Source organism: Nocardia sp. NPDC058640, assembly GCF_042716995.1.
In the GTDB taxonomy this organism is placed as follows: domain Bacteria; phylum Actinomycetota; class Actinomycetes; order Mycobacteriales; family Mycobacteriaceae; genus Nocardia.
The window spans coordinates 56,054-140,850 of the sequence record NZ_JBHXRG010000010.1; the positions used below are offsets into that span (position 1 = coordinate 56,054).

Consider the following 84,797-nt stretch of genomic DNA (forward strand, 5'->3'; position numbering starts at 1 on the left):
CCAGCAGGTCGGTCAGGTCCACGCCGCCAACCCTAGTGGGTTAGACGGGTCGGTCCTTACCGTCGTTGGAGGTGTCGTCGTAACCGCCCTGCTCGGCCAGGAACCGCTCGAACTCCGCGCCCAGCTCCTCGCCGCTGGGCAGCTCGCCATCGGCGGCCAGCAGGCTGGACTGGCGTTCCTGCGCGGTGACGAAACTGTCGTACTGCCGTTCCAACGCCGTGACGACGGTCTCGACCTCTTCGTTGCCCGCGATGTGCTCGGTGACCTGTTCGCGCACGCGCGCGGCGGCCTCGCCCAACGCCGACAACGGCAGATCCAGGCCCGCGTTCTCGGCGACGTTCTCGAGCAGGGTCTGCGCGGCCTCGGGGTAATCGGTCTGGGCCAGGTAGTGCGGCACGTGCACCGAGAACCCCAGCGACTCGTGGCCGTGCTGCCCCATCCGGTACTCGAGCAGCGACGACGCGCTACCGGGGACCTGCAACTCGCCCGGCCACCGCTGATGTTCACCGATCAACGTGTTGTCCGAGGCGTGCGCGGTCACGCCCAGCGGGCGGGTGTGCGGGATCGCCATCGGGATCGCCGACAGGCCGATCGTGCGGCGCACGCCCAACTGTTCGGCCAGCAACCGCACCGCGGTGGTGAACTTCTCCCAGCGCAGATCCGGCTCCAGACCCGACAGCAGCAGGAACGGGGTGCCCGCGGTGTCGCGCAGCGCCCACAGGTTCAACTCCGGCTCCGCGTAATCGGCGAAATGGTCGGTTTTGAACGTCATCAGCGGGCGACGCGAACGGTAATCGAGCAGCTCGTCGACCGCGAACGACGCGACCAGCTCCGACTCCAAACTCTCGCGCAGGTGTGTGGTCGCCAACCTCACGGCGTGTCCGGCGTCGGTGAAACCCTCCAGGCCGTGCACCAGCACCGGGCCCGCACCGTCGTCCGAGGACAACTGCGGTGCCGGAAACTCCAGTTCGTACATGTGCGACTGGTCATCCATCGCGTTTCTCCTTCCTGCGCGGTCCACCATCGCGACACGGGGTGGGGAAGCGGATCTCCATTGTCCCCCACGACAGCTGTGCGATCGCACACGGCCGGGACGGCTCGTCCTGGTAGGCAACAGTGAGTGTGTGTCGCGCATTCCCGCACGGCGTGGCGCGCGGGACGAACTCGGTGGTGGGGCACAGTGAAGGGTGTGAATGTGGCGCGAGCGACAGTCGTCGGTGACCCTGGTCGGCGGCGCTGGTGGCTGGGATTGGCCGCGGTCTCGTGTGCGCTGACCGGGTGTGGGGACAGTGTGAGCGGGACGCCGGTGGCCGAGAGTGCGGTGTCGGTGCAACACGTGGACGCGACGTTGTCCGAGTTGCTGCCCGCACCGTCGCAGTTTCCCGCGCGGTATCCGGCGGTGGTGTTGCCCGCGCACGCGGCGACGGCGGCCGCGGGTGATTTAGACGGTGTGGGGGCGGGGGATACGGTCAGTCCGGCGCAGTGCGCGCCCATCGAGCCCGAGCCGGGTGGGGAGCCCGCGGCGGTGGCGGTCGGGACCGACGACGCGAGCAGGAACACGCTGACCGTGGAACTGTCCCGCAGCACCGAACTGGTGTCGCGGTTGCGTGATCAGCTGCGCGGATGCGGGCAGATCCAGGTTGCGCGCGCGGGGGCGGGTTCGACGGTGTCCACCGTGCTCGACCAGGCCGTGCCCGCCGGTGCCGACGATGCGATAGCGTTGCGGCGCACCGTGGTTCCCGATGTCGGCGGCGCCGGGTTGACGCAGACCATGCAGACCTCGGTCGGCCAGATCGGTGACGTGCGGATCACCGTCACCTCGATGACTTTCGGTGCGGGACAACCGGATACGGCCGCCGTCGAGGAGATGTTCGCCACTACTGTCGCCTCCGTGCGCGGCAGCTGAAACGGCTAGCAGCAGGGTGTGACAAGTTCGCTATGCGGGCGACGCCGTGACCGGGAATTGTCCACAGCGTCGGCGCTATCCACAGGCTCGAGGAAAGCCCAGGTCGCGTAATCGGGCGTGTGCTGCGCGGTGGGCATCGTTGCGGCCATGACTTCTTCGACGAACCGCACCCGCCGGTCCCAGCGCACCGGACCATTCGCCCGCGCACTCGGCTGCGCCGAACCCATCCCGCGCTACCCGGGCGGACTGCCACGCCCGTCCCTGCACGTCGACGAACCCGGCGAACTGATGGCCGCGCTGCCCGCGATGCTGGGCTTCGTGCCCGAACGGTCGCTGGTGATCGCCATCCTGCACATCCTGGCAGGGGGCTCCGAGGGGATCGAGTCGGTGGTGCGCTTCGACCTCGACGTGGCGGTCGACATGCACCGTATCGACCAGTTCATCGCCTGCCTGTTCGCGATCTGCGAGCGGGAGGAGGCGACCGGGGTGCTGGTGGTCGTCGTGGACGACTCGGGCGAGTTCGAGGGCGCGGAAGTACTGCGGGCCTCGGCGCTGGTCGACGTGCTGGAAGACGGAGGTGTGCCGATTCGTGGGGCCTGGTCGGTGCCCACGGTCACCGCGGGCGAGCGGTATTACAGCGTGCACGGCAGTGTCGGCACCGGCCTGGTCGCCGATCCTGGTTCGTCGATCGTGGCGGTGTCACATGTGTTGGACGGCAAGCAGATTCGCGGATCCCGCAACGAGATGACCGCGCTGATGATGCCCGACGACCTGATGCGCGCACGCGTGCGGGCCCGGCTGGACGCGGCCGACGAGCGCTACCGCGGCGGGCTGAGCGCGGCCGCGCACGTCGGGAACACCGAGGGATACCAGCGGCAGGCGCTGGAATGGGTGCTGTGGCAGATCGCCGACACCGCTTCCGGCGCACCGCGTGCGGAATGCGAACTCGCGCGGCTGGCAGCGACCCTGCGTGACCGGCCGATCCGCGACGCCATGTACGGGCTGGCGCTGGGCGACCACGCCGAGGCGGCCGAGCAACTGTGGGCACAGTTGGCCAGGGCCACGCCCGGCACCGACCGGGCCGAAGCCGCGGCCCTGCTGGGGTTCAGTGCTTACCTGCGCGGCGACGGACCGTTCGCCGGCGTCGCGATCGCCGCCGCGGTCGAGGCCGACGCGCACCACTGCATGGCGGTGCTGTTGGAGACCTCGCTGCAGACCGGGTTGCGGCCCGAACGGCTACGCCGACTCGCGCACTGCGGTCATCAGATCGCCGCCGACCTGGGGGTCGACATCGGCCCGATTTCCTTGTGAAGCAGGCGATTCGGTGTGTATCGCCGGTTTCTCGGCGGGCAGTGCGGTTGCTCGGTGGGTGGGATACCGGGCGGGTGACTCAGCGGGCGCTGTGTGCCTTGTCGCCCAGCGAGCGCAGGAAATCCCACGCGTCGGAGACGATCTCGTCCAGGTCGTTGTGCTGCGGCTGCCAGCCCAGTTCGGCCACGGCACGGGCGCTGGACGCGATCAGCACGGCCGGGTCGCCCGCGCGGCGCGGCGCGTCGATCGTCTCGATCGGCAGACCGGTGACCCGCTCGCACGCCGAGATCACTTCGCGCACCGAGAAACCGGTGCCCGAACCCAGATTGCAGATCCGGTGCGTGCCGGGCTGCGACGACGCCAGCGCCAGCAGATGCGCCTGCGCGAGATCGCGGATGTGGATGTAGTCGCGCACGCACGTACCGTCCGGCGTCGGCCAGTCGGTGCCGTACACGGAAATGGCCTTGCGGTGGCCCAACGCCACCTGCAACACGAGGGGGATCAGATGCGTTTCCACGACCCGGTTCTCGCCCAGGCCGGCATAGGCGCCTGCCACATTGAAGTAGCGCAGGCTGGTCGCGGCCAGATCATGCGCCGCCGCGTACGAGGTGATCGCGTGATCGATGGCCAGCTTGCTCGCACCGTAGGGGTTGGTCGGTGCGGTGCGCGCGGCCTCGGTGATCGGGACCTGCTCCGGTTCGCCGTACACCGCCGCGGTGGAGGAGAACACCAGGCGCGGGGTGCCCGTCTCCCGGATCGCCTCGAGCAGCGTCAACGTCTTCACGACATTGCCGTGCCAGTACTTCTCCGGTTTCTCCACCGACTCACCGACCAGCGACTGTGCCGCGAAATGCAGGACGCCGTCGAAGGATTCGGCGCGCAACAGATCGGGGGCGGCCTGCGCGATATCGCCCTGCACGAACCGGGCACCGGCGGGCACACCGTCGGTGTTACCGGTGGACAGGTCGTCGACGACGACCACCTCGTGGCCCTGCTCGAGCAGCACGGCGGCACAGCCGCCACCCACATAGCCGGCGCCGCCGGTGACAAGAAGTTTCACGAATCAGACCAGCCTCACCTGGACGGCATGCGCCATCTCTTCGGACAGTTCGAAACCGTTGTGCCCCGGCACCGTGATCAGTACCGCACCCGGCTTGGTTTCCACGGTCACGCGCGCATCGGGCACCACGCCCGCTTCACGCAACCGCCCGATCACCTCGGGATCGGTTTGGATGTGCTCGGCCAGCCTGCGCACGACCACCGCGTGCAGCGCGCCGTTGGGCAGATCCGACAGTCGGATCAGCTTCTCCTCCACGACGGGCGCGTCGGCCAGACCCAGTTCGTCCAGGCCCGGAATGGGGTTGCCGTAGGGCGAGGTGGTCGGGTGGTTGAGCACCTCGATCAGGCGCCGCTCCACCTCCTCGCTCATCACGTGCTCCCAGCGGCACGCCTCGGCGTGTACGTTCTCCCAGTCCAAACCGATGATGTCCACCAGCAACCGCTCCGCGAGCCGGTGCTTGCGCATCACCGACACCGCCATGGAACGGCCCTTGTCGGTGAGCTCGAGATGGCGATCGCCGGCCACGAGCAACAGGCCGTCGCGCTCCATCCGCGCGACCGTCTGGCTCACCGTCGGACCACTCTGCTCGAGGCGTTCGGCGATGCGCGCCCGCAAAGGCACCACGCCCTCTTCCTCGAGGTCGTAGATGGTACGGAGATACATCTCCGTGGTGTCGACCAGATCCTTCACCTGATACCCCTTCGTCGCCACGAATTCTACCCACGTTGCAGCACCGCTCCGTCCGCCGGACCAGCGGCACTGTTTCTACTGCATGTCAACCACGCACGGGGCGTGCTGCTTCCGGCTAGCGTGGCGAACATGGTCACGCCGCCGCGCAGGCAACACACGGGGACCGTTCTGTGGACCGAGCGATTCCTCGGCTACACGTGGAGTCGCGAGCATCCGATGAAACCGGCACGCCTGCAATACACCATGTCACTGGCCGAGAGTCTCGGTGTGCTCGACGGTGTCGAGCCACTGTCGCCCGACGCCGCCACTGCCGCAGACCTTATGCGAATCCACAGCAGCTCCTACATCGAGGCGGTGCGCCGGGCAGGCGAGGGCCCGCCCACCCCCGAGGACGCGGCCTACGGGCTTGGCACCGCCGACAATCCGGTGTTCCCGCACATGCACGAAGCGGCGTCGGTCATCGTGGGTGGCACGCTGGCCGCGGCACGGGAGATCGCGGCGGGACGAACCCAGCGGGCGGTGAGCATCGGCGGCGGAATGCACCACGCCATGCCCGATTCCGCGGCCGGTTTCTGCGTCTACAACGACGCCGCGATCGCCATCTCGTGGTTGCTGGACCACGGCTTCGACCGCATCGCCTACATCGATGTCGACGTCCACCACGGCGACGGTGTGCAGCGCGCGTTCTACGCCGATCCGCGCGTGCTCACCATCTCCCTGCACCAGCATCCGGCGACGTTGTGGCCCAACACCGGCTGGCCCGAGGAGACCGGGGTCGGGGCGGCCGAGGGCACGTCGATCAACCTGCCGCTATTGCCCGGCACGCGAGACGCGCAGTGGCTGCGCGGTTTTCACGCGGTGGTGCCCAGTGCGGTGGCCGCGTTCCGGCCGCAGATCATCGTCAGCCAGTGCGGCGTGGACACCCATCGCGAGGATCCACTCGCGGATCTGGAACTCACCGTCGACGGTCAGCGGGCGGCGTTCCTGGCGATGCGCGACCTGGCCGACGAATACGCCGAAGGGCGCTGGTTGGCCATCGGCGGCGGCGGATACGGGGTGGTGCGGGTGGTGCCGCGCGCCTGGACGCACCTGCTCGCCGCGGCGCTGGACCGCCCCCTGGCCCCCGAAACGTCGGTGCCCGCCGAGTGGATCGAGCAGGTGCGCGAATACGCGCCGCGGGTGCAACCGCCCACGACCATGGGCGACGGCGGCGATACCGCCTACCGGGCGTGGGACGGGCCCGGTGGCACACCCGAGATCGGCGACGCGGGGCAGATCCGCGCGCAGCGAGCGATCGACACGGCCATCACGGCCACCCGACGGGCGAGCTTCAGCCTGTTGGGGCTGGACCCGGAGGACCCGCGTGACTGAGCCACTGCTACCCGACACCTCCGACACGCCCGCGAATCCGCCTGCGCCACCCCAACATTGGTACGCCGATGTGCTGGCCGCCGACGGGGGAGTGGTCCGGGTCCGGCCGATCGTGCCCGACGACGCCGACGCACTGGCCACCTTTCACACCGGGCTGTCCGACCGCACCCGCTATCTGCGCTATTTCGGTCCGTACCCGCAGATTTCACCGAAGGACATGTACCGCACCACCCACGTGGACTACCGCGACCGGGTGGGTTTGGTTGCGGTCCTTGGTAGTTCGATCATCGGTGTGGCCCGGTACGAACTGCTGCCCAGGCCGGGCTCGCGTGCTGCCGAGGTCGCGTTCGTGGTCGCCGACGAGCATCAGGGGCGAGGGCTGGGCTCGGTGCTGCTGGAACACCTGGCCGGCGCCGCCGCGGAGAACGAGGTGGTCGCGTTCGTCGCCGAGGTGTTGGCCGAGAACGAAGCCATGATCACGGTGTTCCGGGAGGCGGGCTACCAACTGCACCGCAGCCGCGACGGTGCCGAAGTGCATCTCGAATTCGCCATCGACCCCACCGAAGCGCTTCGCACCGTGCGTGATTCGCGCGAGGCGGCGTCGGAGGCTCGCAGCGTGGGCAACCTGCTCGCGCCCGGTTCGATCGCGGTGATCGGGGCGTCACCGGAACAGACCCGGGTGGGTGGCGCGGTCCTGGCCAACTTGCTGGCCGGTGGTTTCAGCGGACCGGTGTTCCCGGTGAACCTGCATCGACGCTCGGTGCGTGGTGTGCGCGCCTACGCCACGGTGCGTGAGATCCCCGATGAGGTAGACCTTGCCGTCGTCGCGGTGCCGCCGGCCGCGATCGGGGCGGTCCTCGACGACTGCATGGCCAAAGGTGTCAAAGGCCTGGTCGTGTTGACCGCGGGCTTCGGTGAGACGGGGGCGGCCGGGCTGGCCGCCGAACACGATCTGGTCGCCGCCGCCCGTGCCCACGGAATGCGCGTGGTGGGGCCCAGTGCGCTGGGCATCGCCAACACCGACCCCGCCGTCGGACTCAACGCCACGCTGGCCCCGGTGCTGCCCGAGCGCGGCCGCATCGGTTTCTTCTGCCAATCCGGGCCGCTGGGCGCGGCGATCCTGCGCGAGGCCGCCGCCCGCAACCTCGGCCTGTCCACCTTCGTGTCCGCGGGCAACCGCGCCGATGTCTCCGGCAACGACCTGCTGCAGTACTGGGACACCGCCGCCGACACCGAGGTGATCCTGCTGTACCTGGAGAGCTTCGGAAACCCCCGCAAGTTCTCCCGCCTCGCACGCCGGGTGGCGCGCAACAAACCGATCGTCGCGGTCAGCAGCGGACGCTTGGCCGCGGGGGCCGACATGGACCGCACCGTGGTCCGCGACCTGTTCGGCCAAGCCGGAATCATCCAGGTCGACTCCATCTCCGAACTGTTCGACTGCGCCGCCCTACTGGCCAACCAGCCCCTGCCGACCGGCTCCCGCGTCGCCGTGGTCGGCAACAGCGCTGCCCTGAACTGGCTGGCCATCGACGCCGCCCGCAGCGAAGGACTTCACATCCACCGCCCCGCGACAGCCGTCGACCGCGGCCCCGGCGCGCGCCCGACCGAGCGGGGAGCGCGCAGCGTACGACCGGCCGAGCATGGTGATCGACCGAGCGAGCAGGCCTCGGACGGTGGGCAGTCGACCGAGCAGCGCAGGACCAGGGCCAGGTGGGCTGAGTGGGGCGCGGACAGCACGCGGAGAACGGTGCGGGATGCGCGGCGCGCCCAGTCGGCTGAGCAGGACCCGGACCCTGTCGGGGCACAGGACTCCGCCTCGCTCACCGAGCAAGGTGCCCAGCGGAACGCTGATGTCGCGCCGGTCGAGGGGCCGGTGGATCTGGGGCCTGAGGCCACGCCCGCGGACTTTCGGGAAGCGGTACTCGCCGCGTTGCGCAGTGATCAGGTCGACGCGGTGATCGTGGTGGTCGCACCGCCGGTGCCGGTGCTGATGGAAGGGTTCGGGGACGCGCTGCGGGCGGCGGCCGCGGCGGCGCCCGATAAGCCGGTGCTGGCGACATTCGTTGCGGAAGCGGGCATTCCGCAGCAATTGGCGGTGCGCACCACCGCGGGCGCACCGGCGCGGGGGTCCATTCCGTCGTATCCCGATCCCGAGCGTGCGGCTCGGGCGTTGGCCAGGGTGCACCGGTACGCGCGCTGGCGGGACCGGCCGATCTCGCCGGTGGTGCGGCCGCCCGGGATCGACACCGCGACTGCGGCGGCGCTGGTGGATGGCTGGCTGGCGGAGTCGGGTGGGCGGTGGCTCACCGATGAGGAGGCCGCACGGTTGCTCGGGTGCTACGGCATCGACGTGGTCGAGTTCCGGGCCGTGCGCGATGCCGAGCAGGCGGTGGCGGCCGCCGAGGAACTCGGGTACCCGGTCGCGGCGAAGGCCACCGGTGAGCTGTGGCGGCGGCGACCGGATCTGATCGGGGTGCGCCTGGACCTGTGGGGTCCCGACGCGGTCCGCCAGGCCTACACCGATCTGGTGCAGATCTGCGGTGACCCGCTGCTGCACGTGCAGAAGATGGCGACCAAGGGTGTGGGGTGCGTGCTGAGCGTGACCGACGACCCCTCGTTCGGGTCGGTCATCCAGTTCGGCCTGTCGGGCATGATCATCGACCTGCTCGGCGACCGCGCCTACCGCGCACTACCGCTGACCCAACAGGAGGCCACCGCACTCATCGACGCCCCCCGCGCAGCCCCGTTGCTGTCGGAAGGGCCGGGCCGCACCGGCGTCGACAAAGCCGCGTTAGCCGAACTGGCCCAACGCATCTCGGCCCTGTTCGACGACATCCCCCACCTACGAGAACTGTCCTGCGACCCCGTACTGGCCGCCTCGGCCTCAGCGGAAATCATCTACGCCCGAGCCCGAATCGGCCCAGAACCCAGCCGCTTCGACACAGGCCCCCGCCGCCTGGCCTGAGGCGTGGGTGGACGAACAACGCCGACCGGCTCGCGACCCGGAGGGGAGGGTGCGCGGGCGCCGGTCGGCGTTTCGGCAGACGACCCCTGGGGGCCGTCGAGTTCTGGGGTCAGCTGGCGTAGGCGCGCAGACGATCGGCGCGGTCACCCTTGCGCAGCTTGGACATGACCTCGCGTTCGATCTGGCGGACCCGTTCGCGGGACAGGCCGAACAGCTTGCCGATCTGGTCCAGGGTGCGCGGCTGGCCGTCGTCGAGGCCGAAGCGCAGGCGGATGACCTGCTGTTCGCGCTCGTCGAGGGTGGCCAACACGCTGCGCACGTCGTGGTGCAGCAGGCCCGCGATCACGGCGCTCTCGGCGGAGGTGGCCTCGGAGTCCTCGATGAAGTCGCCCAGCGGGGCTTCCTCGTCGTTGCCCACGGGCATGTCCAGGCTCACCGGGTCGCGGCTGTGGTCGAGCAGGTCGGCGATCTTCTCCACCGGGATGCCCGACTCGTTGGCCAGTTCGGCGTCGGTGGCCTCGCGGCCCAGCTGCTGGTGCAGTTCACGCTTGATCCTGGCCAGCTTGTTCACCTGTTCCACCAGGTGCACGGGCAGCCGGATGGTGCGGCTCTGATCGGCCATGCCGCGCGTGATGGCCTGACGGATCCACCAGGTGGCGTACGTGGAGAACTTGAAGCCCTTGGCGTAATCGAACTTCTCCATCGCGCGGATCAGCCCGAGATTGCCCTCCTGGATCAGGTCCAGCAGGGGCATTCCGCGGCCGGTGTAGCGCTTGGCCAGCGACACGACCAGACGCAGGTTGGCCTCGAGCAGGTGCGAACGGGCGGCAGAGCCCTCGCGGACCAGGATCGCCAGATCGCGCTTGCGCGCCGCCGTCAACCGCTTACCGGTGGCGAGCAGGTTCTGGGCATACAGGCCCGCCTCGATGCGCTTGGCCAACTCGACCTCGTCGGCCGCGGTGAGCAGTGCCGTACGGCCGATACCATTGAGGTACACGCGGACCAGATCGGCTGCGGGGCTCTGGGCATCGATATCGGCCTCGCTGGGGCGCAAACGAGTGGTGGCGGGGCTTGTCATGACTTGCCTCCTGTCGGTGGTGTCTTACTCCGATCAACGGACCCGACTTAGAGAAAGTTCCCGATCTCGTGCGCGATAAACCGCTCTGAGCTGCTGGTTAGTACCTCAACGGCTGAGAAGTTCCTGAGAAGGGTGCCGCGATCGGAACTGCTGCCCACCGCGGGGCGGTTCAGACGGGCCGCACCAGTCCGTGCCGCACCAGTCCGGCGACCACCCCCAGCGCCTGCGCGGCGAACTCCGGGGTGACCTGCTGTTCTCCGTCGGCGATGGCGAGCAGTTCGATCAGTTCGTACAACGGCAGTCCGTCGGGCCGCATTCCCGCCACCAGCGCGACCGTGGACTCGTCGACCTCGTGCTGCCAGGCAGGCCCGTCGCCGCGATGCAACCGGGCCACCTGTTCGGTCCAGCCGAACTCGCCGGGCAGGTACACCCGTTCCAGCGCGGTCGCCGGGCTCGGCGCGAAACGGGATGTCCACGCGAGGTTTTCGTCGAGGGAAACCGCCCGCAACCACGCCGAACGCGCGAAGTACCCGGCCACCTCGGTGCCCAGCGGATCGTCGAAACCGTGGGTGAGGTCTTCGGCGAGCAGTTCGGTGGGGCCGTCGATCGAGCGCAGGTAGACGAACCCGAACCCGATCCCTTCCACATCGGCGTCGTCGAGGGCATCCAGCCAGCGGGCGGCCTGCTCCTGGGCGGCCGGGTCGCGGGGGTCCAGGCCCGCGTCACGCAGCCAGGTGCCCACGTACAGGGCCGGATCGGCGACATCGCGCTGCACGACCCACGCGTCGACACCGTGCGCGGGCAACCAGCTCGACACCCGCTGCCGCCAATCCTGGCCTTCCACGTGAACCCACGCGGCGAGCATGGCCGCGGTGCCGCCGGGAGCCAGCAGGTCGGGCGCCTGGCCGATCACCAGTTCGCTCGCGCCGTCCAGGGCCAGGCCGGAGTCGCGGTAGGTGTGTTCGATGCGGGCCGGGCCGACCACGAACGGCGGATTGGCCACGATCTGATCGAAGCGACGCCCGGCCACCGGCTCGAACCAGGAACCTTCCAGCAGTTCGATATCGAGTTCGTTGAGCACCGCGGTGGCCCGCGCCAGCCACAGGGCGCGCGCGTTGACGTCGGTGGCGGTGACCTTGCCCGCGTACCCGGCCGCGTGCACGGCCTGCACACCGCAGCCCGTGCCCAGATCCAGCACGGTGCCCACGGGTTCGGTGGGGGTGGCCCGCAGCAGCGACAGCGACGCGTGCCCGACGCCGAGCACGTGATCCTCGGTCAGCGCGCGCCGTCGCATCGAGTCGTCGAGGTCGGACAGGATCCAGCGGGTGCCCGCGCCGGCGTCGAGGGGTCGCAGATCCAGTGCGGCCCTGACCTCGTCACCGTCGCTGGTGAGCAGCCCGGCCGCGACGGCGTCGTCGACGCGCACCGGCGCCAAGGCCGCGGCCACTTCGCGGATGGGCAGCGCGTCGCCCAGCAGCAGCAGTCGCACCAGCGTGCCCAGTTCACCGGCCGCACGCGCGGCCCGACGCACCGGCACCGGCTCCGAACGGCTCAGCGCCGCATGCACATCGGGCCCCAACACCTCCACCAGGCTGTCGGCGTCGTAACCGACCCGGATCAGCGCGGTGCGCAGGTCCGGGCACAGCGCGGTGAGCAGGGATCCGGTCATCGTGGGGTTCGTAGGCACCCGATCACTCTGCCAGCATCACCGCCGCCCACTTCGACCAGCTCGCACTGCGTGTCGCGCTGATTACGTCGAGCCGCCCCAGCGGATCAGGCAATAGGCGGGCGCGCTCATTCGGCCGAGCTGGTAGCGGCGACCTGCCGACGATGAGCGGGCTTCGGTCAGCTCAACCGGTGTAAGGGTCTCGGGACGTGACGCAGTAGAGGGCGTTTCCGGGGTCGCGCAGCACTATCCAACGTTCGGCGTCGGTGACGCGGGTGGCGCCCAACGATTCGTGCCAGGCGGCGGTGGCGGCGATGTCGGAGGAGGCCAGGTCGGCGTGCGCGCCTGCGGGGCGAGGCTCGTCGAGGCGTTGCAGCAGGAAGTGCAGTGGTTGGTCGGGGCCGCGCAGGCGGGAGAATTCGGGGCGTCTGCCGCGCTGGGGTGTCCAGCCCGTGAGGGACTGCCAGAAGACGGTGTCGGCATCGATGTCGTCGGGGGACAGGTCGAGACAGATCTGGTCGAGTCGCGTCACCGTGCCGTCGGGTGCGGTGGAGACGGTGACCGGCACCGAATCATCCAGTGCCACTCGACGTTCGGTCGGCGTGAAGCAAAAGGTTTGTCCCGCAGGCGAGTTCATCACGGTGAAGTCGGGTTGCACGGTGACCGCGCGGGCACCGAGTCCAGTCGCGGTGGCCACGGCCGCGGGAATGTCGTCGACATCGAGATCGAGGTGAATGCCACCGTCATCGTCGACCGCCTGCATCTTGAGCCACGCGGGCCCAGTAGCAGGCAGCAGTGTGACGAACTCGTCGTGTTCGCCGCGCCGCGCCGACAGAGTGGAGCCGGTGACCTCGGCCCAGAAGCGCGCGCAGTCGTCGAACGTGTCGGCGGGCCGGTCCAGAAATGCCCAGGTCCAGCGAATCACGCTGTCTCCCTTCCCCGTCGAGTGTGCAGGCCGCACTGTCGAGCCGTTCGCTTCGAACGGTAGGCCGCGTGCGTCCCGCTGTCGACACCACGGTCGCGCGTCGCCATCTTCCAGCGGTTCCGACGCAATTGGCGGAATATCGACGAAAGGTGTCACATCGGCCACTCGCTCGTCGCGCGCCGATCCGGCATTCTGACCAAGTGACCGATTTACGCGCGCCCCTGCCGCCCACCGGCGACGACCCCGCCGACAGCCGCACCGGCACAAACACCCCGGCGCGCGGCCGACTGCACCCCGCCTGGATCGTGGCGGGCGTCGGCTTCGTCGCCCTGCTCGGCGCGGCCGCGTTCCGGTCGGTCCCCAGCGTGCTCATCGAACCGCTGCACACCGAATTCGGCTGGTCGCACGCGACGATCTCCACCGCGATCTCCCTGAATATGCTGCTCTACGGCTTGATCTCACCGTTCGCCGCCGCGCTGATGGACCGCTTCGGCATCCGCAAGGTCGTGTGTTCGGCGCTGGTGCTGATCGCCGCGGGCAGCGGGCTGACCGTATTCATGACGCAGGCGTGGCAGTTGGTGGCCACCTGGGGACTGCTGGTGGGTATCGGTGTCGGGTCGATGTCCATGCCGTTCGTGGCCACCATCACCGGCCGGTGGTTCGTTCAGAGTCGCGGCCTGGTCACCGGCGTGCTCACCGCCGCGGGGGCCACCGGTCAGCTGGTGTTCCTGCCGCTGGTGGCCATGCTCGCGCACGATCACGGCTGGCGGTTGCCGTCGCTGCTGGTGGCCGCGGTGGCCCTGTCGGTGGTGCCGTTGGTGTGGCTGTTCGTGCGCGACTACCCCAGCGACGTCGGTGTGCAGGCCTACGGTGCGCCCGCGGATTCGACTGCGGGCGTGCGGGTTCCGATCGCGGGCGGTGCCAATCGCGCGTTGACAGTGTTGGCATCGGCCGCGCGCACACCCGGATTCTGGCTGCTGGCAGGCGGTTTCGCGATCTGCGGTGCGTCGACGAACGGCCTGGTCGGCACGCACTTCGTCACCGCCGCCCACGACCACGGCATGCCGCCGACCACCGCGGCCGGACTGCTGGCGCTGGTCGGCATCTTCGATGTCGCGGGCACCATCGCCTCGGGCTGGCTGTCGGACCGCGTCGACCCGCGCTACCTGCTGTTGGGCTACTACTCGCTGCGCGGGCTGTCGCTGCTGATCCTGCCGTCGCTGCTGGGCCCACACACGCAACCCAGCATGTGGGTGTTCATCGTGTTCTACGGACTGGACTGGATCGCCACCGTCCCGCCGACCGTGCTGCTGTGCCGCGAACTGTTCGGCGCCGACGGCCCGATCGCGTTCGGTTGGGTGTTCGCCGCCCACCAGGTCGGCGCGGCCATCGCGGCTACCGGTGCGGGCTTCATCCGCGACGTGCAGGGTTCCTACGACCTGGCCTGGTACGTGGCAGGAGCGTTGTGCGGCCTCGCGGCCATCATGTCGATGCTGGTCCGCAGACCGAAAACCTCAACTGTCGATGGACTTGTGCTGTCCTGATTCCAGCGCCGTCTGGCTGGAATGACCGTCCCAGCGACTGGGCTCGTTCTTGGTGCGCGGCGGTCGATCATTGGCGATCAACACCGCGATCCACGGCAACGGCACCGACGCCGCGATGATCAGAATCGACAGCAGCGGATTCTCGAACGCGCTGTACGCGATCGCCGCCAACACCAGGCACGGAATCCGGAACGCCATGATGAACGTGTACCGACGCACCCTGGCGCGATGCTGATCGTCCAGCGACGGCGCGGCCTCGGTGATCAGCACGGCGTGTTCGGCGGGCAGGGGACGGAAGAACCCGCGCGAAGCCGTGGGCTGCGCGGGTCCGGTTACCTCGGGTTCGTCGGCGTCAGGGGTCTCGCCGTGGGACTGCATACCCCCGAGTCTTCCACTGCGCGTCACGCGGCGCACACGCGGCTGGTCAGCGGTGCGCGCGCGGGATGCGGCATCATGGAGGGGTGAGTACAGACACTCTGGTACGCCCGGAAACCACGACCGACGAAACGACCAGCGACGACACCCCCAAATTCTTCCACTACGTGAAGAAGGACCGGATCGCCGAAAGTGCCGTCATGGGCACGATGGTCGTGGCCCTGTGCGGCGAGGTCTTCCCGGTGACCCGCTCGGCCAAGCCCGGCTCGCCCGTGTGCCCCGACTGCAAGAAGGTCTACGAGGGTTTGCGCAAGGGCGGCGACGACTGAGCTGAACGTTCGATCGGTGACGCTGGTGCCTGCGGACAGGCCCCAGCGTTGTCGTCGTGCTCCTCGTCGTCCTCACCACGCACCTGGCTGGTGATCCACTCCTTCACCTGCTCGATCCGGGTCGCGCGCGCGGGCCAGAACTCCTGCACCGCGGCGTTGAACTCCGCGCCCAGGATCACCGCGAAGCCGAGAAAGTACGTGAACAGCAGGAACGCGATCGGCGTGGCCAGCGCGCCGTAACTGACCCCGGTGGCGCTGATCGCGGACAGGTATCGGCGCAGCAGGTCGCTGGCGGCCATGAAGAACACCCCGGCCACCAGCGCGCCGCCGAACAGCCGATGCCACGGCAACGACTTGTGCAACGCCAGCTTGTACAGCGTGGTCAGGCCCACGATCAGCAGCAGGCCCACGATCGGGTAGTAGAACGTGTCGATCAGCCGCAACCCCGGCTCGCGCCACGATTCGGGCAGCACCCGACCGATCCGCGTGGGCCCCAGCGCGATCACCGGCAGGATCAGCACCGCCGCCACCACGAACTGCACATACAGCAGCAGCGCGAAGATCCGCTGCCAGACCGGATGCCGGGCGTCCTGCTGACCGTGCGCTTCCACGATCGCGTCCACGAAGGTCGACATCGCCGACGACCCGGCCCACAGCGACAGCACGAAACCCACCGACACCACCGCGCCGCGCCCCTGGCCCAGCACGTCGTCCACGGTCGGTTCGATCAGATCCGACACCACCGACGGGCTGAAGAAGTCGCGGCTGAACGCGATGATCTTCGCCTCCACGATCTCCAGCGTGTCGGGCCCGAACAGCCCGCCCACATAGCCGAGGCTGCCCAGAATGCCCAGTAACAACGGCGCCAGCGACAGCGTTTGCCAGAAGGCGGCTGCCGCGGACTTGGTGAAGATCGAGTTGTCCCAGCACTTGGTGGCGACCCGGACCACCAGCCGCCACGCGGTCGCCGACCAGCGCAGCCACCGTCGTTGATCGCTGCGGCGTTGCCCGACAGCGGGCGCACCGGCCGACGGGCGCGCGGGGGCGGCGCGGGGCGCGAGCGCGCGCGGCGGGTGCGTCGCATCGACGGCGGGGACCTGGTCGTTGTTCATCTCGGTGTCAAGCATGTCTCACGAACGCGGTCCGTGTGGCGCGGCCCAGGCATCGTGTCGGCGGGTAACAGGTAAATGGTCGGTGAGCACGCGCGTCGCTGTGATGCCTGTCGCCCACCCCGCGTCGGTTTGGCGACACGCCGTAGCGGGCGGCTAGGGTCGTGTGCGTGACTGGGTCGGGTGCCGCCATGGCGAAGCAAGCGGGGACACCGGGCGAAACTGTTGCCCCCTCGGGTTCGTTGCGTGCCTGGCAGCGGCGCGCGTTGACGAAGTACCTGGCCACCAAGCCGCGTGACTTCCTCGCGGTCGCCACCCCCGGCGCCGGTAAGACCACCTTCGCGCTGCGGGTTGCCGCGGAGTTGCTGGCCGATCGCACGGTGGATCAGATCACCGTGGTCGCCCCCACCGAACACCTCAAGCACCAGTGGTCCTCCGCCGCCGCGCGGGTGGGAATCCAGCTGGATTCGCGGTTCTCCAACTCCACCGGCGGCACCTCCGGCGACTATCACGGTGTCGTGGTGACCTACGCCCAGGTGGCCGCGCACCCCACCCGCCACCGCGTGCGCACCGAGAACCGGCGCACGCTGGTGATCCTCGACGAGATCCACCACGCCGGCGACGCCAAGACCTGGGGTGAGGCCACCGAAGAGGCGTTCGGCGACGCGACCCGGCGCCTGGCGCTGACCGGCACCCCGTTCCGCAGCGACGACTCCAAGATCCCGTTCGTCACCTACGAACCCGACGAGGGCGGCTTCCCGCGTTCGCGCGCCGACCACTCCTACGGCTACTCCGACGCGCTCGCCGACGGCGTCGTGCGCCCCGTGGTGTTCCTGGCCTACTCCGGCGACGCGCACTGGCGCGACAGCGCGGGCGAGGAACACACCGCTCGCCTGGGCGAACCGCTCAGCGCCGAGCACACCGCACGCGCCTGGCGCACCGCGTTGGACCCCGCGGGCGACTGGATCTCGGCGGTGTTGCGCGCCGCGGACACGCGACTGCGTCAGCTGCGCGCGTCCGGTATGCCCGATGCGGGCGGACTGGTGATCGCCACCGACCAGGAGCGCGCCCGCGACTACGCCGAACTGCTCGAACACATCTGCGGCGAACGACCCACGGTCGTGCTGTCGGACGACCCGCAGTCCTCGCAGCGCATCGGTGAGTTCGGCAAGGGCACCCAGCCGTGGATGGTCGCGGTGCGCATGGTGTCCGAAGGCGTGGACGTGCCGCGCCTGGCCGTGGGCGTGTACGCCACCAGCGCGTCGACGCCGCTGTACTTCGCGCAGGCCATCGGCCGTTTCGTGCGTGCCCGCAAACCCGGCGAGACCGCCAGCGTGTTCCTGCCGTCGGTGCCGGTGCTGTTGGACCTGGCCGCCCAGCTCGAACTGCAACGCGACCACGTCATCGGCAAGCCGCACCGCCCCAAGGACGGCCTCGACGACGAACTGTTGATGGACGCGAACAAGACCAAGGACGAGCCCGGCGAAGACGAGAAGTCCTTCGTGGCACTGGCCGCCGACGCCGAACTCGACCAGGTGATCTACGACGGCTCCTCCTTCGGCACCGCCACCATCGCGGGCAGCGACGAGGAAGCCGACTACCTGGGCATCCCCGGCCTGCTCGACGCCGACCAGATGCGCGCCCTGCTGCGCGACCGGCAAACCCGTCAACTGGCCGACCGCTCCGCCCAGGAAACCGCACCCCCGCCCGCCGCCGTCGCCGAACGTGTGGCGACCTCGGACAAGCTGGGCGAACTGCGCCGCGAACTCAACAGCCTGGTCGCCATGCACCACCACCGCACGGGTCAACCCCACGGCGTGATCCACGGCGACCTACGCCGCGAATGTGGTGGCCCGCCAACGGCTTTGGCGTCGGTCGATCAGCTGGTCGAACGAATCGCGGCATTGCGTCGCCGGTAATACCCGACGAGCGGGGTACCAGCTGCCAGTCGCGGCGTTGAGTCGTCGGTAGTGCTCGACGAGCGGGGTACCAGCTGACCGCCGCTGCCAGTCGCGGCATTGCGTCGCCGGTAGTACCCGACGAGCGGGGTACTAGCTGACCGCCGCCGCCAGAACTTCGAGCGCGCTGTCGGCAGCGGCATCGAGCTCGTCGCGGCCGACGCCGTCTCTGGCCTGGATCGAAAGTCCGTACAGCACAGTGCTGTAGAGAGTGGCCAGCGCGGCGGTGTCGGTGGCCGGGGACAGGTCGCCGTCGGTGACTCCGCGGTCGAGCCGGGCGCGGATCTGCGCGGTGGTGTGGCGGCGGGCCTGCGTGAGGAATTCGCGCACCGCCGCGGTCTTGCCGGTGTAGGTGGCGCCCGCGAGCACCACCATGCAGCCGGTCGGCAGGGCGGGGTCGGCGTAGGCCGCGATGTTGTCGCGCAGCATCGCCTCGATGGCGGCGTAGGCGGTGGGCTGCTCGCGCAATGCCCGCGCGGTGTGTGAGCCCTCGGTGCGGCCGTAGAGCTCGACCGCTGCCCGGAACAGGGCTTCCTTGTCGCCGAAGGCCGCGTAGAGGCTGGGGGAGTTGATGCCCATCGCGGCGGTGAGATCGCTCATCGAGGCGCCGTCGTAGCCGAGTTCCCAGAACACCTCCATGGCGCGGCGCAGCGCGATATCGCGATCGAAGCCGCGGGGGCGGCCGCGTTCTGCCATGGGGAAGCCTTTCTGTGCCGATCGGTAAATATACCGCGCGTGCCGGCGTCGACGGCAGCCGGTCGCCCATTCTGTATCGATCGATACGAAATTTTGACGGCGGGATTCGGATGTGCTTCTCTATTTGTGTATCGACCACTACAGAATTGGAGCGTGCCTGATGACCAACAGCAACAACACTGTGGCCCTGGTGACCGGCGGGAGCCGCGGGATCGGGGCGGCCATCGCCCATGCACTGGCCACCGCGGGTAATGATGTGGCGTTCACCTACCAGCGTGACGAGGTCGCCGCGAAAGAGGTAGCCACCGAGATCGAGTTGCTGGGCAGGCGAGCGCTACCCATCAAGGCCGACAGTGCCGACGCCGCACAGGTCGTGGCCGCCGTCGAGCAGACCGCGCGCGAACTCGGCGGCCTCGACGTGCTGGTGAACAACGCCGGCATCTTCCCCGCCAAGCCCTACGCGGACTTCACCCTCGACGAGATCGACCGTGCGCTGAACATTCACGCCCGCGCCGCCTTCGTCGCCGGCCAAGCGGCCCTGCCCTATCTCGGTGAGGGTGGCCGGATCATCTCCATCGGCTCCAACCTGTCCGAACGCGCACTGTTCGGCGGGCTGTCGCTGTACAACCTGAGCAAATCGGCCCTCAACGGTTTCACCAAAGCCCTTGCGCGCGAACTGGGTCCGCGCGGCATCACCGTCAACCTGGTTCAGCCGGGCTCCACCGACACCGAGATGAATCCGGCCGACGGCCCGCACGCCGCGACCCAACGAGAATTCACCGCACTGGGCCGTTACGGGTCGCCCACTGATGTCGCCGACCTGGTCGCGTTCCTCGCGGGTCCCTCGGGTCGCTCGATCACCGGCGCGATCCTCACCGTCGATGGCGGGACCAACGCCTGACCGGTCGGCAATGTCGGGCTCTCGGCTGGTTCGAGAGCGCCGACGGCGTGGATGCCACCGCAGCGCGGGGTCGGTGGCATCCATACCGGCGGATTCAGGTGGCCGAGGTGAAGAACTGGGCCGGGTCGAGGGTGTGGATGCTGGTCCAGCGTGGTTCCTGGACGGGAGCGTCGGATTCGGTGGTCGCGTCGAAGTAGCCCTGCAATTCCAGTGCCAGGCGCGGGTTTTCGTCGACCTTGCGGGCGATCGTGTACAGCGTCGCGAACACGTGCAGGCACCGTGCGGTGCGCGCCGAGCAGGAGCAGTCGGTGCTCACCAGGGTCGGCGCGGGGGAGTGGCCTGCGTCCAGGACGGCGCGGTGCATGTCGTCGGTGAGGATGGTCGGGTCGGTGATCGTGTGGCCGATCGCCGACGCCGCTTCCCTCGACAGCGGTGCCACTTCGACGTGGGCGATCGAGGCCTGGCCGCCGCGGTGCAGGTGCGCGCGCACGGTCCGGCCTTCGATTTCCAGGCGGACACCGTCGTTGCGGGCGATGCTGCGGGCGCGGGGCAGCAGTGGTTCCGGGCGGGTTTGGCGCAGTGGTTCGGCCAGACGGACCCAGTCCCGGCCCCAGGCGGTGTATCCGAAGTCGTTGTCGGGCATCAGTTCTCTCGCTTCCGTCGCAGGATGTCGACCAGGGCGTCGTCGTCGAGGCGGGCCAGTTCAGCGATGCCGGCGGCGTCGGACAGGTCGGTGAGCGCGGACTTGCGGGTGTGCATGGCCGCGATGTGTTCTTCGACGGTGGTCGCGCTGGTCAGGGTGGTTACGGTGACGGTGCGGGTCTGGCCGATGCGGTGTGCACGGTCTGACGCCTGCGCTTCGACCGCCGGGTTCCACCAGCGATCGAAATGGATCACGTCGGCGGCGCGGGTGAGGGTCAGGCCGGTGCCCGCGGCGCGCAGGCTCAGGATCAAAACCGGTGGGCCGTCGGGGGATTGGAAGCGGGTGACGATGTCGGCGCGCTGGTCGGCGTCCAGGCCACCGTGGAAGAACGGGGCTTGCACGTCGAACTGTTCGGCCAGGTGACGCACGAGCAGGTCACCGGTTTTGCGGTACTGGGTGAAGATCAGTGTCGGGTCGCCGGTCTCGAGATTGGTGCCCACGATGTCGGTGCACAGGTCGAGTTTGCCGGAGCGGCCTGCTATTTCGTCGAGATCGCCGGAGATCAGGCCGGGGTGATTGCACACCTGTTTGAGGTGGGTGAGCGCGGCGAGCACCCGACCCTGACGTTGCAGGCCCGAGCCGAATCCCTCGTCGAGGGCCTGCGCGAGCACCGCGTCGTACACCCGTTCCTGCTCGGGCGTCAGATCGCACAGCAGATCGCTGTGAATCTTCGCGGGCAGCGACGCCGCGACTTGAATCTTCTTGCGGGCCAACACCACTGGTTCGATCGCGTCGCGCAGTCGAGCCGCCGCCGAGGCCGAACCCTCCTCGATGGGCCGCACGAACCGACGCCGGAACTGGGTGCGATGCGCGAACAGACGCGGCACGGTGAGATTGAGCAGCGCGAACAGTTCGTCGAGATGGTTCTCCACCGGCGTGCCTGTCAACGCCACCTTGGCCTGCGCGGTCAACGCCCGCGCCGCCCGCGACACCTGCGTGCGCGGATTCTTCAACGCCTGCGCCTCGTCGAACACCACCGTGGCCCACTGCCGGCTGATCAACGCCGCACCGTGCAGCCGCAAGGTCGGATACCCGGTGACAACCACCGTGCCCGCCCCGGCGGACACCTCACCCCCGCGCCACGACACCGCCTTCAACCCCGGCGCGAACCGCTCGATCTCGTGCACCCAGTTGCCCACCAGCGAAGTCGGACACACCACCAACTGCGGCCCGTCGGCCCGCCCCTGCAAAAACCCGATCGTCTGCACGGTCTTACCCAGCCCCATCTCATCGGCCAGCACCGCCCCGCCGTACGCCTCGACGGTCTCGCGCAACCACCCCACCCCGCGCACCTGATAGGGCCGCAGCGTCACATCGAGGACCCCAGCGAGGGTCCCGTCGAGTGCCTGGGTCTCCCGCAGGACGCGCATGGCTCGCTGCGCCGACACGATCGCGGTGCCGACCGCGTCCGGGACGGCGTGCGCGGCAGCCGGCAGGTCTGCTTCGGTAACTGGCGTTATCGGGGCGTCGGGGCTCGCCGCAGCCCGACTGCGCGCGGGCTGCGAAGCGCCAGTCCGTCGTTTCGACCGCACATCGCCCGCTGGTTGCGTCGATGATGGTGCGGCGGCCAGTAGCGCACGCCAGGCCAGTGCGGACGGCGCGAGTTCGTCGAAGTTCGACTCCGCCAGTTCGGCGGCCGTCACCACCGTGGTCGCGACCTCGGCAGGCTCGATCGCGCCCCGCTCGCCGACCGGCAACGCGAGCGCGAGCACCTCGGGATCGCCGATTCCCGTCGGCGCGGGCCCGGCCTCGCGACCGTTCCAACTCCACAATGCGAACAGGTGACGGTCGGGCAGATAGGTGGCCTGAATGGCGGACAGAACGTTCTCCTGACGATCGGGCAGCACGAACAACCGAACAACGTACACTGTACTGAGTTTGTTCCGCCGTGCCAGAAACAGTTTCAGGGAGGACCGCTCGTGCCCGCCGATGACGAGAAGACCGCACAGGTCATCCTCGAACTGCTGTGGCGCCACACCGCGCCCGCCAAACCCGGCACCCGCGGCCCCAAACCCGCCCTCACCGTCGACACCGTGGTCGCCGCGGCGATCGCCCTGGCCGACCGCGACGGCATCGACAAGCTCACGATCCGCGCGGTCGCGGCCGAACTGGGCGTGCGCGCGATGAGCCTGTACACCTACATCCCCAGCAAGGAAGCTCTGATCGTGCTCATGGTCGACGCCGTCGCCACCGAGGACGCCCCGATCCCCGACGACCTACCGGTCCGCGACCGCATGATCGCCATCTCCGCCCAGATCCGCGCCGAACTGCTCGCGCACCCCTGGCTGCTGGAAGTGTCCCCGTGGCGCCAGGTGCTCGGTCCGGGTCGGATGGCCCGCTTCGAGCGCCAGCTGGCCGCCATCGACGACATCGGCCTGACCGACCTGGCCATGGACCGCGCGATCGCCGTGCTCACCGACTTCGCCACCGGCAACGCCCGCCTGGCGGTGGCGGCGGCGGGCGCGGCCGCGCAACAGAGCGACGCGGACTGGTGGCAGGTCAACGGCCCGCTGCTGGCCACCCTGATCCCGCACGACGCCTTCCCCCTCGCAGGCCGGGTCGGTACCGCCGCGGGCGAGCATCACCAAGCCCCCGCCGACCCGCACGGCGCCTTCGACTACGGCGTCACAACGCTCGTGAACGGCATCCTCGCCGACCTCTGAGCACCCCCGGACAACGCAACAGCGGGCGCCCTGTTCGGGTCGCCCGCTGTCGGCATGTTCTGTTGTCAGATGTTGTTGTTTCGGACGCGAGGAGTGGTCAGATCGCGGGAGCTGTCTCGGTGTCGATGACGGCCTCGAGCTCGCGCAAACGGTCCATGTGTTCATTCGCGTGGTGCTGGCAGAAGAGCAACTCGCCACCCGCGGGAAGAACTGCACGCACTCGGGCAGCCGCCCCGCAACGATCGCAACGATCAACTGCGGTCAGTGGGGTGCTGGTCAGGGTTCCTGGCATGACTCCTCCGTCCCGGCTCCCGGCGCTGCGTGGCCGTTCGCCTAGGTGTGGGCCTCGTGGTCACTCCACGAGGCTCGCATCCGCTACTTCCCAGCAGTGGTATGACTACTCTGTCAGACGTTCGGGGTTCAGGCTTTGTTCCCGGATGTGAATCTTTGTGTTTTCGATAACAGACCTGCGGTTTCGCTGAAAGCGAACACCGCGGGCCGATGGTCTCGAGTACTCGCCGATCACCCGCGAAGCGCTGATGCCACCTCCCCTTTCGATCTTGTCACTCACCGATATGTCGCTCGCTGCGGTGTTGCTCGTTACGCACCGCGCGCAACCACCGAACCGGGCCGTGCATCTCGACGCTGTGCCAGGGTCTAGATCGTCCGAACCTGTTGTCTACCCGGAGATTACCCGTGATATCCGACACTCACACGCTTGTTCACCTGTGTTCTTCCCAAGAATGGGAACAAGTTCGCAACAGCGGGCAGCGCACGCCGCCGTCGCTGGCCGAGGCGGGCTTCGTCCACTTATCCACTCCCGAGCAGGTGCACTTGCCCGCGAATCGCCTGTTCGCCGGCCGCACCGACATGATGCTGCTGTGGCTGGACCCGAACCTGTTCACCGGCGAGGTGAAGTGGGAGCCCGGCGTGCCCACCGACCCGTCGTCGATGCTGTTCCCGCACCTGTACGCCCCGCTGCCGCTGGCCGCGGTGCTGGCCGCGCAGCCGTACCTGCCCGGCCCCGACGGCGTGTTCACCACACCGCGCCGGGATCGGTGATCCGGGCCGTAACGACAACGTGGCGTAGGCCACAACCGGACCCCCACGCGACTACTGTGGAGGGGTGAACGTCGACGTCACAGCGCTACCGGGCATCGGAGTGCGTAAAGATTTCGAAGTCAGGTCGGGGCGCCGCGTCGGGGTGGTCGCCCATCGCGACGGTGACATCGATCTGATCGTGTCCAAACCCGACGACCCGGACGCCATCGCCGCGCAGGTGCCGCTGTCGGCCGACGAGGCGTCGGTGCTGGCGAACCTGCTGGGCGCACCGCAACTGGTCGCCAAACTCAACGACGACCATCGCGATCTGCCCGGCATCACCACCCGGCAGCTGGCCATCGTCGACGAATCGCCCTATGCGGGCCGCACGCTGGGTGAAACCGGGATGCGCACCCGCACCAAGACCTCGATCGTGGCGGTGATGCGCGCCGGTCAGCTGCACCCCTCACCGGGCCCGGATTTCACGTTCACCGAGGGTGACCTGCTCGTGGTCGTCGGTACCCCGGACGGACTGGACGCCGCCGCGAAGATTCTCGTGCACGGCTGACCGGCCGTGACCTCGCAGGCCCTGGCTCTGCTCGAGCTCGGCGTGATCTTGTTCGCGCTGGGGATCTGCGGGCGAGTGGCCGGCCGGTTCGGGATGTCGCCGATCCCGCTGTACCTGCTGGGCGGGTTGGCGTTCGGTCGCGGCGGTTTCATCGAACTCGACGCGGCCACCGAGTTCGGGCACATCGCCAGTGAGATCGGGGTGGTGCTGCTGCTGTTGCTGCTGGGCCTCGAGTACACCGCGCCCGAGTTGATGACCGGACTGCGCCGCTCCTGGGCCGCGGGGGTGTTCGACCTGGTCGCCAACGCGCTGCCGGGGGTGGCGGTGGCGCTGATCATGGGCTGGGGTGTGGTCGGCGCGGTGGTGCTGGGCGGGGTCACCTACATCTCGTCGTCGGGGATCGTGGCCAAGGTCCTCGACGATCTGGGCCGCCTCGGTAACCGGGAGACCCCGGTCGTGCTGTCGATCCTGGTGTTCGAAGACCTCGCGATGGCGGTGTACCTGCCGATCCTGACGATGATGCTGGCCGGGTTGAGCCTGGCCAGCGGAATGATCTCCCTTGCTATCGCGTTGGCGACCATCACCGTGGTGCTGGTGGTCGCGCTGCGTTTCGGTCGCGTGGTCTCGGCGGTGCTCGACAGCGCCGATCGCGAGGTGTTCCTGCTGCAACTGTTGGGCGCGGCGCTGCTGGTGGCCGGTGCGGCCTCGGCGCTGAACGTGTCGGCCGCGGTCGGCGCGTTCCTGCTCGGCATCGCGATCTCGGGTTCCACCGCGCAGGAAGCGGTGAAACTGCTGGAACCGCTGCGGGATCTGTTCGCCGCGATCTTCTTCGTCGCGTTCGGCCTGTCGATCGACCCGGCCGCGATCCCGCCGGTGTTGGGCTGGGCGGTGGGGTTGGCGGTGGTGACCACCGGCACCAAGATCTGGGTGGGGTGGTGGGCGGCGAGCAAACAGGGCATCCGGCGGATGGGTCGGGCCAGAGCGGGCGCGGCACTGGTCGCGCGCGGCGAATTCTCCATCGTCATCGCGGGATTGGCGGTGGCCTACGGCAAGGCCGACGCGAAACTGGCGGCCCTGGCCTCGGCCTACGTGCTGTTGATGGCGATCATGGGCCCGATCGCCGCGCGAGTGGTGGAACCGGTGGTCGAATTCGTCCGGCGCCGAACAGGTTTCGCGACGAATTGATTTTCGCGATGAACTGATTTCAGTCCACGATGCGGCGCGGCCACGCTCCGACGCCGTCGTAACTCAATTCCTCGGTGCGGTATTCGTCTTGGGGAAGCGGTGTCACCCGGGCGGGTCGCGGCTCCTGATGACTGCGTGAGGTCAGCGACATCGGCGGCAGCGCTTCCTCGTTCTCGATCTCGGTCAGGCTCACACTGATCAGCACCAGCATGGTCACGATGCTGCTGATCCCGATCAGCGGCGCCAACAACTGCATCGCCTCGGCACCCGCGGTGGGTGCGGTGGAGTGCCCGGCGTGCGCGTGCATCGACGCCATGCCCGTGTAGTGCATCCCGCACACGGCCACGCCCATGATGATCGCCGCACCGACGGTGGCCAGAAAACCCTTGACCCGCAACGTGAACCACAGCGCCACGATCGACGCCACCACCGCGATCACCATCGACAACGCCACGATCTCGGGGTCGTAGGTCACCACCGCGCTGGATTTCATCGCGTACATGCCGGTGTAGTGCATGGTGCCCACCCCGAGACCGGTGATGGTGCCGCCGCCGACCAGCGAACGCAAGGTGGGCTGCGGTTTGTTGACCATGAACAGCCCGATCCCGACCACCACCATCGCGGTCACCGCGCTGAACAGCGTCAGCGGGATGTCGTAGCGAATGTCGGCGCCGCGGATGGTGAAACCGAGCATGGCGATGAAATGCATGACCCAGATACCGGTTCCGCCGATCGCGACGGCGGCGCTGACGAGCCAGCCCGCGCGTCCCTCGGTGGCGTTGCGTCCGCGCGCGGCGCACTGCAGCCCCAGCAGACACCCCGTGACCGACATGAAATAGGCCAGAACAGGGGTGATCCAGCCATAGCTGAAGTGATAGATGTCGAGCACGCGCGAAGAACCCTCAAATGCCGATACCGCGGACCATAGGCGGTAATACGAAAAGCTGAATGTGACGATACGGTGAAGTTCGCCGATCCGGGTGCTCCGCGGTGCAATCGGTCAGTGTGGGGTTCATCACGAAATGATTACTCCCGCAAACGAAACGAGGCCCGTACCACCATTGTTCGGTGGTACGGGCCCCGCCCGAAAAAGTACTGCTAGTCGAGGTAGTCGCGCAGAACCTGCGAACGGCTCGGGTGGCGCAGCTTGCTCATCGTCTTCGATTCGATCTGGCGAATGCGCTCACGCGTGACGCCGTAGACCTGACCGATCTCGTCGAGGGTGCGCGGCTGGCCGTCGGTGAGGCCGAAGCGCAACCGCACCACGCCCGCTTCACGTTCGGACAGCGTCTCCAGCACCGACTGCAGCTGATCCTGCAGCAGGGTGAAGCTCACCGCGTCGACCGCGACGACCGCCTCGGAATCCTCGATGAAGTCACCGAGTTGACTGTCGCCCTCGTCGCCGATGGTCTGGTCCAGCGAAATGGGTTCACGCGCGTACTGCTGGATCTCGAGGACCTTCTCCGGCGTGATGTCCATTTCCTTGGCGAGCTCTTCGGGCGTGGGCTCGCGGCCCAGGTCCTGGAGCAATTCACGCTGTATCCGGCCCAGCTTGTTGATCACTTCCACCATGTGCACCGGAATACGGATGGTGCGGGCCTGGTCGGCCATGGCGCGGGTGATGGCCTGACGGATCCACCACGTGGCGTAGGTCGAGAACTTGTAACCCTTGGTGTAGTCGAACTTCTCGACCGCGCGGATCAGACCCAGGTTGCCTTCCTGGATCAGGTCCAGGAACGCCATGCCGCGGCCGGTGTAGCGCTTGGCCAGCGACACGACCAGTCGCAGGTTGGCCTCGAGCAGGTGGTTCTTGGCCCGGTTGCCGTCGCGCACGATCCAGTTGAAATCGCGACGCATGGTCACCGACAGCTTCTCGCCCGCCTCGGCGAACTCGCGCATCTTCTCCGCCGCGAACAGGCCGGCCTCGATCCGCTTGGCGAGTTCGACCTCCTCTTCGGCGTTGAGCAGCGCGACCTTGCCGATCTGCTTGAGGTAGGCGCGCACCGAGTCCGCGGACGCGGTGAGTTCGGCGTCCTTGCGTGCTTGACGCAGCGCTTCGGACTCCTCCTCGTCCCAGACGAAATCGCCGGAGGCCTTGTCCTTCTCGGTGGGCTCCGCGGCGGCTTCGGTGGTCTCCTCGGCGACTTCCTCGACGACGACAACCTCGACGAGTTCGTCTTCGGCGACTTCGAGATCACCGAGATCTTCGATGTCGACCGACTCCTCGTCGAGCTGTTCCTCACCGCCCGCGCCCGAGGTCGCCTTCTTCGCGGCGGTCTTCTTGGCAGGTGCCTTCTTGGCGGCAGCCTTCTTGGCCGGAGCCTTCTTGGCTGCGGCCTTCTTCGCCGGGGCCTTCTTGGCAGCGGCTTTTTTGGCCGGTGCCTTCTTGGCCGGAGTTACGGCGTCGTCGGCATCGGCGTCGGAGGCCGGGTCGGCGGTCTGACGGGTATTCGTGGCTACCACGTACGCCCTTTCGTGACGGTCTCGTGCGGCGTCACGCCAGAGTGGTTTTCCGGCGGAGCGGTCGGTCGGGGTTGCACCGGCGATGCGTCGGCCGGGCGAAGTCGGCGCTTGCGTGCCCGGCTTCTCACGACCGGCCGCGGCCGGAAGATTTCACCGGCTCACCGCCGGACGTGTTCCATTGTAACGATCCAACCAGGGTACTCATGGCACGATGCCACCCAGGCGTTGCGTACGACGTCGAACCGGACTACGGCGCGACCCCGGCATCGATGGCCATCGCCGCGCCGACGATACCCGCGGTGTTCTTCAGAACGGCCGGAATCACCGGAGTTCTGTTGGTGAGCAAGGGAATCCACTGTTCGTGATCGCGGCTGATGCCACCGCCCGCCACGATCACCTTCGGCCAGAACAGATTCTCGATGTGACGCAACACCCGACTCACCCGCTGCGCCCACTCCGGGTAGGTCAGGCCCTCGTTGTCCTTCACCGAGGCCGCGGCCAGATCCTCGGCGTCCACGCCGTCGATCTTGAGATGACCCAGTTCGGAGTTGGGCACCAGCACGCCGTTGTACAGCAGCGCGGAGCCGATGCCGGTGCCGAAGGTGAGCAGCAGCGTCAGGCCCACCAGATCGCGCGCGGTGCCGTAGCTGTCCTCGGCCAGGCCCGCGGCGTCGGCGTCGTTGAGCACGGTGACTTCGCGCCCGCCCAGTGCCGCGGTGAACAGCGCGCGGGCGTCGGTGCCGATCCAGGCCTGGTCGATATTGGCCGCGGTCCTGGTGTGTCCGTCGAGCACCACGCACGGCATGGTGATGCCGACCGGGCCCGTCCAGCCCGCCTGCGCGACCAGTTCGGCCACGGCCGCGGCGACGGCTTCCGGTGTGGACGGCTGCGGTGTGGCGATCTTGATGCGGTCATGGGTGAGCAGACCCGTGGCCAGGTCGACCTCGGCTCCCTTGACTCCACTGCCGCCGATATCGATTCCGAATGCGTGCCCCCGAGCGGACATGATTCAACCCCTTGCTGACGCGGTCGACGTGCCTGACAGACACCAGCAAGAAGAGTAGCGGTTGTCACCCTCCCCGCGTGGCGTGACGACATGTGATGCGATGGGTGCGTGCCCGAATACACCGAGCCCGAGACCTCCACCGCCCCCACGACATCCGCCGATTACGAGCAGTTGCGGCGCCTCGCCGTCGAGCTCGCCGAAACCGCCGCCGCGCATGTGCGCGCCCGCCGACCGCAGGTGTTCGCCGACGGTGGACCCGTCGACGGTGCCGTGTCCACCAAGGGTCATGTCACCGATCCGGTCACCATCGTGGACACCGAGTCCGAGCAGTTGATCCGTGGCCTGCTCGCACAGCGCAGGCCCGCCGACGCGATTCTGGGCGAGGAGGGCGGCGGCGATGTCGGTGCCACCGCGCCCGGCACCGTCACGTGGGTCGTGGACCCGATCGACGGCACCGTGAACTTCCTCTACGGCCTGCCCGGGTACGCCGTGTCGGTGGCCGCGGTGATCGACGGCCGGTCCGTGGCGGGCGCGGTGGTCGATGTGGCGGGCGCGGTCACCTATAGCGCCGCACTGGGCGCTGGATCGCACGCTGTGCGCCCCGATGGCACTCGCACGACCTTGCACTGCACCCGGGAGGATTCGCTGGCGGTGGCGCTGGTGGCCACCGGCTTCGCCTACGGCAGTGACCGCCGCGCCCGTCAAGCGCAGTTGCTCACCGAAATCCTGCCGCAGGTCCGCGATATCCGCCGGCTCGGCGCCGCCGCCATGGACCTGTGCCACGTCGCCGCGGGCCGACTCGACGCCTACTACGAACACGGCCTCAACGCCTGGGACTGGGCCGCGGGCGCGCTGATCGCCGCCGAAGCGGGCGCGATCGTGCACGTTCCGCCGGTCACCGTCGGGGGAGCGGCGGGCGAACTGACAGTCGTCGCCGCGCCGGGCGTGGCGAAGGACCTCAACGACCTACTCGACCGAGTCGGCGCGACTGTCGCGTTGCCGGACTGATTACGTCAGCACTTCACTTCGCGGGCGGCGTCTAGCAGTTCTGGGTCGATCGACGACGAGCTTGCTCCGGGAGCGAGGTTTTTCAGTGACCGGAGCACAGCTTCGGCGTCGGCGCCGGGGCGCAGCGATTCGCCGAAGGCTTGGCCGAGGACCAGGTCGACGGTGTCGTCGGTGCGCGGGTCCTCGATGAGTTCGGCGCAGGGTGCCACCAACTGCACCGAGGCCGCGGCCGGTCGACCGTTCACGCCGAACCGGATCTGCCCGGTGCAGGTGAGGTCGCCGCTGACATAGACCGGATCGTTACCGACCTGTGTCCCCGGCGCGCCGGCGAAGCCGAGATCGGCCAGCGCCGAGGCGATATTGCCCGCCTGGCCGCTCTTGCCGTTGGCGTTGAACACCCGGACCTTGGACTCCGACAGGGCCGCCGGGTCGACTTCCGCCAGCCGCGTAGGGCCTACCCGAGAGCCCAGCGGGGCTGGTTGCGCGGCATTGGTCGCGGTCGGTGTGCTCGGCGCGTTGCACGCCATCGGTTCGTTGCTGTCGTCACGGGTACGGAACGCTGTGATCCAGACGAACAGGCTCACCAGAGCCAGCACGAGCACCAGCGCGAGCCAGAGCTCGGGCCGCCGTCGCGGAAAGGGTTTGCCGTCGCGATCAGTCGCGCTGCCTTCGGTGATCAGTGAAACCACGCGCTCACTCTACGAGGCCCGCGCCGGTGCGCGGGCCCCGGAGGTCCGCCCGCGTTTCGGCACAGGTGACGATTGTTCGTCGGTTTCCGCGCGGCATGGGGTTTGATTGCGACTTTTGCCCATTCGTCCGCTATTGTCTGCCCGCCCAGATCGAATTTTTACCGGTGAAACGGTGGTCGGTCGCGGGAACAACAAGGGCATGTCCTGCGTTTACCGAACGCTGTCGGTGTAGATCCTCGAGGATCGAAGCCGATAGTCGACCGGTGCACGTGTGAGGTGTACCACCGGCGGGGCGGTACGAACGCCGGACCCCTGCGGGGATACCGGCAATCGACTGATCCGGGATATACGGAGTAAGGACTGAGGGGAAGACGACATGGCAACCGACTACGACGCACCGCGGCGCACAGAATCCGACGAGGTGTCGGAGGACTCGCTCGAGGAGCTCAAGGCCCGCCGCAACGAGGCGCAGTCCGCCGTCGTGGACATCGACGAGACCGATACAGCGGAATCGTTCGAACTTCCCGGCGCGGACCTGTCCGACGAGGTACTCAGCGTTCGGGTGGTCCCGAAGCAGGCGGACGAATTCACCTGCTCGAGCTGTTTCCTGGTGCACCATCGCAGCCGACTGGCCAGCGAGAAGGGTGGCCAGCTGATCTGCATGGACTGCGCTCTCTAAACGGAGCGAGTCGATCCCTACCGGGATCGGTGACGAAGGGTCAGCCCGCGCTCGGGAGTCCGAGCGCGGCTAAGACCTGTTCGGGCCTGCGCGTGCTGATCAACCAGTACGGCGTCGGGTCGTCCGGGTCGTCCAGAACAAGCAACGCCATCGGGCCGATCCAGGCCCGGTGCTGCACATAGGCGGCGGGGTCCAGTTGTCGACCCAGCGCCGCGCTCTTGGCCGTGGGCGCCACGGCCGCGGCCCGCGCGACGAAGCTCACCGGCAGGTGCGCCTGGTCCACGCGCAGTTCCGCGCTGCCGTCAGCGGCCACGGTGACTTCCAGGCGATGCCTGCTCATCCACAACAGAATCCACACCGGGATCGGTGCCAGCAACACGTACGGCAGCCAGGCCCGCAGCCCCGGCGCGCCCATGTGGATCTCGGCGGCCAGCAGGCCCGCGATCGCGAAGCCGACGGGCCACCACCACAGCGGCACCCACAGGCGTTCCCGATAGGGCGACGCACCGCCGGCGCCGCGCGCGGGCTGGTCGGTGTCTGTGGGCTGCGTGGTCGAGGAATGGGGCTGGTCGGGCACCCCTCAACACTAGGTCACCGCACCAGGGCTGCGACGAGAAGGTCCGGGTGACAGCGCGTAGTCTCGACCGATGTGAACGCACTTGCACCGATTCCGCTGCGGCGGCTCGATCCCGGCCTCCCTGTGCCGACGCGTGCCCATCCGGGTGACGCGGGCGTCGATCTGTGTACCACCGAGGATGTGATCATCGAACCGGGCGAGCGGGTGCTGGTCGGCACCGGTATCGCGATCGCGTTGCCGATGGGCACGGTCGGCTTGATCCATCCCCGATCCGGCTTGGCCGCGAAAGCTGGTCTGTCGGTGGTCAATACCCCCGGCACGGTCGACGCGGGCTACCGCGGGGAGATCAAGGTGTGCTTGATCAACCACGACCCGCGCGCGGCCATCGAGCTGCGTCGCGGCGACCGCATCGCGCAGCTGCTGGTGCAGCGGGTGGAGTTGGTCGATTTCGTCGAGGTGCAGGATCTGGACGAGACCGCTCGTGGCACCGGCGGCCACGGGTCGAGCGGCGGGCACGCGAGCCTGGCCGGCAAGGAGGCGTGATGGGTCTGTTCGGTAAGAAGAAGCGCGCGCCGCGCGAAGACGATTACGTCGAGTACGACGACGTGGTCTACGACGAGGCGGACTACGACCTGGACGCGGACTCCGACGAGTACGACACCGACGAGTTCGTTCGCCCCGATTTCGCCCGTCTGGATTTCGACGACGCCCCCACCGACGAGCGCATCTACGGCAATTTCGACCACGCCCCCGACGCCGCCGCGGGCCCCTACGACATCACCGAGGTCTCCGACGAGGCCATCTCGCGCCGCCTCGACCTGGGATCGGTGCTGATCCCGGTGCCACAGGGCGGGCAGTTGCAGGTGGAGATGAGCCCCGACGGGACCCCGCAGGCGGTGCACCTGGCCACCGAGCACGGCAGGCTCACCGTGGCCGCCTACGCCGCGCCCAAGTCGGCGGGGCAGTGGCGCACCGTGGCCGCGGACCTGGCGGAGTCGCTGCGTGCTGACGGCGCCGCGGTGGCCGTGGAGAAGGGCCCGTGGGGCCGTGAGGTCAAGGCGATCACCGAGGGCGCGGACCTACGTTTCATCGGTGTGGACGGCCCACGCTGGATGATCCGCCTGGTCGCCGCGGGCCCCAAGGGCGCCATCGACGACCGCAGCCCGCTGATCACCGCCGCGCGCGCCGTGCTGGCCGACGCCGTGGTCCGCCGCGGCACCGAACCGCTGCCGGTGCGCGACCCGCTGCCCGTGGTCCTGCCGCAGGAACTGGCCGAACAGCTGGCCGCGGCCCACCAGCAGCAGATCGAGGCCCAGCAGGCCGCCGCCGAAGCCCAAGCCGCCGCGGCAGCCGCCCCGCCGACGTCGGCCCTGCCGCCGAAGCTGCCCGACGAGCCACGCCGCGGCGCGGATGGTTCGGCGATGCAGCAACTGGGACTGAACTAGATCCGGAAAGCCTTGGTGCACAGCCGGTTTCGGTGCGAGTTTCCGAGACCGGCTGTGGCGCCATCGAAACCGGCAGTGGCGCCACCGAAAGCGTTATGACGCCGTTGAAATCGGTTGGGCACGGTCGAAACCGGTTGGGCGCGGTCGGAGTCAGTCGGTCTGCCGTCGAAACCTGTTGGGCTGCGGTCGAAACCGATTGAGGCTGTCGCTACTTGTGACCGGCGAAGCTCGTCGACAGGCGGGTGAGTTCGGCGAAACCGGCGTGCCCGAGGACGGCGGGATCGGCACCCAATTCGTCCAGTGTCACCCGACGCAATCCCGCCACTGGCAACGTCGACGCCCATTGTTCGGCAACGGCGATCGGATGCACCGGATCGTCGGTGGCACCCACCACCGCGACCGGCACGTCGATGTCGGCCAACGCTTCCACCGACGGCCACGCGTACCCCGCCGCCTCATCGAGCGCCGCGGGCAGGTGCGGCCACTGTCCCCGCCACGACTGTTCCAACGCGTCGGCCAACCACAGCGGACTGGACGCCCGCATCTGCGCGATCATCGCTTCCAACCCGTGCGCTCGCAGTAGCTGCGCGGTAACCGAAGCGCTCAAAGCGGCCGGGCAGTGGGCGGTTTCGGCACCGGTCCAGGCGGGTAATGCTGTGATTACCCCAACAACCGCGGTACGGTGTCGCGCCGCCCAATCCAGGGCGATCGCAGCGCCGAGTGAGATGCCCGCGGCCAGGACCGGTCCGCGTGCCGCGGCGGCGTCCAACGCCGCGGTACAGCTGCTGATCACGGCCTGTGGGTCGGGTTCGACGGCGTGCAATGCCAGACCGTGGGCGCGGGCGGCGGGCCCGAACGCGCGGGCGGCGAAATCGGCGTCGGAGCCGGTCCCGGGCAGGGCGACCACGGTGACCAGGGGTGGGGTGCGCAACACCGACGCAGCGTAGCGGTGCGGCGTTTGCCCCTCTACAGTGAGTATTGAGGCCAACAAGCGGGAGAAGTGTGCCATGTCGTCATCCACGGGCGGACGCAAGTCGGGATCGGGCCCGGACTCAGGATATTTTCGACGACTCGGCCGCCGTTTGACCGCTGACATCGATCAGCTCGACGCCGAGGAATTGGCGGAGACCGTCGATGCCTCCGGTGCGCGGCGGGCCAAGGATTGCTGTCGTGGCGAAGAGGCCACGATCGTGGGCAGGCTGCGCAGTGTCGAGGCCTGTCCGAAGGCCGCGGGTGCCACGGTGCAGGCGGAGTTCTTCGACGGCACCGATGCGATCACCCTGGTGTGGATCGGTCGCAGGCGCATTCCCGGGATCGAACCGGGCAGGCGCATCATGGTCCGTGGCCGCGTGGGTGACCGCGACGGCCGCAAAGTGATCTTCAACCCCTACTACGAATTGCGCGGGAACAGCTGACGTATGCCCTCCAGTGACGAGTACCGCCCCGCCGCGGATCCAGAGGCCACGGTGTCATTGCCGGTGGTCACCGAGCTGGATCCGGACACCGACGCCGAAGTGACCAAGGCCGAACAAACCTTGCTCGAGCAGCTCGGCGGTCTGAGCGGTCTGATCTATTCCACCCTGCCCGTGCTGGTGTTCGTCCCGGTGAACACCTTCGCGGGGCTGACCGTGGCCATCTGGGCCGCCCTCGGCGTGGCCGCGGCCATCCTGGTCTGGCGCCTGGTGCAACGCAGCCCGATCCAGCCGGCGGTCTCGGGATTCCTGGGCGTGGGCTTGTGCGCGTTCATCGCCCAGCGGGTGGGGGAGGCCAAGGGCTTCTTCCTGTTCGGCATCTACACCAGCCTGGTCTACGCGGGCGTGTTCGCGCTGTCGATCCTGTTGCGCAGGCCGCTGGTGGGGGTGATCTGGGGCGCGTTGAACGGCCACGGGCACCGCTGGCGTTCGGATCCGCGCATCCGCAAGCTGTACAACCTGGCCACGGTGGTGTGGGTGGTCGTGTTCGGCGCCCGCTACCTGGTGCAGTCGCAGCTGTACGACACCGACCACACCACCTGGTTGGCCGTGGCCCGCATCGGCATGGGCTGGCCGCTGACCGCGCTTGCCCTGGTGGTGACCGTGTGGGCGGTGCGTCGCGCGGGGCATCTGCCCGCCGCCAAGGCCGAGAGAACCGATAAGTCCGGTGCCGGAACGGAATCCGTGCCCGCATAGGGGTGGATAACGCACCGCCACAGGTGGGGAAGTACCCACCCTGGGGTGCCTGGTTGCCGGTCCGAGTTCGTCGCACGATCAATGCGTACCGAAAAACACGCGATGATCGTGAGAGGACCGGCGACCATGATGGCAACCGAGCACCGTACCCAGCGACAGGCCGCCACGGGCCGCCGCGCCGCCGAGACCACCACCTCGCCCGCGCTGTCGGAGAGCAAGCGCATCGGCGCCGAGCTCGACGCGCTGATCGGCCCGGCCGCACGCGGTGATCGCGATGCCATCGCGGAAATCCTGCGCCTGGTGCACCCGCTGGTGCGCCGGTATTGCGCGGGCCGCATGGGCGCCACCGGCCACCTGATGGTGACTCCCGACGATGTCACCCAGGAAGTCCTCATCGCCGTGGTCACCGCGATTCCGCGCTACCGCGATCAGGGCAAGTCGTTCCTGGCGTTCGTGTACGGCATCGCCGCCAACAAGGTCTCCGACGCGTTCCGTCGCGGCAAGCACACCGCCTACCCGACCGCGGACCTGCCCGATATCGCCAGTTCCAGCGCGGGCCCGGAGGAGTGGGTGCTTGCTTTCGAACGCCGCGCCGCCACCCTGGAACTGTTGAAGGTGCTCGCGCCCCATCACCGCGAGGTGCTGGTGATGCGGATCGTGTTGGGTTGGAGCGCCGCGCAGACCGCCGAGGCCATCGGCACCAGTCCCGGTGTGGTCCGGGTGATGCAGCACCGCGCGCTGAACAAGCTGCGCGCGCAGCTCAAAGCGGCTGCTTAGGGTTTCACGCCGTGCGTGGCCAGGGTCAGCCGCAGGTCCTCTTCGGCTTCCACGGAGGTCACGAACAGCAGTTCGTCGTCGCCTTCGAACGGGTCGTCGGGCTGCGGCACGATCACCCGGCCACCGCGCAGAATCGTCACCAGCGCGGTATCGCGCGGCATCTTCAAGGTGCGCACCGGCTTTCCGGCCAGCAGCGTGTCGGCGGGCAGGGTGATCTCGACCAGGTTGGCCTGTCCCTGCCGCAGCGTCATCAGCCGCACCAGATCGCCCACCGACACGGCCTCTTCGACCAGCGAGGCCAGCAGGCGCGGCGTGGACACCGCGACATCCACGCCCCACGACTCGTTGAACAGCCATTCGTTGCGCGGATCGTTGACCCGCGCGACCACCCGGCGCACCCCGAACTCGGTCTTGGCCAGCAGCGCGTGCACCAGGTTGGCCTTGTCGTCGCCGGTGGCCGCGATGACCACCTCGTAGGTTTCCAGGTCGGCGTTCTCGAGCAGCGCCAGTTCGCAGGCGTCGGCGTGTACCCAGACCGCGTCGGGGATGGCGGCGGGGTCGATGTGGTCGAGTTGGCGTTCCAGCAGCATCACTCGATGCCCGCCGCGCAACAGTTCCCTGGCGATCGAGCGCCCGACCGCGCCCGCTCCGGCGATGGCGACCTTCATGGTGTTCAGTCCTCGCTCAGTGGGGCCTTGGCGGCCAGTGCGATCGCCTCGCCGACAGTGCCGGACGTGGCCGCGACGTAGACGACATCGTCGGCCTGGACGATCGTCTTGGATTCGGGCAGCAGGCCCTGCCCGAAGCGCAGCACGAAGGCCACGCGCACGTTCAGTTCGCGTTCCAGGTCGCGCACGGTGCGCCCGGACCAGTCCTCGTGCAGGGTCAGCTGGGTCACCGCGACCGCGCCGGTGGGGTCGCGCCAGGTGGTGGTGGAGTTGTCGCCGATCAGCGTGCGCAGGAACCGGTCGGTGGTCCACGGCACCGTGGCGATGGTCGGGATGCCGAGGCGTTCGTACACTTCGGCGCGTTTGGCGTCGTAGATGCGAGCGACGACACGTTCCACGCCGAACATCTCCCTGGCCACGCGGGCGGAGATGATGTTGGAGTTGTCGCCCGAGCTCACCGCGGCGAACGCGTCGGCGCGTTCGATGCCGGCACGGGTGAGCACGTCCCGGTCGAAGCCGACGCCGATCACCTGCTGGCCGGTGAAGCCTTCGCCCAGGCGGCGGAACGCGGTGGGGTCGCGGTCGATGACGGTGACCTCGTGGCCCACCCGGATCAGCGCACGCGCCAGCGACGAGCCGACGCGCCCGCACCCCATGATCACTACGTACACCGTGCACCCTCGTTCCTGGCCTACCCGTGGCATCCGGCTGCGACCGTACCCGCCGGATGCTCCCATCGCCCATTTTCCCCGCTGTGGCGCGGGACAAACAATCTCCACGCCGACGAACGTGCGCGCGAAGGTGCTGGTGAACTGCTCTATGCTCAGCCCAGTGTCCAAGTTGACTACGGCAGCCAAGCGAGTGCTGCTCGGCAGGCCGTTCCGTAGCGATACGCTCGGCCACACGCTGTTGCCCAAGCGTATCGCTTTACCGGTCTTCGCCTCCGATGCGATGTCGTCGGTCGCCTATGCCCCGGAGGAAATCTTCCTGGTGCTGTCGGCGGCGGGCATCTCGGCTTATGTGTACGCCCCGTGGGTCGGTGTCGCGGTCGCGTTGGTGATGGCCGTGGTCGTGGCCAGCTATCGACAGAATGTGCACGCCTACCCCTCCGGTGGTGGCGATTACGAGGTCGCGACCAAGAACATCGGCCCCAACGCCGGGTTGACCGTGGGTAGCGCGCTGCTGGTGGATTACGTGCTCACCGTGGCGGTGTCGATTTCGTCGGCGGCGTCCAATATCGGTTCGGCCATTCCGTTCGTGGCCACGCACAAGGTGTTGTTCGCGGTGGTCGCGATCGTGATCCTGACCGCGATCAACCTGCGTGGGGTGCGCGAATCCGGCACCGCCTTCGCGATTCCGACCTACGCGTTCATCATCGGCATGTTCGCCATGCTGGTCTGGGGCCTGTTCCGCACCTATGTCCTGGGCGACGACATCGAGGCCGCGTCCGCCGGTTTCGGGCTGAACGCCGAGGACGAGCACCTGTACGGGTTGGCCTTCGCCTTCCTGATCGCGCGCGCGTTCTCCTCGGGTTGTGCGGCGCTGACCGGTGTCGAGGCCATCAGCAACGGTGTGCCCGCGTTCCGTAAACCCAAGTCGCGCAACGCCGCGACCACCCTGCTGCTGCTGGGCACCATCGCGATCGTGCTGCTGATGGGCATCATCATCTTGGCCCAGAAGATCAAGGTCGTGTACGCGCACGACCCGTCGCACCTGGTGGGCGCGCCCGCCGATTACCACCAGAAGACGCTGATCGCGCAGATCGCCGAGGCGGTGTTCCACGGCTTCCCGATCGGTTTCTTCTTCATCACCATCGTCACCGCGCTGATCCTGGTGCTGGCGGCCAACACCGCGTTCAACGGCTTCCCGGTGCTGGGTTCGATCCTGGCGCAGGACCGCTACCTGCCGCGTCAGCTGCACACGCGCGGTGACCGGCTGGCGTTCTCCAACGGCATCCTGTTCCTGTCGGGTGCGGCGATCGCGTTCGTGGTGTTCTTCGGCGCCGAGGTGACCAAGCTGATCCAGCTGTACATCGTGGGCGTGTTCGTGTCGTTCGTGTTGAGTCAGACCGGCATGTTGCGGCACTGGACGCGTCTGCTGCGCACCGAGACCGACCCGGCGCAGCGTCGGCAGATGAAGCGGTCGCGGGTGATCAACGCGATCGGCCTGACCGCCACCGGTGCGGTGCTGGTGATCGTGCTGGCCACCAAGTTCTTCGCCGGTGCCTGGATCGCGATCGTGGTGATGGTGGCGATCTTCATCGTGATGAAGCTGATCCGCAAGCACTACGACTCGGTCTCGCGCGAACTCGACGAGTCCGACTGGGACGGTGTACTACCCAGCCGCACGCACTCCATCGTGTTGGTATCCAAGCTGCACCTGCCCACGCGACGTGCGCTGGCCTACGCGCGGGCCACCCGCCCGGACACCCTGGAAGCGGTCACGGTCAACGTCGACGACGCCGATACGCGAAAGTTGGTGCGCGAGTGGGAGAACAGCGAGATCAACGTGCCGTTGAAGGTGGTCGAATCGCCCTACCGCGAGATCACCAAGCCGGTGCTGGAATACGTCAAGCGGGTGCGCAAGGACGCCCCGCGCGACGTGGTCACGGTGTTCATTCCCGAGTACGTGGTCGGCCACTGGTGGGAGCAGGTGCTGCACAACCAGTCCGCGCTGCGGTTGAAGGGCAGGCTGCTGTTCGAACCGGGTGTGATGGTGACCAGCGTGCCGTGGCAGCTCAGTTCGTCCACCAGGGCCAAGCAAGCAACAGATGTCAATGCACCGGGTTCGGTGCGCCGTGGTTTCGAACGACCAGGACGTCGCGGATGAGCGGCGCGCCGGTCGAGGGTGAGAGTGGGTGTGGCCGTGAGTGATTGGAGCGGACAAGAGTTCGAGGTGCGCCTCGGGGCGCCGGGGCACGGCGGTTTCATCGTCGGGCGCCACGAGGGTCGGGTGGTGTTCGTGCGACACGGGCTACCCGGTGAGTTGGTGCGCGCCCGCGTGACCGAGGACCGCGGTGGCTCGTTCTGTCGCGCCGACGCCGTCGAGATCATCGAGGCGTCGCCCGATCGCGTGCCGGCCACCTGTCCGGTGTCGGGGCCGGGCGGGGCCGGGTGTTGCGATTTCTCCTTCGCCACGCCCGCCGCGCAACGGGCGCTCAAGGCCACCGTGGTCGAGGAGCAGTTGCGCCGGTTGGCCAAGGTCGAGCGGGAGATCACCGTCGAGCCGATCGCCGGTGATTCCGGTGATGTCACCGGTGGCTGGCGTACGCGGGTGCGTTTGGTGGTCGACGGTCAGGGGCGTGCCGGTGTGCACCGCTACCGCAGCACCGAGGTGATCCCGGATCTTCGCTGCCCGCAACCTGTTTCGGGCGCGCTGGACGGTGTCGCGGATCGACTGTGGACGCCGGGCGCTGACCTGGTGGTCGCCATCGACGGTGACGGGGTGCGTCACATCGTGGAACTGGCCGAGACGCCCGCCGCCGGGCCGTCGGGTCGGCCGGAGACCCCGCGCGGTGCGGGTCGTGGGCGTGGTCAGCGGCCCGGTCGTCGGCGTGAGTCCACGCCGCCGGTGGGCGATGAGCGTGGCGCGATCCGGGATCGGGCCGCGTCGCGGAAGTCGGCGATGAACGCGCCGCGCGAGGAGTGCGTGGTCGAGGGTTCGGGTCGGGTTGTGGAGTATGTGGCCGGGCGTCGCTGGGAACTGTCGGCGACCGGGTTCTGGCAGGCGCATCGCGGTGCGGCGCAATGCTATTCGGATCTGATCGCGGAGTGGTCGGGTCTGCAGCCCGGCGGTTCCGCGTGGGATCTGTACGCCGGTGTCGGTGTGTTCGCCGCGCGGTTGGCTGAGCAGACCGGACAGACCGGGGCGGTCACCGGTGTCGAGTCTGCTCGCTCGGCGGTGACGGATGGTGTTGCGGCACTGGGTGATCTGCCGTGGCTGGAACTGAGCACCGATCGCGTCGAACGGTGGGCGCGTGGAGCTACGGGACGGCCCGACGTCGTGGTGCTGGATCCGCCGCGTGCGGGTGCGGGCAAGGACGTGGTCGCCGCGGTGGCCGATGCGGATCCGCGTCGGATCGTGCACATCGGTTGCGACCCTGCGGCTTTCGCGCGCGACCTGGGTTTGTACCTGGACGCCGGGTACCACCTGTCGGAGTTGCGCGCGTTCGACGCGTTCCCCGGCACGCATCACGTGGAGTGCGTGGCCCTGCTGGACCGCTGACGTCAGGCCAGCGCCCACGTCACGCGCACGCTCGCGCCGACTTCTGTCTCGCCGGGAACCACCGGCACGGAGGAGTTGGCGCGAGCCATCAGCATCGGCGAGCCGTCCATTTCGGCGCTGATGTCGTAGGCGCGACTGGGAGCAGACGTGTCCTCGGTGATCTGCAGAACCGCGCCCAGGGAAACTCCGGCGCGCGTGGCGTACTGCTGGGCTTTGGCTTTCGCGTCGTCGAAGGCGGCGTCTCTGGCCTGTTCGAGCAGGGGTGCCGGGTCGGCGATCGCGCGGGTGAGCCCGCCCAGTCGCACGTCGTCGCCGCCCGCGTTCACCGCGGCGGCGACCGTGTCGGCGGGGTCGGTGTCGTCGCGCAGTGCCACGCTCAGCCCGGTCGAGGCCAGGTAGCCGGCGATTTCGGTGCGCCCGTTGTCGGTGTAGACGGTTTCGGTGCGCACGCTCAGCCCGCTGGTCGCCATGTCCGCGTCGCTGACTCCGGCGGACCGCAGCGCCGCGACCACCGCGCTCACCCGCTCACCGGCACGCCCATACGCTGCGGAAACGGTGCTCGCTCGCGATTCCACCGACAGGGTCACCCGGATCAGATCGGGGACCACGCGCACTGTTCCGCGTCCGAACGTTGTCGTGCTCGCCTGCGGGGATTTGCTGCTCACGGCGGTGCTCCTGTCGGTAGTCCTGTGGTGCCCAACGTCTCGCGCGTGCGGCTGGTTCCGTCAGTAGTTCTCGGCGTTGCCCGAGATGGTCCGCACGGTGGCATCCATCTGCGCGTACGCCCCTGCCGCGAGTCGTTGCAGCAGAGCCAGTTTCAGCTGCGGGTGTTCGCTGGTGAGTTCGTCGAACACCGCAGGGCTCATCACCGCCACCCGCACTTCGGTCTCGGCGACGACATCGTTGACGAACGTCTCCCCGACCAGCATCGGGATCTCCCCGAACGACATCCCCGACGACAACGTCACCAGCCGGTGCACCCGCCCGTCGGTGCCGGGAAACGTCATCCGCACCCGCCCGTCCAGAATCAGATACAGCCCCGACCGTTGCGCGCCACGCTCGGCGATCACCTCGCCGCGGGCGAAGGTCCGCGTCTCGAAATCGGCGGCGAGCCGGTCCCGATCGGCCGGGTCGAGGCTTGCCAGCAGCGGATGTTCGTCGAGGTCGATGGACTTGCAGGCGTTCAGGCCGGGCGGCCGGTGCCGGTCCAACACGATGTCCTCACACCATTCGGTCGCGGTGTCGCGGTCGATGAACACCCGTCCGCGCGGATCGTCGGGATCCAGGCTGGAGACCTCGTGCCCGAGCTTGGCGTCGGGATCCACCAGCGCCACGCGTGTGCCGCGCCGTACGAGTTCGGCCTGCAACTTGTCGGCCATCTCGCGGGCCACCTGACTCACCTCGCCGACGCGGCGCAGATCGATCACCAGCGCGTCGAGTTCCTCGGCTTTCCCTTCGATCGCGCGCACCGCCCGCTCGGCACCGGCGAACAGCAGGTCACCGTGCAGTTCGTACACGCGCGCCCGGTCACCATGCGAAGCCAGCACGGCGGCGTCCTCGGGCGTGCGACGCAACCGCGAAGGCAGTTGTGCCACCGAGTAATCCGCGCGAATGGCGGTGCGCGCGGACCGGGTCACGTGACAGAAATGCAGTTCCAGCCGTCGCGACAACTCCCGGCACGCAGCGACCCCGCGCACACTGTTGCCCTGCCCGTCCAGTCGCGGCGAATACACCGAGATCCCGATCTGCCCCGGCAGCACCGCGATGATCCCGCCACCGACCCCGCTCTTGGCGGGCAACCCGACCGTGGTCACCCAGTCGCCCGCCGCGTTGTACATGCCGCAGGTGGTCATCACGCTGAGTACCCGCTCGGTCAGCGACGTCGACAGCGCCCGCTCCCGTGTTCTCGGATTGACCCCGTTGTCGGCCAGCGTCGCCGCCATCACAGCCAGGTCGGCGCAGGTGATCTCGATCGAACACTGCCGGAAATACCGATCCACCGCCTCGTCGGGGTCGACGTCGATCACCCCCACCGACCGCAACATGTACCCGATCGCCCGGTTGCGATATCCGGTGCGCGCCTCGGATTCGTAGACCGCGGAGTTCATCGACAGTTCGCGCCCGGCGAACCGGGAGTAGCAGCGCCGCACCCGTTCGAACTTGTCGGCGGCATCGCGTCCGCGAATCAACGACGCCGCGGTGATCGCCCCCGAGTTGATCATCGGATTGCTCGGCCGCTGGGTGGTCGGTTCGAGGCTGATCTCGTTGAACGGTTCGCCCGAGGGTTCCACGTCGATGTGCTGGGCCACCCCGTCCACCCCGCGATCGGCCAGCGCCAGCGCGTAGGTGAACGGCTTGGAGATGGACTGGATGGTGAACCCGACATCGGTGTCGCCGACCTCGTAGACCAGCCCGTCGGCGGTGGCCAGGCACAGCCCGAACGCATCGGGGTCCACCGCCGCGAGTTCGGGGATGTAGTCCGCGGGTGCGCCGGAGGTGTCGTCGCGGCAGGCCGCGTACACGTCGTCGAGCATGCCCGCCACCACACCCGGGTCGATCGTGCGCGTGCTGTGCGGTCGGGTCACAGCGTCACCTTAGGTCGCTTCGCGGTGGGGGCGGGCGCGGACGCGCGGGGAGATAGTCCTCACAACGGCACGGTCGGTGAGGTAAGCCTTGGTCGCAGCCCAATTCTGTTCGCGCGCGCTGTTCAGCGGCCATCCGGCGGTATCGTCGGCGCGACCGTAGACCTTCCTGTGTGCACGCTGGGAAGGGCCCGCGAGCCGGTACCGGTCACGCGGGCAAATACACTGGGCGGATCACAATGTTGTCCGGAGGGAGCGAGTTCAGGTGGGAGTGCTGTCGAGGGTGGATTCACCCGAAGATCTGCGCCGGCTGAGCGTGCCGCAACTGCGCGAACTGGCGGGCGAGATCCGTGAGTTCCTGGTGCAGAAGGTCGCCGCCACCGGAGGCCATCTCGGCCCCAATCTCGGGGTGGTCGAGCTGACCATCGCCCTGCACCGGATCTTCGATTCGCCCGCGGATCCGTTGATCTTCGACACCGGTCATCAGGCCTACGTGCACAAGATCCTCACCGGCCGCAAGGATCGTTTCGACTCGCTGCGTTCGCGCGACGGACTGTCGGGTTACCCCAGTCGCGCCGAGAGCGAGCACGACTGGGTCGAGTCCTCGCACGCCTCGGCCGCGCTGTCGTATGTCGACGGTCTGGCCAAGGCGTTCGCGCTGACCCACCAGGACCGCACCCCGGTCGCGATCGTCGGTGACGGCGCGCTGACCGGCGGCATGTGCTGGGAGGCGCTCAACAACATCGCGGGCGCACCCGATCGCCCGGTGGTGGTGGTGGTCAACGACAACGGCCGCTCCTACGCCCCCACCATCGGTGGACTCGCGGACCGCCTGACCGCACTGCGCACCCAGCCCGCCTACGAGCACGCGCTGGTGGCAGGCAAACGCATCCTGAAAAGCATTCCCGCCGTGGGCGATTCGGCCTATTCGATGGTCCACGCCCTCAAGGCCGGGATCAAAGACGCGGTGAGCCCGCAGGAACTGTTCTCTGATCTGGGCATGAAATACGTCGGCCCGGTCGACGGCCACGACCTGGTCGCCCTGGAAGCGGCCCTGCGTCGCGCCAAGGACTTCGGTGGCCCGGTCGTGGTGCACGTGGTCACCCGCAAGGGCAACGGCTACGAGCACGCCGAGAACCACGTCGCCGATCAGATGCACGCCTGCGACCCGATCGACCCGCTCACCGGCCGCCCGCTGGCGGGCAAGAAGGCCAAGGGCTGGACCGCGGTGTTCTCCGAGGAGCTCATCGAACACGGCGCCCGCCGCGACGACATCGTGGCCATCACCGCCGCCATGCCCGGCCCCACCGGCCTTGCCGCGTTCGGTGAACGGTTCCCCGAGCGCATGTTCGACGTCGGCATCGCCGAACAGCACGGCATGGCATCCGCCGCCGGTCTGGCGCTGGGCGGCCTGCACCCGGTGATCGCCATCTATGCCACCTTCCTCAACCGCGCCTTCGACCAGCTGCTGATGGACGTGGCCCTGCTGAAGCAGCCCGTCACCGTGGTCCTGGACCGCGCGGGCGTGACCGGCCCCGACGGCGCCAGCCACAACGGCATGTGGGACTTCTCGCTGCTGGGCATCATCCCCGGCATCCGCGTGGCCGCCCCCCGCGACGGTGCCACCCTGCGTGAGGAACTGGCCGAAGCGCTGGCGATCTCCGACGGTCCGACCGTGCTGCGCTTCCCCAAAGGCAGTGTCGCCGAAGACATCACGGCCGTGGAACGCCTCGACGGTCTCGACGTGCTCCGCCTGGCCGTGCCCAGCGCCGGTTCCGCGCAGTCCCAGCACGGCGACGTCCTGATGGTGGCCGTGGGCCCGTTCGCCGACACCGCCATGAAGGTCGCCGAACTGCTGGAGCCCCAAGGCATTTCGGTCACCGTGGTGGACCCGCGCTGGGTCATCCCGGTGTCGGACACCCTGGTCAAGCTCGCCGAGAACTACCGCCTGGTGGTCACCGTCGAGGACGGCGGCCTGCACGGCGGCATCGGTTCCACGGTCTCCGCGCGCCTGCGCGACGCGGGCCTCGACGTGCCCACCCGCGATCTCGGTGTGCCGCAACAGTTCCTGGATCACGCCTCGCGCGGGGAGATCCTCGACGAGCTCGGCCTCACCCCCGACGCCATCGCCCAGCGCATCGGCGGGTGGCTGCAGGCCCGCTGACCTGCACCTTGCCCGCCGCGTGTCGGGTATTGCCGAGCTTGTGCTCCGCGTAGCCTCGCTGATGAACGGTCCGCTCGGGTTCCAGACTCGGAGGAGATTTCATGGCGAAAGTGGCGATCGTCGGTGCCGGTGTGATCGGTATCGGGTGGGCGAAGTTGTTCGCGCGCGGCGGCTGGGACGTCGCCCTGGCGGACCCCAGGCCCGACCTCGACCAGATCGTGCGGTCCGAACTGTCGGGCCTGTCGGTCACCGCCTACCCGGAGGCGGCCGCGGCCGCCGAGGGCGCCGACTACGTGCAGGAGGCGGGCCCCGAGCGTCTCGATTTCAAGCACAAGCTCTTCGCCGAGCTGGCCGACGCGACCGCGGGCGATGTCGTGCTCGCCTCGTCCTCGTCGTCGCTGCTGCCCTCCGAGATCGCCAAGGGCAGCCCCGCCGCGGACCGCATCCTGATCGGCCACCCGTTCAACCCCGCCGACCTCATGCCCCTGGTCGAGGTCGTCCCCGGCGAGAAAACCTCGTCCACGGCCATGGACCGCGCGATGCAGGTCTACAGCGACCTGGGTAAAACTCCGATCCGGTTGAAGCGCGAAATCCCCGGTTTCGTCGGCAACCGCCTGCAGAAAGTCTTCAACGACCAGTCCATCTACCTGGTCCAGCAGGACGTCATCGACGCCAAAGACCTGGACGACCTGGTCAAAGCCTCCCTCGGTCTGCGCTGGGCCACCGTCGGCCCGTTCGAAGGCATGAACCTGGGCGGCGGTCCCGCGGGCATCCTGCACCTGATGCAAAACGTCGGCTCGCAGATGACCTTCGAAATCGGGGAGCCGGACAAGTCCAAAATGGGCATGGTCATCAAGGAAGTGGACGCCGCGTACGGCAACGGCGAACAGAAATACGAGCAGGGCGTCACAGCCCGCGACGACAAGACCCGCAAGATCCTGAAAGTTCTCGACGAGAACTGACCCCGCCGCTCATCCCCGTGGCCGCCGGGAAACCACGGAAAAGTTCAACGGAATCCGCGGCTTCCCGTCCGGTAGCGTCCAACCCTGTTCGCAGGCAACAAGATCGGGAAACGCGGGCCAGTCCATATAGGGCAGTTCCACCAACCCCTCGATGACGAGCCCGGCCCCCAGCAGTGCCCCCACGATCTCGCCCAGGTCATGACGCCACTCGTGGCAGGTGGCGTGCTCGACCAGCCCCGCCGAATCCTCGGTGTAGGTACCCGAATCCGAGTACCTTCGACCACCACCCCAACCGAGCCCACGACACCGTGTCGGTCCCGATATGACACTGCATGTGTAGCAGGGACAGGCCCTGGATCCCGGACTCCGGAAGATGCGGCTGTGCGCGAAGGGTTTCCGGGAACTGGTCGGGGAGCGGAGCCGATCTGGATCGTGGAAGGATTGTGAGCGTGGAGCGGGAGAAGGCGATAGGCGACGCTCTGTCTCGCTCGCGCAGTTCGGATGCGGCAACCCGGATCAATTCGATTCCCGACCTCGCGAAGCTCGTCGACGACGACCGCGTGTGGGTCCGGCTGGGGGAACTGTTGGATGACGAGATCGTCACCACGGAGATCGACGCGGCCAGAGTGCTGTCCGCGAGTCGGGAGCTCGACGGGATTTTGGTGGTGCTCGAGGAGCTCGGGCGGCGGGCCGACGATCCCGATGCCGACTATATGGCGTACGTGCTGTACGAGCTGGAGGCCAGCGGGGAGGGGCCGTTCATGGCATCGCTGGCAGCCTCGGGGAATTCGATGACCGACAATCAGTTGTCTGCTCTGGAAGACCTGAAAGTTCTTCTGGGACCGCAGTTTACGTAGCGCCTATTCGGCCTAGCCGATGACCAGATCTCAGGGCGCGTAATGCGTTTGCCCGATGAGACGCCAGAGGTTAACGTCTCGACCGTCCTCGCCCAAGGCGCACTGGCTCCGGATGAATGCGCCCGATAGGTGGAGAGGGTGGCAGCCCGTTCGAGCCGGGCCGAGTCCGAGGGGAGTCACGTCACGTGGCTCCCTTAAGCCTCTGCCATGCCGACAGTTCGGCCTATTCGGTCGAAGGCGTCAGTGCCTTGCTCAAGGCAGGGACCGCGAGGGTGCGTTGCCAATTGCGTGCCCCTCCTGCGAGGAGGAACGCTTCGATCCTCGCGGACAGTTCTTCAGGCGTGCCGACGTTCTTGTAGTCGGGCAGCCCGTCCCAGCACAGTCGACGTACCAAATCGGGGGAGAGCAGGTTTTCGACCGGGATCGAATGTTCGGCGGACAGTTCGCCCATGGCACCGCGGGCGGTGGTGAGGCGGGCGGCGGCGACGGGGTCGCGGCGTTCCCAGCGGTTGACCGGGGGAGGGCCGTCGAAGGGCAGGGTCAGTGGGGGGAGTTCTTTGTCGGGGAGGGTGCGGCCTCGTTCGACGGCGGCCAGCCAGTCGCGGGAGTAGCGGCGTTGGCGGGGGCCGCCGTAGACGGGCAGGGTGCGCAGTTGGGCGATGGTGCGGGGTTCGCCGGTGGCGGCGGCGACGATGGCCGAGTCGGGCAGGATGCGGGAGGGGGCGACGTCGCGGGCGCGGGCCAGGTCGTCGCGGGTGGTCCACAGTTCGCGCACGATCGCCAGTTGGCGGGTGCGGCGCAGGGCGTGGATGCCGGAGGTGCGGCGCCAGCGGTCGGTTTTGGGGGTGGGCGGGTCCATGGTGCGCACGTGTTCGAATTCCTCGGCGGCCCAGTCGAATTTGCCCTGGTCGGTGAGGTCGGCGGCGACGGTGTCGCGCAGTTCCAGCAGCAGTTCCACGTCGAGGGCGGCGTAGTTGAGCCATTCGTCGGGCAGCGGGCGGCTGGACCAGTCGGCGGCGCCGTGACCCTTGCGTAGCGACCGGCCCAGCAGGTTTTCGACCATCGCGGCCAGGCCGACCCGTTCGTAACCGGCGATCCGACCGCCCAGTTCGGTGTCGAACAGGCGGGCGGGGCGCAAACCCAGTTCCGCCAGGCCAGGTAGGTCCTGGTCGGCGGAGTGCAGAACCCATTCGAGGCCGTTGATCGCGTCGGCCAGCGGCGCCAGGGCATCGGTGACCGGAATGGGGTCGATGAGGAACGAACCGGCGCCTTCGCGACGCAACTGGATCAGATACGCGCGTGCCGAATAGCGGAAACCGGACGCGCGTTCGGCGTCGACGGCCAGTGGGCCGGTACCCGCGGCGATGGCTTTGGCGGCCGCGGCGACCTCGTCGGCGGTGGTCAGCACAGGTGGAACCCCCTCAGCAGGGGCGAGCAGGGGCTCTGCTGCGGTGGGTTCCTCGGCGACCGACATAAACGTGAACTCTACGTGGCGATCAAGGGTGATCGGTGCGGGTATAGGACTCCGGTCGTAAATGGGTGACCCCGGCGGGCGGCAACCCGGCGGCGAAGGCCAGAACCTCGCAAAACGCCTCGACGTGTCGGCGCATCTCGGTGGTGGTCGCGGTCCACGACGCGCGCAGTTCGAGCTGGTGGGCGCGTGGTGGGCCCGCGATGTCGCCGTACCGGACCGAACTGGTCGCGGTGACGGTGCCGCCCAGCGCGGTGAACGGTTCGCCGCGCGATTCCAGCGAGTCCACCAGCCAGCTCCACGCGACCTCCGGGAGCAGAGGGTCCGCGGCCAGCGCGGCGTCGATATCGGCCTGGATGTAGGCGACCAGCCGGAACACACCGTGCCAGGCCTCGTCGCCGTCGGGGTCGTGTAGCAGGATCAGCCTGCCGAACGCGTCGCCTTCGGAGTCGATCGGCACCACGGGGGTGTCGGGGTGGATGACCTCCGCTCCGAGCGCATAGGAGAACGGCGCCAACCGTTGCGGGGGACGGATAGGCGCCAACTCGATTCGGGGGTGCACTGTTGCGGTGCCCATCGCATCGACCGCCGCCCGGAAAGAAGCAGGCTCGCGGGGAGTCCCCCCAGTCGGTGCGGCGCCGTCGCGGATGTCGAGCGGTGTCACGAGGGGCAACGGTAGACCGTGGGTGCCCGGCGCCGTTGGAGGCGCGCCGCCCTGCGCGTTGCGTGCGGGTCGCGTTGCGCAGGGCGCATTCTGGGGGTCGGTTCGATGCGCTATATGCGACGGAAGGCCCTTCGATCGGTGGGTGTGCGCTTGCCGCCTAGGATGAACGGCGATATGAGCACTTACACCCGCCGCCGGTTGACCGATGCCCCTTTCCTGGCCGCCGCCACCGGCGCGACGCCGAGCAGGCGCCCGGTGTGGTTCATGCGCCAGGCCGGCCGCTCCCTGCCGGAGTACCGCGAACTGCGCAAGGGCATCGGCATGCTCGAGTCGTGCTTCGACCCGGAGCTGGTGTGTGAGATCACCATGCAGCCGATCCGCCGACACGACGTCGACGCGGCAATCCTGTTCTCCGACATCGTCGTTCCCCTCAAGGCCGCGGGCGTCGACCTCGACATCGTCCCCGGTGTCGGCCCGGTCATCGCCTCGCCGATTCGCACCGAAGCCGACGTGCGCGCGCTGCCGCGACTGCGCCCCGAACAGGTCGGCGCGGTCACCGAAGGCGTGCGACTGCTCACCGACGCACTCGGCGACACCCCGCTCATCGGTTTCGCGGGCGCCCCGTTCACCCTGGCCTCCTACCTGGTGGAAGGCGGGCCGAGCAAGCAACACGAGCGCACCAAGGCGATGATGCACGCCGACCCGAAGACCTGGCACGCCCTGCTCGGCGCCCTCACCGACATCACCATCGCCTTCCTGCAGGCCCAGCTGTCGGCCGGGGTCGACGCGGTGCAGCTGTTCGACTCCTGGGCGGGCGCGTTGTCGCTGGCCGATTACCGCGAGTTCGTGATGCCGCATTCGGAGCGGGTGTTCGCGGAGGTGGCGTCGGCGGGCGTGCCGCGTATTCACTTCGGTGTCGGCACGGGCGAACTGCTCGGGGCGATGGGCGAAGTCGGTGCCGACGTGGTCGGTGTCGATTGGCGGGTGCCGCTCACCGAGGCCGTTCGTCGGGTCGGCGCCGGAAAAGGCTTGCAGGGCAACCTGGATCCCGCGATCCTGTTCGCCGGTTTCGACGCGGTCGAGGCCGAGACGCGGCGGATCGTGCGGGAAGCGGACGAGGCGATCACCCTCGGCGCGACCGGCCACATCTTCAACCTGGGCCATGGGGTGCCGCCCGAAACAGATCCCGGCGTGCTGACCGCGTTGGTCGAACTGGTGCATTCGCTGTAGAACACAGCCGAGCGACCGGCGTAATCACGCAATCGGTGCCTTTTCGATCAGAATTCTGATTTTTGGGAGCCGTTTTGCGTGATTGCGCCGGTCTGTCGGCCGCTCGGTCGGATTTCGAGACCGGTGTGCGTCCAGCGCGGACCGTCGAGTGCGGGTTTGACCGGCGTAATCGACCAATCGGCGTGCTCGCACCGCGATTTTCCGCCTGAAGCGAGCCGTTTTGGTCGATTAGGCCGGGTGATCCAGCCGACATCGGAGCGGGTGGGTGTCGTCGGTCGGCGGCGAGCGCGATTACGGTCGGGGGATGCGGATCGCGGTTATCGGTGGCGGAATCAGCGGGCTCGTGGCGGCCTATCGGTTGCGGCAGCGGCTGGGGGACAGCGTCGACATCGTCGTGCTCGAGCAGAGTGGGCGGATCGGCGGGGTGCTGCACACCGGTGAATTGGCGGGGGAGCCAGTGGATCTGGGTGCTGAGGCCTTCGTGGGGCGCAGGCCTGAAGTGCTCGAGTTGATGAGTGAGCTCGGCCTGGACGACCAGTTGGTGCGGCCCGCGGGGAAGCGTCCGCTGATCTGGGCGCAAGGGTCGGCGCATCCGTTGCCGGGGCGCACGCTGATGGGGATTCCGTCCGATGCCGAGTCGCTGCGCGGGCTGGTCGACGAAGCGACCCTCGCTCGGGTGGCTGCCGAAGCGGACCGCCCGATGGACTGGGAGCCCGGCTCCGACGTCGACGTGCAAACCCTGGTGGGGGACCGGTTCGGCCTCCAGGTAGTCGAACGCAGCGTGGATCCGTTGCTGGGCGGGGTGTACGCGGGGACCAGCGCTTCCATCGGCATCCGCGCCGCACTACCCACCCTCGCCGAGGCACTCGATGCGGGGGCGTCCAGCCTCACCGAGGCGGTCAGGGCGGCAATGCCCGCGCCCAGCACTGCCCCGGTATTCGGTGGACTGCGTGACGGTTACGGAGCCCTGCTCGCCGCACTGTCCGAAGCATCGGGAGCCCGATTCATCACCACCACGGCCGGCACGCGAGTTGCTCGCGGTCTCAAAGGCTGGGTAGTCGATCCGCTAGGAGCCGTCGACGCCGTCGTGATCGCGACGCCCGCCCCCGTCGCCGCCCGCCTGCTGCACTACGTGGCACCGGAAGCAGCCGAAGCCGCGGCAGGCATCGAACTGTCCTCGTCGGCACTGGTCGCCATGGCCCTGCCACACGAAACCCCACTACCCGACAACTCCGGCATCCTCGTAGCCACCGGAGAACCCTTGCGCGCCAAGGCTTTCACCCTGTCCAGCCGCAAATGGCCCCACCTGGCCGAACGCGACGTCGCCCTGGTCCGCGCCTCCTTCGGCCGCCTCGGCGACGACAAACCCCTGTCCTGGACCGACGACGAACTCATCGCCGCAGCGATCACCGACCTGACCACCGTCACCGGCATCCCGATCACCCCCCTCGAAGCGGTGGTCCAACGCTGGCCCGGCGGCCTCCCGCAATACGCCCCCGGCCACACCGACCGCATCGCCACCCTCGAATCCGCCCTCGCACCCCTCGACGCCCTCGCGGTGGCAGGCGCCTACCTCCACGGCGTCGGCGTCCCGGCCTGCGTGGCCTCGGGCACCGCGGCGGCCGACCGGATCGCCACCACCGTCGCGTCGCACATCAACTGACACACCCCGCGGCGTGTCACCGAGCCCCGCTGATAGCGGTGTTGCATGATCGCCCGCTGTGACCATCACCGGTGAAACGACCAGCGCCCGTTCCCTGATCCTCGATCCCGACCTGGGGCCCGTCGAAATCCATGCCGGTGAGGTGACGACGGTGACCTCGATGTTCGGCAGTGACGAATCCTCGTCGTGGCGGGCGAGCAGGCCGCGCCGGGATGTGGCCCCAGCGGTGGTCGAAAACCCCGCAGTGGCACCATAGATCCATGGCGCGACTCGACTACCAGGCCCTCAATTCCACCATTCGCTACCTGATGTTCTCGGTGTTCCAGGTGCAGCCGGGGCTGCTCGGTGAGGATCGCACCGCGGCGATCAAGGAGGCGCGGGCGTTCTTCGACGGGCTCGCCGACAAGGGTGTGGTGTTGCGTGGGATCTACGACGTGGCGGGGTTGCGGGCCGACGCCGATTTCATGCTGTGGACCCATGCCGAGCGGGTCGAGGACCTGCAGGCCGCGTACTCGGATTTCCGTCGCACCACCGAACTGGGCCGGGCGAGCGCGCCGGTGTGGAGCAACGTCGCGGTGCACCGTCCCGCGGAGTTCAACAAGAGCCACATTCCCGCGTTCCTGGCGGGGGAGGACCCGGGCAACTACATCTGCGTCTACCCGTTCGTGCGTTCGTACGAGTGGTACCTGCTGCCCGACGAGGATCGCCGCAAGATGCTCGCCGACCACGGCAAGGCCGCGCGCGGCTACCCGGACGTGCGGGCCAACACCGTGACCTCGATGGCGCTGGGTGACTACGAGTGGCTGCTCGCCTTCGAGGCGCCCGAACTGCACCGGATCGTGGATTTGATGCGTGACCTGCGGGCCACCGAGGCTCGACTGCATGTGCGCGAAGAGGTGCCGTTCTTCACCGGGCCGCGCGTGGAGGTCGAACAGTTGGTCAACGCCCTGCCGTAACGCACCGATCACCGAAAGGCCCAGTCGTGGACTGGGCCTTTCTCGTTGGCCTGAAGTCGCGGCGGCGGCGCCCCTCGAGTATCGTGAGCGGGCCGATTGTGGCTTTGAGGTTTAGAGAGATACGCGCGTGGTTATAGGGTGGGGAACGGACCGGTCCGAGCAGGATCGCTCCGCGGTAGCAGTCATCGATCGGGCCCAACCGGAAACGGTTGAGCAGCGCCCCACGCACTGGCTGCGCCGCGCGCGCACCGACCTGGTCGTGGCGGGTTCCTATCTGTCGTTGGCGGTGTTCGTGCTCGCCGGGCTGTGGTCCAACACCGGCAGCGGTTACCTGAGCAAGAGCGATCAGGATCAGACGCTGTACGAGTGGTTCTACGCGATCACCGCGCACAACCTCACCCACTCGGAAAACCCGTTCAGCACCCAGTTGCAGAACTATCCCGACGGCATCAACATGATGGCCAACACCCTCATGTACGGCTGGGGTGTCCCGTTCACGCCGATCACTCTGCTGTTCGGGCCGACCGTGACCTTCGTGGCGGCCCTGACCTTCGGCCTGTTCGGCACGGCTTTCGCCTGGTACTGGGTGTTCTCGCGCGAACTGGTGTCCTCGAAGTTCGCCGCGGCCGTCGGCGGTGCGTTCTGCGGTTTCGCCCCCGCGATGATCGCGCACACCAACGGGCACGCGAACTTCGTGTTCCTGATGTTGCTGCCGCTGATCGCGGTGCGGGTGATCAAAATGGCCCGGTACGCGGAGGACAACGTCGGGTCGGGACCGGTGTGGCAGCCACGCGCCGCGGTCGTGCTCGGGTTGTTGGTCGCGCTGCAGCTCACGCTGGGGGAGGAGCCGCTGCTGATCTTCGCGCTCGGTTTCGCGGGCTTCGCGCTGGCCTACCTGCGCACCCCGCGCGCCATCGCGTTCACCGCGCGCGCGGCGGCTCCGTCGATCCTGCTCGCGGCGCTGGTCACGTTGACGCTCACCGGTTTCGGGTTGTGGTGGCAGTTCGCCGGACCGCAGTCGTATCGGTTCGTCGGGACCGGCCGGGTCGGCAACGACATCATTTCGCTGTTCCAGTTCTCGCCGGAGTCGGCGGGCGCGATGTTCTCGTTCGGCCCGGACGTGGCCATCAATCCGACCGAGGAGAACACCTACTTCGGCTGGCCGCTGCTGCTGCTCATGGCAGTGGTCGTGTACCGCCTGTGGCATGAGCGCATCGTGCGGGCTGCCGCGGTCGTGGGGGTGGTGTTCACGGCGCTGTCGATGGGCATCGTGATGTCGTTCGACGGCGTGCTGCGCTTCCGCGAGGGCGAATATTCCATGATCCCGATGCCGTGGCTGGCCTTCGGGTGGATTCCGCCGCTGAACGGGATGATCGAATCCCGGTTGGCCATGGTGGCCATTCCGGCCATCGCGATCGGCCTGGTCCTGTGCACCCAGCGGGCGATCGACTCGGTGCGAACCTCCGGCGTGACACGTCGGTCCGTTGCCTGGTTCGGCGCGATGGCGTTCGCGCTGCTGCCCCTCGCACCGACCATGGTGCCCGTCACCGAACGCCCCGCCACGCCCGCGTTCTTCGCCGAAGGCACTGTGCGACAGTACATTTCGGGCGGCTCGCTGGTGATCGTGCCGCCGCCGACCTCGGGCGACGCCATCGCGCTGCGGTGGCAGATCGACGCCGACTTCGCCTTCCCGCTGGTGGGCGGCTACTTCGTTGGCCCGATCGGTGAGACCCGCGAGTCCGGTTACGGCGCCGACCCGCGCTCCACCGCGACTCTGCTCATGCTGGTCCGCAAGACCAATATCGTTCCGGTCATCGACGACGCGCGGCGCGCGCAGGCCATGGCCGACCTGCGCTACTGGGGTGCCGACGTGCTGGTGCTGCCACCCAGCCACAACGACGATGCCATGCGCCGCACCGTGGACGGCTTGCTCGGCATGCCGGGCAAGCAGGTCGACGGCGTGTGGGTGTGGGACGTGCGCGATCTGGTGTGACCGCTACTGCGCGGAAGGCTTGAGCCGCAAGGAAATCGAGTTGATGCAGTACCGCTGATCGGTGGGCGTCGGATACCCCTCGCCTTCGAAGACGTGGCCGAGGTGGCTGTGGCAGTTCGCGCAGACCACCTCGACCCGGCGCATACCGATGGTGTCGTCGGGTTTGAGGATCACCGCGTCGGAATCGGCGGGGTCGAAGAACGACGGCCACCCGCAGTGCGAGTCGAATTTCTCTGTGCTGCGGAACAATTCGGCGTCGCAGGCGCGACAGGTGTAGACACCGTCGGTCTTGGTGTCGGTGTATTCGCCGATGAACGGGCGCTCGGTGGCGGCCTCGCGCAGCACGGCGTATTCCTCGGGGTCCAGTTTCGCCCGCCATTGCTGCGGCGTGAGCTGGATGCGCGGCGCGGGCAACGAAGTATCGGAACTCATGGCTCCACGCTAATGGTTTCGGCCGGTGCGCGCCGTGAGGGGCGCGTCACCGGCCGGGAAACGCTTACTTGAGCGCGGGCTCGCGTTCCTCACGCGGGGCCTGCGGCCGCGGCGGAACCTTGGCCGGGGGCGGGGTCACCGGCTCGTCGGTGCGGTCGCGCGAATCGGGTGCGTCGGTCATCCACGCCGGGTCGATGCCGAACTGCAGCCTGTTCTCGCGTCGAGCGGCCAGGTACCGGTCGCCCAGCACACAGAACACCACGATGAGCAGCAGTCCCCAGCCGAACGTCACCCGCAGGTATTCGAGGTTGCGGCCGATGTCCTGCCAGCGATCCGACAGCCACTTGTCGTAGGTCATGAACCCGAAGATGGCCAGCCACGCGGGCCAGTTGCGCAGCACGGAATTGCGCAGCACCACGGTCATCAGGAACGGGAACAGCATCATCGAGTAGTACATCTGGCCCAGCGACGGCAGCAGGAACCATGCGGTGAGCAGCACACCGGAGAACGCGGTGACGAAGAACAGTTCGTCGTGGCGGTAGTAGCGCCACAGCAGCCACAGCGACACCGCCACCACGGCGGCCATCAAGACCTTGACCAGCAGGGTCAGCCAGTCCGGCAATCCGTAGTAGAGCCCGCTGCCACCGACCGAACTGTTGAAGTAATCGCGAGTCTCGGACAGATACGGCATCACGTGGGTGAAGAACTTCTCAGGGTCCGCCGACAGCGGCCAGGCGATCGCGGTGAGCACCACCGGCACACCGAGCGCGGTGATGAAGACCTTCCACTGGCCGCGAACGGCCGCCACCAACAGCAACGGCGCCAGCGTCGGTTTCACCGCGATGCTCAAACCCAGCGCCACACCGGCCCAGAGGTCTTTACGCGCCAGCAGCAGCGTGATGAACAGCATTTCGGCCAGCAGCAGGCAGCCGTTGACGTTGGTGAAGACCAACGTATTGGTCACCGTTTCGGAGCTGAACATCGCCAGCAGCAGCGCCGGCGCGGCAACCGACCCGATCCCGAACTTGAACAGGCGAAGAATCAGGTACCAGGCGAGCACGATCGCGGCCGCGTTGAGCCCGATGAACAGCCAGCGCGACAGTTCGTATTCGATGATCGCCACCGGCGCGATCAGCAACGTACCGCTGGGGTAGTAGAGATAGTGCGGGTCCACCGACGAGAAGTCGGCGGTGTACAGCGGCTTGCCGTTCAGGAACGCGAACGACGCGTTGTACACCGGCCGGTAGTCGTCGGTGACGAACCCGTTGATCGCCTTGATGAAGACGCGGTTCAGCACCATCATGACCGCGAACGGCCACAGGGCGAACTTGATCACCTCGGCGGTGGTGCGAGCGGTACGCGGCTCGAGCTGTCGGAACAACACTCGGGCACGGTACACCGGATCGTGATGTGATGGTGTGGCCGGACCCGTCCGACGCGCCGAAACCGGCTGGTTGCCGCGCCCGAATCAGGCCGCCGCGGCATGCGGATCAAGCCGCCGCCACGCACGGATCAGGCCGCCGCCGCACCCCGATCAGGCTGACGCCGTGCCCGGATCAGGCGGGGCAAGCCCCGCCGTCGCCGGGCAGTTTCGCCTCCGCGAGATAGTCGACAACGGCCTTCTGCGCGCAACCGGAATGAGCGACCACCGGATGCCCCCACCCCTGCCACGTCATGGTCGAGTGCCCGGCCCCCGCGGACCCGAGCGCACCCGTCACCGAGGCCGCGGCCCCGCCGACCACCGGATCGGCCGCACCGGCGAACACCAGCACCGGCAGCGCGAGTTCGGTCGGCAGCGGCGCGGCGGTGGACACCGGCCAGGCCGAGCAGACCATCAGCCCGACGGCCGCGTTGCGTCCGAACACCGGGTACTTGGTCGCCCAGGTCTGCGCGAGTTCGCGCGCTTTGTCCTGGGTGGGCGGTTGCTGGCTGTCGGTGCACCGGTTCACGAATTCGCCGTCGGAGGTGATCGCCGCAGCTTCGCGGCCGATCATCGCGGTCAGCGGTCCGCGATCGCCACGGTCTGCGGCGGCGAGGATGTCGGCCATGGCGGTGACGCGGTTGGCCTGGTCACCGCGCGGGCTGGACAGGAATCCGGTGAGCGCGGTGGACAGGTCGGCGGCGGAGATCTCGCCCAGTCCACGGTTGGTGGCCTTGTCCATCAGCGCGATGATCGCCGCGCGCGGGTCGGCCCCCAGGGCGCAGTTGGCGGCCTTGCACCGCTGGGCGAACGCGGTCACGGCCGCTTCCGCGCCGATCACCCGCGCCTCGGCCATGGTGGTCGCGTCGGCGCCGACCGGTTCGGGTGCGTCGAGGACCAGGCGGGCGAGGTGGTCGCCGTAGCGGCGCGCGTAACTCAAGGCCACTTTCGCGCCGTTGCCAGCGCCGAGCAGGTTGATCTTGTCGACCTGCCACTGCTTGCGCAGTTGTTCGATGTCGTCGGCGGCGTGCGGTGCGTCGAACGTGCCTTCGTAGGGCTGCAGGAAATCGCGGCAGGCGATGGTGGCGTCCTGGCTGAACCCGGCCACCGCGGCGACCTGGTCCGCGTTGCCCACGCCGGTCTGGCCGAGGTCGGTCATCACCGCGCGCAGCTGCGCGGGAATGCAGTCGATGGGCTGCGAGGCGCCGATCCCGCGCCGATCCACCGCCACGATCGGTTGCGCGGCCAGCAACGCGCTGTTGGGCCCGATCGCCAGCCCGGCCAACGTCGACGCCGACGAACGGTCCGAACCGGAGGTGAGCACCAGCGGTGCCGCGTCGGCGGGCGTCTGCGGCAACCGGGCGCGCAGGGCACCGGCGCGGAAGGTGCCGATCACGGTGCCCGCGGTGTCGATCGGGGTCGAGAACTCCGCGCACTCCAGGACAAGTCCCGCGGGGGCGGCACCGAAGTCCAGCGAACTCACCGTGGCCTCGGTGCAATCGCGCCAGGCCAGATCGGTGGCGGGGACCTCGGCCTTGGCCAGATCCGGCACCGCGGGTTCCTCGGTCGCGCCCCCGCCCGCGCCGGGCCGCTCGACGGCAACAACCGGCCGATCGGAAGGGCCGGCCCCACAGCCCGCGAGCATGATCGACAGTGTCGCGGCGATTACCGCGGCCCGAGTCCAACGCATGCGCTACACACTGCCAGGTTCGGCGCCAGGTTTCATCGACGGGCCCAGCGGGCCAGCACGGTGCCGTCGTCGTCGAGCAGCAGTTGCTTGCGTGCCATGGGCAGGTCGAATGTGCTCGCCGACAGCGAGATTCGCCCGCCCGTGCCTCCCACCAGCATCGGGGCGGTGGTCAGGCACAGTTCGTCGACCAGTCCCGCCTCGGCCAGCTGCCCGAACAGATGCGGTCCGCCTTCGCACAGCACCCGGTGTAAACCGCGTTGCGCGAACACCCGGATCAGTGCGGCGGGCATGATCGCGGCCGTCCCGGCGATCACCACCACCGCGCCCGCGTCCTCGAGCGCGGTGATCTGCGCGGGGTCGGCCTGGGTGGTGGTGATGATCAGCGGCGGCACTTCGGCGTCGGCGAAGAACTTCGCACCCGGATCGAGCTTGGCGGTGGCGGTGACGACCGCGATCGGCGGCGGAGCACCTTCGGGATGACCGCCGATGCCGTGCTGGTGGTGGGTGATGCGGCGTTGCCGGTCGGGGTGCGCGCCGCCGTAGTTCTCCGCCCGCAGGGTGCCCGCGCCGATGACGACCACGTCGGCCAGTTCGCGCAGCACCGTGAACACCCGCTTGTCGGCCGCGGTCCCCAACCCCGCCGACACTCCGTCGACGGTGAACGCCCCGTCGATGCTGCTGACGAAGTTGGCCCGCACCCACGGCCCGTCCAGATGTCGTGGATAGGCGTAACACCTGGCCAGTGCGTCGTCGTCGAGATCTGCGAGCTGGGTCACATTGTGGATACGCTGCATAGGGATCGATGCAACCACGTCCGTACGATTTGTGAATGCAAGAACGCCTTGTCGATCGCCATCCGGAGGTCCCGGCCGACCAACTAGTCGCGCAGATGGTGCCCCCGCCCATGTTCGACGAGGTCAGCTTCGCCTCCTACATCCCCGACCCCAACGAGCCCAGCCAAGCCGCTGCGGTCGCCAAGGCCGAGGCTTTCGCAGGTCAGGTGGGAAAAATCCACAAGGCCGCGTCGAAGAAGAGCTTGTTCGGCAAGAAGAAGGCCGTGTCCGGCGCGGGCCTGTATCTCGACGGCGGTTTCGGTGTGGGCAAGACCCACCTGCTCGCCTCGATCTTCCACAGCTCGCCCGCGCCCAAGTCGTTCGGCACGTTCGGCGAGGTCACCAACCTGGTCGGCGCGCTGGGCTTCAACAACGCCGTGGAGCGTCTGTCGGCCAACAGTGTGCTGTGCATCGACGAGTTCGAACTCGACGATCCCGGCGACACGATGCTGGTCTCGCGCCTGCTCACCGAGCTGTCCGCGCGCGGTGTCTCCATCGTGGCGACCTCGAACACCCTGCCCGGTCAGCTGGGCGAAGGCCGTTTCGCGGCTTCGGACTTCCTGCGCGAGATCAAGAAGCTCGGTTCGATCTTCGATCCGGTGCGCGTGGACGGCCCCGACTACCGGCACCGCGACCTGCCGCCCGCCCCGGAACCCACCTCGTCGCAGCTGCTGGTCGAACGTGCCGCGGCCACCCCGGGTTCCACGCTCGACGAGTTCGACGTGCTGCTGAAGCACCTGAGCACCCTGCACCCGTCCAAGTTCGGTGCGCTGATCCAGGGTGTGGCGTCGGTGTACATCTCCGACGTGCACACCGTCACCGACCAGGCCGTCGCGCTGCGCGTGGTCGTGCTGGCCGACCGCCTCTACGACGCGAGCATCCCGGTCACGGTCTCGGGTGTGAAGCTGGACCAGATCTTCTCGCAGGAGATGCTGGACGGCGGCTACCGCAAGAAGTACCTGCGCGCCATCTCGCGCCTGCTGGCCCTCTCGCGTTTCGAAGCCGCTGCGGCATAAGCCTTTTCGCGGCGGTCCCACAACAGGGACCGCCGCGTAGTAGTTCTACAGCGCGCGTTCGAACACGAAATCGGAATGCAGTTGGCTGCCGACCAGGAACGTCTTGGTGCCCACCTGCCGGAAGCCGTGCTTGCCGTAGAACTTCTGCGCCCGCTCGTTGGCCTGGTTGACTCCCAACCACACCGTTCCCGCGCCCGAAGCCCGCGCGGTGTCGACCGAGGCCGCCATCAACGCCGCCGCGACGCCGCTGCCGTGATGGCCGGGCAGCACATACATCTTGTTCAGCTCCACCACCTCGCCCGCGCTGACCTGCGCGGCCATGTCGGGGTCGGCGGGCCTGCCCGCGATGAGCATGGCGTAGCCGACGATCTCGTCACCTTCGACCGCCTTGAGCACGGTCCTGGCCGGATCGGACAGATACTCGCCGAAGCGTTCGCCCGACAGCACCTGCTCGAGGAAGATCTCGATGTCGGACGGGGTCACCTCGGGCGGACAGGCCAGCGGAAAGGTCGCCGCGGCGACGTCGCTGAGGGCCTCGGCGTCCCACAGCCCGGCCCGATCCACGACAACGGAAGTGTTGGTCATGCTTCCAGTACAGCACGCAGCGTTGTGGGTCCTACCAGTTCCGGTCGGTAGCCCCGGTGCCATATGTCCGAGTAGTCTGCGTCGCATGACGAGCGGTAGCCGCATCGGGATCGTCGGTGCGGGAGTGGCAGGTTTGGCCTGCGCGAAGGTATTGAGCCAGGCGGGGTTCCCGGTCGAAGTCTTCGACCGCGCCCCTGACGTCGGCGGTGTGTGGAGTGCCACCCGCCGGTATCCCGGACTGCGCGCGCAGAACAGCAAGACCACGTACGCCTTCAGCGATCACCCGATGCCCGAAGATTTCCCCCGCTGGCCCGACGGTCAGCAGATGCAGGCCTACCTGGCCGGATACGCGCAACAGTTCGGTCTGGGCCCGCACCTGCGCCTCGGCACCGAGGTGTTGGCGGCCGACCCGGTCGACAGCGGCTGGTTGCTTGAGGTCCGCGACCGCGACGGCGTGCACCGAGCCACCTGCGATCACCTGATCGTGGCCAACGGTGTGTTCAGCGACCCGGTACTGCCCGACCTGCCCGGCGCCGCGGCCTTCCGTGCCGCGGGCGGGCGGCTGTGCCACGTCTCGCAATTCCACGATGTCGAACACGCGCGCGACCGGTCGGTGGTGGTGCTGGGCTACGGCAAGTCCGCGTGTGATGTCGCCGAGGCGGTCAGTCATATCGCCGACGAGACCACCGTGGTGGCCCGCCGACTCACCTGGAAGATGCCGCGCAAGCTGGGCTTCGGTGTCGACTACGAGCGGCTGCTGCTCACGCGCATGGGCGAGGCGCATTTCGCGTCCCGCTTCCCGCGCCTGGCCGAACGGCTGCTCGAGCGTCTGGCGTTTCGCCAGTCGAACATGGACCTGCTGCAGGAACGCGTCACGCGCAAACTGCGGCTGCGCGAGCACGACCTGGTACCCACCGGTCCGATCTCGGAGATGGCCACCGCGGGCGCGGCCCTGGCCACCGAAGGTTTCGTCGAGCAGGTCGAGGCGGGCCGGATCGCCGTGCACCGCGACACCGAGGTCGTCGAACTCATCGGCGGGCAGCACGGGCCCGCGGTGCGGTTGGCCGACGGCAGCCTGAAGCTGGCCGAACTGGTCATCTGCGCCACCGGATACCGCCAGGAAGTCCCGTTCCTGACACCGTTCGTGCGGCGCGCGCTGACCGACGAGGTGGGTGACTTCCGCCTGTACCGGCACATCCTGCCGGTCCACGTGCCGAACCTGAGCTTCGCCGGTTACAACAGTTCCACCGCCAGCGCGCTGAGCGCCGAGGTGGGCGCGCAGTGGATCGCCGGTCTGCTCACGGGCAAGTTCGTGCCGCCGATGCCCGAACTGATGGACACCGAGATCGACGAGCGACTGTCGTGGTCGCGCGAACGCAGCGGCGGCAAGCACGCCCACGGTGCGTCGGTGATCCCGTTCTCGCTGGCCAATGTCGACGAGATGCTCGACGACCTCGGCACACCGTTGCCGTTGACGTCGCGGCTGGCGCAGTGGGTGCGGCCCCTGCGACCCACCTCGTACCGCGGGGTGCTGCGCAATCACGCGGTGGCGGCTCCGGTCGCCCCGGCCGCTGCCGTCGTAGCGGACCGATAGCCGACACGCCGGATCGCCGTCGGCCTCGCTTGGCGGCGATCGGTGTGTTGGTCATAATCCTCGCGTGGACGCGCTGGATCTGAACCTACTGCTCGCTCTCGACGCGCTGCTGGACACCAACAGCGTGACCGAGGCGGCCCGGCGACTGCACACCTCGACCTCGGCGATGAGCCGCACCCTCACCCGGTTACGCGAGGTACTGGGTGACCCGCTGCTGGTGCGCTCGGGCAGGCAGATGGTGCCCACACCGCGCGCGCTCGCGTTGCGCCACGACGTGGCGAGCCTGGTCGACCAGGGCCGGTCGCTGCTCACCGCGCGCGAAGGCAACGGCACCGGCCGATACCGCGATTTCGTTGTCCGCGTGGGTGATTCGGTGGGTGCACGACTGTCCGGTCCGCTGCTGGCCGCGGTCCACGCGCAATTGCCAGGGGTGACGGTGCGGCTGCTGGCCGCCGATCCCGCCGACGGTGCGGTCGCCCTACGTGACGGCCGAGTAGACGTGGAAGTCGGCATGATCGGCAAGACCGACCCCGAAACCGTGGTCAAACGCCTGTTCGCCGACCGCTGGATCGGCGTAGCCGCCCCCGACCACCCCTTCGCCACCACCCGCCCCACCGTCGCCGCCTACGCCTCGGCCCGCCACCTGGAAGTTTCCCCCACCGGCCGCACCCACAGCCCCATCGACGACCGCCTCGCCCTCCACGGCCGCACCCGCCGAGTAGTCGCCACCGTCCCCGACCTGCCCACGGCGCTACTCACTCTCGCCTCCACCGAATTAGTCTGTCCCGCACCGGAACTGCTCTCAGAATCCGCCCGCGAAGCACTCGGCCTGGCAATATTCGAGATCCCACTGCCACTACCCGCGCCCGTCGTCGCGATGGCCTGGCATCCCCGCAACACCGCCGACACAGGCCACGCGGCCCTGCGCGACCTGATCGGGGTGGTTTTGCGCGAACCACCGAAACCCGACGTGGACCCCGGCCTCGTTCAGCTGGCTACGCCCGCCTGAGTTCGCCTGTCGAGGGCGCGGCCCTAGCCGCGTTCCGGCGTCGGTGGTCCGAACACGTCGCGACGCCCCGGCGGTAGTCCCGCCGAGCGCTTCAGCTCGTCGAGCATGGCCTGCAGCTTGTCCACGTGGGCGCGTTCGATGTCGAAGGCGCGGTAGGTACCGGTCACGGTGATTCCGGCGGCGTCGGTGGCGGTGGGTGGGGCCGGGTCGGCGACTGGGGGTTCAGGGCTGCGCGGGGGGTTCTTCGACAGGTCACGGCCAACCGGCAGGTCGAGGGTCGGGGGATCGAAGCCCGCGGCCGGGCGATCGTGATTGCCGGGCGACGTGTTGGTGGTGAGCGGTGCGTAGGTCGTTCGCGCCGCGTTGTTGGTGAGCGGTGCGTCGTGAGTGACAGCCGTGTTGTCGGTGAGGGCTGTGCCGTTGTGGTCGGCTCGTATGCCGACGCCGTCCGAGAGATCGGAGCTGGTCGGATCCACCGGAGCTGGGTTCGACGGAGGGGTCAGACGGGCGGGCGCGACGGACACGGCGGGAGCGGAATCCTCGGAGCCGGTGGTCAGTCGTTCGCGCGGGGTGAAGTCTCCGAACAGGGTGTCCGATCGGCGCGCGGAATCGGTGGTGAAACCGTTGCGGGCTAGACCGTTTCGATCCTGCGGCGGGGAGGTGGTCGCCGTGTCATCGGAGAACGACCAGCGGATCCCGTTGCTGGTGGTGCCCGTGGGGGAAACGTCGTCGGACGTGCTCAGACGGGCGGGAGTTTCGCCAGTCGTGTTCGGTCGGGCGGGAGTTCCGTTGGACAGGGTGTTCTTCGGTGCCGTGTGGGGGAATTGCCCGAATCCGTTGGCGGCCTCAGCTTTCGACTCTTCCTCGGAGCGATCGCCGGTCGTTGATCCCGCAGGTGGTTCCGACGGCCGCACCGTCATCGGCGCAGACGGCAGACGCCCACTCTCGGCATGGGCGATGTCGGTCACCGCGAGCCGCGCCGCACCATTCCCGTTGTTGGACAACCCTTCCGGCAGCGGCACATCAAGCACTAGATCGGGCGAACTCACCGCCGGTTTCTTGACCGGTCGAGCCCGCTCGATACCGACATCGGCATTCACAGTCGGCTGCGCAGCCGTGGCAGTCTGCTCTTCAACCGGCAGCGAGACGCCGGCATCACTGGTCAGCGCGGTCTCGGCTGGCGAGTCGACCGCACGGCCCCCGGTCAGCGCGGTCGCGACGTGCGCAGCAACGTCAACGCTGCCGGGGAGCGAAGTATCGCCTTCCGCCTTCCTGCTATCGGCAGCCCGATCGACCTCGAGCGGCCTGCTATCGGCAGCCCGATCTACCTCGGGCGCAGGAACCACCGTCCCGATCACCGCGGGCACCGCAGTAACGTTGCGCGGCGTCGCGATGTCGCCCGCCAGGCGCGACACTGCCTCGTTCGACGCCGTCCCGGTGCGGACCGTGCCGACCGCCGCCTCGTTCTTCGACCCGGTCCCGTTCGCGGCGGTCCCAGTGCGTACCGAACCTCTCGCCGCATCTCCATCGGTCGACCCGGTCCCGTTCGACACCGTGCGCCCCGGCGCCGACCCCACCTCATCATCGACCGTCGCACCCCCGCCGAGCCGCGCCGGACGATGACCCGCCGTCGACAGCCCATTCCCGTTGCGCCCCACCGCGATCAACGATTCGGTGTCCATCGGAATCGGCTGCCCGAACGGCGACCCCCCCTCGGTCACGCCCCGTGCCATCGGCGTAGCGCCCAGTGCGGTGGGGTCACCGAGGTGATCGGTGCTCGGTTTGGCGGGGGAGTGCCGCCGTTCGAGCGGCGGCCGTAAACCCTGCGCATCGCGATCCTGCTGCGGCAGTAAGGGTTCGGCGTCATCGAACCCGTCGGCGGCACGTTCGGCCGCCTCCGCGGCTTCCCGGACCTCGCGACGGCTGCGCGTGCCCCGCACCGGCCGCGCCGGGTCGCTGTCACCCCCGTCGAGCGCGTCCAGCCGGGAGCTCAGGCGTGAAATGTCCTGTGACGCATGGAATGCCCAGGATTCCAGCCGGTGGATCCGGGTCTTGTCGGGCAGATCCTCGTCCGAGGGGAAGGTGGGCACGTCCTGTTGCACCCGCGCGGCGACGATATCGAGTTTGTCGCTGACTTCGCGCAGCGCCGTGGCGATACCGGCCAGCATCGACCCGATGGATTCGTCGTGCTCAGCGTGGTTCATGCACACCCTACTTCCCGTGGTCGCCCGAGCGTGCCCGCCTCGGCCGCAGCGATCATATCCACCGGGGCAACAGCACGTGATGTGGCGACCGTCTCCGCGACGCGCCGAACCGATTCGTAATCAGGATGAAACGGACAGGCAACTGGCCCGGTCTGTGTATCGAAATGATCAAGATATCAGGGTGATCGTGCGACGTCGGCACAGTGAAATGGCTTGATATACAAGCAGAGTCGCGTTTGTGATCTCGATCACCGGTTGGTGACGCACCCGAACGCGGGTCAAGGGGGCTGGCGCCGTGTCGGTGCCTGCGGGAACCTGATGTCCAGGACGTGAGCGTGAGCGCACGACGGGTCCCATGGTGAGGGAGTGATGGTGTGAGGACGAAGCGGCGCAGCGACACGCAGGTGGCGTGCGGACGGCGGGCGCTGCTCGACGAACTCGGAATTTCCGAGGGGGGTCGGCGCGCGGTCACCGAGCGCACCGGGTACGGCTGTGGTTGCCCCGAATGCGCGGCGACACAGTGGAATACGCAGCGGCTGGAACACTGGATCTGCGGCAGGCTCACCGCGGCGGGCGCCGACGAGGCGCAGGTCGACGCCCGGATCGACGATATTCCCGTCGACCTCTACTGGCGTCGCGGCGACCGGCGCTGCGTGGTCGAGGTCCGCAGCGGTCCGCTGGACATCACCGCGGCCCGCGAACACCGGAAACGCTTGCAGGCGGCCGGAATCGACGATGTGCTGTGGATCTGCCCGCAGGGTTTCTGGGTGCCGCTGGTGCCCGCGGTCGGCATCGCCGATTTCGCCCCTTCGGCCGCGGATTACCGGATCGACCAGGGCATGCTCGCCGCGGGCCCGACCGGTTTCGCCGCCCCGACGCAGGACAGCACCGAACTGCGCGACTTCCTCGACGGCTGGGTGAACGGCCGAATCCATTGGGGGCACGCGGATCTCACGACAGGAGGGTGGGCCGAAGTGGGCACCTGGGAACGGCACACCGCGGCGCAGGCCGCGATGATCGAGCATCAGCGCACCGAACTGCGCGACCAACGTGTGGAGCTGGCGGTGTCGCGCCAGGCCGTGCGCGACAAGCAGCGCCTGGTCGGCCGCCTGCACAACCGCATCGACCGGGCCGGGGCCAACGCCGACGCCGAAGCGATCACCCTGGCAGGGTTGCGCAGCGAAATCATGGCCCAGCAGCGGATCGCCGCGGGTCTGCGCGCGACCCTGCGTCGGATGGACCGCACCCTGAATCAGTATCAGTGGTTGGTGTGCTGCGCGATGCTGTTGGTGCTCACGGTGATGGTCGGCGCGATCGTGATGCGCTGAGCCGCATCGGCATTCGATCCCACTGCCAGTCGTTGCGCAGCACGAGTCCGCTCAGGTCGAGCAGGTCCAGACCGGTTTCCGTGGCGACCGCGGCCAGTGACTGCCGGTCGTACGGGCCTTGTTCCAGGTCGGTGGTGAGTCGTTGCTCGAGCGAAGCGTCGACCGACCTGGCCTCGAGCCGACCGGCACCCAGTGCGCTGCCCGTCCACACGAGCCAGCCCCAGCCGTGTTCGTGAGCGTAGGCGCGGCCGAGTTCGCTCTGAATCCGGTTGTGGTGGAACGCGATCCGACCCAGTGGAACCACGTCGATGAGCACGGTCCGGCCATCGGTGAGCTGCGCCGCCACGGCCGGATAGTGCACCCGATCCTCGCCGCTGAACTGGTAGGTGAGCGCGGTCGGCTCCTCCTGGAACGCCGCCACCGCCGGGTCGGCGTCCAGGGTGCGCAGTAATCGGGCCACCAGCGCGGAGTCGTAGGCCACGTCGCGACCGGCCTTGGCCAGGTAGAACCGCGCGCGCCCGTCATCGTCGCCGTCGGCCACGCGCGCGGACTCGGTGGGCAACGCGGCCACGGGTCCGTCGAACCACTGCACGTCGTCCAGGGGCAGCGCTTCGATGCCGTCGTCGGGCACGTGCAGTTTGGCCAGGATGCTCGCGGTCTTCTTCTGCCACCCCAGGATTCGCTGCATCACATACCCTGCCACGCGCCGGGCATCGCCTTGCTCGTGCCCGGCCAGTCGCAGCTTCAGATAGGACCACTCCATCGCCACCAGGTCGGTATCGGTGGCATAGGTTTCCGCCAGCAGCATCCGCACCAGCCGCAGATCGCCCGCGTCCAGGGGGTAGCGGTGCGCGAACACGGTCGTGCACCGGTGTCCGGTGCGATCGGCTTCGCGCACGATCCGCCCGACAGCCTTCGTATACAGCTGCCGCACCCGATCCCGTGCCAGGTCGTACCGCGCACCGATCCGGGTCAGCGTTTCCGGCCGCTGCCCGCCGATCCCCAGCCGCAATCCCACGATCCGCGCATCACGGGCCGCGCGTTCGGCGTGCTCGGTCAACAGTTCGCCGACCAGCTCGTCGAGCTCTTCCAGCTCGAAGCTGACATCACCGGCGATATCGTGACCCGGCTCCTTGACGATCTCGGCACTCACCGTGGCGACCTCCCTCGCTGATGCGGTCAGCGTATCGGCAGGTTCCGACAACTAGAGCGAGGCGACGTACTCGCCGTAGAACAGGCACAGCCCCGTGGCCGACGCGATCCCCGCCAGCACCCAGAATCGGATGATCACCGCGGTCTCGGGCCAGTTGTTCAGTTCGAAGTGGTGGTGGAACGGCGCCATCCGGAACAGTCGCGTGTGGGTGGTGCGGAAGACCACGATCTGCAGCACCACGGACATGATCTCCGCGACGAACAGCGCCCCGATCACCACCGCGAGGAGTTCGGTGCGGCTGGTGATCGACAGGCCCGCCAGCAGGCCGCCCAGACCCAGCGATCCGGTGTCGCCCATGAAGATCTTGGCCGGCGCCGCGTTCCACCACAGGAACCCGATACAGGCCGCCGCCCCGGCCGCGCTGACCATGGCCAGGTCGCTGGGGTCGCGCACGGTGTAGCAGCCGCGTCCGGGGCTGATCTCGCAGGAGTTGTCGTACTGCCACAGCGTGATCACCACGTAGGCGCCCAGTGTCAGGCTCATCGATCCCGCCGCCAGCCCGTCCAGCCCGTCGGTGATGTTGACCGCGTTCGACCAGGCCACCACCAGCAACACGATGAACACCACGAAGAACAGCGACGCGAACGTGATGGTGCTGATGTCGCGCACGTACGACAGGTTGCGGCTGGCAGGCGTGAGCCCGGTGGCGCCGGGGAACCGCAGCACCAGCACCGCGAACACCACCGCGGCGCCGATCTGCCCGATGTACTTGCCCGCGGCGGTCAGCCCGAGGTTGCGGTGCTTGCGCAGTTTGATCGAATCGTCGAGAAACCCCACCATCCCCAACGCCGAGGCCAGCAACAACACCAGCACTCCCGACGCGCTGGGTCCCGGTGCGCCCCACAGCAACCCGATCAGATGCGACCCCAGATACCCGGCCCATACCCCCGCCCCGATCGCCAACCCACCCATGGTCGGTGTTCCGCGTTTGGCGTGGTGGCTGGCGGGCCCGTCGATCCGGATCTCCTGCCCGAACCCGCGACGCGCGAACACTCGAATCAACACCGGCGTCAGCGTGATGGTGACAACCAGCGCGATCCCCGCCGCCAACAGGATCTGCCTCACTGGTTACCTCTCCCTACCGCCGGTTCCGCGCCGGCCCGGCGACGCCGTGTGCCGATACTAGGGGAGCGCACCGTCGAACCGTGCAGACAGTGATCTGGGTTACAAACACCGCCCAGATCGGCAACGCAAACAAGTCAGGCCCCCTCGAAAGGGGGCCTGACTCGTAGTACGGTGGTGCGCGATACTGGGATTGAACCAGTGACCTCTTCCGTGTCAGGGAAGCGCTCTCCCGCTGAGCTAATCGCGCGAGGTGGAGACGGGAATCGAACCCGTGTGCACGGCTTTGCAGGCCGTTGCCTCACCACTCGGCCACTCCACCGTACAAAGGAGGATGGGGCTAGTGCCTTACCTACCTCTCGAGCGGATGACGAGATTCGAACTCGCGACCCTCACCTTGGCAAGGTGATGCGCTACCACTGCGCCACATCCGCATTTACTTCACACTGAGGGGAGCGGCTCGGCCTCTCGGCTTCGCTGCTCTCTGCGGTGCGATGAGAACATTAGCCGACGTTCGCCACAGACTACAAATCGCCTGGTAGATGGCCCTAAATGTGAATTACTCCGGTGTTGTTCGGGTCGTCGAGGGCGTTCGGCGGTGATACCTACCTGATACCATCATCAGTATGGCAATGACCTTGAGGCTCAACGATGACGACGACAACGCGTTGACCGCCCAAGCTGCTCGCGAGGGTCGCAGTAAACAAGACCTGGCGCAGGAGGCGATTCACGTGTATCTCACCCGCCGCTCAGACGTGTTCGCGGCGATGCTCAGTGAGGAGATGACACTCCATGCTGACCTGATGGAGCGGCTCAAGTGACAGTCGCCTACCTCGACATCTCTGAACTTCTCACCATCGCTGCAGCTGTGAACGGCACCGACGCGTCGGTCGGCGACTATGGGTTGTTGGCGTCGGCGGCGCATCGACCGCAGGCGACAGTGTTCGGCCAAGACGCCTATCCGACCTTGCACATGAAGGCTGCCGCGCTGCTCCATTCGATCGCCCGCAACCACGCATTGGTTGATGGCAACAAGCGCACTGCCTTCCTCGCTGCCGCGATGATGCTCCGAATCAACGGCGTGCGACTGCGGCCCATGCCGACCGAGCAGGAGATATTGATGAACGAGGTCGCCACGGGCGTCGTCGATGTCACTGAGATTGCCGACCGACTGAAGGCGTGGTCGGCCTGAGTGTCGAGGGCCCCGAACCATAGGTTCACCAGCCGATTTGGTGTCTTACCGGTGCCTCATGCTAATGTTCCATCTCGTTCGAGCGGCCATCAAAACCCGCCCGACACAAAGTTCGGTCCCATAGCTCAGCGGGAGAGCGTCCGCCTCACACGCGGAAGGTCGCTGGTTCGAAACCAGCTGGGACCACATTACACCCCCTGACCTTCGCAGGTCAGGGGGTGTTTTTTGTTTCTATCACAGTTGGACGACTGGCCGGTTTTCTGTGCGACTTTCGCCCTGATTTACCGCCTGATACCGCGGTTAGGGGCACGCGGGGGGCACGCGGATACGACCCCGGATCGATGGATCGCCGCCCCGAGCCGTCCGGATCGGGGCGGCTGGCTGCCGGTCGACCGGCAGTCACTCAGCAGGCGGGAATGCGCGACTGTCCGTCGCGTTCAAATCCTTGTAGCCATAGAGTTGCTGTATCTGTAACGGTCGGCTGTGTGGTTTGGATGTACCCGCGGAGTATCCGAACTACAGATGAGGTGAGCGCAGGTGCGTCGAACAGTCGGAACGTCGGCTCTGGTGGGGTTTGCTGCGTTGTTCGTCGCCATCGCGGCGGCCGGTGCGGCGGCAGCGCAGCCTTCGTACCCGGCGGAAACGCGGTTACAGGTACCCGGGCTGATCGTTGCTGCCAACCCCGCCAACGGGGCCGCGCTGGTGCAGCCAACGGTGTCGCACGGACACGGCGCGATCTATCCGACACCGGCGGGCCACGGGTACGTCTACACCTGGCAGAACCTGTCCACCGGTGCCTCGGGAACGATCACCGACAGGTCAGCCGGTCGCGCCGAAATCATCACCGGACCGGGCCAGATAGTGGTCACGGCCACCCTGCCGGGCCTCGGCGGTTTCCAGACGCCGAGCGTCGGAACTTTCTACGTCGCAGGCTGACGAAGATGTTCGGACACGGCAAAGATCTACAGGCGGCCGGTGAGGTGTTCGCGCGCACGCTTCCGGTCGGCCCGGAGTTGGCTGCCGCGGTTACTCGGAGGCTAGCGCGTTAGCAGACCCGCATCGCTCAGATCCTGCGATCAGTGGTGGGTCGCTTCCGCTCGGTCACCCTCGACACCGAAGGTGAGGTCGAGAAGGCGGTCCAGGAGTCCGATCGCGGTCTGTGCGGTGCCGAAACCTTGGAGCATTCCATGGGCGAGGCCGCCGGTTGCCATCGCGATGAGCTCCGCGTCGCGCTCAGGTTCGCAGGACGCCGACACATCGTGGGCCTGGTCCCGCCGGAGTTGCTCGGCGACGATCGCAATCAAAGCCCGGGGTGCAGCGAAGGTTTCTTCGGCGGTGATGCCCTGGCCGCAGATCGCTGCCCAGGCGAACGCTCCGAGCACGATGGTTTCCGCGCGGCGCTGGTCATCGAGGGGGAGTAGTTCGGTCAACACCGCTCGGACGGTTTCACGGGGCGTGGCTTCCGCGCCGAGTGCGGTCCATCGCTTCGTGAACCGAGCGCCGGCGTCTTCCATCACCGAGCGATGGGTCGCCAGCAGAAAGTCCCTCTTGGTGCCGAAGTAGTACTGCACGACCCGCACTGAGAATCCGGATTCAGCGGCGACGGTCTGAAAGGTCACCGCGTCAAGTCCACCGGCGACGATCACGCGCCGCACAGCATCGGTGATCTCCCGTCGCCGCAGTTCATGGTCTACCAGTCGTGGCATTAGCGCGGTCACCTCGCTGTTGTTGGTCATCGTGGACGCATCAGCCTAGACGGTATACCCATACCGTCTTAAGGGGTACGCTTATACCGGTTAATGCGGTACGGTCATACCGTAAAACGATGAAAGGGAGGGAACACGATGCCGAAGATCGGGCGATTCACCAGTGAGGAAGCGAAGGCGACCTTTCTGAGCGTCTACGACGCCATGTCGGCGAAATGGCCGGTGCCATCGACCACTGTCGACGTCGAAACGTCGTTCGGGACGACACGTGTACGCAAATCCGGGAAGGGGGAAGGCGCGCCGATCATGCTGCTGCCAGGTATCGGCGGCAACGGCCTCGTGTGGTCGCGGTTCATCAAGGATCTGGCACGAGACCACGTCGTATACACCCCCGACGTTATGGGGTGGGCCGGGAAGTGTGTGCAGACAGCACCATTGCGCGACGCGGAAGATATCGCGAAGTGGATGGGCGAGGTGATCGTCGGCCTCGGCGAGGATCGTGTCCATCTGGTCGGAAATTCCCTGGGCTCCTGGCTGGCCGGTGCGACCGGGGTGTACCGCTCCGAGCGTTTGGCGAGCCTGACCTTGTTCGAACCGAGCGCGGCAACATTCGCCAAACCGCGTTGGAGTCTGCTTTTCAAGTTCATCATGGCGGGCATGCGCCCGACTCCCGAGAAGATGCGGAAGTTCACCAAGTGGTTGATGCCTGGTTACGAGCCCACCGATGAGGAGTTCGCGGGCGCAATGGCGACTATGAAGTTCCGTATGGCGACGCCGTGGGACCGTCCGTTCACCGATGATCAGCTTGCGGCCATCACCGTCCCGACCCTGGTGCTCTTCGGCGCCGAGACCGTCGTCAGCGATCCAGAGCTCGGAGCGGCTCGCGCCCGCAACCATATCCCGCAGGCTGAGGTTCAGATCTATCCCGGTATCGGACACGATCTGTTGTGGGCAAATCCAGACCAGGTGATCCCACGGATCCTGCGCTTTACCGACAGCCATGATCCTGTCCGAGCGAACCGCTCTCGATAGACGGGCGAGCGTGTGAGGCGAGATCCGCCTCACACGCTTACGTGGGCCAATCTTGCGCAACGGGTTCGGTAGGGCCAGGCGCGAGGTCAGAGCCCTAGCGGCGATGGCCTGCCGTTTCGTTGAATACATGTTGAATAGCGGCCCCGAAGTGACCTGCGCGCCGTCACCGACGTCGGTGCCGATGGCAGTATGCGGGTGTGGGTGATTTCTTCGAACGGATTGTCGATCTCGAGGTACCTGACGTGGACGCGGGCGCGTTGGCGCAGCGAATGGTCGACTGGATGGTGTCGCGCGGGTGGCTCCTTCGGGAAACCTCGGGCGACGCGATGTACAGCCTCCAGGTCGACGAGGGGTATCTCCCGGGCCCGGCTTGGGCGGAGATCACCAACCACTGGGGCGACGATTGGATCTGCGGGCCGGTGGCGGTCGTCGTCGGGCGCAACGCGCATTACTCCGGCCAGGGCGGCATCGAACCAGCGGGCGCCACCTGCCCGCAGTGCGCGGCAACGACCGTGATCATCGACTACCCGCAAGCCTGGGAAGCCGATCCCGCAGTGTGGCAACCCTTTTCGGACGCGATCGACTCCTGGCGAGACTCCGGCGAAGGCTCCGCCCCCTGCACCTCCTGCACCACGAACAGCCCGATCACCACCTGGCAATGGGACGACGGCTTCGCCCTGGGCGCCCTCGCCTTCGACTTCTGGGGTTGGCCACCTCTCACCGACGAATTCATCACCGAATTCACCGCCCGACTCGGCCACCGCATCGAACACCACACCGGCAAATTCTGAACGCAGGCAGCTCGGTTCCTGGTGCGGGGGTACCGAACGACTCGGTCCGGGTCTCGATTTCAGACCCGGACCGTTTTCTGCGGCGTTATGCGTCAGCGGAGATCACTGTGGTGACCAGTTCCCGCGCATAGCGATGGTGCAGTCGATTCCCAGGATCAGGGAAGGACCTGCGGGACGACGTCCGGGGCGACCGCGCCCACGAGCATGCCGATCAGTGCGCCCTGCAGGGCGGGGCCGAGGGCGCACAGCGGGATGAGGGGGATGCCGACGATGGTGAGGGCGCAGATGGTCGCGCCGATCACCGCTCCGACGACCGCACCCGCGGCCGCGCCGTTGGCCATCGGATTGGGGTTGGCCGCGTTCGGATTCGTGGCGATGTCCTCGAGATCCGCCGCGACCGGAGTGGCGGCCGGGGTGATGGGCTGTTCGGCGACCGCCGCGGCCCACAGCTCGACGACCGGAGCCGTCTCCTGCTGGACCGGAACCAGTTCCTGCGAGGCCGCGACCATCTGGATGACCGGGGCCTGCTGCGGGGCAATGCCCGCGACGTCGGCAGAAGCCGTCCCTGCGCCCGCGAAGGTCACAGCGACCGCCAGGGGCAATGCCGCGATGAGAGCCTGACGGCACAATTTGCCGGTAGTCCGACGCATGATTTTCCTATCCACCTGTACACGCCGTATTCCGTTGGCGTGCTGAACGTTTGCTGTACTGATGACAGCAAAGCAAGTTCTATCCGATCATGGTCGCCGCAACCAAATCCTCGGTCTCGGGCAAATTCATCCGCTGTGGGTGAGGTTTCACGCGGCCCCGGCACCGACAATGGACGCGGCCACCCATCGGGGCCGTGATCTGAGACGGAGGCGCGATGAGTGTGTTGTCCAGTGATCTGCAAACCTTGAGCTACGAGGCGTATGTCTACTTGTACTCGTTGGTGACCATGGATGTGACCCGCCAGCAGCAGACGAACTCCCCGGCCGGGTCCACGCCGGGTTTCGGGCCGCCGAACCGGTTTCATCACATGCGCGAATTGCCGGATGTCGATTTCCGCGGGGTCGTACGCCCGAATTTCGACACGTTGTACTCGTCGGCGTGGCTGGACCTCACTCACGGTCCGGTCCAGATTCATATTCCGGACAGTCACGGCCGGTATTACATGATGCCCATGCTCGACGCCTGGACCGACGCGTTCGCCAGTCCGGGGAAGCGAACCACCGGTACCGAGGCGCAGGATTATGTCGTGGTCGGGCCGGACTATCGCGGGCAGTTACCCGCCGGCATCGCGGTGATTCAGGCGCCGACCCCGATCGTGTGGGTGATCGGGCGAACCCAGGCGAACGGCCCCGACGACTACGCGTCGGTCAACGAGTTCCAATCCGGTCTGCGGATCATCGAGCTCGGCGACCGCCCACCCTTTGTCCCCGATCCGGCTCTGGTCGGCGAGATCGAACCGCTGCGCAAGGTCAACGAGATGTCCGCGACGCAGTTCTTCGGCCACGCGGCCACCGTCTTGCGGACGATTCCCCCGCACCGCACCGACTTCTCGATCCTGGCCCGTATCGCGTTGCTCGGTATCGTCGCAGGTCAGGACTTCGACGCGACGCGGTTCTCCGCCGCCGAGCTGGCCGAGATCGAGGCGGGCGTGCGTGCCGCGCGTGCGGATCTGCTCGCCGCGCGCACCACGATGATCCCGCCCGTCGACGGTTGGATGAGCATCCTGTACACCATCGGTGTCTACGGCAACGACTACTTCCGCAGGTCGGCGATCACTTTGCTCGGCCTGGGCGCCAACCCCGCCGAGGACGCGATCTACCCGCTGCTGGTCCGTGACGCGGCGGGCAACCCGCTGGTGGGCGACAACGACTACGTGCTGCACTTCGATGCCGGGAAGCTGCCGCCTGCCGCGGCGTTCTGGTCGGTCACGATGTACGACCTCGAAGGCTTCCAGATCGCCAACGAACTGGACCGCTACGCGCTGGGCGACCGAGATCCGCTGAACTACAACGCCGACGGATCGCTGGACATCTACATCTCGCACACGAACCCGGGCCCCGATCGGGTAGCGAACTGGCTGCCCGCGCCCACCGGCCCCCTTGGCATCACGTTGCGCCTCTACGCGCCCGACGCCGAGGCCCTGAACGGAACGTGGACGCCGCCGCCGGTGCGCCGAACCTCATAACGGTGACCCGAAACGACCGAGGTGGTCGACAGCTCAGCTGAGGTGACGTTCGGGTTCAGCCCATGGTGACATGGCGCAGCGATTCCGCTGGGGTCATGCAGTGCTCCTCGTCGAGCGGTCGAGGGTGGTGCGCCGCATCAGCGCGGGTGTTGGTACACGTCGGGGATGCCGTCGCCGTCGTCGTCGCGCGCTTCGGCTTCGTCCAATGCCCGGTAGACCCGGTTGCGGGCGCGCAGCACGATGGTGGCCAGGGTCGCCGCGGTCACGGTGCCGAACAGCACGCCGATGCGGACGTGATCGGCGCTGGTGTGGTCTCCGGCGAAGGCGAGTTCGCCCACCAGCAGCGACACGGTGAACCCGATGCCGCCCAGCAGGGCCACCCCCGCGACATCGATCCAAGACAGTTCCGAATCCAGTTCCGCGCGTGTGAGTTTCGCGGTGAGATAGGTCGTGGCGGTGATGCCGATCAGCTTGCCCGCGACCAGGCCCGTGATGATGCCGAGGGTCACCTTGTCGCCCAGGGAATCGGTGAGCCCGGTGAGTCCGCCGACGGTGACACCCGCGGCGAAGAACGCGAAGACCGGCACCGCGAAGCCGGTCGACAGTGGCCGGATCGCGTGTTCGAAACGTTCGGCGGGCCCGTGCTCGTCGGGTTCGCCGTGCTTGGCCAGGACCGGGACGGTGAAGCCGAGCAGCACACCCGCGACCGTGGCGTGCACGCCCGACAGATGCACCAGCCACCACGCGACCAGCGCGAGCGGCACCAGCAGCCAGGGTGATCTGATCCGGCGTTGCACAGCGAGCGCGAACAGGGCGATGGGAACGACCGCCGCGGCCAGGAACGGCAGGTCCAACTTGCTGGTGTAGAAGATCGCGATCACGGTGACCGCGAGCAGATCGTCCACGACGGCCAGGGTGAGCAGGAATGTGCGCAGCGCGGCGGGCAGGTGGGTGTTGATCACCGCCAGCACGGCCAGCGCGAACGCGATATCGGTAGCGGTGGGGATAGCCCAGCCGTCCACCGCGCCGCCCCGGTTGATCAGCACATAGATCACCGCCGGGCACACCATGCCACCGATTGCGGCGACCACCGGCAGCGCGGCCCGCCGCGGATCACGCAGGTCACCGGCCACGAATTCCCGTTTGAGTTCCAGACCCACCACGAAGAAGAAGATCGCCAGCAACCCATCGGCCGCCCACTCGCTCAACGACAGATTCAGATGCAGCGAGGCAGGCCCGATAGGGAAGTCACGCAGCGCCTCATACGCACCCGACCACGGCGTGTTCGCCCAGATCAGCGCGATGATCGCCGCGATGATCAGCAGCACACCACCCACGGTTTCGCGCCGCAGCACCGAGGTGAGCCGTTGGGTTTCGGGCCAGCTGCCGCGAGTGAGGACCGTGCGACGTGTCTTCGACGGCGGTGTCATCGGACCACCGCCGGAAACAGTCGGTCGAGAGAGCCTGAGCTGCGCATCAAGAGCAAGAGTGGTTACCCGTCACCAATCGAACCCCACTCGACGGAGCTCGAGTCGGGGTTGCCGACCAGACTTCCCGGCGCACCTACCTGTAAAGATGCCTTACCAGCTCACCCACCGCAAACCCGACCCACCGCCTCCCGACTTCGTCACGGGAGGTTTCACACCTGTCAGTGCCGTGCTCTCAGGTCAGCTCGGCGAAGCGTTCTACTTCCTCGATGCGGCCCGAAACAATCAGCTGATCACCGGCGTTCACGTCCGGGACTTCTATGGATTCCGTAAAGAATGCGCCGGGGAGGGACGCCGCCGTCCCTCCCCGGCTGGATCAGTTCAGTTTGCCCAGGCGCAGCAGCACCGTTTCGCCGGTGGCGGCGTCGAGACCGTCGTTATCGGTCACGGCGTACAGCTCACCGTTGCCAGCGATGGTCAGGCCTTCGACCTTCTCCTGCACCCAACCGTTGGTGGCACGCAGGGCGGGAACCAGGTCACGGACCTCGGTCTTGGGCAGCACCGCGGGTGCGGTCGTGCCGGTGACGCCGGGTGTGGTCGGGATCTGCACGCGGGTAACGGATTTCAGCGCGGCGGCCGGACCGTTGAGCTTGTCGCGTTCGAGCAGCAGCAGCGAATCACCGTCGACCACGATCTCGGACAGGCCAATCCAGTCGCCCTTGACGTCGGTGGAGTCGAGTTGGTAGCCGTACCACTGCCATTCGCCGGTGGCGGGCACGAACTTGCCGATCCGCGCGACACCCTTCGGGTCGCCCTTCACTTCGCGCTGCACCGCGACCCACACGGTCTCGTCGGCACCGGACCCCTGGACCGCGACACCTTCCAGACCCTGCTTGCCCAGCCCGGCGGTGATCTCGGCGGGCAGCGCGATCCGCTGCTGCACCGCACCGTCACCGGCCACGCGCACCAGCTCGTTGCCCGGGCCTTCCTTGCCCTCGACGGCGAGGTAGAAGCCGCCGTCCTTGCGAGCGGCCAGGCCTTCGATGTCGAAAGTGACGGGCTTGCCGCCTTCGGTCACCGGGATCTGCTTGTCGATCAACGCGGGCGTGACCGACACGTCCATGCTCAGGATGCGCGACGGGCCGTAGGCGATATCGGACGCGGTGAACAGCCGGTCGGCGGCGGCCGGGTCTGCGCTCAGCGCACCCAGTGCACCCCAGCCGATCGGCGCACCGGCGATATCAGCGGACACCACCGACGGGAACTGCGGCGTTTCCGACCCGGCGAAATCGGCACCGAAGCCGAACATCGAGACCGTGCCGCGCACAAAGCTTTCCGCGGAGTCCTCTTCGGACGAGACCGCGAGCAGGTTGCGCGAGGGGATCGGCAGAATGCCCTCGGGGCCCACACCGGTCGCGAGCACCTGGCGGAACACCGGTGCCTTCACATCCGAAACATCGTATGCCGCAACGAAATTGCTGCGCTCTGAGCCGACGAGCACCACCGGCTTGCCGTTGAGTTCGGTGACCGCGAGACCTTCGGGCTCGGTGCCCTTCTTGCCCGCGCGACCATCGTTGAACAGGCCCACCCGCGTCGCGAGCTGTTCGAAGGAGTTGCCCGCGTCCCAGACCACCTCGCCGGTCTTCGCGTCGAAGATGGTCCAGCCGCGCGTGCCGCCCTTCCAGTCGCCTTCGTTGGCGGTGACCACGTGATCGTCGCCGATCCAGCCGATGGTGTCGGGTTCGCGCGGCTGCGCTTCCAGCTTGCCGGTCTGGTCGATCAGACCGTCCTTCTTGGTATCGACGCCGTCCAGCGCGACCTTGCCCGCCGAGAAGATCTTGCGCACGGTGCCGGTGGCGGCGTCGATGATGGCGATGCCGTTGTTCTCCTGCAGGGTGAGGGCGACCTCGCCGCGGGAGTTGAACGTGACGTACTCCGGCTCGAGATCCTCGGGCGCCGTCAGACCGGCAGCGCGCGCGGCGGCCTCGTCGATGCGCAGTTGCTTGGCGGCCCACTGCTGCGGGGCGCCGGACAGATCGAGCAGCTGCACGAAACCGGTCGGCGGCTGCGGCAGATCGCCCTCCTTGCCGCCGGCCGGGGCGAACTTCTCGTCGCGCTGGTTCTCCATCGCGACGGCGGCGTGCTTGCCGTCTTTGCTGATCGCGATCGAGTCCGGCTGACCGCCGAGATCGATGCTGTGCACCTTCGTGCGATCGCTGATCCGCACCACATCCAGGCGTCCGGACGGTGCGGCGAAGTTACCGCCGCTGCTGTCCACGACTACCAGAACATGTTCTCCCACAACGGCTACCGAGGTGGGCTGGTCGTCGGCGTGGCCCAGCTGCGCCAGCGACAAGGTGCCCGCACCCTTGGGGTTCTTCGGGTCACTGAGGTCGAGGAATCCGATGCGCTTGCCGCCGGCATCGGTGTAGATCAGCGTCTTGCCGTCGGCGGTGACCGCGGAGATCTCGGCGGAGGTCTTGTCGTCCGCGGCGGCGTCGGCGGGCCGGTTCTGGAAGATCGGGTACGTGGCCAACCGGTGGTAGCTGGTGGCGGCGTCGCGCTCCCAGCCCGGCGCCGCGGCGGGCCCGGTCGGATCGTCGGATCCGCAGGCGACGGCCAGTACTGCCACCGTCGCGATAGCCGCACCCAGACGCCACTGTCTCATTCCAGCCACACTCAACTCCTAGCCGACGATCTCGTCCCCGCCGATGGGGACCGGGCGATCGTTGGGGAGTCGGGTAGCCGTTCGGTAGCCGTCGAATGAACTGGGGGATGCGAACCGCGCTCATCGTGAGGCGAGCCCGCACGCGCGGGATCGCCTCACGAAAGGCTTGTCAGAGGTTGACGCCGAAATCGCGGGCGATGCCTTCCAGGCCCGAGGCGTAACCCTGGCCGATGGCGCGGAACTTCCACTCGGCGCCGTTGCGGTACAGCTCGCCGAAGACCATCGCGGTCTCGGTGGAGGCGTCCTCGGACAGGTCGTAGCGGGCCAGCTCTTCGCCGTTGCTGCGGTCGGTCACGCGGATGTAGGCGTTGCGGACCTGGCCGAACGACTGGCTGCGGGTCACACCGTCGTAGATCGAGACCGGGAACACGATGGACTCGACCGTGGGCGGGGTGGCGGCCAGGTCGACGTTGATGACCTCGTCGTCACCGTCGCCCTCACCGGTCTTGTTGTCACCGGCGTGCTCGATCGCGCCTTCGGGCGACTTCAGGTTGTTGAAGAACACGAAGTGCTTGTCGGAGGCGACCTTCTTGTCCGGGCCCAGGCCGATGGCGCTGGCATCGAGATCGAAGTCGGTTCCGGTGGTGGTCCGCAGGTCCCAGCCCAGGCCTACGGCGACCGCGGTGAGATTCGGCGCCGCCTTGGTCAGCGAGACGTTGCCACCCTTGGACAAACTGACACCCATACAGATTTCCCCTGTCGAATCATCGCGGCACGAAGGGTGCCGACCACTCGAAACTAGCACGTAACACCGACCGGCCCGGCGGGTCGACAAGCGCGCGAACATCCTTGAAAGGACAGCGATTCCGACTCAGGCGGTCGGGCCGTCCATCGATGACCGCAGCCGACCCAGCAACGTCTGGAACTGTGCCAGTTGGGCCGGTGTGTAGTCGGCCAGGATCGCGTCCTGCGCGGCATTGATCGGACGGAAGAACTCGTCGGCCTGCCGCGCGGCATTCTCGCTGCAGCGCAACGTCACCACGCGGCGATCGGTGTGCTCGCGGCTGCGGATGATGTAGCCGGCCTGCTCGAGCCGGTTGAGCAGGGTGGTCATCGCGCCCGAAGTCAGCGTGATCCGCTTGCTCAGCAGCGCGGGGGACAGCGGTGCGCCCGCCTGTTCCGCGGCGGCGATCTCCATCAGCGCGAACGCGTCGGTGGAGTGCACGCCGAGTGTTTCCGCGAACCGGCGGCCCAATTCGGTGAAGCTCGCGCCGTAGTCGATGAGCCCGGCGGCCAGGCGTTGCCGCTGGACCGCGACATCGTCGGATGTCTGCTTCGCCATGCCGTCCTCTCGTTCGTCGCCGATTGACAACCTACCGTCCCGCATCTACCTTCATCATAAAGTAACTTGATGACGGAGGTAATGTGTCGAACGAAATCGAGACTCCACCGCTGCGGTTGCGGTTGTGGTTGGGGCTGATCGCTGTCTCGCTGGGCGTGGCGCTGATCGTGGTCGACCTGACGATCGTGAACGTGATCCTCGCGCCGATCGTGGATGACCTGGGCATTACGTCGATTCAGGCCCAATGGATCCAGGAGTCCTACGCGATCGTGTTCGCGGCGCTGCTGCTGTTGGCGGGCAGGCTCAGTGACCTGTACGGCGCGCGCAAACTATTTCTGATCGGGTTGGTCGTGTTCGGCGCCACCAGCCTGCTCGCCGCCATGGCGCCCAGCGGTGGCCTGCTGATCGTGGCCCGTTTCCTGCAGGGTGTGGGCGGGGCGATGATCCTGCCGACGTCGCTGGCGCTGGTGAACGCCGCGTTCACCGGAAAGGCGCGCGGGCAGGCGTTCGCGATCTGGGGATCAACGATCGGCGCGGCCGCGGCGGTGGGCCCGTTGCTGGGCGGGTGGCTGGCCGACTTCTCGTGGCGGTGGGCCTTCGGGATCAACATCCCGGCGGTCGCGGTGATCATGGCGGCGGTGCTGATCTATCTTCCCTCCGCGCCGAAGAATGTGGGCCGCGTCGACTGGCTCGGCGCGGCGCTGTCGGCACTGGGTCTGGGTCTGCTCGCGTTCGCCATGATCGAGGGTCGGCACTACGGGTGGTTGATGGTCACGCAGCCGTTGGCGATCGGGGAATTCGTGTGGCGCAGTGGACCTTCGCCGGTTCTGATGGCGTTCATCGGTGCTGTTGTCGTACTGGTGTTGTTCTGGCGCAGGCAGGCGATGCTCGGTCGCGCCGGCGGCGAACCGTTGGTCGATGTGCGGCTGTTCTCGATCGATTCGTTCCGCAAGGGCAACGTGGTGACGTTGATCGTCGGCCTCGGCGAATTCGGCATCATCGCGGTCCTGCCGCTGTGGTTGCAGTTCGCCCTCGATTACACCGCGCTGCAGGCCGGCCTCGCGCTGGTGCCACTGGCGATCGGTAGTTTCGTCGCCAGCGGCGCGAGTTTCTCACTGACAGCATCGGTTTCGGCCCTGGGGCAGGTCCGGATCGGCTTGCTGCTGGAAGCGGCGGGCCTGGCCCTGCTCGGCCTGTTCGCCGCCGCGGACACCAGCTGGTGGGCGATTGCGGCGGCCCTGTTCGTCTACGGCATCGGTGTCGGCTTCGCCACCGCCCAGGTCACCAACGTAGTGCTCGCCGACGTCCCGGCCGACAGCGCGGGCCAAGGCTCGGGAATCCAAAGTGCCGCACGAAAACTCGGCTCAGCCCTGGGGATAGCTGTGCTCACCACCCTCTACTTCAGCACCCTCGGTACCGACCTCCACCACCGCCTCACCGACACAGGCCTGCCCGAATCCGAGGCCGCCCACCTCTCCTCGACCGTCACCGACAGCGCGGGCTCGATAATCCCCACCCTCGCTGAGAACCCCCGAACCCTCCCCCTCGCGGAGGCCGCCCGCGCGGCCATGGCGGCAGGCATCGAGATATCGAGCTACCTGTGCGCCGGTCTGCTCGTAATCGCCTTGGCGACAACGGTATTCGTCGCACCTGCCCGAAACGAACCCGAGTCCGACATTTCTCGCGCCGACGTAGCAACCAGTTGACCGCAGCGGCCGGGGGGCGCCGCGGGGGGGGGGGGGGCGGCCACCCCCCCGGCGGTGGGGGGGGGGAGGAACAAAAAGGGG

The 84,797-nt window shown here is 67.9% G+C and carries 79 protein-coding genes and 4 tRNA genes (1 of these 83 cut by a window edge); 41 read left to right on the forward strand and 42 right to left on the reverse strand.

Annotation, left to right across the window (positions count from 1 at the left end; genetic code table 11):
* Nucleotides 1-22, reverse strand: the start of a protein-coding gene (locus tag ACFWU5_RS14435; RefSeq protein WP_379267479.1) for a DEAD/DEAH box helicase. Its footprint begins 2,477 nt before the window's first position; 22 of the gene's 2,499 nt are visible here — the first part of the coding sequence; its start codon is at nucleotides 20-22; its stop codon lies beyond the left edge, outside the window.
* Nucleotides 23-40: 18 nt separating this feature from the next.
* Complete coding sequence (locus ACFWU5_RS14440; RefSeq protein WP_379240909.1) at nucleotides 41-994, reverse strand: proteasome assembly chaperone family protein; 954 nt, start codon at nucleotides 992-994, stop codon at nucleotides 41-43.
* Between the two features lie 201 nt (nucleotides 995-1,195).
* Here ACFWU5_RS14440 and ACFWU5_RS14445 point away from each other — a divergent pair, with 201 nt between their 5' ends.
* Nucleotides 1,196-1,906, forward strand: coding sequence for a sensor domain-containing protein (locus ACFWU5_RS14445; RefSeq protein ID WP_379267480.1), 711 nt, complete (start codon nucleotides 1,196-1,198; stop codon nucleotides 1,904-1,906).
* Nucleotides 1,907-2,053: 147 nt separating this feature from the next.
* Nucleotides 2,054-3,217 (forward strand): DUF4192 domain-containing protein, encoded by a 1,164-nt coding sequence (locus tag ACFWU5_RS14450; protein ID WP_379267481.1) that lies wholly within the window; start codon nucleotides 2,054-2,056, stop codon nucleotides 3,215-3,217.
* Nucleotides 3,218-3,296: 79 nt separating this feature from the next.
* Here the strand turns inward: ACFWU5_RS14450 and galE are convergent, their stop codons facing one another.
* A complete protein-coding gene (gene galE / locus ACFWU5_RS14455) occupies nucleotides 3,297-4,277 on the reverse strand; it encodes a UDP-glucose 4-epimerase GalE (RefSeq protein WP_379267482.1) in 981 nt (326 codons plus the stop codon).
* A gap of 3 nt (nucleotides 4,278-4,280) precedes the next feature.
* Nucleotides 4,281-4,967 (reverse strand): metal-dependent transcriptional regulator, encoded by a 687-nt coding sequence (locus ACFWU5_RS14460; protein ID WP_379241001.1) that lies wholly within the window; start codon nucleotides 4,965-4,967, stop codon nucleotides 4,281-4,283.
* 129 nt (nucleotides 4,968-5,096) lie between these two features.
* Here ACFWU5_RS14460 and ACFWU5_RS14465 point away from each other — a divergent pair, with 129 nt between their 5' ends.
* Nucleotides 5,097-6,338 (forward strand): acetoin utilization protein AcuC, encoded by a 1,242-nt coding sequence (locus ACFWU5_RS14465; RefSeq protein ID WP_379267483.1) that lies wholly within the window; start codon nucleotides 5,097-5,099, stop codon nucleotides 6,336-6,338.
* Nucleotides 6,331-9,303: a GNAT family N-acetyltransferase gene (locus tag ACFWU5_RS14470; RefSeq protein ID WP_379267484.1), complete on the forward strand. Its 2,973-nt coding sequence runs from the start codon at nucleotides 6,331-6,333 to the stop codon at nucleotides 9,301-9,303. Before ACFWU5_RS14465 ends, ACFWU5_RS14470 begins: the two co-directional genes overlap by 8 nt.
* Nucleotides 9,304-9,412: 109 nt before the next feature.
* On the opposite strand, the gene ACFWU5_RS14475 is transcribed toward ACFWU5_RS14470, so the two are convergent.
* The 3 genes from ACFWU5_RS14475 to ACFWU5_RS14485 all read right to left on the reverse strand — a co-directional run bounded on the left by ACFWU5_RS14475 (nucleotide 9,413) and on the right by ACFWU5_RS14485 (nucleotide 12,972).
* Nucleotides 9,413-10,381 (reverse strand): sigma-70 family RNA polymerase sigma factor, encoded by a 969-nt coding sequence (locus tag ACFWU5_RS14475; protein ID WP_379240915.1) that lies wholly within the window; start codon nucleotides 10,379-10,381, stop codon nucleotides 9,413-9,415.
* A 169-nt stretch (nucleotides 10,382-10,550) separates the two neighbouring features.
* Nucleotides 10,551-12,050, reverse strand: a complete 1,500-nt coding sequence (locus ACFWU5_RS14480; protein WP_379267531.1) for a methyltransferase — start codon at nucleotides 12,048-12,050, stop codon at nucleotides 10,551-10,553.
* Nucleotides 12,051-12,231: 181 nt separating this feature from the next.
* Nucleotides 12,232-12,972: a VOC family protein gene (locus ACFWU5_RS14485; protein WP_379267485.1), complete on the reverse strand. Its 741-nt coding sequence runs from the start codon at nucleotides 12,970-12,972 to the stop codon at nucleotides 12,232-12,234.
* A gap of 200 nt (nucleotides 12,973-13,172) precedes the next feature.
* Between ACFWU5_RS14485 and ACFWU5_RS14490 the strand changes: the two genes are divergently transcribed.
* A complete protein-coding gene (locus tag ACFWU5_RS14490) occupies nucleotides 13,173-14,516 on the forward strand; it encodes an MFS transporter (protein WP_379267486.1) in 1,344 nt (447 codons plus the stop codon).
* Here the strand turns inward: ACFWU5_RS14490 and ACFWU5_RS14495 are convergent.
* Nucleotides 14,487-14,894, reverse strand: coding sequence for a DUF3099 domain-containing protein (locus ACFWU5_RS14495; RefSeq protein WP_379240918.1), 408 nt, complete (start codon nucleotides 14,892-14,894; stop codon nucleotides 14,487-14,489). The two genes, ACFWU5_RS14490 and ACFWU5_RS14495, sit on opposite strands and share 30 nt — an antisense overlap.
* A gap of 83 nt (nucleotides 14,895-14,977) precedes the next feature.
* On the opposite strand from ACFWU5_RS14495, the gene ACFWU5_RS14500 reads away from it, so the two are divergent.
* On the forward strand, nucleotides 14,978-15,220 hold the full coding sequence (locus ACFWU5_RS14500) for a DUF3039 domain-containing protein (RefSeq protein WP_379232005.1): 243 nt from the start codon (nucleotides 14,978-14,980) through the stop codon (nucleotides 15,218-15,220).
* Here ACFWU5_RS14500 and ACFWU5_RS14505 read toward each other — a convergent pair.
* Entirely contained in the window at nucleotides 15,187-16,347 is a 1,161-nt protein-coding gene (locus tag ACFWU5_RS14505; protein WP_379267487.1) for a YihY/virulence factor BrkB family protein, read from the reverse strand. The genes ACFWU5_RS14500 and ACFWU5_RS14505 overlap by 34 nt on opposite strands.
* A gap of 173 nt (nucleotides 16,348-16,520) precedes the next feature.
* Here ACFWU5_RS14505 and ACFWU5_RS14510 point away from each other — a divergent pair, with 173 nt between their 5' ends.
* On the forward strand, nucleotides 16,521-18,248 hold the full coding sequence (locus ACFWU5_RS14510; RefSeq protein ID WP_379241003.1) for a DEAD/DEAH box helicase: 1,728 nt from the start codon (nucleotides 16,521-16,523) through the stop codon (nucleotides 18,246-18,248).
* A 132-nt stretch (nucleotides 18,249-18,380) separates the two neighbouring features.
* Here ACFWU5_RS14510 and ACFWU5_RS14515 read toward each other — a convergent pair whose 3' ends face one another.
* Nucleotides 18,381-18,983, reverse strand: coding sequence for a TetR/AcrR family transcriptional regulator (locus ACFWU5_RS14515; protein WP_379267488.1), 603 nt, complete (start codon nucleotides 18,981-18,983; stop codon nucleotides 18,381-18,383).
* Between the two features lie 160 nt (nucleotides 18,984-19,143).
* On the opposite strand from ACFWU5_RS14515, the gene ACFWU5_RS14520 reads away from it, so the two are divergent.
* Nucleotides 19,144-19,884, forward strand: coding sequence for an SDR family NAD(P)-dependent oxidoreductase (locus ACFWU5_RS14520; RefSeq protein WP_379267489.1), 741 nt, complete (start codon nucleotides 19,144-19,146; stop codon nucleotides 19,882-19,884).
* Nucleotides 19,885-19,978: 94 nt separating this feature from the next.
* On the opposite strand, the gene ACFWU5_RS14525 is transcribed toward ACFWU5_RS14520, so the two are convergent.
* Both ACFWU5_RS14525 and ACFWU5_RS14530 read right to left on the reverse strand, forming a co-directional pair.
* Nucleotides 19,979-20,527 carry a hypothetical protein gene (locus ACFWU5_RS14525; protein WP_379267490.1) on the reverse strand — a complete coding sequence of 183 codons (549 nt, stop codon included), beginning with the start codon at nucleotides 20,525-20,527 and terminating at the stop codon, nucleotides 19,979-19,981.
* Nucleotides 20,527-22,368: a DEAD/DEAH box helicase gene (locus ACFWU5_RS14530; RefSeq protein WP_379267532.1), complete on the reverse strand. Its 1,842-nt coding sequence runs from the start codon at nucleotides 22,366-22,368 to the stop codon at nucleotides 20,527-20,529. Before ACFWU5_RS14530 ends, ACFWU5_RS14525 begins: the two co-directional genes overlap by 1 nt.
* Nucleotides 22,369-22,506: 138 nt before the next feature.
* Between ACFWU5_RS14530 and ACFWU5_RS14535 the strand changes: the two genes are divergently transcribed.
* Entirely contained in the window at nucleotides 22,507-23,250 is a 744-nt protein-coding gene (locus ACFWU5_RS14535; protein ID WP_379242450.1) for a TetR/AcrR family transcriptional regulator, read from the forward strand.
* Between the two features lie 97 nt (nucleotides 23,251-23,347).
* Here ACFWU5_RS14535 and ACFWU5_RS14540 read toward each other — a convergent pair whose 3' ends face one another.
* Nucleotides 23,348-23,542, reverse strand: coding sequence for a hypothetical protein (locus ACFWU5_RS14540; RefSeq protein ID WP_379242448.1), 195 nt, complete (start codon nucleotides 23,540-23,542; stop codon nucleotides 23,348-23,350).
* 404 nt (nucleotides 23,543-23,946) lie between these two features.
* Between ACFWU5_RS14540 and ACFWU5_RS14545 the strand changes: the two genes are divergently transcribed.
* From ACFWU5_RS14545 to ACFWU5_RS14555, 3 genes are all read left to right on the forward strand, one after another.
* The gene (locus tag ACFWU5_RS14545; RefSeq protein WP_379267491.1) at nucleotides 23,947-24,312 is read left to right on the forward strand and encodes a DUF952 domain-containing protein; all 366 of its coding nucleotides are present in this window, start codon (nucleotides 23,947-23,949) and stop codon (nucleotides 24,310-24,312) included.
* A gap of 64 nt (nucleotides 24,313-24,376) precedes the next feature.
* Nucleotides 24,377-24,859, forward strand: coding sequence for a cation:proton antiporter regulatory subunit (locus ACFWU5_RS14550; RefSeq protein ID WP_379242445.1), 483 nt, complete (start codon nucleotides 24,377-24,379; stop codon nucleotides 24,857-24,859).
* A 6-nt stretch (nucleotides 24,860-24,865) separates the two neighbouring features.
* Nucleotides 24,866-26,044: a cation:proton antiporter gene (locus ACFWU5_RS14555; RefSeq protein WP_379242443.1), complete on the forward strand. Its 1,179-nt coding sequence runs from the start codon at nucleotides 24,866-24,868 to the stop codon at nucleotides 26,042-26,044.
* Between the two features lie 19 nt (nucleotides 26,045-26,063).
* Here ACFWU5_RS14555 and ACFWU5_RS14560 read toward each other — a convergent pair whose 3' ends face one another.
* The 3 genes from ACFWU5_RS14560 to ppgK all read right to left on the reverse strand — a co-directional run bounded on the left by ACFWU5_RS14560 (nucleotide 26,064) and on the right by ppgK (nucleotide 29,513).
* Nucleotides 26,064-26,933, reverse strand: a complete 870-nt coding sequence (locus ACFWU5_RS14560) for an MHYT domain-containing protein (RefSeq protein WP_379267492.1) — start codon at nucleotides 26,931-26,933, stop codon at nucleotides 26,064-26,066.
* A 209-nt stretch (nucleotides 26,934-27,142) separates the two neighbouring features.
* Nucleotides 27,143-28,507: an RNA polymerase sigma factor gene (locus ACFWU5_RS14565; RefSeq protein WP_379242439.1), complete on the reverse strand. Its 1,365-nt coding sequence runs from the start codon at nucleotides 28,505-28,507 to the stop codon at nucleotides 27,143-27,145.
* A 247-nt stretch (nucleotides 28,508-28,754) separates the two neighbouring features.
* Nucleotides 28,755-29,513 (reverse strand): polyphosphate--glucose phosphotransferase, encoded by a 759-nt coding sequence (gene ppgK / locus ACFWU5_RS14570; protein ID WP_379242437.1) that lies wholly within the window; start codon nucleotides 29,511-29,513, stop codon nucleotides 28,755-28,757.
* Nucleotides 29,514-29,621: 108 nt separating this feature from the next.
* Here ppgK and ACFWU5_RS14575 point away from each other — a divergent pair, with 108 nt between their 5' ends.
* Nucleotides 29,622-30,521 carry an inositol monophosphatase family protein gene (locus tag ACFWU5_RS14575; protein ID WP_379242435.1) on the forward strand — a complete coding sequence of 300 codons (900 nt, stop codon included), beginning with the start codon at nucleotides 29,622-29,624 and terminating at the stop codon, nucleotides 30,519-30,521.
* Between the two features lie 5 nt (nucleotides 30,522-30,526).
* Here the strand turns inward: ACFWU5_RS14575 and cei are convergent, their stop codons facing one another.
* Nucleotides 30,527-31,210, reverse strand: a complete 684-nt coding sequence (cei, locus tag ACFWU5_RS14580) for an envelope integrity protein Cei (protein WP_379242433.1) — start codon at nucleotides 31,208-31,210, stop codon at nucleotides 30,527-30,529.
* A 376-nt stretch (nucleotides 31,211-31,586) separates the two neighbouring features.
* On the opposite strand from cei, the gene ACFWU5_RS14585 reads away from it, so the two are divergent.
* Nucleotides 31,587-31,889 carry a DUF4193 domain-containing protein gene (locus ACFWU5_RS14585; protein ID WP_379242432.1) on the forward strand — a complete coding sequence of 101 codons (303 nt, stop codon included), beginning with the start codon at nucleotides 31,587-31,589 and terminating at the stop codon, nucleotides 31,887-31,889.
* Nucleotides 31,890-31,929: 40 nt separating this feature from the next.
* On the opposite strand, the gene ACFWU5_RS14590 is transcribed toward ACFWU5_RS14585, so the two are convergent.
* Nucleotides 31,930-32,466 carry a DUF3093 domain-containing protein gene (locus tag ACFWU5_RS14590; RefSeq protein WP_379242430.1) on the reverse strand — a complete coding sequence of 179 codons (537 nt, stop codon included), beginning with the start codon at nucleotides 32,464-32,466 and terminating at the stop codon, nucleotides 31,930-31,932.
* 72 nt (nucleotides 32,467-32,538) lie between these two features.
* On the opposite strand from ACFWU5_RS14590, the gene dut reads away from it, so the two are divergent.
* Both dut and ACFWU5_RS14600 read left to right on the forward strand, forming a co-directional pair.
* Entirely contained in the window at nucleotides 32,539-33,009 is a 471-nt protein-coding gene (gene dut / locus ACFWU5_RS14595) for a dUTP diphosphatase (protein ID WP_379242428.1), read from the forward strand.
* Complete coding sequence (locus ACFWU5_RS14600) at nucleotides 33,009-33,911, forward strand: DUF3710 domain-containing protein (protein WP_379242426.1); 903 nt, start codon at nucleotides 33,009-33,011, stop codon at nucleotides 33,909-33,911. Before dut ends, ACFWU5_RS14600 begins: the two co-directional genes overlap by 1 nt.
* Nucleotides 33,912-34,119: 208 nt before the next feature.
* On the opposite strand, the gene ACFWU5_RS14605 is transcribed toward ACFWU5_RS14600, so the two are convergent.
* The gene (locus ACFWU5_RS14605; protein WP_379267493.1) at nucleotides 34,120-34,845 is read right to left on the reverse strand and encodes an alpha/beta fold hydrolase; all 726 of its coding nucleotides are present in this window, start codon (nucleotides 34,843-34,845) and stop codon (nucleotides 34,120-34,122) included.
* Nucleotides 34,846-34,918: 73 nt separating this feature from the next.
* Between ACFWU5_RS14605 and ACFWU5_RS14610 the strand changes: the two genes are divergently transcribed.
* The 3 genes from ACFWU5_RS14610 to ACFWU5_RS14620 all read left to right on the forward strand — a co-directional run bounded on the left by ACFWU5_RS14610 (nucleotide 34,919) and on the right by ACFWU5_RS14620 (nucleotide 36,856).
* Nucleotides 34,919-35,326, forward strand: coding sequence for an OB-fold nucleic acid binding domain-containing protein (locus ACFWU5_RS14610; RefSeq protein ID WP_379242422.1), 408 nt, complete (start codon nucleotides 34,919-34,921; stop codon nucleotides 35,324-35,326).
* Between the two features lie 3 nt (nucleotides 35,327-35,329).
* Nucleotides 35,330-36,079: a DUF3159 domain-containing protein gene (locus ACFWU5_RS14615; protein WP_379267494.1), complete on the forward strand. Its 750-nt coding sequence runs from the start codon at nucleotides 35,330-35,332 to the stop codon at nucleotides 36,077-36,079.
* 126 nt (nucleotides 36,080-36,205) lie between these two features.
* The gene (locus tag ACFWU5_RS14620) at nucleotides 36,206-36,856 is read left to right on the forward strand and encodes a sigma-70 family RNA polymerase sigma factor (RefSeq protein WP_379267495.1); all 651 of its coding nucleotides are present in this window, start codon (nucleotides 36,206-36,208) and stop codon (nucleotides 36,854-36,856) included.
* On the opposite strand, the gene ACFWU5_RS14625 is transcribed toward ACFWU5_RS14620, so the two are convergent.
* Entirely contained in the window at nucleotides 36,853-37,524 is a 672-nt protein-coding gene (locus ACFWU5_RS14625) for a potassium channel family protein (RefSeq protein WP_379242416.1), read from the reverse strand. The genes ACFWU5_RS14620 and ACFWU5_RS14625 overlap by 4 nt on opposite strands.
* A 5-nt stretch (nucleotides 37,525-37,529) precedes the next feature.
* Entirely contained in the window at nucleotides 37,530-38,195 is a 666-nt protein-coding gene (locus tag ACFWU5_RS14630; RefSeq protein WP_379242414.1) for a potassium channel family protein, read from the reverse strand.
* Nucleotides 38,196-38,355: 160 nt separating this feature from the next.
* On the opposite strand from ACFWU5_RS14630, the gene ACFWU5_RS14635 reads away from it, so the two are divergent.
* Both ACFWU5_RS14635 and ACFWU5_RS14640 read left to right on the forward strand, forming a co-directional pair.
* A complete protein-coding gene (locus ACFWU5_RS14635) occupies nucleotides 38,356-40,353 on the forward strand; it encodes an APC family permease (RefSeq protein ID WP_379242412.1) in 1,998 nt (665 codons plus the stop codon).
* A 36-nt stretch (nucleotides 40,354-40,389) separates the two neighbouring features.
* Nucleotides 40,390-41,748: a class I SAM-dependent RNA methyltransferase gene (locus ACFWU5_RS14640; protein WP_379267496.1), complete on the forward strand. Its 1,359-nt coding sequence runs from the start codon at nucleotides 40,390-40,392 to the stop codon at nucleotides 41,746-41,748.
* Nucleotides 41,749-41,750: 2 nt separating this feature from the next.
* On the opposite strand, the gene ACFWU5_RS14645 is transcribed toward ACFWU5_RS14640, so the two are convergent.
* Nucleotides 41,751-42,413 (reverse strand): SIMPL domain-containing protein, encoded by a 663-nt coding sequence (locus ACFWU5_RS14645; RefSeq protein WP_379267497.1) that lies wholly within the window; start codon nucleotides 42,411-42,413, stop codon nucleotides 41,751-41,753.
* Between the two features lie 60 nt (nucleotides 42,414-42,473).
* A complete protein-coding gene (glsA, locus tag ACFWU5_RS14650; RefSeq protein WP_379267533.1) occupies nucleotides 42,474-44,282 on the reverse strand; it encodes a glutaminase A in 1,809 nt (602 codons plus the stop codon).
* A gap of 313 nt (nucleotides 44,283-44,595) precedes the next feature.
* Between glsA and dxs the strand changes: the two genes are divergently transcribed.
* From dxs to ACFWU5_RS14665, 3 genes are all read left to right on the forward strand, one after another.
* Nucleotides 44,596-46,494 (forward strand): 1-deoxy-D-xylulose-5-phosphate synthase, encoded by a 1,899-nt coding sequence (gene dxs, locus ACFWU5_RS14655; protein ID WP_379242406.1) that lies wholly within the window; start codon nucleotides 44,596-44,598, stop codon nucleotides 46,492-46,494.
* 101 nt (nucleotides 46,495-46,595) lie between these two features.
* On the forward strand, nucleotides 46,596-47,456 hold the full coding sequence (locus ACFWU5_RS14660; RefSeq protein WP_379267498.1) for a 3-hydroxyacyl-CoA dehydrogenase NAD-binding domain-containing protein: 861 nt from the start codon (nucleotides 46,596-46,598) through the stop codon (nucleotides 47,454-47,456).
* A 449-nt stretch (nucleotides 47,457-47,905) separates the two neighbouring features.
* A complete protein-coding gene (locus tag ACFWU5_RS14665; RefSeq protein ID WP_379267499.1) occupies nucleotides 47,906-48,313 on the forward strand; it encodes a hypothetical protein in 408 nt (135 codons plus the stop codon).
* A gap of 223 nt (nucleotides 48,314-48,536) precedes the next feature.
* On the opposite strand, the gene ACFWU5_RS14670 is transcribed toward ACFWU5_RS14665, so the two are convergent.
* Together ACFWU5_RS14670 and ACFWU5_RS14675 are read right to left on the reverse strand one after the other, a co-directional pair.
* Nucleotides 48,537-49,787, reverse strand: a complete 1,251-nt coding sequence (locus tag ACFWU5_RS14670) for an HRDC domain-containing protein (protein ID WP_379267500.1) — start codon at nucleotides 49,785-49,787, stop codon at nucleotides 48,537-48,539.
* 22 nt (nucleotides 49,788-49,809) lie between these two features.
* Nucleotides 49,810-50,361, reverse strand: coding sequence for a DUF3000 domain-containing protein (locus tag ACFWU5_RS14675; RefSeq protein ID WP_379242514.1), 552 nt, complete (start codon nucleotides 50,359-50,361; stop codon nucleotides 49,810-49,812).
* 261 nt (nucleotides 50,362-50,622) lie between these two features.
* Between ACFWU5_RS14675 and hemE the strand changes: the two genes are divergently transcribed.
* From hemE to ACFWU5_RS14700, 5 genes are all read left to right on the forward strand, one after another.
* Nucleotides 50,623-51,678, forward strand: coding sequence for a uroporphyrinogen decarboxylase (hemE, locus tag ACFWU5_RS14680; protein WP_379242398.1), 1,056 nt, complete (start codon nucleotides 50,623-50,625; stop codon nucleotides 51,676-51,678).
* 304 nt (nucleotides 51,679-51,982) lie between these two features.
* Nucleotides 51,983-53,341, forward strand: a complete 1,359-nt coding sequence (locus ACFWU5_RS14685) for a protoporphyrinogen oxidase (RefSeq protein ID WP_379267501.1) — start codon at nucleotides 51,983-51,985, stop codon at nucleotides 53,339-53,341.
* A 58-nt stretch (nucleotides 53,342-53,399) separates the two neighbouring features.
* Nucleotides 53,400-53,597, forward strand: a complete 198-nt coding sequence (locus tag ACFWU5_RS14690) for a hypothetical protein (protein WP_379267502.1) — start codon at nucleotides 53,400-53,402, stop codon at nucleotides 53,595-53,597.
* A gap of 4 nt (nucleotides 53,598-53,601) precedes the next feature.
* Nucleotides 53,602-54,297 (forward strand): hydrogen peroxide-dependent heme synthase, encoded by a 696-nt coding sequence (hemQ, locus tag ACFWU5_RS14695; RefSeq protein WP_379267503.1) that lies wholly within the window; start codon nucleotides 53,602-53,604, stop codon nucleotides 54,295-54,297.
* 127 nt (nucleotides 54,298-54,424) lie between these two features.
* Entirely contained in the window at nucleotides 54,425-56,290 is a 1,866-nt protein-coding gene (locus ACFWU5_RS14700) for a glycosyl transferase (protein WP_379267504.1), read from the forward strand.
* Nucleotides 56,291-56,293: 3 nt separating this feature from the next.
* Here the strand turns inward: ACFWU5_RS14700 and msrB are convergent, their stop codons facing one another.
* The 4 genes from msrB to ACFWU5_RS14720 all read right to left on the reverse strand — a co-directional run bounded on the left by msrB (nucleotide 56,294) and on the right by ACFWU5_RS14720 (nucleotide 60,626).
* Nucleotides 56,294-56,722 (reverse strand): peptide-methionine (R)-S-oxide reductase MsrB, encoded by a 429-nt coding sequence (msrB, locus tag ACFWU5_RS14705; protein WP_379267505.1) that lies wholly within the window; start codon nucleotides 56,720-56,722, stop codon nucleotides 56,294-56,296.
* 64 nt (nucleotides 56,723-56,786) lie between these two features.
* Nucleotides 56,787-58,106: a glycosyltransferase family 87 protein gene (locus ACFWU5_RS14710; RefSeq protein ID WP_379267506.1), complete on the reverse strand. Its 1,320-nt coding sequence runs from the start codon at nucleotides 58,104-58,106 to the stop codon at nucleotides 56,787-56,789.
* 172 nt (nucleotides 58,107-58,278) lie between these two features.
* A complete protein-coding gene (locus tag ACFWU5_RS14715; RefSeq protein WP_379267507.1) occupies nucleotides 58,279-59,832 on the reverse strand; it encodes an alpha/beta fold hydrolase in 1,554 nt (517 codons plus the stop codon).
* Between the two features lie 32 nt (nucleotides 59,833-59,864).
* Nucleotides 59,865-60,626, reverse strand: coding sequence for a pyrimidine reductase family protein (locus ACFWU5_RS14720; RefSeq protein ID WP_379267508.1), 762 nt, complete (start codon nucleotides 60,624-60,626; stop codon nucleotides 59,865-59,867).
* Nucleotides 60,627-60,661: 35 nt separating this feature from the next.
* Here ACFWU5_RS14720 and zapE point away from each other — a divergent pair, with 35 nt between their 5' ends.
* The gene (zapE, locus tag ACFWU5_RS14725) at nucleotides 60,662-61,681 is read left to right on the forward strand and encodes a cell division protein ZapE (protein ID WP_379267509.1); all 1,020 of its coding nucleotides are present in this window, start codon (nucleotides 60,662-60,664) and stop codon (nucleotides 61,679-61,681) included.
* Between the two features lie 45 nt (nucleotides 61,682-61,726).
* Here zapE and ACFWU5_RS14730 read toward each other — a convergent pair whose 3' ends face one another.
* Nucleotides 61,727-62,266, reverse strand: coding sequence for a GNAT family N-acetyltransferase (locus tag ACFWU5_RS14730; RefSeq protein ID WP_379267510.1), 540 nt, complete (start codon nucleotides 62,264-62,266; stop codon nucleotides 61,727-61,729).
* Between the two features lie 85 nt (nucleotides 62,267-62,351).
* Between ACFWU5_RS14730 and ACFWU5_RS14735 the strand changes: the two genes are divergently transcribed.
* Together ACFWU5_RS14735 and ACFWU5_RS14740 are read left to right on the forward strand one after the other, a co-directional pair.
* On the forward strand, nucleotides 62,352-63,860 hold the full coding sequence (locus ACFWU5_RS14735; RefSeq protein WP_379267511.1) for a flavin-containing monooxygenase: 1,509 nt from the start codon (nucleotides 62,352-62,354) through the stop codon (nucleotides 63,858-63,860).
* Nucleotides 63,861-63,924: 64 nt separating this feature from the next.
* Entirely contained in the window at nucleotides 63,925-64,869 is a 945-nt protein-coding gene (locus ACFWU5_RS14740; protein ID WP_379267512.1) for a LysR family transcriptional regulator, read from the forward strand.
* Nucleotides 64,870-64,892: 23 nt separating this feature from the next.
* Here ACFWU5_RS14740 and ACFWU5_RS14745 read toward each other — a convergent pair whose 3' ends face one another.
* Complete coding sequence (locus ACFWU5_RS14745) at nucleotides 64,893-67,073, reverse strand: hypothetical protein (protein WP_379267513.1); 2,181 nt, start codon at nucleotides 67,071-67,073, stop codon at nucleotides 64,893-64,895.
* 374 nt (nucleotides 67,074-67,447) lie between these two features.
* Between ACFWU5_RS14745 and ACFWU5_RS14750 the strand changes: the two genes are divergently transcribed.
* Nucleotides 67,448-68,401, forward strand: coding sequence for a hypothetical protein (locus ACFWU5_RS14750; protein ID WP_379267514.1), 954 nt, complete (start codon nucleotides 67,448-67,450; stop codon nucleotides 68,399-68,401).
* On the opposite strand, the gene ACFWU5_RS14755 is transcribed toward ACFWU5_RS14750, so the two are convergent.
* The 5 genes from ACFWU5_RS14755 to ACFWU5_RS14775 all read right to left on the reverse strand — a co-directional run bounded on the left by ACFWU5_RS14755 (nucleotide 68,367) and on the right by ACFWU5_RS14775 (nucleotide 71,110).
* Nucleotides 68,367-69,554: a hypothetical protein gene (locus ACFWU5_RS14755; protein ID WP_379267515.1), complete on the reverse strand. Its 1,188-nt coding sequence runs from the start codon at nucleotides 69,552-69,554 to the stop codon at nucleotides 68,367-68,369. The genes ACFWU5_RS14750 and ACFWU5_RS14755 overlap by 35 nt on opposite strands.
* Nucleotides 69,555-69,605: 51 nt before the next feature.
* A complete protein-coding gene (gene mraY / locus ACFWU5_RS14760; RefSeq protein ID WP_379242366.1) occupies nucleotides 69,606-70,679 on the reverse strand; it encodes a phospho-N-acetylmuramoyl-pentapeptide-transferase in 1,074 nt (357 codons plus the stop codon).
* A gap of 172 nt (nucleotides 70,680-70,851) precedes the next feature.
* Nucleotides 70,852-70,926, reverse strand: a tRNA-Val gene (locus tag ACFWU5_RS14765).
* 1 nt (nucleotide 70,927) lies between these two features.
* Nucleotides 70,928-70,998 (reverse strand) — tRNA-Cys (locus ACFWU5_RS14770).
* Nucleotides 70,999-71,038: 40 nt separating this feature from the next.
* Nucleotides 71,039-71,110 (reverse strand) — tRNA-Gly (locus ACFWU5_RS14775).
* Nucleotides 71,111-71,302: 192 nt separating this feature from the next.
* Here ACFWU5_RS14775 and ACFWU5_RS14780 point away from each other — a divergent pair.
* The 4 genes from ACFWU5_RS14780 (at nucleotide 71,303) to ACFWU5_RS14795 (ending at nucleotide 72,804) form a co-directional block, all read left to right on the forward strand.
* Nucleotides 71,303-71,497, forward strand: coding sequence for a hypothetical protein (locus tag ACFWU5_RS14780; protein ID WP_379242364.1), 195 nt, complete (start codon nucleotides 71,303-71,305; stop codon nucleotides 71,495-71,497).
* Nucleotides 71,494-71,868: a type II toxin-antitoxin system death-on-curing family toxin gene (locus ACFWU5_RS14785; protein WP_379242362.1), complete on the forward strand. Its 375-nt coding sequence runs from the start codon at nucleotides 71,494-71,496 to the stop codon at nucleotides 71,866-71,868. The genes ACFWU5_RS14780 and ACFWU5_RS14785 overlap by 4 nt, the downstream gene beginning before the upstream one ends.
* Nucleotides 71,869-71,982: 114 nt before the next feature.
* A tRNA-Val gene (locus ACFWU5_RS14790) sits at nucleotides 71,983-72,054 on the forward strand.
* 351 nt (nucleotides 72,055-72,405) lie between these two features.
* Nucleotides 72,406-72,804 carry a hypothetical protein gene (locus ACFWU5_RS14795; RefSeq protein WP_379267516.1) on the forward strand — a complete coding sequence of 133 codons (399 nt, stop codon included), beginning with the start codon at nucleotides 72,406-72,408 and terminating at the stop codon, nucleotides 72,802-72,804.
* A 140-nt stretch (nucleotides 72,805-72,944) separates the two neighbouring features.
* Here ACFWU5_RS14795 and ACFWU5_RS14800 read toward each other — a convergent pair whose 3' ends face one another.
* Complete coding sequence (locus tag ACFWU5_RS14800) at nucleotides 72,945-73,604, reverse strand: TetR/AcrR family transcriptional regulator (RefSeq protein WP_379267517.1); 660 nt, start codon at nucleotides 73,602-73,604, stop codon at nucleotides 72,945-72,947.
* Nucleotides 73,605-73,712: 108 nt separating this feature from the next.
* Between ACFWU5_RS14800 and ACFWU5_RS14805 the strand changes: the two genes are divergently transcribed.
* Both ACFWU5_RS14805 and ACFWU5_RS14810 read left to right on the forward strand, forming a co-directional pair.
* Nucleotides 73,713-74,606 (forward strand): alpha/beta fold hydrolase, encoded by an 894-nt coding sequence (locus ACFWU5_RS14805; protein WP_379267518.1) that lies wholly within the window; start codon nucleotides 73,713-73,715, stop codon nucleotides 74,604-74,606.
* A gap of 197 nt (nucleotides 74,607-74,803) precedes the next feature.
* Nucleotides 74,804-75,397, forward strand: a complete 594-nt coding sequence (locus ACFWU5_RS14810; RefSeq protein ID WP_379267519.1) for a hypothetical protein — start codon at nucleotides 74,804-74,806, stop codon at nucleotides 75,395-75,397.
* Nucleotides 75,398-75,552: 155 nt separating this feature from the next.
* Here ACFWU5_RS14810 and ACFWU5_RS14815 read toward each other — a convergent pair whose 3' ends face one another.
* The gene (locus ACFWU5_RS14815; RefSeq protein WP_379267520.1) at nucleotides 75,553-76,047 is read right to left on the reverse strand and encodes a hypothetical protein; all 495 of its coding nucleotides are present in this window, start codon (nucleotides 76,045-76,047) and stop codon (nucleotides 75,553-75,555) included.
* 215 nt (nucleotides 76,048-76,262) lie between these two features.
* Between ACFWU5_RS14815 and ACFWU5_RS14820 the strand changes: the two genes are divergently transcribed.
* Nucleotides 76,263-77,573, forward strand: coding sequence for a DUF1254 domain-containing protein (locus tag ACFWU5_RS14820; protein WP_379267521.1), 1,311 nt, complete (start codon nucleotides 76,263-76,265; stop codon nucleotides 77,571-77,573).
* Between the two features lie 137 nt (nucleotides 77,574-77,710).
* Here ACFWU5_RS14820 and nhaA read toward each other — a convergent pair whose 3' ends face one another.
* The 4 genes from nhaA to ACFWU5_RS14840 all read right to left on the reverse strand — a co-directional run bounded on the left by nhaA (nucleotide 77,711) and on the right by ACFWU5_RS14840 (nucleotide 83,010).
* Nucleotides 77,711-79,003: a Na+/H+ antiporter NhaA gene (gene nhaA, locus ACFWU5_RS14825; RefSeq protein ID WP_379267522.1), complete on the reverse strand. Its 1,293-nt coding sequence runs from the start codon at nucleotides 79,001-79,003 to the stop codon at nucleotides 77,711-77,713.
* Nucleotides 79,004-79,376: 373 nt separating this feature from the next.
* Nucleotides 79,377-81,668, reverse strand: a complete 2,292-nt coding sequence (locus ACFWU5_RS14830) for an esterase-like activity of phytase family protein (protein ID WP_379267523.1) — start codon at nucleotides 81,666-81,668, stop codon at nucleotides 79,377-79,379.
* Between the two features lie 169 nt (nucleotides 81,669-81,837).
* Nucleotides 81,838-82,413: a TerD family protein gene (locus ACFWU5_RS14835; protein WP_379267524.1), complete on the reverse strand. Its 576-nt coding sequence runs from the start codon at nucleotides 82,411-82,413 to the stop codon at nucleotides 81,838-81,840.
* A 126-nt stretch (nucleotides 82,414-82,539) separates the two neighbouring features.
* Nucleotides 82,540-83,010: a MarR family winged helix-turn-helix transcriptional regulator gene (locus ACFWU5_RS14840; protein WP_379242344.1), complete on the reverse strand. Its 471-nt coding sequence runs from the start codon at nucleotides 83,008-83,010 to the stop codon at nucleotides 82,540-82,542.
* An 83-nt stretch (nucleotides 83,011-83,093) separates the two neighbouring features.
* Between ACFWU5_RS14840 and ACFWU5_RS14845 the strand changes: the two genes are divergently transcribed.
* On the forward strand, nucleotides 83,094-84,716 hold the full coding sequence (locus ACFWU5_RS14845; protein ID WP_379267525.1) for a DHA2 family efflux MFS transporter permease subunit: 1,623 nt from the start codon (nucleotides 83,094-83,096) through the stop codon (nucleotides 84,714-84,716).
* Nucleotides 84,717-84,797 lie beyond the last annotated feature (81 nt).

Excerpts from the sequence above, each read along its gene's own strand:
- ACFWU5_RS14830 (WP_379267523.1), bottom strand. The coding sequence starts at position 81,668 with ATGAGACAGTGGCGTCTGGGTGCGGCTATCGCGACGGTGGCAGTACTG.
- ACFWU5_RS14685 (WP_379267501.1), top strand. The coding sequence starts at position 51,983 with ATGCGGATCGCGGTTATCGGTGGCGGAATCAGCGGGCTCGTGGCGGCC.
- ACFWU5_RS14720 (WP_379267508.1), bottom strand. The coding sequence starts at position 60,626 with ATGCAGCGTATCCACAATGTGACCCAGCTCGCAGATCTCGACGACGAC.
- glsA (WP_379267533.1), bottom strand. The coding sequence starts at position 44,282 with ATGCTCGACGACGTGTACGCGGCCTGCCGCGACGACACCTCCGGCGCA.
- hemQ (WP_379267503.1), top strand. The coding sequence starts at position 53,602 with ATGGCGCGACTCGACTACCAGGCCCTCAATTCCACCATTCGCTACCTG.
- ACFWU5_RS14625 (WP_379242416.1), bottom strand. The coding sequence starts at position 37,524 with ATGAAGGTCGCCATCGCCGGAGCGGGCGCGGTCGGGCGCTCGATCGCC.
- ppgK (WP_379242437.1), bottom strand. The coding sequence starts at position 29,513 with ATGTCCGCTCGGGGGCACGCATTCGGAATCGATATCGGCGGCAGTGGA.
- ACFWU5_RS14475 (WP_379240915.1), bottom strand. The coding sequence starts at position 10,381 with ATGACAAGCCCCGCCACCACTCGTTTGCGCCCCAGCGAGGCCGATATC.
- ACFWU5_RS14670 (WP_379267500.1), bottom strand. The coding sequence starts at position 49,787 with ATGTCGGTCGCCGAGGAACCCACCGCAGCAGAGCCCCTGCTCGCCCCT.
- ACFWU5_RS14505 (WP_379267487.1), bottom strand. The coding sequence starts at position 16,347 with ATGCTTGACACCGAGATGAACAACGACCAGGTCCCCGCCGTCGATGCG.
- ACFWU5_RS14510 (WP_379241003.1), top strand. The coding sequence starts at position 16,521 with ATGGCGAAGCAAGCGGGGACACCGGGCGAAACTGTTGCCCCCTCGGGT.
- ACFWU5_RS14525 (WP_379267490.1), bottom strand. The coding sequence starts at position 20,527 with ATGCCCGACAACGACTTCGGATACACCGCCTGGGGCCGGGACTGGGTC.
- ACFWU5_RS14745 (WP_379267513.1), bottom strand. The coding sequence starts at position 67,073 with ATGAACCACGCTGAGCACGACGAATCCATCGGGTCGATGCTGGCCGGT.
- ACFWU5_RS14515 (WP_379267488.1), bottom strand. The coding sequence starts at position 18,983 with ATGGCAGAACGCGGCCGCCCCCGCGGCTTCGATCGCGATATCGCGCTG.
- ACFWU5_RS14835 (WP_379267524.1), bottom strand. The coding sequence starts at position 82,413 with ATGGGTGTCAGTTTGTCCAAGGGTGGCAACGTCTCGCTGACCAAGGCG.
- ACFWU5_RS14450 (WP_379267481.1), top strand. The coding sequence starts at position 2,054 with ATGACTTCTTCGACGAACCGCACCCGCCGGTCCCAGCGCACCGGACCA.
- nhaA (WP_379267522.1), bottom strand. The coding sequence starts at position 79,003 with ATGACACCGCCGTCGAAGACACGTCGCACGGTCCTCACTCGCGGCAGC.
- ACFWU5_RS14520 (WP_379267489.1), top strand. The coding sequence starts at position 19,144 with ATGACCAACAGCAACAACACTGTGGCCCTGGTGACCGGCGGGAGCCGC.
- ACFWU5_RS14730 (WP_379267510.1), bottom strand. The coding sequence starts at position 62,266 with ATGACCAACACTTCCGTTGTCGTGGATCGGGCCGGGCTGTGGGACGCC.
- ACFWU5_RS14840 (WP_379242344.1), bottom strand. The coding sequence starts at position 83,010 with ATGGCGAAGCAGACATCCGACGATGTCGCGGTCCAGCGGCAACGCCTG.
- ACFWU5_RS14715 (WP_379267507.1), bottom strand. The coding sequence starts at position 59,832 with ATGCGTTGGACTCGGGCCGCGGTAATCGCCGCGACACTGTCGATCATG.
- ACFWU5_RS14610 (WP_379242422.1), top strand. The coding sequence starts at position 34,919 with ATGTCGTCATCCACGGGCGGACGCAAGTCGGGATCGGGCCCGGACTCA.
- ACFWU5_RS14600 (WP_379242426.1), top strand. The coding sequence starts at position 33,009 with ATGGGTCTGTTCGGTAAGAAGAAGCGCGCGCCGCGCGAAGACGATTAC.
- msrB (WP_379267505.1), bottom strand. The coding sequence starts at position 56,722 with ATGAGTTCCGATACTTCGTTGCCCGCGCCGCGCATCCAGCTCACGCCG.
- ACFWU5_RS14440 (WP_379240909.1), bottom strand. The coding sequence starts at position 994 with ATGGATGACCAGTCGCACATGTACGAACTGGAGTTTCCGGCACCGCAG.
- ACFWU5_RS14585 (WP_379242432.1), top strand. The coding sequence starts at position 31,587 with ATGGCAACCGACTACGACGCACCGCGGCGCACAGAATCCGACGAGGTG.
- ACFWU5_RS14495 (WP_379240918.1), bottom strand. The coding sequence starts at position 14,894 with ATGCAGTCCCACGGCGAGACCCCTGACGCCGACGAACCCGAGGTAACC.
- ACFWU5_RS14820 (WP_379267521.1), top strand. The coding sequence starts at position 76,263 with ATGAGTGTGTTGTCCAGTGATCTGCAAACCTTGAGCTACGAGGCGTAT.
- ACFWU5_RS14805 (WP_379267518.1), top strand. The coding sequence starts at position 73,713 with ATGCCGAAGATCGGGCGATTCACCAGTGAGGAAGCGAAGGCGACCTTT.
- ACFWU5_RS14660 (WP_379267498.1), top strand. The coding sequence starts at position 46,596 with ATGGCGAAAGTGGCGATCGTCGGTGCCGGTGTGATCGGTATCGGGTGG.
- ACFWU5_RS14465 (WP_379267483.1), top strand. The coding sequence starts at position 5,097 with ATGGTCACGCCGCCGCGCAGGCAACACACGGGGACCGTTCTGTGGACC.
- ACFWU5_RS14780 (WP_379242364.1), top strand. The coding sequence starts at position 71,303 with ATGGCAATGACCTTGAGGCTCAACGATGACGACGACAACGCGTTGACC.
- hemE (WP_379242398.1), top strand. The coding sequence starts at position 50,623 with ATGAGCACTTACACCCGCCGCCGGTTGACCGATGCCCCTTTCCTGGCC.
- ACFWU5_RS14615 (WP_379267494.1), top strand. The coding sequence starts at position 35,330 with ATGCCCTCCAGTGACGAGTACCGCCCCGCCGCGGATCCAGAGGCCACG.
- zapE (WP_379267509.1), top strand. The coding sequence starts at position 60,662 with ATGCAAGAACGCCTTGTCGATCGCCATCCGGAGGTCCCGGCCGACCAA.
- ACFWU5_RS14735 (WP_379267511.1), top strand. The coding sequence starts at position 62,352 with ATGACGAGCGGTAGCCGCATCGGGATCGTCGGTGCGGGAGTGGCAGGT.
- ACFWU5_RS14540 (WP_379242448.1), bottom strand. The coding sequence starts at position 23,542 with ATGCCAGGAACCCTGACCAGCACCCCACTGACCGCAGTTGATCGTTGC.
- ACFWU5_RS14480 (WP_379267531.1), bottom strand. The coding sequence starts at position 12,050 with ATGACCGGATCCCTGCTCACCGCGCTGTGCCCGGACCTGCGCACCGCG.
- ACFWU5_RS14815 (WP_379267520.1), bottom strand. The coding sequence starts at position 76,047 with ATGCGTCGGACTACCGGCAAATTGTGCCGTCAGGCTCTCATCGCGGCA.
- ACFWU5_RS14675 (WP_379242514.1), bottom strand. The coding sequence starts at position 50,361 with ATGGGCACCGCAACAGTGCACCCCCGAATCGAGTTGGCGCCTATCCGT.
- ACFWU5_RS14620 (WP_379267495.1), top strand. The coding sequence starts at position 36,206 with ATGATGGCAACCGAGCACCGTACCCAGCGACAGGCCGCCACGGGCCGC.
- ACFWU5_RS14800 (WP_379267517.1), bottom strand. The coding sequence starts at position 73,604 with ATGACCAACAACAGCGAGGTGACCGCGCTAATGCCACGACTGGTAGAC.